The 111,514-nt window shown below is 71.9% G+C and carries 105 protein-coding genes and 2 tRNA genes (2 of these 107 running past the window's edge); 50 read left to right on the top strand and 57 right to left on the bottom strand.

All coding sequences use genetic code 11. The annotated features are described in order from the left end of the window. On the bottom strand, window positions 1-391 hold the 5' portion of the coding sequence (locus tag ACIQCJ_RS04705; RefSeq protein ID WP_402710683.1) for an acetate--CoA ligase family protein. The gene continues 1,787 nt to the left of window position 1, outside the view; only the first 391 of its 2,178 coding nucleotides appear in the window; its start codon is at window positions 389-391; its stop codon lies beyond the left edge, outside the window. Between the two features lie 355 nt (window positions 392-746). Further along, a complete protein-coding gene (locus ACIQCJ_RS04710; protein WP_391043187.1) occupies window positions 747-1,928 on the bottom strand; it encodes an NAD(P)-binding domain-containing protein in 1,182 nt (393 codons plus the stop codon). Between the two features lie 184 nt (window positions 1,929-2,112). On the opposite strand from ACIQCJ_RS04710, the gene ACIQCJ_RS04715 reads away from it, so the two are divergent. Both ACIQCJ_RS04715 and ACIQCJ_RS04720 read left to right on the top strand, forming a co-directional pair. After that, complete coding sequence (locus ACIQCJ_RS04715; RefSeq protein WP_355337606.1) at window positions 2,113-2,565, top strand: DoxX family protein; 453 nt, start codon at window positions 2,113-2,115, stop codon at window positions 2,563-2,565. Then, complete coding sequence (locus tag ACIQCJ_RS04720) at window positions 2,529-2,999, top strand: Zn-ribbon domain-containing OB-fold protein (RefSeq protein WP_402710684.1); 471 nt, start codon at window positions 2,529-2,531, stop codon at window positions 2,997-2,999. Before ACIQCJ_RS04715 ends, ACIQCJ_RS04720 begins: the two co-directional genes overlap by 37 nt. Before the next feature lie 27 nt (window positions 3,000-3,026). Here the strand turns inward: ACIQCJ_RS04720 and ACIQCJ_RS04725 are convergent, their stop codons facing one another. From ACIQCJ_RS04725 to ACIQCJ_RS04735, 3 genes are all read right to left on the bottom strand, one after another. Beyond that, window positions 3,027-3,959, bottom strand: a complete 933-nt coding sequence (locus ACIQCJ_RS04725; protein ID WP_402710685.1) for a trypsin-like serine peptidase — start codon at window positions 3,957-3,959, stop codon at window positions 3,027-3,029. A gap of 74 nt (window positions 3,960-4,033) precedes the next feature. Continuing rightward, complete coding sequence (locus ACIQCJ_RS04730) at window positions 4,034-5,212, bottom strand: acetyl-CoA acetyltransferase (protein ID WP_391043199.1); 1,179 nt, start codon at window positions 5,210-5,212, stop codon at window positions 4,034-4,036. 53 nt (window positions 5,213-5,265) lie between these two features. Further along, the gene (locus ACIQCJ_RS04735) at window positions 5,266-5,532 is read right to left on the bottom strand and encodes a hypothetical protein (protein ID WP_355337618.1); all 267 of its coding nucleotides are present in this window, start codon (window positions 5,530-5,532) and stop codon (window positions 5,266-5,268) included. Between the two features lie 282 nt (window positions 5,533-5,814). Between ACIQCJ_RS04735 and ACIQCJ_RS04740 the strand changes: the two genes are divergently transcribed. Both ACIQCJ_RS04740 and ACIQCJ_RS04745 read left to right on the top strand, forming a co-directional pair. Continuing rightward, the gene (locus ACIQCJ_RS04740; RefSeq protein WP_391162429.1) at window positions 5,815-7,041 is read left to right on the top strand and encodes an acyl-CoA dehydrogenase family protein; all 1,227 of its coding nucleotides are present in this window, start codon (window positions 5,815-5,817) and stop codon (window positions 7,039-7,041) included. A 38-nt stretch (window positions 7,042-7,079) separates the two neighbouring features. Further along, a complete protein-coding gene (locus ACIQCJ_RS04745) occupies window positions 7,080-7,565 on the top strand; it encodes a nitroreductase family deazaflavin-dependent oxidoreductase (RefSeq protein ID WP_401310724.1) in 486 nt (161 codons plus the stop codon). A 269-nt stretch (window positions 7,566-7,834) separates the two neighbouring features. On the opposite strand, the gene ACIQCJ_RS04750 is transcribed toward ACIQCJ_RS04745, so the two are convergent. Together ACIQCJ_RS04750 and ACIQCJ_RS04755 are read right to left on the bottom strand one after the other, a co-directional pair. Then, window positions 7,835-8,482 carry a TetR/AcrR family transcriptional regulator gene (locus ACIQCJ_RS04750; RefSeq protein WP_355337624.1) on the bottom strand — a complete coding sequence of 216 codons (648 nt, stop codon included), beginning with the start codon at window positions 8,480-8,482 and terminating at the stop codon, window positions 7,835-7,837. Window positions 8,483-8,486: 4 nt separating this feature from the next. Continuing rightward, a complete protein-coding gene (locus ACIQCJ_RS04755; protein ID WP_402710686.1) occupies window positions 8,487-9,269 on the bottom strand; it encodes an SDR family oxidoreductase in 783 nt (260 codons plus the stop codon). 111 nt (window positions 9,270-9,380) lie between these two features. On the opposite strand from ACIQCJ_RS04755, the gene ACIQCJ_RS04760 reads away from it, so the two are divergent. The 5 genes from ACIQCJ_RS04760 to ACIQCJ_RS04780 all read left to right on the top strand — a co-directional run bounded on the left by ACIQCJ_RS04760 (window position 9,381) and on the right by ACIQCJ_RS04780 (window position 13,757). Continuing rightward, window positions 9,381-10,130 (top strand): enoyl-CoA hydratase family protein, encoded by a 750-nt coding sequence (locus ACIQCJ_RS04760; RefSeq protein WP_402710687.1) that lies wholly within the window; start codon window positions 9,381-9,383, stop codon window positions 10,128-10,130. Then, window positions 10,127-10,999: a CoA transferase subunit A gene (locus ACIQCJ_RS04765; RefSeq protein ID WP_402710688.1), complete on the top strand. Its 873-nt coding sequence runs from the start codon at window positions 10,127-10,129 to the stop codon at window positions 10,997-10,999. The genes ACIQCJ_RS04760 and ACIQCJ_RS04765 overlap by 4 nt, the downstream gene beginning before the upstream one ends. Further along, on the top strand, window positions 10,996-11,811 hold the full coding sequence (locus tag ACIQCJ_RS04770) for a CoA-transferase subunit beta (protein WP_402710689.1): 816 nt from the start codon (window positions 10,996-10,998) through the stop codon (window positions 11,809-11,811). The genes ACIQCJ_RS04765 and ACIQCJ_RS04770 overlap by 4 nt, the downstream gene beginning before the upstream one ends. Then, window positions 11,808-12,881 carry an NAD(P)H-dependent flavin oxidoreductase gene (locus ACIQCJ_RS04775; RefSeq protein ID WP_402710690.1) on the top strand — a complete coding sequence of 358 codons (1,074 nt, stop codon included), beginning with the start codon at window positions 11,808-11,810 and terminating at the stop codon, window positions 12,879-12,881. The genes ACIQCJ_RS04770 and ACIQCJ_RS04775 overlap by 4 nt, the downstream gene beginning before the upstream one ends. A gap of 84 nt (window positions 12,882-12,965) precedes the next feature. Next, window positions 12,966-13,757 carry a VOC family protein gene (locus ACIQCJ_RS04780; RefSeq protein ID WP_402710691.1) on the top strand — a complete coding sequence of 264 codons (792 nt, stop codon included), beginning with the start codon at window positions 12,966-12,968 and terminating at the stop codon, window positions 13,755-13,757. Between the two features lie 6 nt (window positions 13,758-13,763). Here the strand turns inward: ACIQCJ_RS04780 and ACIQCJ_RS04785 are convergent, their stop codons facing one another. Then, the gene (locus ACIQCJ_RS04785; RefSeq protein ID WP_391043218.1) at window positions 13,764-14,915 is read right to left on the bottom strand and encodes an acetyl-CoA C-acetyltransferase; all 1,152 of its coding nucleotides are present in this window, start codon (window positions 14,913-14,915) and stop codon (window positions 13,764-13,766) included. A 178-nt stretch (window positions 14,916-15,093) separates the two neighbouring features. On the opposite strand from ACIQCJ_RS04785, the gene ACIQCJ_RS04790 reads away from it, so the two are divergent. From ACIQCJ_RS04790 to ACIQCJ_RS04800, 3 genes are all read left to right on the top strand, one after another. After that, window positions 15,094-16,242 carry an acyl-CoA dehydrogenase family protein gene (locus ACIQCJ_RS04790; RefSeq protein ID WP_355337648.1) on the top strand — a complete coding sequence of 383 codons (1,149 nt, stop codon included), beginning with the start codon at window positions 15,094-15,096 and terminating at the stop codon, window positions 16,240-16,242. Beyond that, complete coding sequence (locus ACIQCJ_RS04795; protein ID WP_402710692.1) at window positions 16,239-17,420, top strand: acyl-CoA dehydrogenase family protein; 1,182 nt, start codon at window positions 16,239-16,241, stop codon at window positions 17,418-17,420. The genes ACIQCJ_RS04790 and ACIQCJ_RS04795 overlap by 4 nt, the downstream gene beginning before the upstream one ends. A gap of 498 nt (window positions 17,421-17,918) precedes the next feature. After that, complete coding sequence (locus ACIQCJ_RS04800; protein WP_402710693.1) at window positions 17,919-20,549, top strand: serine/threonine-protein kinase; 2,631 nt, start codon at window positions 17,919-17,921, stop codon at window positions 20,547-20,549. Between the two features lie 37 nt (window positions 20,550-20,586). On the opposite strand, the gene ACIQCJ_RS04805 is transcribed toward ACIQCJ_RS04800, so the two are convergent. The 4 genes from ACIQCJ_RS04805 to ACIQCJ_RS04820 all read right to left on the bottom strand — a co-directional run bounded on the left by ACIQCJ_RS04805 (window position 20,587) and on the right by ACIQCJ_RS04820 (window position 23,713). After that, complete coding sequence (locus ACIQCJ_RS04805) at window positions 20,587-21,243, bottom strand: hypothetical protein (protein ID WP_402710694.1); 657 nt, start codon at window positions 21,241-21,243, stop codon at window positions 20,587-20,589. An 84-nt stretch (window positions 21,244-21,327) separates the two neighbouring features. Then, complete coding sequence (locus tag ACIQCJ_RS04810; protein ID WP_391043227.1) at window positions 21,328-22,104, bottom strand: enoyl-CoA hydratase-related protein; 777 nt, start codon at window positions 22,102-22,104, stop codon at window positions 21,328-21,330. Further along, the gene (locus ACIQCJ_RS04815) at window positions 22,101-22,550 is read right to left on the bottom strand and encodes a Zn-ribbon domain-containing OB-fold protein (RefSeq protein ID WP_402710695.1); all 450 of its coding nucleotides are present in this window, start codon (window positions 22,548-22,550) and stop codon (window positions 22,101-22,103) included. The genes ACIQCJ_RS04810 and ACIQCJ_RS04815 overlap by 4 nt, the downstream gene beginning before the upstream one ends. Before the next feature lie 8 nt (window positions 22,551-22,558). Further along, the gene (locus tag ACIQCJ_RS04820; protein WP_188283764.1) at window positions 22,559-23,713 is read right to left on the bottom strand and encodes a lipid-transfer protein; all 1,155 of its coding nucleotides are present in this window, start codon (window positions 23,711-23,713) and stop codon (window positions 22,559-22,561) included. A 101-nt stretch (window positions 23,714-23,814) separates the two neighbouring features. Between ACIQCJ_RS04820 and ACIQCJ_RS04825 the strand changes: the two genes are divergently transcribed. After that, window positions 23,815-25,533 carry a FadD3 family acyl-CoA ligase gene (locus tag ACIQCJ_RS04825; protein WP_402710696.1) on the top strand — a complete coding sequence of 573 codons (1,719 nt, stop codon included), beginning with the start codon at window positions 23,815-23,817 and terminating at the stop codon, window positions 25,531-25,533. A gap of 294 nt (window positions 25,534-25,827) precedes the next feature. Here the strand turns inward: ACIQCJ_RS04825 and ACIQCJ_RS04830 are convergent, their stop codons facing one another. Both ACIQCJ_RS04830 and ACIQCJ_RS04835 read right to left on the bottom strand, forming a co-directional pair. After that, window positions 25,828-25,989, bottom strand: a complete 162-nt coding sequence (locus ACIQCJ_RS04830) for a hypothetical protein (protein ID WP_355337672.1) — start codon at window positions 25,987-25,989, stop codon at window positions 25,828-25,830. Between the two features lie 157 nt (window positions 25,990-26,146). Beyond that, entirely contained in the window at window positions 26,147-29,080 is a 2,934-nt protein-coding gene (locus ACIQCJ_RS04835) for a BTAD domain-containing putative transcriptional regulator (protein WP_355337675.1), read from the bottom strand. A 601-nt stretch (window positions 29,081-29,681) separates the two neighbouring features. Between ACIQCJ_RS04835 and ACIQCJ_RS04840 the strand changes: the two genes are divergently transcribed. The 13 genes from ACIQCJ_RS04840 to ACIQCJ_RS04900 all read left to right on the top strand — a co-directional run bounded on the left by ACIQCJ_RS04840 (window position 29,682) and on the right by ACIQCJ_RS04900 (window position 47,486). Then, on the top strand, window positions 29,682-30,443 hold the full coding sequence (locus tag ACIQCJ_RS04840; protein ID WP_355337678.1) for an AMP-binding protein: 762 nt from the start codon (window positions 29,682-29,684) through the stop codon (window positions 30,441-30,443). A 97-nt stretch (window positions 30,444-30,540) separates the two neighbouring features. After that, complete coding sequence (locus tag ACIQCJ_RS04845) at window positions 30,541-31,803, top strand: amidohydrolase family protein (protein WP_355337681.1); 1,263 nt, start codon at window positions 30,541-30,543, stop codon at window positions 31,801-31,803. Between the two features lie 3 nt (window positions 31,804-31,806). After that, window positions 31,807-32,763, top strand: coding sequence for an LLM class F420-dependent oxidoreductase (locus tag ACIQCJ_RS04850; protein WP_402710697.1), 957 nt, complete (start codon window positions 31,807-31,809; stop codon window positions 32,761-32,763). Between the two features lie 68 nt (window positions 32,764-32,831). Then, window positions 32,832-33,614, top strand: a complete 783-nt coding sequence (locus ACIQCJ_RS04855) for an SDR family NAD(P)-dependent oxidoreductase (RefSeq protein ID WP_402710698.1) — start codon at window positions 32,832-32,834, stop codon at window positions 33,612-33,614. A 111-nt stretch (window positions 33,615-33,725) separates the two neighbouring features. After that, the gene (locus tag ACIQCJ_RS04860; RefSeq protein ID WP_391043245.1) at window positions 33,726-34,850 is read left to right on the top strand and encodes an LLM class flavin-dependent oxidoreductase; all 1,125 of its coding nucleotides are present in this window, start codon (window positions 33,726-33,728) and stop codon (window positions 34,848-34,850) included. 48 nt (window positions 34,851-34,898) lie between these two features. Then, window positions 34,899-36,641: an amidohydrolase family protein gene (locus ACIQCJ_RS04865; protein ID WP_402710699.1), complete on the top strand. Its 1,743-nt coding sequence runs from the start codon at window positions 34,899-34,901 to the stop codon at window positions 36,639-36,641. Between the two features lie 303 nt (window positions 36,642-36,944). Beyond that, window positions 36,945-37,850, top strand: a complete 906-nt coding sequence (locus ACIQCJ_RS04870) for an NADP-dependent oxidoreductase (RefSeq protein ID WP_402710700.1) — start codon at window positions 36,945-36,947, stop codon at window positions 37,848-37,850. Window positions 37,851-37,976: 126 nt separating this feature from the next. Then, window positions 37,977-38,333 carry a DoxX family protein gene (locus tag ACIQCJ_RS04875; protein WP_391043251.1) on the top strand — a complete coding sequence of 119 codons (357 nt, stop codon included), beginning with the start codon at window positions 37,977-37,979 and terminating at the stop codon, window positions 38,331-38,333. Between the two features lie 243 nt (window positions 38,334-38,576). Further along, complete coding sequence (locus ACIQCJ_RS04880; protein ID WP_402710701.1) at window positions 38,577-41,192, top strand: hypothetical protein; 2,616 nt, start codon at window positions 38,577-38,579, stop codon at window positions 41,190-41,192. Between the two features lie 48 nt (window positions 41,193-41,240). Next, on the top strand, window positions 41,241-42,068 hold the full coding sequence (locus ACIQCJ_RS04885; RefSeq protein ID WP_402710702.1) for a TIGR03619 family F420-dependent LLM class oxidoreductase: 828 nt from the start codon (window positions 41,241-41,243) through the stop codon (window positions 42,066-42,068). A gap of 114 nt (window positions 42,069-42,182) precedes the next feature. Beyond that, the gene (locus ACIQCJ_RS04890) at window positions 42,183-44,762 is read left to right on the top strand and encodes a bifunctional FO biosynthesis protein CofGH (protein WP_391043257.1); all 2,580 of its coding nucleotides are present in this window, start codon (window positions 42,183-42,185) and stop codon (window positions 44,760-44,762) included. A gap of 156 nt (window positions 44,763-44,918) precedes the next feature. Further along, entirely contained in the window at window positions 44,919-46,139 is a 1,221-nt protein-coding gene (locus ACIQCJ_RS04895; RefSeq protein WP_402710703.1) for a phosphodiester glycosidase family protein, read from the top strand. Between the two features lie 243 nt (window positions 46,140-46,382). Continuing rightward, entirely contained in the window at window positions 46,383-47,486 is a 1,104-nt protein-coding gene (locus ACIQCJ_RS04900; protein WP_355337713.1) for an ADP-ribosylglycohydrolase family protein, read from the top strand. Between the two features lie 69 nt (window positions 47,487-47,555). On the opposite strand, the gene ACIQCJ_RS04905 is transcribed toward ACIQCJ_RS04900, so the two are convergent. After that, window positions 47,556-49,127 carry a sodium:solute symporter family protein gene (locus tag ACIQCJ_RS04905; RefSeq protein ID WP_402710704.1) on the bottom strand — a complete coding sequence of 524 codons (1,572 nt, stop codon included), beginning with the start codon at window positions 49,125-49,127 and terminating at the stop codon, window positions 47,556-47,558. A 432-nt stretch (window positions 49,128-49,559) separates the two neighbouring features. On the opposite strand from ACIQCJ_RS04905, the gene ACIQCJ_RS04910 reads away from it, so the two are divergent. Next, window positions 49,560-50,348 (top strand): SDR family oxidoreductase, encoded by a 789-nt coding sequence (locus tag ACIQCJ_RS04910; protein ID WP_402710705.1) that lies wholly within the window; start codon window positions 49,560-49,562, stop codon window positions 50,346-50,348. 98 nt (window positions 50,349-50,446) lie between these two features. Here ACIQCJ_RS04910 and ACIQCJ_RS04915 read toward each other — a convergent pair whose 3' ends face one another. Beyond that, a complete protein-coding gene (locus ACIQCJ_RS04915; RefSeq protein ID WP_391043265.1) occupies window positions 50,447-51,637 on the bottom strand; it encodes an aminotransferase class I/II-fold pyridoxal phosphate-dependent enzyme in 1,191 nt (396 codons plus the stop codon). Window positions 51,638-51,732: 95 nt separating this feature from the next. Here ACIQCJ_RS04915 and ACIQCJ_RS04920 point away from each other — a divergent pair, with 95 nt between their 5' ends. Next, on the top strand, window positions 51,733-52,611 hold the full coding sequence (locus tag ACIQCJ_RS04920; RefSeq protein ID WP_402710706.1) for a hypothetical protein: 879 nt from the start codon (window positions 51,733-51,735) through the stop codon (window positions 52,609-52,611). Window positions 52,612-52,790: 179 nt separating this feature from the next. Here the strand turns inward: ACIQCJ_RS04920 and ACIQCJ_RS04925 are convergent, their stop codons facing one another. The 3 genes from ACIQCJ_RS04925 to ACIQCJ_RS04935 all read right to left on the bottom strand — a co-directional run bounded on the left by ACIQCJ_RS04925 (window position 52,791) and on the right by ACIQCJ_RS04935 (window position 55,155). After that, entirely contained in the window at window positions 52,791-53,000 is a 210-nt protein-coding gene (locus ACIQCJ_RS04925; protein ID WP_355337727.1) for a DUF397 domain-containing protein, read from the bottom strand. Between the two features lie 172 nt (window positions 53,001-53,172). Next, complete coding sequence (locus ACIQCJ_RS04930; protein WP_355337730.1) at window positions 53,173-54,030, bottom strand: helix-turn-helix transcriptional regulator; 858 nt, start codon at window positions 54,028-54,030, stop codon at window positions 53,173-53,175. 423 nt (window positions 54,031-54,453) lie between these two features. Then, window positions 54,454-55,155 carry a GPP34 family phosphoprotein gene (locus ACIQCJ_RS04935; protein WP_355337733.1) on the bottom strand — a complete coding sequence of 234 codons (702 nt, stop codon included), beginning with the start codon at window positions 55,153-55,155 and terminating at the stop codon, window positions 54,454-54,456. 253 nt (window positions 55,156-55,408) lie between these two features. On the opposite strand from ACIQCJ_RS04935, the gene ACIQCJ_RS04940 reads away from it, so the two are divergent. After that, a complete protein-coding gene (locus ACIQCJ_RS04940) occupies window positions 55,409-58,072 on the top strand; it encodes a D-alanyl-D-alanine carboxypeptidase (RefSeq protein ID WP_402710707.1) in 2,664 nt (887 codons plus the stop codon). Here ACIQCJ_RS04940 and ACIQCJ_RS04945 read toward each other — a convergent pair. The 4 genes from ACIQCJ_RS04945 to ACIQCJ_RS04960 all read right to left on the bottom strand — a co-directional run bounded on the left by ACIQCJ_RS04945 (window position 58,056) and on the right by ACIQCJ_RS04960 (window position 62,706). Then, window positions 58,056-58,769, bottom strand: a complete 714-nt coding sequence (locus tag ACIQCJ_RS04945; protein WP_355337739.1) for a rhomboid-like protein — start codon at window positions 58,767-58,769, stop codon at window positions 58,056-58,058. The genes ACIQCJ_RS04940 and ACIQCJ_RS04945 overlap by 17 nt on opposite strands. Window positions 58,770-58,901: 132 nt before the next feature. Beyond that, window positions 58,902-60,083: a winged helix DNA-binding domain-containing protein gene (locus ACIQCJ_RS04950; RefSeq protein ID WP_402710708.1), complete on the bottom strand. Its 1,182-nt coding sequence runs from the start codon at window positions 60,081-60,083 to the stop codon at window positions 58,902-58,904. Between the two features lie 28 nt (window positions 60,084-60,111). Further along, entirely contained in the window at window positions 60,112-62,397 is a 2,286-nt protein-coding gene (locus tag ACIQCJ_RS04955; protein ID WP_402710709.1) for a heavy metal translocating P-type ATPase, read from the bottom strand. A 96-nt stretch (window positions 62,398-62,493) separates the two neighbouring features. Then, window positions 62,494-62,706, bottom strand: a complete 213-nt coding sequence (locus ACIQCJ_RS04960; protein ID WP_188279701.1) for a heavy-metal-associated domain-containing protein — start codon at window positions 62,704-62,706, stop codon at window positions 62,494-62,496. Window positions 62,707-62,928: 222 nt separating this feature from the next. Here ACIQCJ_RS04960 and panD point away from each other — a divergent pair, with 222 nt between their 5' ends. Then, complete coding sequence (panD, locus tag ACIQCJ_RS04965; protein ID WP_355337748.1) at window positions 62,929-63,351, top strand: aspartate 1-decarboxylase; 423 nt, start codon at window positions 62,929-62,931, stop codon at window positions 63,349-63,351. Window positions 63,352-63,465: 114 nt separating this feature from the next. Here the strand turns inward: panD and ACIQCJ_RS04970 are convergent, their stop codons facing one another. Continuing rightward, on the bottom strand, window positions 63,466-63,681 hold the full coding sequence (locus ACIQCJ_RS04970; protein WP_188279703.1) for a hypothetical protein: 216 nt from the start codon (window positions 63,679-63,681) through the stop codon (window positions 63,466-63,468). Between the two features lie 338 nt (window positions 63,682-64,019). On the opposite strand from ACIQCJ_RS04970, the gene ACIQCJ_RS04975 reads away from it, so the two are divergent. Further along, complete coding sequence (locus tag ACIQCJ_RS04975; RefSeq protein WP_391162400.1) at window positions 64,020-64,820, top strand: VOC family protein; 801 nt, start codon at window positions 64,020-64,022, stop codon at window positions 64,818-64,820. Window positions 64,821-64,905: 85 nt separating this feature from the next. Here ACIQCJ_RS04975 and ACIQCJ_RS04980 read toward each other — a convergent pair whose 3' ends face one another. The 5 genes from ACIQCJ_RS04980 to ACIQCJ_RS05000 form a co-directional block, all read right to left on the bottom strand. Further along, window positions 64,906-65,316, bottom strand: a complete 411-nt coding sequence (locus ACIQCJ_RS04980) for an STAS domain-containing protein (RefSeq protein WP_402710710.1) — start codon at window positions 65,314-65,316, stop codon at window positions 64,906-64,908. Continuing rightward, entirely contained in the window at window positions 65,313-66,461 is a 1,149-nt protein-coding gene (locus ACIQCJ_RS04985) for a B12-binding domain-containing protein (RefSeq protein ID WP_402710711.1), read from the bottom strand. Before ACIQCJ_RS04985 ends, ACIQCJ_RS04980 begins: the two co-directional genes overlap by 4 nt. Next, entirely contained in the window at window positions 66,458-68,107 is a 1,650-nt protein-coding gene (locus ACIQCJ_RS04990; RefSeq protein WP_402710859.1) for a PP2C family protein-serine/threonine phosphatase, read from the bottom strand. The genes ACIQCJ_RS04985 and ACIQCJ_RS04990 overlap by 4 nt, the downstream gene beginning before the upstream one ends. A 267-nt stretch (window positions 68,108-68,374) precedes the next feature. Next, window positions 68,375-69,331 (bottom strand): pseudouridine synthase, encoded by a 957-nt coding sequence (locus ACIQCJ_RS04995; RefSeq protein WP_402710712.1) that lies wholly within the window; start codon window positions 69,329-69,331, stop codon window positions 68,375-68,377. A 16-nt stretch (window positions 69,332-69,347) separates the two neighbouring features. Next, window positions 69,348-69,524, bottom strand: a complete 177-nt coding sequence (locus ACIQCJ_RS05000) for a hypothetical protein (RefSeq protein WP_391043293.1) — start codon at window positions 69,522-69,524, stop codon at window positions 69,348-69,350. 166 nt (window positions 69,525-69,690) lie between these two features. Here ACIQCJ_RS05000 and ACIQCJ_RS05005 point away from each other — a divergent pair, with 166 nt between their 5' ends. After that, entirely contained in the window at window positions 69,691-70,623 is a 933-nt protein-coding gene (locus tag ACIQCJ_RS05005) for an NAD-dependent epimerase/dehydratase family protein (protein ID WP_402710713.1), read from the top strand. Continuing rightward, a complete protein-coding gene (locus ACIQCJ_RS05010) occupies window positions 70,620-71,600 on the top strand; it encodes an RNA polymerase sigma-70 factor (RefSeq protein WP_355337766.1) in 981 nt (326 codons plus the stop codon). The genes ACIQCJ_RS05005 and ACIQCJ_RS05010 overlap by 4 nt, the downstream gene beginning before the upstream one ends. Window positions 71,601-71,685: 85 nt before the next feature. Here the strand turns inward: ACIQCJ_RS05010 and ACIQCJ_RS05015 are convergent, their stop codons facing one another. The 5 genes from ACIQCJ_RS05015 to ACIQCJ_RS05035 all read right to left on the bottom strand — a co-directional run bounded on the left by ACIQCJ_RS05015 (window position 71,686) and on the right by ACIQCJ_RS05035 (window position 77,889). Beyond that, a complete protein-coding gene (locus ACIQCJ_RS05015; RefSeq protein WP_402710714.1) occupies window positions 71,686-72,333 on the bottom strand; it encodes a sigma-70 family RNA polymerase sigma factor in 648 nt (215 codons plus the stop codon). Between the two features lie 204 nt (window positions 72,334-72,537). Then, window positions 72,538-72,963, bottom strand: coding sequence for a hypothetical protein (locus ACIQCJ_RS05020; RefSeq protein WP_402710715.1), 426 nt, complete (start codon window positions 72,961-72,963; stop codon window positions 72,538-72,540). 53 nt (window positions 72,964-73,016) lie between these two features. After that, on the bottom strand, window positions 73,017-74,909 hold the full coding sequence (locus ACIQCJ_RS05025; RefSeq protein WP_402710716.1) for a hypothetical protein: 1,893 nt from the start codon (window positions 74,907-74,909) through the stop codon (window positions 73,017-73,019). Continuing rightward, window positions 74,906-76,321 carry a tetratricopeptide repeat protein gene (locus ACIQCJ_RS05030; protein WP_402710717.1) on the bottom strand — a complete coding sequence of 472 codons (1,416 nt, stop codon included), beginning with the start codon at window positions 76,319-76,321 and terminating at the stop codon, window positions 74,906-74,908. Before ACIQCJ_RS05030 ends, ACIQCJ_RS05025 begins: the two co-directional genes overlap by 4 nt. Window positions 76,322-76,443: 122 nt before the next feature. Then, a complete protein-coding gene (locus ACIQCJ_RS05035) occupies window positions 76,444-77,889 on the bottom strand; it encodes a DUF4331 domain-containing protein (RefSeq protein ID WP_355337781.1) in 1,446 nt (481 codons plus the stop codon). A 414-nt stretch (window positions 77,890-78,303) separates the two neighbouring features. Here ACIQCJ_RS05035 and ACIQCJ_RS05040 point away from each other — a divergent pair, with 414 nt between their 5' ends. The 3 genes from ACIQCJ_RS05040 (at window position 78,304) to ACIQCJ_RS05050 (ending at window position 81,965) form a co-directional block, all read left to right on the top strand. Then, window positions 78,304-79,107, top strand: a complete 804-nt coding sequence (locus tag ACIQCJ_RS05040; RefSeq protein ID WP_402710718.1) for a hypothetical protein — start codon at window positions 78,304-78,306, stop codon at window positions 79,105-79,107. Then, complete coding sequence (locus ACIQCJ_RS05045; RefSeq protein WP_402710719.1) at window positions 79,104-79,949, top strand: class F sortase; 846 nt, start codon at window positions 79,104-79,106, stop codon at window positions 79,947-79,949. Before ACIQCJ_RS05040 ends, ACIQCJ_RS05045 begins: the two co-directional genes overlap by 4 nt. A 168-nt stretch (window positions 79,950-80,117) precedes the next feature. Continuing rightward, window positions 80,118-81,965 (top strand): FG-GAP repeat domain-containing protein, encoded by a 1,848-nt coding sequence (locus ACIQCJ_RS05050; protein ID WP_402710720.1) that lies wholly within the window; start codon window positions 80,118-80,120, stop codon window positions 81,963-81,965. Window positions 81,966-82,112: 147 nt separating this feature from the next. Here ACIQCJ_RS05050 and ACIQCJ_RS05055 read toward each other — a convergent pair. Continuing rightward, window positions 82,113-82,205: transfer RNA gene (locus tag ACIQCJ_RS05055), tRNA-Arg, on the bottom strand. Continuing rightward, entirely contained in the window at window positions 82,197-82,541 is a 345-nt protein-coding gene (locus tag ACIQCJ_RS05060) for a hypothetical protein (protein ID WP_402710721.1), read from the bottom strand. Before ACIQCJ_RS05060 ends, ACIQCJ_RS05055 begins: the two co-directional genes overlap by 9 nt. Here ACIQCJ_RS05060 and ACIQCJ_RS05065 point away from each other — a divergent pair. After that, on the top strand, window positions 82,540-82,743 hold the full coding sequence (locus ACIQCJ_RS05065; protein WP_402710722.1) for a hypothetical protein: 204 nt from the start codon (window positions 82,540-82,542) through the stop codon (window positions 82,741-82,743). The two genes, ACIQCJ_RS05060 and ACIQCJ_RS05065, sit on opposite strands and share 2 nt — an antisense overlap. A 49-nt stretch (window positions 82,744-82,792) precedes the next feature. On the opposite strand, the gene ACIQCJ_RS05070 is transcribed toward ACIQCJ_RS05065, so the two are convergent. The 5 genes from ACIQCJ_RS05070 to ACIQCJ_RS05090 all read right to left on the bottom strand — a co-directional run bounded on the left by ACIQCJ_RS05070 (window position 82,793) and on the right by ACIQCJ_RS05090 (window position 85,037). Then, window positions 82,793-82,939: a hypothetical protein gene (locus tag ACIQCJ_RS05070; protein WP_402710723.1), complete on the bottom strand. Its 147-nt coding sequence runs from the start codon at window positions 82,937-82,939 to the stop codon at window positions 82,793-82,795. 112 nt (window positions 82,940-83,051) lie between these two features. Further along, entirely contained in the window at window positions 83,052-83,399 is a 348-nt protein-coding gene (locus ACIQCJ_RS05075; RefSeq protein WP_402710724.1) for a DUF6233 domain-containing protein, read from the bottom strand. A gap of 47 nt (window positions 83,400-83,446) precedes the next feature. Further along, window positions 83,447-84,298: a helix-turn-helix domain-containing protein gene (locus ACIQCJ_RS05080; RefSeq protein ID WP_402710725.1), complete on the bottom strand. Its 852-nt coding sequence runs from the start codon at window positions 84,296-84,298 to the stop codon at window positions 83,447-83,449. Between the two features lie 9 nt (window positions 84,299-84,307). After that, window positions 84,308-84,823, bottom strand: coding sequence for a DUF6879 family protein (locus tag ACIQCJ_RS05085; protein ID WP_402710726.1), 516 nt, complete (start codon window positions 84,821-84,823; stop codon window positions 84,308-84,310). Continuing rightward, complete coding sequence (locus ACIQCJ_RS05090; protein ID WP_402710727.1) at window positions 84,798-85,037, bottom strand: hypothetical protein; 240 nt, start codon at window positions 85,035-85,037, stop codon at window positions 84,798-84,800. The genes ACIQCJ_RS05085 and ACIQCJ_RS05090 overlap by 26 nt, the downstream gene beginning before the upstream one ends. Before the next feature lie 251 nt (window positions 85,038-85,288). Between ACIQCJ_RS05090 and ACIQCJ_RS05095 the strand changes: the two genes are divergently transcribed. Beyond that, complete coding sequence (locus tag ACIQCJ_RS05095; protein WP_402710728.1) at window positions 85,289-85,510, top strand: hypothetical protein; 222 nt, start codon at window positions 85,289-85,291, stop codon at window positions 85,508-85,510. Between the two features lie 357 nt (window positions 85,511-85,867). Next, complete coding sequence (locus ACIQCJ_RS05100; RefSeq protein ID WP_402710729.1) at window positions 85,868-86,008, top strand: hypothetical protein; 141 nt, start codon at window positions 85,868-85,870, stop codon at window positions 86,006-86,008. Window positions 86,009-86,014: 6 nt separating this feature from the next. On the opposite strand, the gene ACIQCJ_RS05105 is transcribed toward ACIQCJ_RS05100, so the two are convergent. From ACIQCJ_RS05105 to ACIQCJ_RS05115, 3 genes are all read right to left on the bottom strand, one after another. Further along, on the bottom strand, window positions 86,015-86,287 hold the full coding sequence (locus ACIQCJ_RS05105; protein ID WP_402710730.1) for a helix-turn-helix transcriptional regulator: 273 nt from the start codon (window positions 86,285-86,287) through the stop codon (window positions 86,015-86,017). A 533-nt stretch (window positions 86,288-86,820) separates the two neighbouring features. Then, window positions 86,821-86,893 (bottom strand) — tRNA-Arg (locus tag ACIQCJ_RS05110). Between the two features lie 72 nt (window positions 86,894-86,965). Next, entirely contained in the window at window positions 86,966-87,664 is a 699-nt protein-coding gene (locus ACIQCJ_RS05115; RefSeq protein WP_355337793.1) for a type 1 glutamine amidotransferase domain-containing protein, read from the bottom strand. Window positions 87,665-87,941: 277 nt separating this feature from the next. Between ACIQCJ_RS05115 and ACIQCJ_RS05120 the strand changes: the two genes are divergently transcribed. Beyond that, window positions 87,942-89,051 carry an LLM class flavin-dependent oxidoreductase gene (locus tag ACIQCJ_RS05120; protein WP_402710731.1) on the top strand — a complete coding sequence of 370 codons (1,110 nt, stop codon included), beginning with the start codon at window positions 87,942-87,944 and terminating at the stop codon, window positions 89,049-89,051. Next, on the top strand, window positions 89,048-89,767 hold the full coding sequence (locus ACIQCJ_RS05125) for an FMN reductase (RefSeq protein ID WP_402710732.1): 720 nt from the start codon (window positions 89,048-89,050) through the stop codon (window positions 89,765-89,767). The genes ACIQCJ_RS05120 and ACIQCJ_RS05125 overlap by 4 nt, the downstream gene beginning before the upstream one ends. 60 nt (window positions 89,768-89,827) lie before the next feature. Here the strand turns inward: ACIQCJ_RS05125 and ACIQCJ_RS05130 are convergent, their stop codons facing one another. Further along, window positions 89,828-91,165, bottom strand: coding sequence for a hypothetical protein (locus ACIQCJ_RS05130; RefSeq protein ID WP_402710733.1), 1,338 nt, complete (start codon window positions 91,163-91,165; stop codon window positions 89,828-89,830). 301 nt (window positions 91,166-91,466) lie between these two features. Between ACIQCJ_RS05130 and ACIQCJ_RS05135 the strand changes: the two genes are divergently transcribed. The 3 genes from ACIQCJ_RS05135 (at window position 91,467) to ACIQCJ_RS05145 (ending at window position 94,320) form a co-directional block, all read left to right on the top strand. Beyond that, window positions 91,467-91,802 (top strand): hypothetical protein, encoded by a 336-nt coding sequence (locus ACIQCJ_RS05135; protein ID WP_402710734.1) that lies wholly within the window; start codon window positions 91,467-91,469, stop codon window positions 91,800-91,802. A gap of 55 nt (window positions 91,803-91,857) precedes the next feature. Next, the gene (locus ACIQCJ_RS05140) at window positions 91,858-93,444 is read left to right on the top strand and encodes a DHA2 family efflux MFS transporter permease subunit (protein ID WP_401310481.1); all 1,587 of its coding nucleotides are present in this window, start codon (window positions 91,858-91,860) and stop codon (window positions 93,442-93,444) included. 78 nt (window positions 93,445-93,522) lie between these two features. Beyond that, the gene (locus tag ACIQCJ_RS05145; RefSeq protein ID WP_401310478.1) at window positions 93,523-94,320 is read left to right on the top strand and encodes an ABC transporter ATP-binding protein; all 798 of its coding nucleotides are present in this window, start codon (window positions 93,523-93,525) and stop codon (window positions 94,318-94,320) included. A gap of 60 nt (window positions 94,321-94,380) precedes the next feature. Here ACIQCJ_RS05145 and ACIQCJ_RS05150 read toward each other — a convergent pair whose 3' ends face one another. Then, complete coding sequence (locus ACIQCJ_RS05150; protein WP_391043331.1) at window positions 94,381-94,866, bottom strand: MarR family transcriptional regulator; 486 nt, start codon at window positions 94,864-94,866, stop codon at window positions 94,381-94,383. A 277-nt stretch (window positions 94,867-95,143) separates the two neighbouring features. On the opposite strand from ACIQCJ_RS05150, the gene ACIQCJ_RS05155 reads away from it, so the two are divergent. Together ACIQCJ_RS05155 and ACIQCJ_RS05160 are read left to right on the top strand one after the other, a co-directional pair. Then, on the top strand, window positions 95,144-95,827 hold the full coding sequence (locus ACIQCJ_RS05155) for a TetR family transcriptional regulator (RefSeq protein WP_391043333.1): 684 nt from the start codon (window positions 95,144-95,146) through the stop codon (window positions 95,825-95,827). 186 nt (window positions 95,828-96,013) lie between these two features. Further along, a complete protein-coding gene (locus tag ACIQCJ_RS05160; protein ID WP_391162381.1) occupies window positions 96,014-97,519 on the top strand; it encodes a DHA2 family efflux MFS transporter permease subunit in 1,506 nt (501 codons plus the stop codon). 125 nt (window positions 97,520-97,644) lie between these two features. Here the strand turns inward: ACIQCJ_RS05160 and ACIQCJ_RS05165 are convergent, their stop codons facing one another. From ACIQCJ_RS05165 to ACIQCJ_RS05175, 3 genes are all read right to left on the bottom strand, one after another. Continuing rightward, complete coding sequence (locus ACIQCJ_RS05165; protein ID WP_402710735.1) at window positions 97,645-98,274, bottom strand: hypothetical protein; 630 nt, start codon at window positions 98,272-98,274, stop codon at window positions 97,645-97,647. Window positions 98,275-98,293: 19 nt separating this feature from the next. Then, window positions 98,294-99,079, bottom strand: coding sequence for a dioxygenase (locus tag ACIQCJ_RS05170; RefSeq protein ID WP_401310467.1), 786 nt, complete (start codon window positions 99,077-99,079; stop codon window positions 98,294-98,296). A 140-nt stretch (window positions 99,080-99,219) separates the two neighbouring features. After that, window positions 99,220-99,741 carry a GNAT family N-acetyltransferase gene (locus ACIQCJ_RS05175; protein WP_391043340.1) on the bottom strand — a complete coding sequence of 174 codons (522 nt, stop codon included), beginning with the start codon at window positions 99,739-99,741 and terminating at the stop codon, window positions 99,220-99,222. A gap of 208 nt (window positions 99,742-99,949) precedes the next feature. On the opposite strand from ACIQCJ_RS05175, the gene ACIQCJ_RS05180 reads away from it, so the two are divergent. Then, a complete protein-coding gene (locus ACIQCJ_RS05180; protein ID WP_355337827.1) occupies window positions 99,950-100,948 on the top strand; it encodes a sigma-70 family RNA polymerase sigma factor in 999 nt (332 codons plus the stop codon). Window positions 100,949-101,071: 123 nt separating this feature from the next. Next, window positions 101,072-101,806: a VIT family protein gene (locus ACIQCJ_RS05185; protein WP_355337831.1), complete on the top strand. Its 735-nt coding sequence runs from the start codon at window positions 101,072-101,074 to the stop codon at window positions 101,804-101,806. On the opposite strand, the gene ACIQCJ_RS05190 is transcribed toward ACIQCJ_RS05185, so the two are convergent. Further along, window positions 101,764-102,996 carry a low temperature requirement protein A gene (locus ACIQCJ_RS05190; protein ID WP_402710736.1) on the bottom strand — a complete coding sequence of 411 codons (1,233 nt, stop codon included), beginning with the start codon at window positions 102,994-102,996 and terminating at the stop codon, window positions 101,764-101,766. The two genes, ACIQCJ_RS05185 and ACIQCJ_RS05190, sit on opposite strands and share 43 nt — an antisense overlap. Before the next feature lie 62 nt (window positions 102,997-103,058). Then, window positions 103,059-104,309: a PLP-dependent cysteine synthase family protein gene (locus tag ACIQCJ_RS05195; RefSeq protein WP_402710737.1), complete on the bottom strand. Its 1,251-nt coding sequence runs from the start codon at window positions 104,307-104,309 to the stop codon at window positions 103,059-103,061. Between the two features lie 113 nt (window positions 104,310-104,422). Here ACIQCJ_RS05195 and ACIQCJ_RS05200 point away from each other — a divergent pair, with 113 nt between their 5' ends. Beyond that, complete coding sequence (locus ACIQCJ_RS05200; RefSeq protein ID WP_355337840.1) at window positions 104,423-104,647, top strand: hypothetical protein; 225 nt, start codon at window positions 104,423-104,425, stop codon at window positions 104,645-104,647. Window positions 104,648-104,660: 13 nt separating this feature from the next. Here ACIQCJ_RS05200 and mscL read toward each other — a convergent pair whose 3' ends face one another. The 6 genes from mscL to ACIQCJ_RS05230 form a co-directional block, all read right to left on the bottom strand. Further along, on the bottom strand, window positions 104,661-105,131 hold the full coding sequence (mscL, locus tag ACIQCJ_RS05205; RefSeq protein WP_391162377.1) for a large conductance mechanosensitive channel protein MscL: 471 nt from the start codon (window positions 105,129-105,131) through the stop codon (window positions 104,661-104,663). Window positions 105,132-105,233: 102 nt separating this feature from the next. Continuing rightward, window positions 105,234-105,680 carry a hypothetical protein gene (locus ACIQCJ_RS05210; protein WP_402710738.1) on the bottom strand — a complete coding sequence of 149 codons (447 nt, stop codon included), beginning with the start codon at window positions 105,678-105,680 and terminating at the stop codon, window positions 105,234-105,236. A gap of 336 nt (window positions 105,681-106,016) precedes the next feature. Next, a complete protein-coding gene (locus ACIQCJ_RS05215) occupies window positions 106,017-106,874 on the bottom strand; it encodes an S-methyl-5'-thioadenosine phosphorylase (RefSeq protein ID WP_402710739.1) in 858 nt (285 codons plus the stop codon). A gap of 93 nt (window positions 106,875-106,967) precedes the next feature. Continuing rightward, the gene (locus ACIQCJ_RS05220; protein WP_391043359.1) at window positions 106,968-107,300 is read right to left on the bottom strand and encodes an FmdB family zinc ribbon protein; all 333 of its coding nucleotides are present in this window, start codon (window positions 107,298-107,300) and stop codon (window positions 106,968-106,970) included. A 66-nt stretch (window positions 107,301-107,366) separates the two neighbouring features. Further along, window positions 107,367-108,617, bottom strand: a complete 1,251-nt coding sequence (locus ACIQCJ_RS05225; RefSeq protein ID WP_402710860.1) for an MFS transporter — start codon at window positions 108,615-108,617, stop codon at window positions 107,367-107,369. 295 nt (window positions 108,618-108,912) lie between these two features. After that, window positions 108,913-110,442: a potassium/proton antiporter gene (locus ACIQCJ_RS05230; RefSeq protein WP_402710861.1), complete on the bottom strand. Its 1,530-nt coding sequence runs from the start codon at window positions 110,440-110,442 to the stop codon at window positions 108,913-108,915. Window positions 110,443-110,599: 157 nt separating this feature from the next. On the opposite strand from ACIQCJ_RS05230, the gene ACIQCJ_RS05235 reads away from it, so the two are divergent. Continuing rightward, window positions 110,600-111,514 carry the 5' portion of a penicillin acylase family protein gene (locus ACIQCJ_RS05235; RefSeq protein WP_401857403.1) on the top strand. It continues 1,800 nt past the right edge of the window, so 915 of the gene's 2,715 nt are visible here — the first part of the coding sequence; the start codon lies at window positions 110,600-110,602; its stop codon lies beyond the right edge, outside the window.

The raw sequence follows: 111,514 nt of genomic DNA on the forward strand, positions 1-111,514 counted from the left end.
AGGCCACGGCGAAGGAGACCTTCGCCTCGCCCAGTTGCTCGATCACCGGCAGCGGGTCGGCGACCAGCAGCACCGCCAGGTCCACGTCCTCCGGGAGATCGGCCACCGAGGCGTGGCAGGGCAGGCCGAAGACGGTCTCCCGGCCGGGGTTGACCGGCAGCAACTGGGCGCCGACCCGCTGCGACCAGGTCAGGAGCTGTCGCGTGATGCCGGTGTTGGGCCGCCCCTCGGTGTCGGACGCGCCGACCACCGCCACCGTCCGTGGCCGGAAGAACCTGTCGAGGTCGGGTACGGGGGCGTGCAGCGGACGGCCGCCGACATCGGTGTCCGACCCGCCGCGCGCGACGGGCCCCGGGCCGGGACTGCGGGTGCTGAACGTGGATCCGAGCATCGGTCTCGCCCCCTCCTGCTGCTGGGTCTACAGAACTGACGCATAGTCAGATTACTGAACTGACGACCTGTCAGGAACAGTCGGGTCACGGAAAAGAAATGTGCGGCCCTGTGCGGGGTGCGGACGCGCGGCGTCCGGTTCGCTCGCGGGGACGCGGGGACGCGGGGACGCGGGGACGCGGGGACGCGGGGTTCCGGCGTCCCTAGCGGGTCGGCGGCCTGCGTATGGAGAGAGGGGGATGTGGGAGCGGGGGTGTGGGAGCGGGGGTGTGGGAGCGGGGGTGTGGGAGCGGGCGTGCGGCAGCGCGCGCACGACCGGGTGCCGCGGCGGTACGTACGAAGCGGGCGCGTACGGGTCAGCGGGTGTGGGACACCTTCCGGGCGATCCGGCGGGCGTCGATGGCCATTTCGCGGAACATGCCGCTGATGGGGTTGGTGAAGCCGGTGAAGTACAGGCCGGGGGCGCCCTTGGGCGATCGGGCGCCGTGCACGACCGGGCGCCCGCGCCCGTCGAGTACGCCGAGGTGGCCGACGAGCGGTTCGAGGCCGCGCCGGTACCCGGTGGCGGCGATGACGACCTCGGGGCTGATCTGCGAGCCGTCGGCCAGGTGCACCTTGTCCCCGTCGAAGCGCTCGACGGCGGCGACGGGTTCGACCCGCCGGGCGCGTACGGCGTCGATCAGGCCCACGTCCTGGACGGGGATGGAGCCGTCGAGCACGCGCGCGTACAGGCCGGTCTCCGGGCGGGGCAGGCCGTACGCCGACAGGTCGGGCACGCTGGCCCGCTCGATGTACGGGGCGACGCGGTCGACGACGCGGGTCGGCAGCCGTCGGCACAGGATGCCGCTGGCCTGCGCGGGCCAGCCCGCCGTGGACCGGCGCATGATGTGCGGCGGGGTGCGGACGGCGAGCCGTACCCGGGCGGCGCCGCCTTCGACGAGGTCGACGGCGATCTCGGCGCCGCTGTTGCCGACGCCGACGACGAGCACGTCGCGCCCGGCGTAGGGGGCGGCGTTGCGGTAGGCGGCGGAGTGCAGGAGTTCGCCGGGGAAGGTGTCGCGGCCCTCCCAGTCCGGTATGTGCGGCGCGTGGTTGTGGCCGGTGGCGACGACGACCACGGGGGAGGTGAGCACCCGGCCGCCGTTGGCGGGCAGCTCCCAGCCCGCGCCCGACGCCGCGCGGTCGACGCGCTCCACCGCTATGCCAGTGGTGATGTCCAGGTCGTGGTGCTCGGCGTACTGCTCCAGGTAGCGCACCACGTCGTCGCGGGCGACCCAACGGCCGTACGCGCGCGGGATCTGCAGACCGGGGAGCGCGGACAGCCGGCGCGTGGTGTGCAGGCGGAGCCGGTCGTAGTGGGCGCGCCAGGAGGCGCCGAGGTGCTCCGAGCGCTCCAGTACCAGGGGGCGCACCCCTCGCGCTCTGAGCGCGGCAGCGGCGGCCAGGCCGCCGGGTCCCGCGCCGATGACGATGGCGTCCGGCTCGGCGGTCGCGCTGCTCGCGGGTGTGCCCGAACCGGCGTTGCTGGGGTGGGACATGGAGAACTCCCGGGGCCTGAAAGTCGTACGAGAAACGAGTTGCGGCGGTACCGGAAGGTAACTGCTCGCGCGCGTGTGAGCGTAGCCCGGAACGGATCGGTCGGCGAGGTTCGGTCCGGCCTCTTGCGCATACCGCCCGCCGTCCGCTGAACTGACGTACCGTCAGATTCGGAGGAGGTCCGGCATGCGCGCGATCTGGCTCAGCGGCCCGGAATGGCTGGCCGTACTGCGCATAGGGCTGGGGCTGTGGTGGCTGGAGAGTTGGCGGCACAAGGACAAAAAGGCGTGGTTCGCGCGCGGTACGGGCATCGCCTGGGCCGCCGACGTGGCCGAGCGGCACCGCTGGCCCTTCGTGCGCACCGGCTTCGCGGCGGTCGTCGCCCCGCGACCTCGCCTGATGGCGTACGTCGTCGTCTACGCCGAACTCGCCCTCGGGCTCGGGCTGATCACCGGCCTGCTCACCCCCGTCGCCCTCGTCGGCGGCCTGCTGCTGAACCTGCTCTACCTCGTCCTGATGATCCACGACTGGGCCGAGCAGGGACAGAACGCGATGATGGCGCTGATCTCGGTCGTGGCGTTCTTCGCCGTGAGCTGGCAGACATGGTCTCTGGACGACGCCTTCGGGCTGTTCCGGTGAGCGGCGCGGCGCGGTTCGACCTGCCGCGAACCGACGCCTTCACCCGGACCTATTGGGACGCGGCGGCCGAGGGGCGGCTGCTCATCCGGCGCTGCCGGGCCGACGGATGCGGCGCCGCGCACCACTACCCGCGCGAATTCTGCCCGCACTGCTGGAGCGAGGACGTGGTCTGGGAGACCGCCTCCGGCCTCGCCACCCTCTACACCTGGTCGGTCGTCCACCTCAACGACCTGCCGCCGTTCCGCGACCGGCTCCCCTACGCGGCGGCCGTCGTCGACCTCGCCGAAGGGCCGCGCATGATGACGGAAGTCATCGACTGCGCAGCGCAGGGATTAAGGATCGGGATGCCGCTGAGGGTGGATTTCCGCCGTGGCGCGGACGCGGGAACCCCGCCCGAGGACGAGCCCGCGATCCCCGTCTTCCGCCGGGCCTGAACCCCTGCCGCCCGCGTGAGACGGGCGTCAGCGCTTGGCCGTCACCATGTGCGGCGTACGCGACCGGGCCCGTACCGCCTTCCGGTACAGCGCCTGGATCGCGTCGTCGAAGAACGGGCTGTACGAGATCCGGTCGGACAGCCCGCCCTCGTCCTCGCCGCCGATCAGACCGATGACGCTGCCGCTCTTGGTGCGGGTGTTGTAGTCGAGCAGCCACGGGCTGCCGGAGGTGCCGGCGAAGTACCCCGCGCACACCAGCTGCAATTGGCGCAGCCCTTCGAGCCGCGAGGTGGTCGTCGTGCAGGTGATCGCCTCGTCGGACGGGTCGTCGGAGGTGCGCGGGTAGCCGATGACGGTGACGCGATTGTGGAAGCCGGGCGTACGGATCAGGCGGTTGCCGCCCGTCACCTCCTCGATCCGCCGCCCGTCCGTGTCCGGCGCGACCCGGGCGAAGGCGAAGTCGTAGGCGGACTCGGCGTCGTCCGCGGGTGCCCAGCGCGCGTCGGTGAAGACCTGCGAGACGGCCCAGATCCCGTACGGCTGCCGGGCCGCACCCGCGCGGAACTGCGGTACGAAGCCGATGTTCGCGCCCGGTCGGCAGTGCGCGGCGGTCAGGATCAGGTCGCGGCCGGGGCTGTGCACGACGCTCGCGGTGCAGAAGTGCGCGGTCATGTCGCCGTCGACCGAGAAGAGCATGCCGACGGTCGGGACGCCCCCGAAGTGCGTCGCGGTCTCGGAGCGGGTGAACGGTCCCGGCACGGTGCCCGGTTCCGCCGCCGGGCCGAGCTGCCGGACCGACGACGGCATGGAGTCGGCCATCCGCTCGGGGGTCCAGAAGCGCGCGGCGGCCCTGTTCGTCCAGTGCGGCGCCGTACGCGGGCGTCCGGCACCGGGCAGCAGCACCGACACCAGGACCAGCGCGGCGGTGCACACGGCGGGCAGCAGGAGGCGTCGCAGCACGCGGGAAGGGTATCGGGCGCACCCGGCCGCGTACGGCCGGGACACCGGCGCTGACCGGTGCGGATTGCCCGGCCTCAGCCCCGGCCGAGCACCATCGTGCCGGAGGAGCAGAACCAGCCGCCCGTCCCCGAGGCGACGGCCAGCTCCGGCAGCCGCCCGCCCGCCTTGCGCACTTGCCGCTCACCCGCCTCGCCGCGCAACTGCCGTACGGCCTCGACGAGCAGGAAAAGACCGCGCATACCGGGGTGGCAGGCGGACAGGCCGCCGCCGTCAGTGTTCACCGGCAGCGCGCCGTCCACCGTCAGCCGCCCGTCCGCCACAAAGGCGCCGCCTTCGCCCTTGGCGCAGAACCCCAGATCCTCCAGCGTTACCAGCGTCATATAGGTGAAGGCGTCGTAGATCTCCGCCAGGTCGATCTCCGCGGGCGTCACCCCCGCGCGCTCGAAGGCCAGCCGTCCCGAGGTCGCGGCGGGGGAGACGGTGAAGTCCGGCCACTGGGCCATCGACGTGTGCGACACCGACGTGCCGCTGCCCAGCACCCATACCGGCGGCTTGGCGCAATCCGGCACATATTCCTCGGCCGCCAGCAATACGGCGCCGCCGCCGTCGGAGCGCAGGCAGCAGTGCAGCTTGGTGAACGGGTCCGCGATCATCGGCCCCGACAGCACCTCGTCCACGGTGATGGGCGCGCGGTACATGGCGTCGGGATTGCGGGCCGCGTTCGACCGCGCCTGGACGGCGACTTCGGCGAGCTGCTCCAATGTGGTGCCGTACTCGTGCATATGGCGCCGCGCGGCCATCGCGTACTTGGAGATCAGCGTGTGGCCGTAGGGGACCTCGAACTGGAGCGGGCCGCCCGCGCCGAAGGACAGATTGGCGGTACGGCGGCCCGCCTTGAGATCGGCGCGGGCGGTGGAGCCGTAGACGAGCAGCACGGCGTTGGCGTGGCCCGCGGCTATGGCGTCCGCCGCGTGCGCGGCCATCACCTCCCACGTCGAGCCGCCCACGGCCGTGGAGTCCACCCAGGTCGGCCGCAGCCCCAGATACTCGGCCACCTCGACCGGCGCCAGCGTGCCGAGCCCGGCGGAGGCCAGGCCGTCCACCACGGCCCGGTCGAGACCGGAGTCGGCGAGCGCGCGCCTGGCCGCCTGCGCGTGCAGCGCGTACGCGGTGGCGTCGTCCACCCGTCCGCAGTCCGACAGGGCGACACCGACGACCGCCACAGCACGTTGTCCACGGGGGCGTTGAGCCATGAATCTGACGGTACATCAGATTCGGGTGGCGGCGATACGGTGCCGGTACGGGTTCAGCGCCGCCTGTCCGACCGCTTGCTCAGCAGTGCGAGCGCGCTCAGCGCCTGTGTGATCGAGACCAGCGACAGCAGGATGTACAGCGCCCTGCGCAGCCCGTCCGGATGCGCCCAGAACTGCGCGCTGATCCACACCACCAGCAAGATCGCCCACGTCCACGCGTATGCCCTGAGCTGGGTTGTCGAGGAGTCGGGGCCGGGGGAGAGGAAGCGGCGGAGGGCGCTGCGCCGCGGCGCCCCCGGCGGCTGGCTGCTGCTGGTCATGCGGGACATGATGCCCCGCCGGGGCGCGCGCGTCGGTGCGCGGGGTCCGGGGTGGGTCGGCTTTACGGTCCCAGGCGGGTGCTCTTGTGGGGCCGCGCACGGGTGGCGGCCGTGGGGTGCCGCGGCTTGGTGTATCCGCCCGGGTCCTCGCCGGGTGGCCGCCACCAGGTGCGGCCTTGGCGCCGGCTCGCGTATCGGCGGTGCACGGGCCTGGGCATCGTGGCGGGGGGCACCTAAGATGACGGCCCGTCAGATCGCAGTCGCGGCAGGGAGGAGCGGCCGATGGACGCCGCGTTCACCGACGAGCAGGCCGAAATCCGGCGCACATTGCGGGACCTGCTGCACAAACGCTGTGGTCCCGACGATGCGCGGGCCGCCGTCGCCACGGCGGCGGGGCACGACGAGGCGCTGTGGCGCCATCTCGCGCAGACGCTCGGCCTGCCGGGGCTCGCGCTGCCCGCAGCGGTCGGCGGCGTCGGCTGCGGCCCCACCGAACTGGTCCTCGCCTGCGAGGAGACCGGCCGGGCGCTGCTGCCGTCCCCGCTGCTCGGCACCTCCGTCCTGGCCGCGCCCCTGATCGCGGCCCTCGGCAATCAGGAGCAGCGGGCTCGCCTGCTGCCGCGGATCGCCGACGGCACCCTGACCGCCGCGCTGGTCACCGCTGGCCCGCCGGCCACCGCGCTGGCCCTCACCGGGCCCAATGACGGCGACTGGGCGGGTGGCGGCCGGGCGGGCGGTGTCCAGGCCCGCGCGGCGGCCGACGGGCCGCCAGGACGGCACCTGCTCTACGGGCAGGCGGACCGCGCGCTCGGCGCGCACAGCGCGGACCTGCTGATCGTGGCGGCCCACACCGGCGGATACGCGGCCACCCGTACCCGGCTCTTCCTCGTCGAATCCACCGCACCGGGGCTCGTACGCACCCGCCTGACCGCGCTCGACGAGACCCGGCCCCTGGCCCGCGTCGAGCTGCGCGACACTCCCGCCGAAGCGCTCGGCGACGCCCCCGCCGCCGCCCTGGCCGACGCCGGCCGCCTCGCCGCCGCCGCGCTCGCCGCGGAAGCCGTGGGCGCCGCCGATCACGCGCTCACCTCGACGGTGGAGTACGTGAAGGTCAGGGAGCAGTTCGGGCGCCCGATCGGCTCCTTCCAGGCGGTCAAGCACCGGCTCGCCGACCTGTACGTACAGCTTCAGGCGGCGCGGTCCGCCGCCTATTACGCCGCCTGGGCGGCCGGGGCCTCCTCCGGGGCGGACGACACCGAGGCGAGCGCCGAATTCGAGCTGGCCGCGCCCGTAGCCCTCGCCCAGGCGCTGGAAACGCTGCGCATGGTGGCGGGCGCGGCGATCCAGTTGCACGGCGGCCTCGGCTTCACCTGGGAGCACCACGCGCATCTGTACTTCAAGCGGGCCACCGCCGACGAACTGCTCTTCGGACCGGTCGACGCCCTGCGCGCGCACGCCGCGGACCGGGCGGGGCTCTTCGCGCCCTCGGTGGTCAGGAGCGCGGCGTGAGCGGCGCGGCCGTGAAGGGCGCCGTCAGCGGGCGCGGTGTGGTCAGCAGGACCGGCGTTCTGGGCAGGTCCGTGCAGAAGGTGTCGGCCACCCGGGCCTTCGCCAAGATCGCGCCGCATGTGGTGCCGGTCATGGACAGCGCGGTCCACCGGCTGACCGGCGGAAGGTTCCTGGTCAGCGCGAGCCTGCTGCCCGGCGTCGTCCTCACCGCGACCGGCGCACGCAGCGGACTGCCGCGGCGCACGCCGCTGGCGTGCATGCCCGAGGACGGCGGCACCCTCGTTCTCGTGGGCAGCAACTTCGGCCGTCCGGGGCATCCGGCCTGGTCGGCCAATCTGCTGGCGCATCCCGACGCCGTGGTCAGCGGCCGGGGCCGCGACCTCCAGGTCACCGCGAACCTGCTGACCGGCGACGACCGCGCCGCCGCCTGGAAGGCGCTGGTCGCCTTCTGGCCGCCCTACGCGGTCTACGCCTCCCGCGTGACGCGCGAGATCCGGGTGTTCCGGCTGACGCCGCGCGAGTGAGGCGGGGGTGAAGGGTCACCCACACGAAGACGCGGATAGGGGGCGTCACCCACACGAAGACGCGGGCAGAAGTCGCGCGCACGGGAGCGTGAACACGGAGGCGTGCACGCGGGAGTGTGTACACGAAGCCGGGAATCCGTGCCGTCACCCACACGAAGACGCGGGCGCCGCGTACCTCCCCCGAGGACTGTGCGGCGCCCGCGTCAGGGCGTGACTTTCTGGCAGGACGGCGAAACGTCAACGCGAAAAAGCGGTGCGTGCCGCGTCCGCTACTTGGCGGGCTTCTTTCCGGTCACACCGAGGTGGACCAGCAGCGCGAGATTCGGCTTCAGCTCGGCCTGCTTGACGCCCCAGCTCGTGAAGCCCTTCTGGTGAGCGGCGACAGCGGCCAGCATGGCGACCAGCGATCCGGCGACGGCCGCCGGGCTGACCTCCTTGTCGACCTTGCCCTTGCTCTGAAGGTCCTTGATGGAGTCGGTCAGGGAATTGGTGACGGCGTTGAGGATCTTCATGCGGATCTTGTAGAACCGCTTGTCCCCTTCCGCTGCTCCGAGGTCGACGACGCGCAAAATGGCGTCGTGCTTCCGCCAGAAGGAGAGGAAACCGTCGACGAGTTCCTCGGCCGCCTGGGCGCCTGATTTGCCGACCCAGGAGCGGCCCGCGACCAATTCGGTCAGGCCCGCCCCCTCCTTGGCCATCTCGTCGGCGAGTTCGAGAACGGCGCCCTCGACGTCGGGGAAGTACTGGTAGAACGTTGCGGGGGAGGTGCCCGCCATCCGGGCGACGTCGATGACCTTGACGTCCCGGTACGGCGACGTGCTGAGCATCTCGCCCAGGCAGTCGAGCAGCTTCTGCCGCGTCGCCTGCCCGCGGCGACCGGCAACACGGCCGTCGACGGTGCGAACTTGTCCTGTCATGCCGTCAGTTTACCGACGGGTGATCAGCGCGCGATTCGGCCGCCTGCAAATGGGGAGGCAGCTCACCGCCACCATGAACATGCAGCTCAGCGCCGGTTACATAGCGTGCTGACGGGGAGGCCAGAAAGAGGACGGGGCCGGCGATGTCGGCCGGTTCCGCGAATCTCCCCAGCGGTATGGCGGCGGCCACCGCGCGCTGTACGGCGGGGTCGCCCTCCCCGTAGTGCGCCGCCGAGCGGTCCGTCAGCACCAGGCCCACGACCAGGCAGTTCACCCGGATCGCGGGGCCCCACTCGGCGGCCAGCGAGCGGGTGAGGGAGGCCAGGCCCGCTTTGGCGGCGCCATATGCGGCGGTTCCCGGCGAGGGGCGGCTGCCGCTGACGCTGCCGATGTTGACGATGGAGCCGCCGTCCGGCTGGCGGGCCATCAGGGCGTACGCGCCCTGCGCGCAGTACAGCGGCGCCAGCAGATTCAGCTCGACGACCGCCCGCGAGAAGCGCGGCGAGGCGGTGGCGGCATCGGCGGCGGGGGAGCCGCCCGCGTTGTTCACCAGCAGGTCGAGCCGCCCGTACGCCTCGGCGACGTGCGCGAAGAGCGCCCGCACCGCCTCGGGGTCGCGGACGTCCGCGGCCCGGAAGGCGACACCGGGCGGCAGGTCCGCGGGCGGTGTGCGCCCGCACACCAGCACCCGGGCGCCGGCCGCCGCCAGCGCCTCGGCGATGCCCCGGCCGATGCCGCGCGTGCCGCCGGTCACGACCGCCACTCGCCCTTCCAGGTCGTCCGTCACGTGGGCTATCGTGCCAGAGGAACTGACGATCCGTCAGATCTGTGCCGGACATCGGTCGGGATCCGGATCCGTACATCCGTAAAAGGCCAACGAGCGGGCGGAGGACGGCGCATGGCGATACAGGTGGCACGCCCCGGGACCGGCGTCGCGGAAGTGGTGATCGACGCGCCGCCGGTCAACGCGATCGACGTGAAGGGCTGGTTCGCACTCGCCGACGCGCTCACCGCGCAGGGTGCGGACCCGGAGGTGCGGGCGGTGGTCCTGCGCGCGGAGGGCCGCGGATTCTGCGCGGGGGTCGACCTCAAGGAGATGCAGAGCACCGCCGGATTCGACGCGCTGCTCGGCGCCAACGCCGGATGCGCCGCCGCCTTCTCCGCCGTCTACGACTGTCCGGTCCCCGTGATCGCCGCCGTGCACGGCTTCTGCCTCGGCGGCGGCGTCGGCCTGGCCGGGAACGCCGATCTGGTCGTCGCCTCCCATGACGCGTACTTCGGCCTGCCCGAGGTCGACAGGGGCGCGCTCGGCGCCGCCACTCACCTGGCCAGGCTCGTACCGCAGCAGCGCATGCGGCACATGGTCTACACGTCGCAGAACGCCACGGCCGCCGAGCTGCACGGCTACGGCACGGTCCTCGCGCTCACCCCCAGGGATCGTCTGCGCGACGCAGCCGTCGAGATCGCCACCGCGGTCGCCGCCAAGGACCCGCAGGTGGTCAGGGCCGCGAAACAGTCGCTCAACGGCATCGACCCGGTCGACGTCAAGCGCTCCTACCGCTACGAACAGGGCTTCACCTTCGAACTCAACCTGGCGGGCGTCGGCGACCGGCTGCGCGACGCCTTCACCGAGGGAGGCGCCGGATGACGGACAAGCGCATGACCGCCGACGAGGCGATAGCGCACCTCGCCGACGGCATGACCGTCGGCATCGGCGGCTGGGGCTCGCGCCGCAAACCGATGGCCCTGGTGCGCGCGATCCTCCGCTCCCCGCTCACCGACCTCACCCTGGTCTCCTACGGCGGCCCCGACGTCGGCCTGCTGTGCGCGGCGGGCAAGGTCCGCAAGGTCGTCTACGGCTTCGTCACCCTCGATTCCGTCCCCCTGGAGCCGCATTTCCGTGCCGCCCGCGAGAACGGCACCGTCAAGGCGCTCGAAATGGACGAGGGCATGTTCCTGGCGGGGCTGCGCGCCGCAGCCCTGCGGCTGCCCTTCATGCCGGTACGCGCCGGGCTCGGCGCCGACGTGCTGCGGTACGCGCCCGAGCTGCGGGTGCTCCCCGACCCCTACGGCACCGGGGACGAGGTGGTCGCCGTACCGCCGCTGCGGCTGGACGCGGCCCTGGTGCACGCCAACCTCGCCGACCCCGCGGGCAGCGCCGCGCTCACCGGGCCCGACCAGTTCTTCGACGACCTGTTCTGCCAGGCCGCGGACGCCGCCTATGTGTCGGCCGAACGCGTCGTGCCCACCGCCGACCTGCTCAAGGAGGCGGGGTGCGTGCACGCCCTCGTCCTGCACCGCTACCTCACCCATGGCGTGATCGAGGCGCCGCGCGGCGCGCACTTCACCGAGTGCCCACCCGGATACGGCCGCGACGAGCCGTTCCAGCGCGCCTACGCGACCGCCGCGGCCGACCCGGCGGCCTGGGCCGCCTTCGCCGAACGCTTCCTCACCCATACGGATGAATCGTCTTATCAACAGGCTGTGGATAACTTCCGCGAGGAGGCGACCCGATGACCGCGCCCCCGAACGGCCCGACCGCGCCCCCGAACGACTCGACCGCCGCGGCGACCGCCCCCGCCACCAGGGTCGAGATCTGCGTCACCGCCTGCGCCGACGCCTGGCGCGGCGACGGCGAGATCCTGGCCAGCCCGATGGGCGTCGTGCCCACCCTCGGCGCCCGCCTCGCCCGCGCCACCTTCGCCCCCGACCTGGTGCTCAGCGACGGGCTGGCCTATCTGCTGGCCGGCGACATCCCCCTCGGGGCAGCACCCGACGCGCTCACCGTCGAGGGCTGGCTGCCCTACCGCGCGGTCCTCGACCTGGCCGCGCGCGGGCGGCGCCACGTCATGATGGGCCCCAGCCAGATCGACGCGTACGGCAACGCCAACATCTCCTGCATCGGCCCCTGGGCCCGCCCCACCCGGCAGCTCCTCGGCGCGCGCGGCGCCCCCGGCAACACCGTCAACCACACCACCAGCTACTGGGTGCCCCGGCACGCCCCGCGCGCCTTCGTCGAGCGCGTCGACGTCGTCTGCGGCATCGGCTACGACCGCGCCGCCGCCGTCGGCCGCGCCGCGCGCTTCCACGGTCTGCGCACGGTCGTCACCAATCTGTGCGTCCTGGACTTCGGCGGACCCGGCCACCACATGCGGCTCGCCTCGGTGCACCCCGGCGTCACCCTGGAGCAGGTCGTAGCGGCGACCGGCTTCCGCCTCACCGTCCCGGCCCGCGTCCCCACCACCCGACAGCCCACCGACGCCGAACTGCGCGTCCTGCGCGACGTCCTCGACCCGCGCTCCGCCCGCGACCGCGAGGTCCCCGCATGACCGCCGGCGGTCCGCTGAGCACCCGCCTCACCGACCTCACCGGCATCCGCCACCCCATCGTGCAGACCGGTATGGGATACGTCGCCCGCCCCCGCCTCGTCGCCGCCGCGGCCAACGCCGGGGCCCTCGGCGTACTGGCCGCCGCCACCTTGTCGTACGACGAACTGACCGCGGCCGTCGCCGAGGTCAAGGCGGCGGCACCCGGACGGCCCTTCGGGGTCAACCTCAGGGCCGACGCACCGGACGCGGCACGGCGGATCGCGCTGATGGGCCGCGAGGGCGTACGGGTGGCGTCCTTCGCCCAGGCGCCGACCAGGGAGCTGATCCGCGCCGCGCACGACGAGGGGATGGTCGCGGTGCCGTCGGTCGGGGCGCGGCGGCACGCGGAGAAGGTCGCCGAGTGGGGCGCGGACGCGGTGATCGTGCAGGGCGGCGAGGGCGGCGGGCACACCGGCCGGGTGCCGACCACACTGCTGTTGCCGCAGGTGGTGGACGCGCTGCGGGGCAGCGGGGTGGCCGTGGTCGGCGCGGGCGGCTTCTTCGACGGGCGCGGCCTCGTCGCGGCCCTCGCCTACGGCGCGGACGGCATCGCGATGGGCACCCGCTTCCTGCTGACCTCCGACGCGCCCGTGCCGCGCGCCGTCCAGGACCGCTACCTGGCCGCCGACGTCACCGGCACCCTCGTCACCACCGAGGTCGACGGGGTGCCGCACCGGGTCCTCGCCACCGACTTCGTCCGCTCGCTGGAACGCGGCGGCCCCCTCGTCCGCTACCCGCGCGCGCTGCGCAACGCCGTCCGCTTCTCCCGGCTGTCCGGGACGCCGCTGCGCGCGATGCTCCGGGAGGGACGGGCGATGCGCGGCGCCCGCGAGCTGAGCTGGCCGCAGGTCCTGATGGCCGCGAACACCCCGGTGCTGCTCCGCGCCGCGATGGTCGAAGGGCGCGCTGACCTGGGCGTCATGGCCTCGGGGCAGGTGGCGGGAGTGATCGCCGACCTGCCCTCGTGCGCGGAGCTGGTGGACCGGATCATGGCCGAAACCGAGGGAGTCCTGGGCCGTCTCAAGAATTGACCATATGTTCGAATTCTCTCTCGTGCGGGCGGGAAGATCACTGGTTACGGTGGCATTCCAGACATTCGCGAGAGGAACCAGCTCATGTCCGCATTCGGTGAAGGCGCTCCCTGTTGGGCCGACGTCTCGCTTCCCGACCTCGCGGCCGGGCGGCGTTTCTACGGCGAGCTGTTCGGCTGGACGTTCGAGGACCAGGGCGAGCAGTTCGGGCACTACACGCTGGCCAAGCTCGACGGGAAGAACGCGGCGGCCCTGATGGGCAAGATGGACGAGTCGATGCCCACGGCCTGGGGCATACACCTGGCCACCGCGGACGCCGCGAAGACCGCGGCCAAGATCACCGAGGCGGGCGGCCACGTCGTCTTCGGCCCCGACGAGATCGGCGACACCGGTGTGCTGGTCGGCGCCGTCGACCCGGGCGGCTCCTTCTTCGGCACCTTCCAGCTCCGCGGCCACCCCGGCTTCGACGTGGTCAACGTGCCCGGTGCCTACTGCTGGACCGAGAACCACACGCGGGACGCGGCGGCGGTCGACGCCTTCTACGAGACGGTGTTCGGCTACGACGGCGTGCAGGTCGGTGACGGCGTCCACTTCGACTACAAGGTGTGGTCCCGCCCCGGCGACCCCGAGGGCCAGCTCGCCGGCCGGATGAACAGCGCGTCCGGCGGCGGGGACGAGCCGCCCGCCTTCCAGGTCTACTTCGTGGTCGCGGACTGCGACGCCGCCGCCGACACCGTGGGCCGGCTCGGCGGACGGGTCGTCATGGGACCGGAGGACTCGCCGTTCGGACGGATGGCCGTCGTCGCCGACGACCAGGGCGCGAGGTTCGCGATCATCGACGTGACGCGCAGGAGCGGCTCGATACCCGGCGCGTGAGCCGGATCAGAGCCGTTCGATGACGGTGACGTTGGCCTGGCCGCCGCCCTCGCACATGGTCTGGAGGCCGTAGCGGCCACCGGTGCGCTCCAGGTGGTGCAGCAGGGTGGTCATCAGCCGGGCGCCGGTCGCGCCCAGCGGGTGGCCGAGGGCGATGGCGCCGCCGCACGGGTTGACCACGTCGGGGTCGGCGCCGGTCTCCTTCAGCCAGGCCAGCACCACGGACGCGAACGCCTCGTTGATCTCCACCGCGTCGAAGTCGCCGATGGACATGCCCGTCCTGGCCAGGGCGTGTTCGGTCGCGGGGATCGGCCCGGTCAGCATACGGATCGGGTCGGAGCCGCGGGCGGACAGATGGTGGATCCGCGCGCGGGGGGTCAGGCCGTGGTCGCGCACCGCCTGTTCGCTCGCGACGAGCAGTGCGGCGGCGCCGTCGGAGATCTGTGAGGACAGGGCCGCGGTGAGCCGGCCGCCGGGCACGATCGACGGCAGGGCGGCCATCCGCTCCGCCGAGGTGTCGCGGCGGGGGCCCTCGTCGGTGGCGAGTTCGGGGAGGGCGGCCGTTTCGCGGGCGAACCAGCCGCTGTCGAGCGCGTGCAGGGCGCGACGGTGGCTCTCCAGGGCGAAGCGCTCCATGTCCTCGCGGCTGATGTCCCAGTCGCGGGCGATGAGTTCGGCCCCGCCGAACTGGCTGACGGGCTGGTCGCCGTAGCGGGCGCGCCAGCCGGTGGACCCGGAGAACGGATCGGTGAAGCCGTACTCGCGGCCCACCACCATGGCCGCGCCGATCGGTATCCGGGACATGCTCTGGACGCCGCCCGCCACGACCAGGTCGCTGGTGCCGGACAGCACGGCCTGCGCCGCGAAGTGCACGGCCTGCTGGGAGGAGCCGCACTGCCGGTCGACGGTCACGCCCGGTACGTGCTCGGGCAGTCCGGCCGCCAGCCAGCAGGTGCGGGCGATGTCACCGGCCTGGCCGCCGATGGCGTCCACGCAGCCGAAGACGACGTCCTCGACGGCGCCGGGGTCGAAGCCGCCGCGTTCGACCAGGGCGGTCAGCACATGGGCGCCGAGGTCGGCGGGATGGACGGGGGCGAGCGCGCCGTTCTTGCGGCCGACGGGGGTGCGTACCGCTTCGACGATGTAGGCCTCGGGCATCGGGGGCTCCGTTCTCGCAGGGCTGGGAGGTGACGAGAGGTGACGTGAGGGTGATGAGAGAGGTGAGGCGATGTGAGGTGACGTGCCTTTGAGGTGAGGGCGCGGTGGCGTGCGATGAGGTGCGTCCTGGCCGTACCGGGATCTGACGATCCGTCAGATAGTCGGTTATCCTAGCGCGGTGACGGACCTTTCCTTCAGTGCTCAACAGGACGCGTTCCGGCGGGAGATACGGGACTGGCTCGCCCGTCGGGTGCCGCGTGAGCCGCTGCCGTCGATGGACACGGCGGACGGTTTCCGCGCGCACCAGGAGTGGGAGCGGACGCTGTACGAGGCCGGGTGGGCGGTCGTCGGATGGCCGGAGGAGTACGGGGGAAGGGGCCTCGGCCTGGACGAGTGGCTGATCTTCGAGGAGGAGTACTGGCGGGCGGGCGCGCCGGGGCGCGTCGGGCAGAACGGCATCTTCCTGTTCGCGCCCACCGTCTTCGCCTTCGGTACGGAGGAGCAGCGGGCGCGGGTGCTGCCGCCGATGGCCAGCGGGGAGGAGGTGTGGGCGCAGGGCTGGTCGGAGCCGGAGGCGGGTTCAGACCTGGCGAATCTGCGGGCGCGGGCGGTACGGGACGAGGCGCGCGGCGGGTGGCGGCTGAGCGGGCAGAAGACGTGGAGTTCGCGGGCGGCCTACGCGCACCGGCTCTTCGGCCTCTTCCGGAGCGACCCCGACTCGCGGCGGCACCACGGCCTGACGTACTTCATGGTCGACCTGGCGGCGCCGGGCGTGACGGTACGGCCGATCCGGCAGCTCGACGGGGAGGCCGGATTCGCGGAGGTGTTCCTGGACGACGTGTTCGTGGCCGACCGGGACGTCCTGGGGGAGGCGGGGGAGGGGTGGCGGATCGCGATGTCCACCACGGGGAGCGAGCGGGGGCTGAGTCTGCGGAGCCCCGGACGGTTCCTGGCGGCGGCCGACCGGTTGCTCGACTTGTGCCGCCTGCGCCCGGAACAGGCGGCGCCGCACCGGGACGCGGTGGCGGACGTGTGGATGCGGGCGGAGGCGTACCGGCTGTACACCTACCGGACGGTGACGCGGATGCGGGAGGGCAAGGAGAGCGGGCCGGAGTCCTCGCTGAACAAGGTCTTCTGGTCGGAACTGGACCTCGACCTGCACGACATCGCGCTGCGCGTGCTCGGCGCGGAGGCGGAGCGGTGCGGGCCGTGGCTGGACGGCTACCTCTTCGCGCTCGCCGGACCCATCTACGCGGGCACCAACGAGATCCAGCGCAATGTGATCGCCGAGCGGCTGCTCGGCCTCCCCCGGGAGCCCCGCCGATGAGACTCGCGCCCACGCCCGACGAACAGCTCTTCGCCCGCACCGCCCGCGAGCTGCTGGCGGCGCGCTGCACCCCGGCCGACGTGCGCGCCGGGTTCTCGCGGGACCGCTGGCGGGCGCTCGCCGGGATCGGGGCGACCGGGCTGCTGGTCCCGGAGGAGTACGGCGGCCTCGGTCTCGGTTCCGGTCCCGGTGCCGACGACTACGGTCCCGACGGCTACGGTCCCGGCGGCCACGGTTCCGGCAGGCAGCACCTCGGAGGGCGGCGCCTCGACGAGCCGCCCCTGGGCGCGCAGGCGCTCGTCGCGCTCACCGAGGAGGCGGGCCGCGCGTGCCTGCCCGAGCCGTTGCTGGAGGCGGCGGTCGCGGCGGAACTGCTCGGGGGGCTGTCGGAAGGGGCGGATCTGCTGCGCGGGCTGGCGGAGGGCGCGGTGACCGTCGCCGTGTCCCTCCCCGCGCAGGACCCGGCGCCGGGACCCGTACCCACGTCCGCATCCGTACCCGCATCCGTATCCGAACCAGCAGGTCAGCCCCTTGTCGCGCACGCCGCCCACGCTGATCACGTGCTGGTGGTCACGGAAGACGGTGAGCTGCGGGAGGCGGGGGCCGGGCCGCGTACGCCTGTTGTCGGGGTCGACCCGAATCGGGGGCTGGCGCGTGTGGCGGACGGAGGCGGGCGGGTGCTCGCGCGGGAGTGGGGGGAGGCGGCCGGGAAGGCGGCGCGACTCGGGGCGATCGGGGCGGCGGCCGACCTGGTGGGCGCGGCGGCGGCGATGCTGGAGCGGACGGTGGAGTACGCCAAGGGCCGCGTGCAGTTCGGGTCGCCGATCGGCGAACGGCAGGCGGTGAAGCACCGGCTGGCGGACGTCCTGCTGGCCGTGGAATTCGCGCGGCCGGTGGTGGCGCGGGCGGCGTACGCGTACGACCACGGGCTGCCCAGTGCGACGCGGGACGCGGCCATGGCGAAGGTCTTCGCGAACGAGGCGGCGGGGAAAGCGGCGCGCGGGTGCCTCCAGGTGCACGGTGCGATCGGTTATACCGACGAGTACGACCTCTCGCTCTGGCTGCGCCGGGTGTGGGCGCTCTCTGCCGCGTGGGGCGATTCCACCCGGCATCGCGCCGCCGTGGCGGCCGACCTCTTCGCGCCGGGCGGCCCGTCCCGGTCCTGCCCGCCGCGCTGAACCCCGCCGCCCCGGGAGCGCCCAGGGACCGAGCCGCGACCGACCTGGGATCGCCCTGGCACCAAGCCGCGACCGACCCGCGCGGCCCCCCGTCCACCGGCGCCTGCCCCGACTCGCCCGCCCCGTAAGGCACTTGGACGCCGCCGGTGCGCCACGTGCGTCCCATGCCTCCCTCGCGGACGCCTCGTTCGGCGCGCCGCGCGCCGGAGACGGTGCGAATGGCGGATGATAACGAGTTCGCTCTCCGGGCGTGTCGCGGCGGCCCCGGGTTCGCAACCGGCGCCCATCCCAGGAAGAATCAGGCCCGTACCCTGGCGCTTGGGCCGGTCGAACGGGGTACGGAGCGCGCAGAGCGGGCAAAGCAGTACAGGCGGGCGCAAGCGCTCGATCACGACAGCACGGCACGAGCACGGCGACAACGGAACGACGGTACGGCGCGCAGCACGGGGTAAGGCCGCGACAGCGCGGGCAACGCGGGCACGGGGAGGTGGCAGGGCAGTGGTGGAGCAGCTTACGCAGCACGACCCGAGACGGATCGGCCCTTTCGAGGTGCTGGCGCGGCTCGGCGCCGGCGGCATGGGGCTGGTCTATCTCGCCCGCTCGGCTTCCGGCCGCCGCGTGGCGATCAAAACCGTGCGCGCCGAACTGGCCGAGGACCAGCTTTTCCGGGTCCGCTTCACGCGTGAGGTGGAGGCCGCCCGCGCGGTCTCCGGCTTCTACACCGCGGCCGTTGTCGACGCCGACCCCCGCGCCGCCGTCCCGTGGCTCGCCACCGCCTACGTCCCGGCCCCGTCGCTGGAGGAGATCGTCAACGAGGCGGGCCCGATGCCCGCGCAGGCCGTACGGTGGCTGGCCGCCGGAATCGCGGAGGCGTTGCAGTCGATCCACGCCGCCGGTCTCGTGCACCGCGACATGAAGCCGTCGAACGTACTCGTCGTCGAGGACGGGCCGCGCGTCATCGACTTCGGCATCGCGTCCGGCGTCTCCAACACCCGTCTGACCATGACGAACGTGGCCGTCGGCACGCCCGCCTACATGTCGCCCGAGCAAGCCCGCGACTCCCGTAGCGTGCGCGGCGCGAGCGACATCTTCTCGCTCGGCTCCACCCTGGTGTTCGCCGCGACCGGCCACGCGCCCTTCCACGGCGCCAACCCCGTCGAGACCGTCTTCATGCTGCTGCGCGAGGGCCCCAATCTCCACGGCCTGCCGCCCGAGCTGCGCCCGCTCATCGAGTCCTGCATGCGGATGGAGGCGGACCGGCGGCCCACCCCCGCCGACCTCCAGGCGCAGCTCGCACCGCATCTGTACTCCACCGGCGGCGACGACACGGGTACGGCGTCGGCCTGGCTGCCGCCCGGCGCGGTCGCGTTGATAGAGCAGCGCCGCAGCGGACGGCCCGCCGTCGCCGCGGGCGGCAGCCGGGGCGCGCACGCCGCGGGCCCGCGACTGCCCGGCAACGCGCCGCCGCTCCCGCCGAACTCCCCGCCCCGGCCGCAGCAGCCGCCGAACAACGCACCGGCGCACGCGGGCGCGCCCGACGGCCGCGGCAACCACCGCGCGCCCGTACCCGTATCCGGCCCCGCGGCAGGCCCCGCGGCAGGCCCCGCGGCCGGACCCGTGGCGGGCCCCGGCTCCGGTCCCACATCCGGTCCCGCCTCCGCCGTTCCCGTACAGCTCGCCGGTTCCGCGCCGATCGGTCCCGGGATGCGGGTCGCGGACGCGGCGGACCACAAGGCGGGGGCCGCGCCCGGTACGGACTGGGTACGCCGCCGCGCGGGCGCGCACCGCGCGAACGCCAACGCGGGCGCCAACGCCGGTGCCGTGGCGAACGGCGGCGCGGCCCAGGCCCCCGCCGCCGTCCCGGCGCAGCAGGGCCAGCAAGCGCAGCAGGCTCCGCAGTCACAGCAGCAGTCACAACAGCAGCAGCAATCACAGCCGCAGTCACAGCAGGCCCAGCACGGCGCCCAGTCGGGCCTCCAGTCCCAGGCCGCCGCTCCCGGCGAGTGGCGGCCGTGGCGTTTCCGCATGTCGAACGATGTGTGGGGCACCCCCGTCGTCTCCGGCGGGCTCCTCTACGTCACCTCCTTCGAGGTGCACGCGCTCGATGTGGCCAGCGGGCGCCGCCAGTTCAAGACCCGCGACGTCGCCTGGACGATGGCCGTCGACGGCGGCCGTATCCACGCCTCCGACGGCCCCAGCCTCTTCGCGCTCGACGCGGTCGACGGCGGCGAGCGCTGGCGTACGGCGATCGACGGCTGGGTGTACGCGCTGCGCGCCGACTCCGGCACGGTCGTGACCGCCACCCGCGGCGGCGGCATCCAGGCGTGGGACGCGGCGCGCGGCGGACTGCGCTGGGAGCGGTCGGGCGCCCAGACCGAATTCGAGTCCCCGGACTCCGGGCCCACCGTCCTCGGCCGCGCCGTCTACTACCAGGGCGGCGGCCACCTGCACGCCGTCGACTCCCTCACCGGTGCCGAGATGTGGTCGTACCCGGTCGGCGAACCCGGCGTCGCGGGCTCCGTGCCCACCCGGCCGGTCGTCGCGGACGGCATTGTGCACCTCACCGCCGGGACGCGGGTCGTCGCGCTCGACGCCCGCAGTGGCGCCGAGCGCTGGCATTTCGACGCCCCCGCCGTCATGTTCTCGCCGCCCGCGCACGTGCCGGGGCCCGGCGTCTCGGGCGGCGGCGTGTACGTCGCCGACCACCTCGGCACCGTCTACGCCCTCGATCCCGCCGACGGGCACGCGCGCTGGCGCGTCGCCACCGAGCCGAGGCAGTCGCTGGAACCCGTCATCGTCGCCAATGGTGCGCTGCACCTCGGCGCGGGGAGCGCGCTCTACACGCTGGACGCCGTCAGTGGCGCGCCGCGGTGGCGCTTCGCGGCGCAGAACGAGATTGTCGGCTCGCCCGCCGTGGCGGCCGGGCGGGTGCACTTCGGGTCCAAGGACCACTGTCTGTACACGGTCGACGCGGCCGGGGGGCAGTTGCGGTGGCGGCTTGAGACCGGCGGGGAGATCACCGGGTCGCCGGTGACGTCGGAGGGGGTGGTGTACGCGTGCTCGAAGGACCGGTGCGTGTACGCGCTCGACGCGACGAAGGGGACCGGGGCGACTTCGCGTCGGGCGTGAGCCCGTGGGCCCTCAAACGCCGGGCGGGCTGATGCCCTCAGGCGCCGGGCGGGCTGGTGGGCGGGGGTTGCGCGCCGCTGGGCAGGTCGTCGGTGCCGGGCCGGGGCACCTCCTCGAACTGCGTCTGCCTGGTCGTGTCGTAGGCGTCGTCCACTTGTCGACGCAGTTCTGCGGGGGCACCCCGCCCCGTCTCCTCCTCCTCGTAGCGTGGTTCGTCGTACCGGCCGTACGTCGGCTCGTCGTACCGCGGCTCCTCGAAAACCGGCGTGGCGCGGCGCGGCCGGTGGCGGCCGGGGAGGACGGCGGCGGCGAGGAGGAGCAGGAGGCCGGAGGCGAAGGCGGTGGCGACGCCGTAGTCGAGGCCGTTGCCGCCGGCGGTGAGGGAGCCGGAGGCTTGGCCCTGGCGGACCATCCAGAGGATGGTGATGCCGAGAACGAGGAAGGCGGCGAGGGCGAGGGTGAGGCGGGAGCGGAGGAGGACGCCCAGGAGGGTGAGGAGGGCGGCGAAGGCCATGGGGAGGAAGAGGGAGCCGAGGAGGGCCGCCTTGTCAGGCGTCACGCCGACCCCGGTGAAGAGGTCGTCGACCCGGATGCCGGAGCCGTGGCGGCCGCCGTACCAGGCACGGAAGGGGCTCCAGACGGCGCCCGCCGCTCCGATGAGGGCGAGAAGCGACCCGACGACGGTGCGGAACATCTCGTGGTCGCCTCGCTTCGCTCGCTCAGCCCCCTCGGGGCCGACGCTACGCCGCGACCGTCGCACCCGCCACGTGAGCCGCGCTCACCTCAACCGGAAGGCGGCGGGCCCCCGGGCGCGCCCGGTGAACAGCTCCGCCTGCCGCTCCGGCGGCAGATTGCCGAGTGCGATGAGGTGCGGCGCGAGCGCGGTGGCGTGCGCGCGGGCCGCCTCCCGGGCCGACCACACGGCGCGCACGGTGCCCTGGACGGCCTCGGTCGGGTAGGAGGAGAGGACGGCGGCGGCGCGCAGAGCGGTGGCGAGGAGGTCGGGGCCGGGCACGACCTCGGAGACGAGACCGGTCTCGTAGGCCCGTCGCGCGCTCACCCGTTCGGCGGTGCCCATGAGGGACATGCGCATGGCCTCGCCGTAGGGCATGCGCTGCGCCATGAGGACGGACTCGTAGGCGCTGACCATGCCGTAGGCGGTGTGCGGGTCGAAGAAGGTGGCGTCTTCCGCGGCGATGAGGAATTCGGCCTCGCCCAGGAGGTAGAAGGCGCCGCCGCAGGCCATGCCGTTGACGGCGGCGACGACCGGCTTCCACAGGTCGTTGGCCTTGGGGCCCGCGGTGAGCAGGGGGTCGTCGACGCAGTACGGGGACGACGGCTGCGGCACGTCGAGGCCGCGGTCGACGCCGGTGCAGAACGCCCGGTCGCCCGCGCCGGTGAGGACCACCGCCCGTACCGCGTCGTCGAAGCGCAGGTCGCGCCACACCTCGCGCAGCCCGTCCACGGTCGCGCCGTCCAGGGCGTTGTGCCGCTCGGGCCGGTCGAGGGTGACGAGAGCGACCCCGTCACCGGCCTCCGTGCGCCGGACGCTCATGGCCGCTCCAGCAGCCAGCGCGGTACGACGACGCCGTCCGCGGCGGCCGGGTCGGGGAAGGCCACCTTCACGGCGGCGCCGATCCGCAGCCGCGCCGAGTCCACGGAGTCAAGGCGCGCGTCGGCGCGGGCGACGAGGTTGCCGACCAGCCGGATCCGGCCGCCCTCGGGGGTGGCCTCCTCGGCCAGTTCCACCACGATCACGTTGTACGGGGCCTGCTCGGCGTAGTCGGGCAGCAGCGGGGGGTGGGCGACGACGTACGACCAGATCCGACCGCGTCCGCTCATCCGCTCCCAGCGGGACCCGAAGGACCGGCAGTACGGGCAGCAGGGGCGCGGCGGGAAGCGCCGCCGTCCGCAGTCGGCGCACGCCTGGACGCGCAACTCGCCCTGGCGCGCGTACTCCCAGAAGGGCGCGCCGTCCTCGTCGATGACCGGCAGCAGCATCGCGGCTGTCAACTCCTCAGCAGCAGAGCGGATGTGGGGACGCACTCGCCCGCCGTGACCAGGCAGGTCGCGGCGTCGGGGACTTGGGCGGTGGAGGTGCCGCGCAGTTGCCTGACGCCCTCGGTGATGAGGTTGAAGCCGTGGACGTACGCCTCGGACAGGCCGCCGCCACCGGTGTTGATCGGCAGCCGTCCGCCGGTCTCCAGGGCGCCGCCCTCGGTGAAGGCGGCGCCCTCGCCGCGTCCGCAGAAGCCGTAGCCCTCGAGGGAGAGCGGGATCAGCGGGGTGAAGGCGTCGTATATCTGGGCGACATCGACGTCCTGCGGGCCGAAGTCGGCCTGTTTCCACAGGTGTCGGGCGGCGGTCCAGGACGGTCCGGTGAGCGGGTCGTCGGTCCAGTAGTTGACCATGCCGTGGTGCTGGGCGGGCAGGCCCTGCGCGGCGGAGTGCACGTAGACGGGCTTGCGGCGGCAGTCGCGGGCGCGTTCGGCGGAGACCACGACGCAGGCCAGGGCCCCGTCGGTCTCCATGCAGTTGTCGAACAGGCAGAGCGGTTCGCTGATCCAGCGCGCGGTCATGTACATCTCGCGGGTCAGCGGGCGCTCGTACATCAGGGCGGCCGGATTCTGGTTGGCGCGGTTGCGGCAGGCGAGCGCCACATTGAACAAGTGGTCGCGGGTGGCGCCGTATTCGTGCATGTAGCGGCGGGCGAGCATGCCGATCTCGTCGGCCGGGCGGAGCAGACCGTACGGCCGGGACCACTGCGCCGGGGTGGGGAGCTGGACGGTGGTGCTGCTCCACGGGCGCGGTCCCGAGCCGCGTTTGCGCGACCGCCAGGCGACGCCGACCGACGCCTGACCCGTGGCGACGGCCGCCGCGAGGTGCGCGACGGTCGCGCACGAACCGCCGCCGCCGTAACCGGACTTGGCGAAGAAGGTCACATCACCCGCGCCGATCGCCTTGGCCAGCTCGACCTCGTCGGTGTCCTCCATCGTGTACGAGGCGAAGCCGTCGACCTCGCCGGGGTCGATGCCCGCGTCGTCGAGCGCGGCGAGCACCGCCCGGCACGCGAGCGTCTTCTCCGACTCCGGGAGCGACTTGGCGAACGGTGTCTGGCCTATCCCGACGATGGCCGTCGCGTCTTTCAGGGCAGCGCCGCCCATGGGCACAAACCTCCGCGGGTCCCCGGATGCACTGACGAACTGCTGACAGGTCGTCAGGCTACCGTTAATCTGACGGGTAGTCAGCTACGGGAGAGGACGTCATGGATGTGGACCTGCGGGACGACGATCCGCGCGACACCTCGTACGGCGACGCCTCGTACGGCGACGCCTCATCCGAGGGCGGTGCCTTCAACGACGGTTCATCCACGGCCGGTTCACCCGCCGACGACCCCCGCGCCGATCTCCGCTGGGGCACCCTGCCCCGCCTGGTGCGCGCCGCCGCCCGCGCCCACGGCGAGCACGAGGCCGTCGTGGACGGCCGCACCCGCGTCAGCTACGCCGAACTCGGCGCCCGCGTCGAAAGCGCCGCCGCCGCGGCCGTCGCCTCGGGACTGCGCCCCGGCGACCGGGTCGCGATCTGGGCGCCCAACTCGCTGAACTGGATCGTCGCCGCGCTCGGCGCGGTCAGCGCGGGCGGCGTCCTCGTCCCGCTCAACACCCGCTTCAAAGGCGCCGAAGCGGCCTGGATACTCCAACGCACCCGCGCCAGGCTGCTGTTCGTCACCGGCACCTTCCTCGGCACGTCGTACGTGGCCGCGCTGCGCCGCGCCGCGGGAGAGGGAGACGGCGAGGGACCGCTGCCCGGCCTGCCGCACCTACGTGACGTCGTCGTCCTCGGTGACGACGCCCCGCCCACCGGATTCCTGTCCTGGCACGGCTACGTGGCGGCCGGCGCCGACGTACCCGCCGCGACCGTACGCGCCCGCGCCGACGCCGTGGCGCCCGGCGACCCTTCCGACATCATCTTCACCTCGGGCACGACCGGACACCCCAAGGGCGCCGTCATCACGCACGCCCAGACGCTGCGCGTGTACGGCGTCTGGAGCGCGCTGGCCGGACTGACCGCGGGGGACCGCTACTTGGTGGTCAACCCCTTCTTCCACACCTTCGGCTACAAGGCGGGCGTCATCGCCTGCCTGATGCGCGGCGCCGTGATCGTGCCGCAGCCCGTCTTCGACGTGGACACCGTCCTCGCCAACATCGCCGCCGAGCGGATCTCCGTACTGCCGGGCCCGCCCACCCTGCACCAGTCGCTGCTCGACCATCCGGCGCGCGCCGCCCACGACCTGTCCGCGCTGCGGCTCGTCGTCACCGGGGCCGCGGTCATCCCGCTGGAACTCGTCGAACGGCTGCGCGCCGAACTGCGGATCGCCACCGTCCTGACCGCGTACGGACTCACCGAGGCGTCCGGCACCGTCACCATGTGCCGCAGGGGCGACCCCGCCGCGACCGTCGCCGTCACCTCGGGGCGCGCCATCCCCGACACGGAGGTACGGGTCGACGCCGCGCCCGGCGCGCCCGGCGAAGTCCTGGTCCGCGGCTACCACGTCATGTCCTGCTACTTCGAGGACCCCGAGGGCACCGCCCGCGCCGTCGACCCCGACGGCTGGCTGCACACCGGCGACATCGGCGTCCTGGACCCCGAGGGGAATCTGCGGATCACCGACCGCCTCAAGGACATGTACATCGTCGGCGGCTTCAACGCCTACCCGGCGGAGATCGAGCGACTGCTGCTGCGCCACCCCGACATCCGCGACGCCGCCGTCATCGGTGTCCCCGACCCCCGCCTCGGCGAGGTCGGCCGCGCCTACGTCGTCCGCCGCCCCGGCTCCACCCTCACCGCCGACGACCTCATCGCCTGGTCGCGCCGCGAAATGGCCAACTACAAGGTCCCGCGCGGCGTCCGCTTCGTCCCCGAACTCCCGCGCAACGCGGGCGGGAAGGTCAAGAAGAACGAGCTGCGTACGGCCGCGGACTGACCCGCGCCCGGCACCGGACCCGGACGCGGACTGACCGCGGCGCCCCCTCCGCGCCGCGGTCAGTCTTTGGTGCGCCCCCGGGTGCGTGCTGTGGAACCCCCCGCAGTCACCCGGCCCCCCCTTGGGCGGCTTTCACCGGTCCCCCCTCGGCCCCCACCGAGGTTCCCCGGTCCCCCGATCCCCCGTGTTCCCCTGTTGCCCCGTGCTGTTTTCCCCTGATCAACCCCGTGGGTCCCCCTGCGGTCCCCTTGGGGTCCTCCGCGGCCCCGCCCTCCCCAGAGCGGGGTACGGAAGCTACTTGGTGGTGCCGTCCGTGTGGAAGTTGTCCGGCTTGACGACGGGCTTCTTCGGCGTGAGGAGCCCGTCCGGAGCCGTCTGCTCGGTGCCGTCGGTGTGGAAGTTGTCCGGGTCGACCGGCGGGTCCGTCTTCGGAAGCTTCGGAACTTCGGTGCTCATGGTGCTCTCCCTGTGTGCTTGGGGACGTGCTGTCGTGAAAGCCCGCCCGGTGGCGACCCCCGTACACCACCGAGCGGGCAGCTCGTGCAGTGATGGAATCGTGGCATCCACCGATAATCAACTGATAAACGGGCGCGTTGAGCGAATCGACCTGGGCTTATACCGCGACAGAGGGGGATGATTCGTCCCCCAACAGGCGCCGTACATCGGCCGCTTCGGGCGAACCGAGCGCGGTGAAGACGGCCAGGGCGTCGTGCCAGCAGGCGTGGGCACGGACCGGCTGGCCCATGCCGTCGAGCGCGCTGCCGAGTACGGTCAGGGCGTTGGCGGTGCGCCACTCGCCGCCGACCTCGCGGAGGATGACGAGCGACTGCTCGGTGTGGGCGGCGGCCTGCCGCCAACTGCCGCCCGCGAGGTGAACCTTGGAGAGCCGGAAGAGCGTCATGCCCTCCCAGAACTGCTGCCGCGCCTCCCGGAAGATGCCCAGTGCCTCGGTGAGGCAGCTCAACGCGTCGTCGAGGCGGCCCTCCGCGGTGAGCGCGATGCCCATCGCGTACAGGCCGTTGCCGAGCCGGAAGCCGGCGCCCAGTTCGCGGTAGATCGCGACGACCCGTTCGGTCGCCGCCACCGCGGCGGCGATGTCGCCCAGTTCGATCTGCGCGCGGGAGAGATTGCTGAGCGCCGCCGCCTCGCCGTGCTTGTTGCCGTCGGCGCGGAAAGCCTCAAGGGCGGTGGTGTGGTACTCCGCGCACGCCTCGAAGCGCTGGCCCTGATGGGCGATGCTGCCGCGCAGATTGGGCGCGTAGCTCGACGTCATCGGGTCCTCGGCGGCCAGGCCGAGCACCAGGGCGCGCTTGGCCTCGGTCTCGGCCTCCTCGAACCGGCCCGACATCCGCAGGAGTTGGCCGAGCCAGATCCGCCCGCGCCCCTCCACCAGCGTGTCCCCGCAGTCGTGCGCCGTCGTCACCAGTGTCCGCGTCGCCTGCTCGTATTGCCGCGCGTAGACACCGGACTCCATCAGGTCCTGGGCGACCAGCAGCAGGTCGACGGCGCGGCGCATCGGGCCCTCGCAGCCGCCGTCCGCGGCCTGCTGGACGGCCGCCAGCAGATTCTGCGCCTCGGAGAAGAGCCATTCCAGGGCCTCGTCCGGGGCGCCGAAGGTCAGGCCGGAGTGCGCGGTGAGGGCGAGGTGGTCCAGGACACGGTCGCCGGGGTTCTCCAACTCGTAGGCGCAGGAGGCCGAGGCGAGGTAGAAGTCCAGCACCCGCGACAGCGCCGCGCAGCGCTCCCGCGGTGTCTCGTCGCGCTCCGCGCACTCGCGGGCGTACAGGCGCAGCAGGTCGTGGAAGCGGTAACGGGCGGGCGCGGCGGACTCGATGAGGCTGATGTCGACCAGTGCCTCCAGCAGCTCCTCGGCCTCGTACGGGTCCAGGTCGAGCGTGGCCGCCGCCGCGTGCAGCGAGATGTCCGGGCCGTCGGCGAGCGAGAGCAGCCGGAAGGCGCGGGCCTGCGGCGCCGACAGGTGGCCGTAGCCGAGGGCGAAGGTGGCCTTCACCGCGAGGTCCCCGGCCCGCAGTTCGTCCAGCCTGCGCCGCTGGTCGGCCAGTTTGTGGGCGAGTACGGAGACGGTCCAGGTGCGGCGGGCGGCCAGCCGGGACGCGGCGATCCGGATGGCCAGCGGCAGGAAACCGCAGGCCGCGACGACGTCGAGGGCGGCCTGGCGTTCGCTGGTGACGCGCTCCTCGCCGACGATCCGGGTGAAGAGCTGGAGCGCCTCCTCCGGCGACATCACGTCGAGGTCGACCAGATGCGCGCCCGCCAGGTCGACCATCCGCACCCGGCTGGTGACCAGGGCGGCGCAGCCGGGGGTGCCCGGCAGCAACTGGCGGATCTGCGCGGCGTCGTAGGCGTTGTCGAGCAGCGCGAGCACGCGGCGGCCGTCGAGGGTGGAGCGGTAGAGCGCGGCGCGGTCGGCCAGCGACTCGGGGATCGCGGAGTCCGGGGTTCCGAGCGCGCGCAGGAACGAGCCGAGTACGGCCTCGGGTTCGGCCGGGCGCGGGTCGGTGCCCTGGAGGTCGACGTACAACTGCCCGTCGGGGAAGGAGTCGCGGGCCGCGTGGGCGACATGGACGGCGAGCGTGGTCTTGCCGACGCCGCCGATGCCCGCGACGGCGGAGACCGCCATCACCCCGCTGCCCTGCGACGCCTGGGCCAGTTGCTCGCTCAGTTCCCTGACCACATTGCGGCGGCCGGTGAAGTCCGCGACGGTCGCGGGCAGTTGCGCGGGCCGTACGATCTCGGCCGGTCCGGCGGCGGAACCGGCCGGGGCGGCGAGCGAGGGGTCGGCCTCCAGGATCTTCTGGTGCAGGTCCTTCAGCTCGGCCGACGGGTCGATGCCCAGCTCTTCGGCGAGCAGGCGGCGGGTGTCGGCGTAGACGCCGAGCGCCTCGGCCTGCCGGCCACTGCGGTACAGCGCCAGCATCAGCAGGGCGCGCAGCCGCTCGCGCAGCGGGTGTTCGGCCGAGACCGCGGTGAGTTCGGAGACGGCCTCGGCGTGCGCGCCCAGCTCCAGGTCCAGTTCGAGACGGGTCTCGATCAGGCCGAGGTGCCATTCGGCGAGCCGGTTGCGCTGCGTCTCGGCGTGCGGCCCCGGAAGCCCGGCCAGCGGCTCGCCGTGCCACATCTCCAGCGCGGTGCCCAGCAGTTCGCGGGCGCGGACCGGGTCGACGGCGCGCTGCTTGTCGGCCTCGGCGGCCAGCCGCTCCACGACGGCGCAGTCCAGCGCGTCGTCGGCGACCCGCAGCGAGTAGCCGCCGGAGTCGGTGACCAGGGCCTCGGGGCCGAGCGCCTTGCGCAGCCGGAAGGCGTACGAACGCAGCGCGGCGAGCGCGGTGTTGGGCGGTGACTCTCCCCAGACGGCGTCGAGCAGTTCCGACGCGGTCGCCGTGCGCCCGCCGCGCAGCAGCAGCGCGGCCAGCAAGGCGCGCTGCTGTGGTGCGCCGGTGACGATCGGCTCGTCGTCTCGCCAGGCGCGCACCGGACCGAGGACCGCGAACCGCAGGCTGTTGCCCGGTTCCGTCCTGCTTTCCATCTCTGCCCCCTGAACGTGGACCTGCTCATTGTGTACCCGCGCCTGGAGCGGCGCACTGCCTGTGCCAGCCCCCGGCGGTGGTCGGCCGCCGGGCGCTGAATGGTGCGTGACCCGATTATTCGCGAAGCCGGGCGCCCCCGCGGCCCGTCGCCCGCACGTATATCAATCGTTCATCGCCGGACGGAACAGTTGTCCGCATGGCGCACGGGACCGAGGGTTCGGCACCGTCCGTGCCAGTTTGCCGTGTCGGGCCGCCGGGGTCACCCCGTGCAAGGACCCGAACCGGACTTGCAGCAAAAGTTGGGCTGGAATTTGAGGTTCCGTCTGTGCGTGCGCGGAGGTTGTGCTGTGTGGGACTGGTCCATGCCGGTGTGTGTCCTGCGAAAGAACAGGTAGCGGGCGTTTCATGTGTGCTGAGTGCACGAGTCATGCGGCAGGTGCCGGTGAGCCGGACGGGCCGATCGGATCACTGCCTGTCAGGCCGGGGCACCTGCCGTCGGCCGCCGGTTCCGAGCTGTTCCGGGCTCCGGTACGCGAGGTGCGCCCGGTGCGCCCGGCCGGATCCGTACGACGGATGCCGGCCCCGGCCGCGGGGCCCGCGATGAGCGGCGAGGGCCGCGAGCGGCCCGGCGGAGGGGGCGGCGGCAACGGCGGCACGCGGCGGCTCGGGGACGCCGGACGGCTGCCCGGCGAACTGCTGCGCCGCCGCGCCGAGCGCGCCCCGCAGGCCGTGCCCGCGCTGCCGTATCCGCGGACGACCGTCAGCGGCACCGCGGGGTGCAGCTTCGCCGAACTCGACCGGCGGGCCCGCGCGGTGGCCGCCCGGCTCGGCAGCCTGCTGGCTCCCGGCGCGCGCGTGCTGCTCGCCTATCCGCAGGGCCCGGACCTCGCGGGCGCCTTCTTCGGCTGCCTGTACGCGGGGATGGCCGCGGTGCCGCTGGTGCTGCCGGGACCGGGCGCCAACGACGCGGTCTCCCGCGCGGTCCGCCGCTGCGACCCCGACCTGGTGCTGACCGGCTCCGACGGCTGGTCCGCGCTGGCCGTCGACCGCACCCGTACCCAGGTGATGGAGGCGGACGGCGTCCGCGTCGCGGGCGAGCCCGTGTGGCGGCTGGCGCAGAACTGGCGGCCGGTCGGCGTCCTGCGCAGCGCGCCCGCGTACCACCGCTACTACGACGACGGCGTGGTCGGCGGGCGGCTGGAGCCCGCGATGGCGCACGCCGATCTCACCGAGGTGATGGGGGAGTTGGCGCAGGCGGTACGGCTGGGCACCGACGAGGAGAACGTCGGCTGGATCGCGGCCGTGCACGGCGTGGAGGACGCGGTGTGGCGGATTCTGCTGCCGGTGCGGGTGACCGACTGACGTCCGCCGCAGCCGGGGAGCCCCGGAGACCCGAAGTGCCGACGATGTGACGACACGTTAGCTGACGGATCGTCAGATTGGCGCTACCGTTGTGCCCATGGAGACCTTCCCGAAGATCATCTCGGTGGACGACCACACCGTGGAGCCCGGCAACGTCTGGCGGGACCGGCTCCCGTCGAAACACCACGACACCGCGCCGCGCATCGTGCGCGCGCCCCTGAAGGAAATGACCTTCCTCGGCGGCCGGTTCGCGCCCACGATGGGCGAGCCAGGGGACGAGGGACCGCTCGCCGACTGGTGGCTGTACGAGGGCCTGCGCCGCCCGCTGACCCGCCTCGACACCGCCGTCGGCTACTCGCGCGACGAGATCAGGCTCGAAGCGATCACGTACGAGCAGATGCGGCCCGGCTCGTACTCGGTGCCCGAGCGGCTGGCCGACATGGACGTCAACCATGTGCAGTCCGCGCTCTGCTTCCCCACCTTCCCGCGCTTTTGCGGCCAGACCTTCACCGAGGCCGAGGACCACGACCTCGGGCTGCTGTGCGTGCGCGCGTACAACGACTGGATGGTCGAGGAGTGGTGCGGCCCGCAGGCGGGCGGGCGGCTGATACCGCTGACCCTGATACCGCTGTGGGACGCCGAGTTGGCCGCCGCCGAGGTACGGCGCAACGCGGCGCGCGGCGTACGCGCGGTCTGCTTCTCCGAGATCCCGCCGCACCTCGGACTGCCGTCGGTGCACACCGACTACTGGGACCCCTTCTTCCGCGCCTGCGACGAGACCGGCACCGTCATCGCCATGCACATCGGCTCCTCCAGCCGGATGCCGTCCACCTCCGCCGACGCGCCGCCCGCGGTCGGCTCCACCATCACCTTCGCCAACTGCTGCTTCTCGATGGTCGACTGGCTGATGTCCGGCGCCCTCGAACGCTTCCCGAACCTCAAGATCATGTACGCCGAGGGGCAGATCGGCTGGATCCCGTACATACTGGAGCGCGCCGACGTCGTCTGGGAGGAGAACCGCGGCTGGGGCGGGGTCGCCGACAAGGTGCGGCGCCCGCCGTCCGAGACCTTCGCCTCGCACGTCTACGGCTGCTTCTTCGACGACGCGGTCGGCCTGCGCAATCTCGACGCGGTCGGCGTCGGCAACGTCCTCTACGAGACGGACTACCCGCACTCGGACTCCACGTGGCCCACGTCGCGCGAGGTCGGCGAGGCGCAGATGGGCCACCTCTCCCAGGACGTGGTGGAGCGGATCGTGCGCGGCAACGCCATCGACCTGCTCGGCCTGACCCCCGACGGCCTGTGGCCCGGGCCCGGTTCGAGCGCCGGGCCGGTCCCGGGACCCGGCGCGGGCGCGTAGGCCATGGGCGTCCCGCGCGTGCTGCCGCCAGGGCGGCTCTCCTACGGCATGCAACTCCCCGTCCAGTCGCAGAGCACGATGTACGCCGAGGGCTGGGAGGCGGACGCGGGCCCGGCCGAACTCGCCGCCGTCGCCCGCGCCGCCGACCGGCACGGCTTCGCGTACGTGGCCGTCTGCGACCACATCGCGGTGCCGCGCAGGCTGGCCGCCGCGATGTCCACCACCTGGTACGACCCGGTGGCCACGCTCGGCTATCTCGCCGCCGTCACCGAACGCGTACGGCTGCTCAGCCATGTCGCCGTCGTCGGACTGCGGCACCCGCTGGCCACCGCCAAGCAGTACGCGACGCTCGACCGGCTCTCCGGCGGGCGGCTGATCCTCGGCGTCGGGGCCGGGCACGTGGTCGAGGAATTCGACGCGGTCGGCGCGGACTTCGCCGGACGCGGCGGCGTACTCGACGAGACCATCGACGCGCTGAAGGCGGCGCTCGGCGAGGACGAGTTCCCCGAACACCACGGCGAGCGCTACGACTTCGCCGGTCTCGGGCAGCGGCCACGCCCGGTGCAGACGCCCCGGCCGCCGGTCTGGGTCGGCGGCTCGTCACCGGCCGCCGTCCGCAGGGCCGCCCTCAGGGGTGACGGCTGGCTGCCGCAGGGCGACCCGCGCGACCGGCTGCCGGGCCAGATCGACCGCGTCCGGCGGCTGCGCGCCGAGGCCGGGATCGCCGACCCGATCGAGATCGGCGCGATCGCGGAACCGCTCTACGTCGGCGAGCCCGGCTGGCACGTCGGCCGGTACACCCTGCACGGCAAGCCGGACGCGCTCGCGGAGAGCCTGCGCGCCTACCGGGCCATGGGCGTCGACCAGATCCAGGTGCGCTTCCGCAGCCGGGGCGTGGCCGAACTCCTCGACCAGATGGCGGCGTTCGCCGCCGATGTGGCACCGCACCTCGACAGTTGAGTCCCGTTGACCCCCCGTTGACCCCCCCCGTTGACCCCCCCGTTGTCCCACCACCCCCGGAGGCCCGGATGGGCAAGCTCGACGGCCGTACCGTCCTGATCACCGGCGCCGCGCGCGGCCAGGGCGAGCAGGAGGCCCGGCTCTTCGCCGCGGAGGGCGCGCGCGTGCTGCTCGCGGACGTGCTGGACGACCAGGGCGCGGCGCTGGCCGAGGAGATCGGCGACGCGGCCCGCTACACCCGGCTCGACGTCGGCAGCGAGGACGACTGGACGGCGGCGCTGGCGTACGCCGACGAGCAGTTCGGCGGCCTCGACGGACTGGTCAACAACGCCGGGATCCTGCGCTTCAACGCGTTGGCGGACACCCCGCTGGAGGAGTACCTCCAGGTCGTCCGGGTCAACCAGGTGGGCGGCTTCCTCGGCATGCGGGCCTGCGCGCCCGCGCTGACCGCCGCGGGCGGCGGCACGATCGTCAACACCGCCTCGTACACGGCGCTCAGCGGCATGGCGCTGCTCACCTCGTACGCGGCGACGAAGGCGGCGATCGTCGCCATGACGCGGGTGGCGGCGCTGGAGCTGGCGCCGCACGGGATCAGGGTGAACGCGATGTGCCCCGGCGCCGTGGACACCCCGATGGCCAATCCCGCGGTGCTCGACCCGGCCGCCGACCAGGAGGCGATGGCGGCGGCCACCGCCCGCTTCTACCGCAAGCTGCTGCCGCTGGGCCGGATGGGCCGGGCCGACGAGATCGCCAGGCTCGCGCTCTTCTTGACCAGTGAGGACTCCTCGTACGTCACCGGGCAGCCGTTCGTCATCGACGGCGGCTGGCTGGCGGGAGTCGCGGCGCTCTGAGTCCGCCGTCGAGCGTATCTGACGGTCCATCAGCTATTGACGCCCCACCGTGCCGGTGGAAGAGTCGGATCAGATCTGACGGAGCGTCAGAAACCGGAGGATGGTGACCCCTTGGAATTCGGGCTCTTTGTACAGGGATATGTGCCCGCCGCGCGGGCCAAGGCCGACCCCGAGGCCGAGCACCACGCGCTGATCGAGGAGACCGAGTACGTCATCCAGGCGGACCGCTCCGGCTTCAAGTACGCCTGGGCCTCCGAGCACCACTTCCTGGAGGAGTACTCGCACCTGTCGGCCAACGACGTCTTCCTCGGCTACCTCGCCCACGCCACCGAGCGCATCCACCTCGGCTCCGGCATCTTCAACCCGCTCGCGCCGGTCAACCACCCGGTGAAGGTCGCCGAGAAGGTCGCCATGCTCGACCATCTCTCCGGCGGACGCTTCGAGTTCGGCTCGGGGCGCGGCGCGGGCAGCCACGAGATCCTCGGGTTCATGCCGGGCATCACCGACATGAACCACACGAAGGAGATCTGGGAGGAGACCATCGCGGAGTTCCCCAAGATGTGGCTCCAGGACGAGTACCCCGGCTTCAGCGGCAAGCACTGGTCGCTGCCGCCGCGCAAGATCCTGCCCAAGCCGTACGGCCGCTCCCACCCGGCGATGTGGTATGCGGCCGGCTCGCCGCCCTCGTACGCGATGGCCGCCCGCAAGGGCCTGGGCGTGCTCGGCTTCAGCGTGCAGAAGGTCTCCGACATGGAGTGGGTCGTCGAGTCGTACAAGTCGGCGATCGGGCAGGCCGAGCCGGTCGGCGACTTCGTCAACGACAACGTGATGGTGACCTCGACCGCGATCTGCGCAGAGACCACCGAGAAGGCGCGGCAGATCGCCGTCGGCGGCGGCCTCAACTACCTCCAGTCGCTGCTCTTCCGCTACCACGACACCTTTCCGCGCCCCGACGGCATCCCGGTCTGGCCCGAGCTTCTGCCGGACTACACCGAGGAGTTGATCGATCTGCTCATCTCCGAGGAGCTGATGATCTGCGGCAACCCCGACGAGGTGCTGGCGCAGTGCAAGCGCTGGGAGCAGGCGGGCGCCGACCAGTTGACCTTCGGGCTGCCGATCGGCATCGGCTACGAGGACACGATGAACACGATCAAGCTGATCGGCGAGCACGTCATACCCGTCATCGACACCGACCCGGTGCACCGCACGACCCGGTTCCGGCAGGCGGCGGCGTAACGCGACCGGGCGGCACGCACCAGCGCGACGTACGAGAGGAGCACACCCGTGTTCGACCATGTGATCAAGGGCGCCACCGTGGTGGACGGCACGGGCGCGCCCTCCCGTACCGCCGACGTGGCGCTGCGCGGCGGCCGGATCGCGGCCGTCGCCGAACCCGGCGGCCTCGGCGAGAGCGGGCGCTCCCAGGAGGACGCCACCGGCCTCGTCCTGACCCCCGGCTTCGTCGACCCGCACACCCACTACGACGCCCAGCTCTTCTGGGACCCCTTCGCCACGCCCTCGATGAGCCACGGCGTGACCACCGTCGCGGGCGGCAACTGCGGCTTCACGCTCGCGCCGCTCCACCCCGACCGGCCCGAAGACGCCGACTACACCCGGCGGATGATGTCCAAGGTCGAGGGCATGTCGCTGGCGGCGCTCGAAGAGGGCGTCGACTGGACGTGGTCGTCCTTCGGCGACTACCTCGACGCCCTGGAGGGGCGGATCGCCGTCAACGCCGGTTTCATGGTGGGCCACTGCGCGCTGCGCCGCCACGTGATGGGCGCCGACGCGGTCGGCGGACAGCCCACGCGGGACCAACTCGACGCCATGCTGCGGCTCTTCCACGAATCCATGGAAGCCGGCGGCTGGGGCCTTTCCACGACGCAGTCCAGTACGCACTCCGACGGCGACGGACGGCCGGTCGCGTCCCGGCACGCCCGGCCGGACGAACTCCTGGCCCTGTCACGGGCGGTGGGCGAACACGAGGGCACCCAGATCGAGGCCATCGTGGCGGGCTGCCTCGACCAGTTCGCGGACGAGGAGATCGACCTGCTCGTGGAGATGAGCGCCGTCGCCGGGCGCCCGCTCAACTGGAACGTCCTCACCATCGACGCCGCCGTCCCCGAACGCGTCCCGCGCCAGCTCCTCGCCTCGGAGCGGGCCCGCAAGGCGGGCGGCCGGATCGTCGCCCTCACCATGCCGATCCTCACCCCCATGAACATGTCGCTCGGCACCTTCTGCGCCCTCAACCTCATCCCCGGCTGGGGCGACGTCCTCGCCCTGCCCGTCCCCGAACGCATCGCGCGGCTGCGGCAGCCCGCCGTACGCGCCGAGATGCTGCGCCGCGCCGCCAGCCCCGAGGCCGGGGTCTTCCGCCGCCTCGCCGACTTCGGCCGCTACGTGATCGGCGACACGTACAGCGACGCGAATCAGGGGGTGTCGGGGCGGGTCGTCCGCGACATCGCGGCCGAACGCGGGCAGGAACCCTTCGAGACGATCGTCGAGATCTGCGCCAACGACCGCATGCGCACGGTGCTCTGGCCGATGCCCACCGACAACGACCCCGACTCCTGGGCGCTGCGCCGCCGCACCTGGGACCACGAGGACGTCATGCTCGGCGGCTCCGACGCGGGCGCCCACCTCGACCGGATGTGCGGCGCCCCGTACACCACCCGCTTCCTCGGCGACTGCCTGCGCGGACGCCAACTCCTGCCGCTGGAACGCGCCGTCCGCATGCTCACCGCCGACCCCGCCCGCCTCTTCGGCCTGCGCGGCCGAGGCGTGATCACCCCGGGCAACGCCGCCGACCTCGTCCTCTTCGACCCCGAACGCATCGACGCGGGCCCCGCCACCCTCCTCCACGACCTCCCCGGCGACAGCCCCCGCCTCGACTCCCGCGCCACCGGCATCCTCAGCGTCCGCGTCAACGGCGTCGAGACGATCCGCGACGACACCGTCACCGGTGCCATCCCCGGCACCGTCCTGAGATCCGGCCGCGACACGGCAACCGTCCGAACCACCCCCTGAGCGGCGGGGGGCCGCGGGGCCGGTGTGCCGTGCTGGGCGCTGCCGTGCTGGGCGGTGCGCGGGCGGGGCGTCGCGCTCACCCCGCTGGAGGCGGACGATGAGGTACGGCTGCCGGTCCGCGTCGGTCGTCGCGTTGGTCGTCCCATCGGTCTTCCCGTCGGTCTTCGCATCCGTCATCGCGTCGGACTCCGGTTCTGGGCCCCGGGCCCGGCGGGACTGACAGACTGGCGCGTACGCGCGGCATTCGCGGCACTCCTGGCTCCCGCCCTCCTGCCCCCCGTGCGCCGAGATCGGAGCGAAGTGATGAAGGCGGCCCGTTTCAGCCGGTTCGGGGGACCCGAGGTCCTGGAGATCGTGGACCTTCCCGATCCGCACCCGGGCCCCGGCCGGATCCGTATCGCGGTACGCGCGGCGGGACTCAACGCGAGCGACTGGAAGAAGCGGAAGGGCCTCATGGACGAGGAGCTTCCGCAGACCCTGGGGTATGAGGCGGCGGGCGTCGTCGACGAGGTCGGCGAAGGGGTGACCGATGTGGCCGTCGGCGACCGCGTGTTCGGCCTCTGCGCCGAGGGCGCCGCGCAGGCCGAGCTGGCGGTGCTCTCCTTCTACGCGCCGATCCCGGCGTCGCTCGACTTCGCCGGGGCCGCCGCGCTGCCGTCCGCCGTCGAGACGGCGGCGCGCGGCCTGGACCAGCTCGGCGTCCGCGGCGGCACCGTCCTGGTCAACGGCGCCTCCGGGAGCGTCGGCGCCGCCGCCGTGCAGCTCGCCGTGGCGCGCGGCGCCCGCGTCATCGGCACCGCGAGCCCGGCCAACCACGACTTCCTCCGCTCGCTCGGCGCCGAACCCGTCTCGTACGGCGACGGTCTCTCCGACCGCGTCCGTGCGCTCGCCCCCGACGGCGTGGACACCGCCCTCGATGTCGCCGGGAGCGGCGCCCTCCCCGAACTCATCGCCCTCGCGGGCGGCCCCGGCCACGTCGTCACCCTCGCGGACTTCCTCGGCGCCCGCGAGCACGGCGTCACCTTCAGCCGCGGTGACAGCGGCCGGGCCCTCTACGTCCTCACCGAGATCGGCCCGCTGATCGAGGCGGGCCGCTTCGCACTGCCCGTCGCCCGGACGTTCCCCCTCGCCGACATCGCACAGGCGCACCGCCTCAGCGAGGAGGGCCACGTACGGGGCAAGATCGTGCTGACGGTCAACGCCGCGTAGCCGCCCGCGCGGTTCACGCCGTGCCAAGTGCGTGCGACTCACGGTCAACTCCCGCTCAGCGGGGGCGCCTTAGCCTTCCCGTACGAGGTGTCACCCCGACGTGTCACGCACAGAAGCGGAGCTGCCGTGTTCGCCGCCTATCTGACGGTCACCATCCTCGGCGCCCTCTTCAACGGCGCCGCCGCCGTCACCTACCTCATCGGCCACGAATACCCCAAGACCCAGGCCGACATGAAGGGCCTGCCCCGCAAGTGGGTGCCCGTCCTCGGCGCGTTGCTCGCCGCCGGCACGGTCGGCCTGCTGGCCGGGCTCGCCGTCCCCGTCCTCGGCACCCTCGCCGCCTGCGGCCTCATCCTCTACTTCATCGGCGCCGTCACCGCCCACCTCCGCGTCGGCTCCCGCGACATCCTCGGCGGCATCGTCTTCCTCGCCACCGCGGCAGCCGCCCTGACCCTGGGCCTCGCCCACCACGGCGCCTGGTAGTCCTCCGAGCGTGACGGTGCCGTCGGGGTTTCGGGAGGCCGACGGCCAGTAAGGGCGTACCGCGTACCGGACGCGCTCAGTGATGCACCGATAACGCTCTGGATTTGAGCCGTTCACTGAAGCTAGGCTGCCGGGAGGGGGAACTGCGACCGTTTGGCCGGGCAGTGCTCGGCCGGGGAGGGACGGGCCGACGCGATGGAACTCGACCGAATCTTCGATCAGCGGAGAACATCACCCGTTACCGTGGGTGACGTATTCGTCGATCGTGTCCGTTATGTGATGGCGTTCGAGGAGGCGTTGCGGGGGCTGCGAGACCATCCCGCCGCTGCCGGTTCGTCGGCGCCGCCTCGCCACAATGTCCTCGTCCTCTACGGGTTGGGCGGAATCGGGAAGTCGACGCTGTCCCGGCAGTTGGAACGGCGATTACGCGAAGGGGAATTGGACGGGGCGTCGGCGGACGGTCCTGAACAGCGCGTGACCTGCCGGATCGACCTGGAGGACAGCTCCCTGGCCGATCTGGAGACCGCGGTGATCGCCGTGCGGGGCACGCTCGGTGAGGTGATGCGTTCCTGCCCCGCGTTCGACTTGGCCTTCGCCGTGTACTGGCGGCGCTGCCATCCGGGTGTCCCTCTTGAGGCCGCGATATCGCGGAATTCCTCGCTCGGCAGGCTCGGCGAATCCCTGTCGCTGGCCGAACAGTTGGACGGCACACTGGATGCGCTGCTCGGCCCGATACCGCTCGCGGGTGTGGCCCGGCGGGCCGCGGGAATTCTGGTGGGCAGGATCCGCGAGCATCTGCGCAAAGACCGGCTGCTCGCGGAATGTCCCGGATTCGCCGAACTGCTGGATGTCGAGTCGCCCGCGGACATGCTGCCGTTCCTGCCGGCTCTCCTGTCCTGGGATCTGGCCGAGTACCGCCGTAGGAAATCCCTGGACGTCGTCATCTTCTTCGACACGTTCGAGCGGGTCGACGGGAGGCGCCGGGAAGCGGGTGGGCTCGAGGACCGGTTGGCCCGGCTGGTCTACCTGATGCCGAACGTACTGTTCCTCATCACGGGGCGGAACCGGCTGACCTGGGGCGACGGTCATCACCCGGCCATCCACTACTCGGGGCCCAACTACTGGCCGAGTCTGGTCACCGACCCCGGCACGCTTCCGGCCATGCAGCACCGGCTGTCGGGGCTCGAGGAGGACTACGCCGACACCTACCTGCGGCTTCGCCTGACGAGGGACGGGGAGCCCGCCATTCCGGCACCGTTGCGGCGTCGGATTGTCGACGCGGCAGGCGGGGTACCGCTGTATCTGGAGTTGTCGGCCGAGTATTTCGACCAACTGAGCGCGGAAGGCCGCGTCCCCGCGGTGGAACAATTCGGAGGGACTTTCGCCGAGATGGTGATCCGTGTGATGCGTGATCTGTCCGCGCAAGAGCGCGCGCTTCTGCGGGCCGCCTCTCTCGCCGAGCGCTTCGACGCCGACGTGCTGAGGGCGGCGGTCCCGAGCGTGGCGGACGCCGTCGTACGGCGATTCCTCGAACGCCCCCTGGTACAGAGCGATTCGTCGAGATGGCTGACACACACCGTGGACGAGTACGTCCGCAACGCCGTCCGTCTCCACGACGGGAACACGGACGACGCCTGGTCGGAGGAGGAGTGGCGCGGCGCGGCCGAACGAGTCCTGGAACACCTCCGGGATCGGCTGCGCGGCGGGGTCAGAAATCCGACGTCGACCGACAGGAGCGAACTGGGCGAGGGCTTCACCACCGCCGGGCTCCTCACACTGAACACGAGCCGTGTCCCGGACTGGTTGTACGACCTCGCCTACGGTGTCGACCTGTGCGGCCTCGGGGCGGTGCTCACCGGCACCCGGAACTGGCCTGTGCAGTCCGGCAGTCACCCCGCCGGAGCGTTGGCGCTCACCTGCCAGGGGATGGCCGCGCGCAGCGCTGGCGACCGCACAGCGGCCCTGTCGCTGACCGAGGCGGCGCTGGCCCATCCGGGTCTCGGACCGTACCAACGCCTCTTCATCTCGCACCGGTTGGCCAAGACGCTGGAGGAGTTCGGCCGGTACGCCGAGGCGGAACGGCTGACCGCCGAGGTCGCCGCCGAGCCCGGACCCCTGCGGGAGAACGCGGAGAAGGACCTGGCCTGGATCCAATGGCTCCGGGGGGACGGACGGCGGCTCCAGACCTGGGCGCTGCCCCACTGCGACAGTCCGCTGGGCTTCCGCCGCGCGCAGTCCCAGGATCTCCTGGGCCAGTTCAGTTTTCTGCAGGGGGACTTCGCGGCGGCCGAGAGATATCTCCGCAAGGTGGCTGACGACGCCGAACTGGCCGCCGCGGGCATGTCCCGCGACACCAGCTACCGCCACCTGGGCATGGTGCTGTCGCTGGCCCGTCCGCTGGACGCCGAGACGGTGCTGGAGCACGCCCATGAGGTCAACCAGGACGTCGGAACGCCGGTCGGTGTGGCGCAGACGCTGATCTGGCGGGCGGCGGCACGCACCGGGCGCGAACCGGCCGCGGAGGTATTGACACTTCTGACGAACGGTGAGGAGATGCTGGCGCGCAGCGGTGGCGGCGCCGACCGGTGGATGGTGCTGACCGTGAAGCTGTTCCTCGCCGCCGTCGAAGGCACGGACGCCGAGGTCCTCGCCGCGGGGCAGGAGCTGATCAGCCATGTGGAGGAACAGGACTGTCACCCCGGCCTCGGGGAGATCGCCCAGCGCTGGCTGGAGGTACGCGGCCTCGACGCCGCCGTTCCCCGGCGGGAGTTCTGGACGGACCGGGACCGGTCACTCGCGGCCTGGGAGAAAGTCCTCACCGACCGGCGCGGTCTCAGGGCCGCCACCTCGGACGGCTGAGATGTACGTTCACACCCGGTATCCGTCGACAATCCACCGGAGGTGCCCGTGCGGATCGCCGTCACGATCTTCCTGACCGATCAGACCATCGGGCCGGTGCGGCTCGCGCGGGAGTTGGAGCAGCGCGGGTTCGCCGGGCTCTATCTGCCGGAGCACACGCACATTCCGGTGTCGCGGGCGACGCCGTATCCGGCGGGGGAGCCGCTGCCGGAGGAGTACGGGCGGACGCTGGACCCGTTCGTGGCGCTCAGCGCGGTCGCGGCGGTCACCGAGCGGCTGGAGGTGGGGACGGCGATCACGCTGGTGGCGCAGCGCGACCCGGTGGTGCTGGCGAAGGAGATCGCGACGCTCGACCACCTGTCGGGCGGGCGGTTCACGCTGGGGGTGGGCTTCGGGTGGAATCTGGAGGAGGCCGCCGACCACGGGGTGGACTGGCGGCGCCGCCGCGAGCTGGTAAGGGACCGGATGGCGGCGATGCGCGCGCTGTGGGCGGCCGAACCCGTCGCCTACGCGGGCGAATTCGCGTCCGTGCAGGCCAGCCAGGCGTATCCGAAACCGGCGGGCGGCCGGGTGCGCACCCTGGTGGGCGGCGCGGCGGGCCCGAAACTCTTCAGCCATGTGACGGATTACGCGGACGGGTGGATGCCGATCGGAGGCGGCGGTCTGGGTGAGTCGCTGCCCCGACTCCGGGCCGCGTGGCGGGAAGCGGGCCGCGGGGAGAAGGGCCCGGAGGTGGTGCCGACGGCCGTACGCCCGGACGCGGGCAAGCTCGCGTACTACCGCGACCTCGGCATCGAGGAGATCGTCGTCCAGCTCCCGCCGGCCGGGACCGACGAGGTGCTGCGGGCGCTCGACGACTACGCGCAGTATTTGTAGCCGGAGTATTCCTCGGACGGTCCGATCTCCGGGTGATATTGCCGACAGGGGGATCGGGCCGAAGACGGCCTGAGCCCCCAGCGAATTGTCGGCGGGGCCGCCTATCCTCGGAGAATGACTTCGCCGACGCCCACCGCCAATGCCATGCGCCGCGCCCTGCACCGCGCGGACGAAGGTGTCGCCCTGGACACGGGCGAGGCCGCCGTCCTGCTGCAAGCCCGTGGCCAGGACCTGGCCGGACTCGCGGGCACCGCGGCCCGGCTGCGGGACGCCGGCCTCGAAGCGGTGGGACGGCCGGGCGTCATCACGTATTCGCGGAAGGTCTTCATTCCGCTGACCCGGCTGTGCCGGGACAAATGTCATTACTGCACATTCGTGACCGTGCCCGGCAAGCTGCGCCGTGAAGGGCACGGCATGTACTTGTCGCCCGACGAGGTGCTGGACATCGCCAGGCGCGGCGCCGAAATGGGCTGCAAAGAAGCGCTGTTCACCCTCGGCGACCGCCCCGAGGAGCGCTGGCCCGAGGCGCGCGAGTGGCTGGACGCGCACGGCTACGACGACACGCTGGCGTACGTACGGGCCATGTCGGTGCGGGTGCTGGAGGAGACGGGCCTGCTGCCGCACCTCAACCCGGGCGTGCTGAGCTGGACCGACCTCCAGCGGCTCAAGCCGGTCGCGCCGTCCATGGGCATGATGCTGGAGACGACCGCCACCCGCCTGTGGTCGGAGCCGGGCGCCCCGCACTACGGCTCGCCGGACAAGGAGCCCGCCGTACGGCTGCGGGTCCTGGAGGACGCGGGCCGGTCCAACGTGCCGTTCACCACCGGCATCCTCATCGGCATCGGCGAGACGTACGAGGAGCGCGCCGAGTCGCTCTTCGCGATCCGCAGGACCGCCCGCCGCTACCACGGCATCCAGGAAGTGATCATCCAGAACTTCCGCGCCAAGCCGGACACCGCCATGCGCGGCATGCCGGACGCGGAGCTGGAGGAGCTGGCGGCGGCCATCGCGGTGGCCAGGATCGTGCTCGGCCCGTCCGCCCGCATCCAGGCGCCGCCGAATCTGGTGGACGGCGAGTACGCGCGCTTCATCGAGGCCGGCATCGACGACTGGGGCGGCGTCTCCCCGCTCACCCCCGACCACGTCAACCCCGAGCGCCCGTGGCCGCAGATCGACGAACTGGCCGCCCGTACGGCCGAGTCGGGCTTCGCGCTGCGCGAACGCCTCACCATCTACCCGGAGTTCGTCCAGCGCGGCGAGCCCTGGCTGGACCCGCGCCTGATCCCGCACGTCACGGCGCTCGCCGACCCCGCCACCGGTCTGGCGGACGAGGACGCGCCGGTCGTGGGCCGCCCGTGGCAGGAGCCGGACGAGGGCTTCACCTCGGCCGCCACGGGCCGCACCGACCTGCACCGCACGATCGACACCGAAGGACGTACGGCCGACCGCCGCGACGACTTCGACGAGGTGTACGGCGACTGGGCCGAACTGCGCGAGCAGGCCGCGCCCGGCATGGTCCCCGACCGGGTGGACGCCGACGTCAAGCAGGCCCTGTCGGTGGCCGCCGACGACCCGACCCGGCTCACCGACGCCGAGGCGCTGGCCCTGCTGCACGCGGACGGCCCCGCCCTGGACGCGCTGTGCCGGATCGCGGACGACCTGCGGCGCGCGGTCGTCGGCGACGAGGTGACGTACATCGTCACCCGCAACATCAACTTCACCAACGTCTGCTACACCGGCTGCCGTTTCTGCGCCTTCGCGCAGCGCCGCACCGACGCCGACGCGTACACCCTCTCCCTCGACCAGGTCGCCGACCGCGCCGAGCAGGCCTGGCAGGTCGGCGCCACCGAGGTGTGCATGCAGGGCGGCATCCACCCCGACCTGCCCGGCACCGCCTATTTCGACATCGCGCGCGCGGTCAAGGCCCGCGTCCCCGGCATGCACATGCACGCCTTCTCGCCGATGGAGGTCGTCAACGGCGCGACGCGCACCGGCCTGTCGATCAGCGACTGGCTGGCCGCCGCCAAGGAAGCGGGCCTGGACTCCATCCCCGGCACCGCCGCCGAGATCCTGGACGACGAGGTCCGCTGGGTCCTCACCAAGGGCAAGCTGCCCACCGCCACCTGGATCGAGGTCGTCAAGGCCGCCCACGCGCTGGGCATACGGTCCTCGTCCACCATGATGTACGGCCACGTCGACCAGCCCCACCACTGGCTCGGCCACCTCCGGCTGCTCGCGGAGATCCAGAAGGAGACCGGCGGCTTCACCGAATTCGTCACCCTCCCCTTCATCCACACCAACGCCCCGGTCTACCTCGCGGGCATCGCCCGCCCCGGCCCGACCGCCCGCGACAACCGGGCCGTCACCGCCATGGCCCGCCTGCTGCTCCACCCGCACATCACCAACATCCAGACCAGTTGGGTCAAGCTCGGCGCGGACGGCGCCGCCGAAATGCTCCGCTCCGGTGCCAACGACCTCGGCGGCACGCTGATGGAGGAGACCATCTCCCGTATGGCGGGCTCCAGTTACGGCTCCTACCGCTCCATCCGCGACCTCGTCGCCATCGCCGAGGCCGCGGGCCGCCCCTCCCGCCAGCGCACCACCCTCTACGGTCAGGTCCCCGAAGAGCGCATCACCACCGGTCTCGCCTCCGACGGCCACCTCCCCGATCTCCTCCCGGTCCTGGGCGACTGACGCCCGCCGCGCACCTGAGGGGTGAATTCGCACCACCGTCATGGCCGCGTTTCACCGTGTTCCGGTGCGGGGAGTGCGGGGGTGGTGGAGTCCTGTGGGATACACGGGACCTGAGACACCCTTGGGGGAGCAGTGGCGTGGAGCGGGCGGGCGGGCGTGGCCCTGGCGGTCGCGGCGGGGGTGCTCGCCGGGGGACTGGCGGGGGCGTCGGCCGTCGCGGCGGACAGCGGCACCGGCGGCGGGCCGCCGTACGAGCGGGTGGAGCGGCTCGGGCCGGGCGTGGAGTACCGGGAGTTCTCGGTGGCGGCCTCGCGGGGGACCGTGCACGGGCATGTGCTGGCGGTGGATCTGCGCGAATCGCGTACGCGGCTCGACCTGTTGACGCCGGGGGCGGTGGCGGCGCGGCAGGCGGTGTCCGGGCTCGCTGACGACCGGCAGGCGGTGGGCGCGGTGAACGGCGACTTCTTCAATATCACCGAGGACCAGCACCCCGGCGTGGCGCCGACCGGTTCCTCGGTGGGCCCGGAGATCGGTTCCGGCCGGGATCTCAAGGCCGCCGTGCCCGACGGCCAGCGCTTCGGGCCCGCGATGCCGCCGGGGGAGACCACGCACGACGTGCTCGGCATGGGCAAGGACCGCAAGCTGCGGCTCGACCGGCTGGACCTGCGCGGGTCGGTCCGCACCCCGCGGGGGAGCATCCCGCTGGGCGGCTACAACCAGTACGCGCTGCCCGTCGGCGGCGTCGGCGCGTACACGGCGGACTGGGGGACGGTCTCCCGGCAGCGGGCGGTCTGCGGCACGGACACCTCGCGCGGCGCCGGATGCAGCACGGACACCTACGAGGTGACGGTACGTCAGGGGCGGGTCGCGGCGGTCGCGCAGGCGCCCGGCGCGGGAGCCATTCCCGCGGGCAGCACCGTACTGCTCGGCCGGGACGCGGGCGCCGACACACTGCGCGCCCTGCGCGTGGGCGACCGCGCGGAGGTCGACAGCCGCCTCACCCCGACGCTCTCGCGCGTGCCGTACGTCTTCGCGGTCGGCGGCTTCCCCGTCCTGCGCGGCGGACAGCCGCTCGCGGGCCTGGACACCACGACGGCGGCCACGCGTACGGCCGCCGGTTTCGACGCGTCGGGCAGCACGCTGTACCTGCTGGCGCTGGACGGCTCCGCCGAGTCCGGTGCGGGCCTGACCATCGCGGAACTTGCGTCCGTCATGAGGGAATTGGGTGCAGATTCGGCGGTGAACCTCGACGGCGGCGGTTCCACGACGCTGGTCGCCCGCGACCCCGGCGCGGCGGCGGTGACCGTACGCAACCACCCGTCGGGCGGCGTCGAGCGTCCGGTCGCCAACGCCATCGGCGTCTTCTCGCGCACGTGAGCCGCGTATGTGCGCCTTGCGCCCGAGTCGCGCGGCCCGACGCGCGGACCCGGCTCCCGCGCCCGAGTCCGACACCCTGAGTCGCGCGTCAGAGCATTTCCGGTGTCCGGTCGTATCCGATCGGACCGGCACCGTTCGCGGACAGGCGTCACCAACCCCAGGGCCCCCTTCCGCTCCTGGTGACGTCGGCTATCGTGCTGGCGCAGAACGGGTTCGGATCGGGGTTGATCGAAGGGGACCGCTTTGACCGCTGTCTGGGGTCGCGCGCAGCAGCAGGACTTCCGCAGCCGCGTGCGGGGCTGCCTGCTGGGCGGGGCGATCGGGGACGCGCTGGGCGCGGGCGTCGAGTTCGAGTCGTTCGAGGCGATCCAGCGCAATCACGGCACGGACGGCGTCACCGACTACGTTCCGGCGTACGGCAGACGCGGCGCGGTCACCGACGACACGCAGATGACGATGTTCACGGTCGAGGGCCTGATCAGAGCCCAGGTGCGCCGGGACACCGGCGCCTGGCACCCGCCCACCGACATCCACCGCGCCTACCGCCGCTGGTCGGCCACCCAGACCGAGTGGGGGCCCGACGAGCGCCGCAAGGACACCGGCTGGCTGGCCCGCGAGGAGTGGCTCTACGCGCGGCGAGCGCCGGGCGAGGCGTGCCTGAGCGGCCTGTCCGACGACCGGATGGGCACCTTGGAGGAGCCGAAGAACCCCGGCTCCAAGGGGTGCGGCACCGTGATGCGCTCCGCGCCCTTCGGGCTGCTGGTCGGCTGGGAGCCGCAGCTCGTCTTCCAGCTCGCCGTGGAGTGCGCCGCCCAGACCCACGGCCACCCCACCGGGCAGCTCGCCGCCGGAGCCTTCGCCGTCATCGTGCACGGCCTGGCGCGCGGCGAGGCCCTCGACGGCTCCGTCCAGCACGCCCTCGCCCTGCTCGGCGCCCGCCCCGGCCACCAGGAGACGACCGACGCGCTCCAGGGCGCCCTGGGCGCCGTACGGCAGGGGATGCCGTCGCCGCAGCGCGTGGAGGCGCTGGGGGAGGGCTGGACGGCCGAGGAGGCGCTGGCGATCGGCGTCTACTGCGCCCTGGTCGCCGAGGATGTGCGCCACGGGCTGCTGCTCGCCGTCAACCACTCGGGCGACAGCGACTCCACCGGCTCCGTCTGCGGCAATCTGCTCGGCGTCCAGCACGGGGAGACGGCGCTGCCGCCCGCGTGGATCGCCGAGGTGGAAGGGCGCGCCACGCTGCTCCAGCTCGCCGACGACTTCGCCATGGAGATGACGCAGGCGCCGGCCCTGCACGGGCCTTCGGGCGCCAGCCCGGCGTGGCTCGACCGCTACCCGGCCGCCTAGGGCCTGTCCGGCGGATCACCACCGCCCCCGCCGGGGCTCCCCCCGGGAAGGGGAGCCGCCGGACAGGACCTAGTCCGAGACCTTGGTGGGGGTCGGTTCGGAGGAGGGCTCGGGGAGGGAGACGGAGGCCGGTCCGGGGCCGCCCCCGTCATCGGAGTTGATCTTCGCGAGGAGCGCGTCCCGTTCCGGCGTGTCCTCCGGCTTGATCCAGCCGATGACGATGTAGAGGACGAGCGAGACGGCCAGCGGGAGCGAGATCTGGTATTCGAGGTTGACGCCGCCCGAGACGGCGTCGTTGACGGGGTAGTTGAGCAGGTAGAAGGCGAACAGGCCGAGCGCCCAGCTCGTGAGGGCGGCGGTCGGGCCGGACGTGCGGAAGCGCGGCAGCAGTCCGAGCATGAACGGGATCGCGATCGGCCCCATCAGACCGGCCACCCACTTGATGACGACGGTGATGATGTCCTTGAAGGTGGGGGAGTTGACCTGGGTGGCCACGGCCATGGACAGGCCGAGGAAGGTCAGCGTGGTCAACCGGGCGGCGATCAGGCCGACATGGGCCGACCATTCGCGGGCGGTCTTCGAGAAGGCCGGGGCGATGTCGCGGGTGACGACGGCGGCGATGGCGTTCGCGTCGGAGGAGCACATGGCCATGGTGTGCGAGAAGAAGCCGACCACGACCAGGCCCAGCAGCCCGTGCGGCAGGAGCTGTTCGACCATCAGACCGTACGAGTCCGAGCCGTCCGGCTTCTTGGCGTGCACCAGCAGCGGCGAGATCCACATCGGGAAGAAGAGGATAACCGGCCAGACGAACCACAGGGCCGACGACAGCCAGGCGCTGCGGGTGGCCTCGCGGGCGGAGCCGGTGGCCATGTAGCGCTGGGCCTGGTTCCACATGCCGCCGTTGTACTCGAAGGTCTTGATGAACAGGTACGCCAGCAGGAAGACGGTGGTGTACGGGCCCGCGACCGGGTCGGCGTGGTGCTTGAGCGCGGGCTCGTCCCACACGTTCCAGATGCCGCTGATCCCGCCGACCTTGTTGAGCGCGGCGACCAGCATCGTGAGCCCGGCGATCAACTGGATGACGAACTGGCCGAGTTCGGTGAGGGCGTCCGCCCACAGACCGCCGACCGTGCAGTAGACGGCGGTGATCGCGCCGGTGATGACGATGCCCTGGGTGATGGTGACCCCGGTGAAGACGGACAACAGGGTCGCGATGGCGGCCCACTTGGCGCCGACGTCCACGATCTTGAGCAGCACGCCGGACCAGGCGAGCGCCTGCTGGGTCGTCAGGTTGTAGCGGTTCTTGAGGTATTCGAGCGGCGAGGCCACATGCAGCCGTGAGCGCAGCCGGTTGAGCCGGGGCGCGAAGAGCTTGGCGCCGATGGCGATGCCGAGCGCGATCGGGAAGGACCAGGTGACGTACGAGGTGATGCCGTAGGTGTAGGCGATGCCCGCGTAACCGGTGAACATCACCGCGCTGTAGCCCGACATGTGGTGCGAGATGCCGGACAGCCACCACGGCATCTTGCCGCCCGCGGTGAAGTAGTCGCCGACGTCGTCGACGCGCTTGTGGGACCAGAGTCCGATCGCGAGCATCACGCCGAAGTACGCGATCAGCACGGTCCAGTCGAGACTGTTCATGTCCCCTCCAGAGGGGTCCGCCTTGTGAACAGGAGCGCACTTCGCTGTGGCGCCGGTCCGGGCGGGTCGCCCCCGTGCGGGAGTGGGGACTTCCGGGATTGAACCCCTCGCGCGGGGGGCCGGTCAAGGGTCTCTGTGTTCAAGAGTCTGAACTCGGATCAGAAAGCCGAACGATTTTACTCGCTCTTTGCTTACCTTGGCATTGTCGTGACCCTGATCACCCACCCACGATGAGCGGACACTTCGCTGGACGTCGCACGAGGCCCGCGGGACGCGCGGGACACAGGAGGCAGCCGTCCGGGATACGGGATCCCGTGCGGACGCAGAGGGGAGCGGCCGATCGCCGACGTGAGCGTGACCGCCGCGGCCTTCCCTCCTGCGGGCGCCCGCCTTATTCTGACGCTCCGTCAGGCAACGGTTGCGGAGGCCGACATGCTGCTGAAGGGGAAGACCGTGGTCGTGACCGGCGTCGGCGCCGGACTCGGGCAGCGCGTGGCGGCGGCCGTCGTACGCGACGGCGGACGGGCGGTGCTGGGCGCGCGGACCGCAGAACGGCTGGCGAAGACGGCGGCCGAGATCGACCCCGCGGGCACCTCGACGGCCTGGCTGCCCACCGACATCGCCGACGGCGCGCAGTGCGAGGCGCTGGCGGCGCTGGCACAGGAGCGGTTCGGCGGGATCGACGCCGTCGTCCAGGTCGCCGCGCTCGACGACTGCTTCGGCGGCCTGGAGGACGCGGACTTCGCCGTCTGGCAGCGGGTGCTCGACGTCAATCTGCTCGGGTCGCTCAGGCTCGCCCAGGCGTGCCTGCCCGCCCTCAAGCGCCAGGAGCGCGGCGGCTCCGTCGTGTTCATCGGCACCCAGTCCGCGGTCGCGGCGCCCAGCCAGGTCCGCCAGGCGGCGTACGCGGCCTCCAAGGGCGCCCTCACCTCCGCGATGTACTCACTCGCGCGCGAGCTGGGCCCGTACCGGATCCGGGTCAACACCGTGCTGCCCGGCTGGATGTGGGGGCCGCCCGTGCGGTCCTTCGTCGCGCTCACCGCACGCGCCGAGGGCGTCGGCGAGGACGAGGTGCTGGCCCGCCTCGCCCGCCGCATGGCACTGCCCGAGCTGGCCACCGACGGCGACGTGGCGGAGGCCGCCGTGTTCCTCGCCTCCGACCGCGCCCGCGCGATCACCGGACAGTCCCTGCTCGTCAACGCGGGCGAACTGATGCGCTGACGCGCGCCGTTGGACGCGTACGGCGCCGCGCCGTCCGTGCGTACGGTGTGCCGCGCCGTTCCGCGTGCGGGCCGCCGCGCTACCTGCTGTCAACGGCCTCAGGCGAAGACCTTCGCCAGCCGCCGCAGCCCTTCCCCGATCTCCTCCGGCGTGTGCGTCGTGAAGGACATCCGCAGCGCCCCCGCCTCCGGCGCCTGCGCGAAGAACGGCAACCCCGGTACGTACGCCACGTCGTGACCGACCGCGGTCGGCAGCAGCGCCGTCGCGTCGTACCCCGCGGGCAGCCGTACCCACACGAACATGCCGCCCTCGGGCCGGTTCCAGGTGCTGCCGGAGGGCAGCGCGGCCGGCAGTCCGGCGAGCAGCGCGTCGCGCCGGGCGCGGTAGGCGGTACGCACCCGGTCCAGATGGACGTCCAGGTCGTGGTCGGCGAGGTAGCGCGCGGCGGCGGCCTGGTCGACGGTCGAGGTGTGCAGGTCGGCGGCCTGCTTGGCGATCACACAGGCGCGCAGCAGCGCCGCGGGCGCCCGCAGCCAGCCCAGCCGCATCCCCGGCGACATGATCTTGGAGAAGCTGCCGAGCAGGATCGTCCGGTCGGCGGCCTCGGGCAGCGCCGAGATCCACGGCACGCTCTCGCCCTCGAACCGCAGATCCCCGTACGGGTCGTCCTCCGCGATCCACAGCCCGTGCCGCTCCGCCACCTCGGCCACCGCGCGGCGGCGTTCGAGCGGGAGCGTACGCCCGGTCGGATTCTGGAAGTTGGGCACCAGGTAGAGCAGTTTCGGCCGTTCCCGGCGCGCCACCTCCTCCAGCGCCTCCGGGATCACGCCGTACGCGTCGGTCGGCACCGGCACCACCCGGGCGCCCGCGAAGCCGAAGCACTGGAGCGCCGCCAGATACGTCGGGTTCTCCACCAGCACCACATCGCCGGGCTCGATCAGCGCGGTCGCGATCAGCGCGAGCCCCTGCTGCGAGCCGCCGGTCACCAGGATGTCGTCCATGCCCGTCGCCAGGTCGCGCCCGCTCAGCCGGGCCGCCACGGCCGCGCGCAGCGCGGGATCGCCCTCGGTCGTCGAGTACTGGAGCACCTTGTGCGGCTGCTCGGCCAGGACGCGGGCGTACGCCTCCGCGATGGCCGCCGCGTCGAACAGCTCGGGCGCGGGCAGCCCGCCGGCGAAGGAGATCACCTCCGGCCGCGCGGTCAGCGCCAGGATCTCCCGTACCGGCGAGGCGCCCACCGAGACGGCGCGTGGGGCGAGGGCGGGCACGGCGGCTCGGGTCGAGGTCATGTCCGGCAGCCTACGAAGAATCGTTGCCATGTCCAGGTACTTTCCAGCATCCGGGCACCTTCACTTCTCCCCGGAGCTGACGTAGCGTCAGATTCATGGCTGAGGACGTGAGAACGGGCCCGGACGGCGGAACGGACGTCGAGGCGTACGGACGGCTCGCGGCCGTCGGACCGTACGGCGTCGACGTCGGGCACGCGCTGATCACCATGGTCGAGCCGCACGCCGGGCACGAATACGCGTACAACCGGTGGTACGAGGACGACCACTTCATCGCCGGTGCGATGGCGATGCCCTGGCTGTACGCCGGGCGCCGCTGGGTGGCCACGCGGCCGCTGCTGGACCTGCGGTACCCGGCGGACTCCGCGGTCGCGCGGCCGGTCACCGCGGGCTGCTACCTGTCGCTGTACTGGATCACCGCGGGCCGCTACGACGCGCACATGCGGTGGACGGTCGGCATCAACAAGCGGCTCAATCGCGACGCCCGCGTCTACCACGACCGCACCCACGTCTTCACCGCCTTCCAGGACCGCGCCGCGAGCGTCTACCGGGACGGCGCCGCCGGTCCGCGCGACATCCACGCGCTCGACCACCCGTACCGCGGACTCGTCCTCGAAGTGCTGGAAGCGGAATCCGCGGAAGGCCGGGACGAATTGCTGGAATGGCTGCGGGCCCGCCACCTGCCGAAGAAGCTCGCCGGATCACCGGCGGCGATGGTGGTGATCTTCACGCCCACTCCGCTGCCGCTCGACCGGATGTCTTATGTGAAACAGGTCGAAGGCGTCGAAACCCGGCTCACTCTCCTGTGGTTCCTGCAACAAGATCCACGCGAGGGGTGGGAAGAGCATTTCGCCGGTCACGCCGCCGAGATCGCGGGCCGGACCGACTCGGCGGGGCGCTCGGCGAAAGTGGAATTCATCGCTCCCTTCATTCCGACCATTCCCGGCACGGACACCTACGTCGATCAACTCCGTTGATCCGCTGACGTGATCACCCGGTCCGCTGGGTTGATCACCCGGTCCGCCGCGTTGATCACCCCGTTTGCCGCGTTGATCACCCGGCCCGGAACATCAGGACAGCAGCGAGCCCCCTCGGCTAGGACGGCGGCCAGACGAGAGGGCTCTTCTGCGGTACTGCTGAAGGTGCGCGCGCTGTACTAGTTGATCGTGAAGGCGCCTCGGTCGACGTCCGTGACGAACGCGGTCCACGCCTCAGGGGAAAAGCTGAGGACCGGACCCTGCGGGTCCTTGGAGTCGCGGACCACGACCGACTCGACGGCCGGGGACTTCACTTCGACACAGGCGCCATTTCCGGTGGACCGCGAGGACTTCATCCACGCGGGAGTACTGCCCAGCTTGATTGCCATCTCTGCTCCGGTCTGTGCTGATGGCGGCGGCGAGGTACGCCATTGCCTGACTACGCGCTCGACGCTACTAGCCAACATCACGGACCGGTGAGCCACTTCACCCAAGTGGATGGCATATTCCCAGTAACTCTTCCAATGGGAGTGAGCGGGGGTGTACCGTATCGCCCGCACTTCAGCGGGTGTATCGTTCCGCCGCTTCGGTGATGAACTGCCGGGTCTGTTCGGCGCTGAGCGCCTGGGCCCGCAGATGCTCGTACATCACGCTGTACGCCTGCACATCGGTGTCCTTCTCCAAGTACAGGTCGCTGTTGACGCCTTCGAGATAGACCACCGTGGCATCGGTCGCGTCGGTGAACTCCAGTACCGCGAACTGCCCGCTCAGACCGGGGTGCGCGCCCGCCTCGAACGGCAGCACCTGCACGGTCACATGCGGCAGATGGCTCAATTCCACCAAATGCAGAAGCTGGTCACGCATCACGTGCTCGTCGCCGACCTTGCGGCACAGCGCCGCCTCGTCCACCACGGCCCACATCCGCAGCGGCCCGTCCCGGTCGGTGATCCGCTCCTGCCGGCGCATTCTCACGCTGACGCGCTTGTCGACCTGTTCGGGAGTGGCCTCCGGCAGATTGCCCGCGATCATCGCGGCGGCGTACTCCGGGGTCTGCAACAGGCCAGGCACCACCTGGGGTTCGAAGACCCGCAGACTGGCCGCCTCGGTCTCCAGGCCGATGTACACGCTGTACGGGATGTCGCCGAAGGCATGCCACCAGCCCTGCTGGCGCGACTCCTTGGCCATCTGCATCAGCGAGTCGACGATCCGCACGTCCTCGACGCCGTACACACCGCACAGGTCGCGCACATCGCGCTGGCTGATGCTCCGGCGCCCGTTCTCCAACCGGCTGATCTTCGACTGCGACACCAGGAGCCGGGCGGCGACCTCCTCGGCCGTCATGCCCTTCTGCTCCCGCAACTTGCGCAGTTCCGAACCCAGCCGGCGGCGCCTGACGGTGGGATTGACGTTGGCGACCACTGGAAGTGCACCTCCACGCTGAACCTACTGATGGTCAGCAGCCTGCCACTTGCGGTCATCGGCGCGCTGGCGAATGAGGGTAACCCGGCAGGGGCGTGTACGCGGTGGTACACGGGGGTGTATACGGCGACGCGCGGTGCGACGAATCCCGGAACGTGTTCCGAGTCCCGCCGCCCCGCGCGTCACAGCGGCTCCCGGAACGGGTCGCTGAGGACGGCGCGATGGTCGCGGATTGCGGTGCCCCGTCCCTGCCGACGGGCGCCGCAGCCGTCCCTGATGAGGGGGTTGCCGAGCGCTACGTGCTCACCTGCGCACGCGCTCTCACGTGCTGAACGTGCTGCCTGTGCTGCCTGTGCTGAGCGTGCCGAACGTACTGAGCGTGCTGCCTGTGCTGCCTGTGTCCACTCGCTGTCGCACGCCGACTCAACGGGCGCCGGCGCGGGCCATGGTGCTGTGCCCCGCCGCTCGCGGTGCCGGAGCGGCTGGCCGCTTCGGCTGCGCCGCCACGCCGTTCTGCACATCCATCACGGCATGCGCGACGAGGCCGCCCATCGGGTCGTACCTGATCAGGTCACGCAGGCGCGATCGTGACGACCGGCCCTCGTTGCCCGGGTAGAGGTGCTTGCCGAGTCCCACGGCGTGGGCGAGCGCGGCGAGCGCGGCGGTCCGCGGGTCCGGCGGCACGCCGGTACGGATCGCACTGTCCAGCCGGGTACGGATCTCCCGGCTGACCGCGCTGTCGGACGCCTGGTACCGCGTCGTCGGCAGCACCCCGCACATCTGGCCGGGCACGGCGTGCACCATGCCGCACCGCTCCAGGTGCGCGAGATACGTCTGGCGGAGCCCGAGGCGGGGTCCGCCGATCCAGTGGACGGCCCGCACCGGACTGCCGCGTCGCCGCAGCAGTTCGAGAGCGGAGTCCAGGGTCGGATCTCCAGTCGGCCGTGGGTGCACCACGGCTATACGATCCCCGTCAGGGGCTATCCGTCCGGCCAGGGCCAGCTCGACGAGCTGCGCCCCGGCGAGGCCGAGGTCGAGCGATTGAGGCTGCGCCGTGGTCCCGGTCGTCGGGTCCAGTGCGAGCAGCAACAGCTCTTCCGGAATTGTTCTGCGGCTCTTGCCCATCCATGCCTCCCCGCGTGGATGAATGACAGGGTGACGCCTCTCACACCGGCCTGTCGAGAGCGCCTTTGCCTTATCGACGGGAACCGGGTGGTATGTCGTTCTCGTCTACGGGGTGGGCGGTGGTGTCGCGGACGGGTCGCGGGCCTGTCGGCGGGACACTGCCAGTGTGAGCTTTGAAGGGGTATGGGTGCCATTCGGCATCCGCCCCCGCACGATGTGTGCGGCCATTTCGTGATGTGTGGAGGAGGTCTGCGTGGCGGGCGAGTCCCCCGGCAGGGAACAGCGGCAGAGCACGTCGGGGGAGGCGGTCGAGCGGTCGACCGCTGATCCGAGGCTGGTGGTGTTCCGGACGCCCACCGAGGGGCACGGGACACGCGTGGCGGAGGGCGTACGGGAGGAGCACGCGGGCGCCGCGGTCGGAGCCGTCCCCTCCGCGCCCCCCGAATCGGCGGACTCCGCGGGCTCCGGCGCACGCCCCCACCCGGCCGCCACCTCCTCCGCCGCCTCCACGGCGAATACGCCGGACGGCGTAGCGGCCGTAGACGAATCCTCCGACGCGGCTACGTCCACGGCGCCGCCCGCGCCCCGCACCCCGGAGGTCCTGCCTCCGGAAGCGGAACCGAATCGTGACCTCCAGGACCCGGATTCCGCCGCCGGGGAAGCCCCCGAGGACGGGCCGGACTCCGAAACGGGTCCGAAAGCGGAAGACTCCGCGCCGGCCGGGCCGCCCGCGGCGGAGCGCGACGAGCACACCGCCGTGCTGCGCGTCGGGGGGCGCGGGGGCCTGCTGAGCGCCGGCGCCACCGCCGGCGGCTCTGCGGCCGGTGACGGTACGGCTGAGGGCGCCGACGGGGACGGCGTGGACGACGCCGAGGGCGCGGACGGCGTGAACGGCGTGAACGGCGTGAACGGCGCCGAGGCCGTGACCGAGGCCGACGCCGACGACGTACCGGGCGACGTATCGGACGCGGCCCCGCCCTCCGGCGACGGTCAGGACTCTGAGGACGCGGCCCCCGCGGACCCCGAGGACGCCGCCCCGGCGACCTCGACCGACGCCGCCGACGACGTGGCGGACGCCGCGCCCTCTGCCGGTGACGCGGGGGACGCCGGTGACGCCGAGGACGCCGCTCCGGAGGGCTCCGACAGCTCCGCGCCCGAGGACGGCGACAGCTCCGCGTCCAGGAACACCTCCGAGAACACCTCCAAGGACGCCCCCGAAAGCGCCCCCGAAAGCGCCCCCGAGGACGACGCCCCCAAGGGCCCCGGCGCCCGGAGCGCCTCCGTCCTGCGCCCGCTTGTGTCCGATCTCCCCGCCGAGCGCCCGGCGGCGCAGGGCGCGGAAGGCGTCTCAGGAGCCCGTAGCGCGCCCTCTGGCGCCTCCGCGCCCTATGAGGCGCCCCAGCCGCCCCCGGCGTCCGCCAAGCCGCGTACGGGCCCCGTGAAGCCCTCGGAGAGTCCGGCCGCGGGCCCGATCGGGCAGCCGTCCGCCCCGCCGAAGCCCGCCGGGGGTGCGCCGCTGCCCCCGTACGCCGGGAGCCCGTCGGCGATCGGCACCCCCACGGCGGCCTCGCCGGACGGCGCGGCGGCCGGGCCCGACGGGACGCGGTCGATGCCCGTGCCGCCGGAGCCCGAGGCGCCGCTGAAGCTGCTCGCGGAGCTGACGAACACCCCGCCGCCGCGCCAGACGGTGCTGCGGACGGTCGCGCGCCGGTTCAAGATCTGGACCCCGCTGGTGGTGCTGCTGGCGATCGTGTTCGTCGTGGTGCAGGCGCTGCGCCCGCTGCCGGCGCCGTCGATGGCGCTGACCGCGGCCTCGTCGTACACCTTCGACGGCACGCCGCTGCCGCAGTCCATGCCGTGGCCGTCGCAGGGCCAGTCGGTGGCCGAGGTCGAGGGCCTGGGCTCGCTCGGCGTGCACGGCGCGCAGACCCCGGTGCCGATCGCGAGCGTCACCAAGGTGATGACCGCGTATCTGATCCTGCGCGACCACCCGCTGACGGGTAAGCAGACCGGTCCGACGATCCCCGTGGACGCGCAGGCGGCCGACGAGGCGAGTTCGAGCGACGAGTCGACCGCGCAGGTCAAGAAGGGCCAGCAGTTCACCGAGCGGCAGATGCTGCAACTGCTGCTGATCCCCTCGGGCAACAACATCGCCCGCCTGCTGGCGCGTTGGGACTCCGGCACCCAGGAGGCGTTCGTCACGAAGATGACGAAGGCCGCCGCCGACCTCGGCATGACCAACACCACGTACACCGGCGCGAGCGGCTTCGAGGAGACCACGCGGAGCACCGCCGTCGACCAGTTGAAGCTGGCCCGCGAGGTCATGAAGAACGACGTGTTCCGGTCGGTCGTCGCGCAGCCGAACATCGACATCCCCGGCGTCGGCACGATCTACAACAACAACAACGACCTGGTCAACGTGGGTGTGATCGGCATCAAGACCGGTTCGAGCACCCCCGCGGGCGGCGCCCTGATGTGGGCGGCGAACAAGAAGGTCGACGGCAAGGACCAGTTGATCCTCGGCGTCGTCCTCCAGCAGCGCGGCGGCACGACCGTCTACGACAGCCTCCAGGCGGCGCTGGTCAACTCGCAGAAGCTGATCAACTCCGTGCAGGGCGGCCTGACGTCGTCGACGATAGTGAAGAAGGGCGAGGTCGTCGGCTATGTGGACGACGGGCTCGGCGGTCACACGCCGGTCCTGGCGAGCAAGGACCTGAAGGCCGTCGGCTGGCCGGGCCTGAGGACGACGCTGTCGCTGACCCCCCTCAAGGACGGGCTGCCGCACACCGCGACGTCCGGCGCCGAGGTGGGCACGATCGGCTTCGGCACCGGCTCGGCCCGCACCACGGTGCCGGTCGTCCTCCAGTCCGACCTGAGCGAGCCGTCGTTCGGCACCAAGCTCACCCGGGTCGGCTGACCCCGAGCCGCCCGCGGGCGGCACCGCGCAGGCTCCGGTACGCGGCGGCCGGGTCGATCCGACCCGGCCGTCCGCGTGTCAGCGGGTAGCAGGCCAGGCCGAGCAGCACCGACGTGAAGTGCCCGACGTCGGTGAAGGTGCGGCCCTCGCCCAGCGCGAGCCCGTAGAAGAGCAGCACGCAGGCGCCGTACAGGTACCGCCAGGGCATCGTGACCGCCCAGGTCAGCACCGCCTCGACCGCCGCCAGCCCGTAACTGACGCCCACGTCGAGGGTCTCGGCGGCCGACTGCGGCGCGTGCCCGTGCCGGATCGCCCACAGCAGCACGCCCTCACTGATGTACGTCGCCGCGACGTGCCCGATCAGCACGACCGCGAGCCACCGCCAGGTGCCCAGCCAGCGCTCGGCGGTGGCGTGGAAGACCGTGTAGAGCAGCACGTACGGCAGCCATCCGCCGCCGTCGGTCCACAGCGCGCTGCGCACCAGGGCGCGGACCGGCTGGCTCGACAGATTGCGGATGTTCGTCGACCGCAGCCGCAGGAAGTCGTCCACCGTGGCGGGCGCCATCCGGTGGATCGCGACCGTGGTGAAGAACAGGATCGCCAGCCAGATGTACGTGCCGGGGGCGCTGCGGATGTACGCCCACACGGCGCGGGCCACGGCGCGGGTGACACGCGAGAGGCGTGAGGGGAGATGCACGCTCCGGATTCTGTCCGGAAAGCGAGGTTTATACGGCCGCGCCGCGCGTAAGCGCGGCCTACCGAGTCCAGCGGGTGCGCGGGTCCCGGCCGAGTGCGCGGGGCCCGGCCCGGTGCGCGGGTCCCGGCCGGGTCACGCGGACAGTTCGCGCTCCAAAGGGGTGCGGAATCGCGGTGTGACCGTCACACCGCCGCCCGCGAGAAAAGCGGTGAGACGCTCCGCCGCCGCCTCGACCGCGTCCGCCGCCCGCGCGCCCCGGTCGGCCAGCAGCCGCCAGGCGACAGTGCCGTCCGCGCGGTGCGCCCAGCCGCCGATCACCTCGCCGCCCCACCACACGGTGGGCCCGACGTTGCCCGAGCGGTCGAAGAGGGACGCGCGGTGCTCGCGCGGCAGGAACCAGTCGCGCTCCTGCCACCCCATGGGCGTCGGGTCCAGCGCGGGCAGCAGCGTCGCGGCGGGCGGCGGCGCGTCCGCCGACGGCCCGGCGTCACCGGGCAGTACGTGGCCGACGGCGTCCCCGTCCAGCAGCACTTCCTCGGCGCCGACCGCCGCGAGCGCCGTGCGCACCTCCGTCAGCGACCAGCCCGTCCACCACTTCAGATCGGCCGCCGTCCCCGGCCCGTACGCCCCCAGCCACGCCTTCACCACCCCGGCGCGCGCCTCGGCCACCGGCACGTCGGGCAGCGGCTCGGCGTTCGCCCACCGGAACTGGCTGCTCGTCCACGACCCGGCCGGCCTGCGCCGCTCGATCCGGCCCTCGGCGGCCATCTTCCTGATGATCCGGCTCGCCACGTTCTGCCGCGCCTCGTACGGCTTGCCCGCCGCCACCAGCACCTGCTCGCGCAGCTCGGGCACCAGCTTCGACAGCCCCGCGCCGCTGGTCTCGCCGTGCGCGTCGAGCGCCGCGCGCACCCGCGCCTCGACGTCTTCCAGCCACGCCTCGTCCCAGCCGCCGCCCTCCGCCAGGAACGCCAGCAGCCCCTTGCGCTCCTTCGCCGCGATCTGCCGCCCGGCCGCCGCGTACACCCCCGGCGCCGCCGCCCGGCCCACGACGAACATCGTGCGCCGCATCGCCAGCATCCGCACCAGCGACCCGGTCTCCCCGTACAGCGCCTCCTCCAGCGCCCCGACGCCGTCGCCCGGCTCGCGCAGCCGCGCCGCCACCGTCAGGAACACCGTCGCCGGATCGGTCGCGTGCAGCGCCACGAGCGCGTCGGCGACCTCCTCGCAGGTGCCCACGGCCCGGAGCTGCCGCCGCACCAGCCGCCCCCGCCGCTCCTCGTTCCCGGCCTGTCGCCGCCGCGTTCCGCTCATGACCTCATGCTCACACGCCCCGCCGTCACTACCGGCTCAGCGGCCGGAAGCCGCGCAGGCGCAGGCTGTTGGCCACGACGAAGACGGAGGAGAAGGCCATGGCCGCGCCCGCGATCATCGGGTTGAGCAGCCCCGCCGCCGCCAGCGGCAGAGCGGCGACGTTGTAGCCGAAGGCCCAGAAGAGATTGGACTTGATGGTGCCGAGCGTGCGCCGCGCGAGACGGATGGCGTCGGCGGCCACGCGCAGGTCACCGCGGACCAGGGTGAGGTCCCCTGCCTCGATGGCGGCGTCGGTGCCGGTGCCCATGGCGAGCCCGAGGTCGGCCTGGGCGAGCGCGGCGGCGTCGTTCACACCGTCGCCGACCATGGCGACGCTGCGCCCCTCGGCCTGGAGGCGCCGGACGACGGCGACCTTGTCCTCGGGGAGGACGTCCGCGAAGACGTCGGCGGCGTCGATGCCGACCTCGGCGGCGACGGCCGCCGCGACGGCCGCGTTGTCCCCGGTGAGCAGCATCGGCCGCAGGCCGAGCGCCCGCAGCCGCCGTACGGCCTCCGCGCTCGTCGGCTTGACGGCGTCGGCGACGACGAGCACGGCCCGCGCCCGCCCGTCCCAGCCCACGATCACCGCCGTGCCGCCGTGCGCCTCGGCCGCCGCCTTGGCCTCGGCGAGGTCGGCGGGCAGGACGAGCCCGCGCCCGCTCAGCAGCCGCTCGCGGCCGACCAGCACCTCATGGCCCTCGACGACACCGCGCACACCGAGGCCGGGGACGTTCTCGAAGTCCGTGACCGGCGGCAGTTCACCGGCCGCCTCGCGCGCCCCGGCGGCGACGGCCCGCGCGATCGGGTGCTCGGAGGCGTCCTCCAGCGCGCCCGCCAGCCGCAGGACGTCGGCCTCCTCGGCTCCCGACACACGCACCCCGGTCAGCGTCATCGACCCGGTCGTGACCGTCCCGGTCTTGTCCAGCACGACCGTGTCGACGGCCCGCGTCGACTCCAGCACCTCGGGCCCCTTGATGAGGATGCCGAGTTGCGCGCCGCGACCGGTGCCGACCATGAGCGCGGTCGGCGTGGCGAGCCCGAGCGCGCACGGGCAGGCGATGATGAGGACGGAGACGGCCGCGGTGAAGGCGGCGGTCGCGCCCTCCCCGGTCAGCAGCCAGAAGGCGAGCGTGCCGAGCGCCAGCACGATCACCACGGGCACGAAGACGGCCGAGATCCGGTCGGCGAGCCGCTGCGCGGCGGCCTTGCCGTTCTGCGCGTCCTCCACCAGCCGTGCCATACGGGCGAGTTGGGTGTCGGCGCCGATCCGCTCGGCCTCGACGACGATGCGCCCGCCCGCGTTGACGGTGGCGCCGGTGACCCGCGAGCCGGGTCCGACCTCGACCGGTACGGACTCCCCGGTGAGCATCGACGCGTCGACGGCGGAGCCCCCGTCGCGGACGACGCCGTCGGTGGCGATCTTCTCGCCGGGGCGTACGACGAAGCGGTCGCCGACCGCCAACTCGCCGACGGGGATACGCACTTCCCGCCCGTCGCGGAGCACCGCGACGTCCCTGGCGCCCAGTTCGAGCAGCGCGCGCAGCGCCGCCCCCGCCTTCCGCTTGGCGCGGGCCTCGAAGTACCGCCCGGCCAGGATGAACGCGGTGACCCCGGCCGCCGCCTCCAGATAGATGTGGCCGCTGCCGCCGCCGCGCGAGACGCTGAGGTCGAAGGAGTCCTTCATGCCGGACATGCCCGCGTCGCCGAAGAACAGCGCCCACAGGGACCAGCCGTACGCGGCGAGGGTGCCGACCGAGACCAGAGTGTCCATGGTGGCGGCGCCGTGCCGCAGATTCGTCCAGGCGGCGCGGTGGAAGGGCCAGCCCGCGTAGACCACGACCGGTGAGGCGAGCGTCAGCGCCAGCCACTGCCAGTTGTCGAACTGGAGCGCCGGGACCATCGACAGCGCGACGACCGGCACGGCGAGGACGACGGCGGTGATCAACCGCTCCCGCAGGGAGGCCGATTCGGGGTCGCGCGCCGGGCCGGCGGCGGTCCCGTCGGCGTCGGCCGGGGGCGCGAGCGGGGGCGGGGGGAGCGCGGCGGTGTACCCGGTGGCCTCGACGGTCGCGATGAGATCGCCGACCGCGACTCCCTCGGCGTACGCCACCTTGGCCTTCTCGGTCGCGTAGTTGACGGTGGCGCTGACGCCGTCCATCCGGTTGAGCTTCTTCTCGATCCGCGCGGCGCAGGACGCGCACGTCATGCCGCCGATCTCCAGCTCGACCGCCTGCTCGGCCGCCGCCGTCCCGCCGTCCTTCGCCGCCGTGGTCATGGCCACTCCCGCTCCCCTCGTGTCCCCGTCGTACCTTTCCCGCCGTCCGGCCCCTGCCTGCCCCCGGCCCCCGCCGTGGAGGCCGCGAAGTGCCGGTCAGGCGCGGCCGACCAGTTCGTAACCCGCCTCGTCCACGGCGGCGCGCACCGACTCGTCGTCCACCGGCTGCTCGGACGCGACGGTCAGCAGACCGGTCGAGGCGACCGCCTTGACGGAGGTGACACCGGGAATCGCGGTGACCTCCTTGGTGATCGCGGACTCGCAGTGACCGCAGCTCATCCCGGACACGGAGTAGACGGCCTCGCTCATGGTGTTCTCCTCGATACGTGCGTGCGTGCCTGCTTGTGCGGACGTGCTTCTCCGTCCGCCGGGAACAAGCATATACCCCCTAGGGGTATTCCACGAAGCTGAGATCTTCGGCACTCCGGGCGCCCCGCCGGTCCCGGCGCTCCGGGCGCTCGCCTAGGCTGGACGCGTCGGCGCGTACCCGTGGCAGGGACGCGACCAGCTCTTTCACCAGGAGGCGGCAGCGTGCTGCGCACCATGTTCAAGTCGAAGATCCACCGGGCCACCGTGACCCAGGCGGATCTGCACTATGTGGGCTCCGTGACCGTCGACGCCGATCTGATGGACGCCGCGGACCTGCTGCCCGGCGAACTCGTCCACATCGTCGACATCACCAACGGCGCCCGGCTGGAGACCTATGTCATCGAGGGCGAGCGCGGCTCCGGCGTCATCGGCATCAACGGCGCCGCCGCCCACCTCGTGCACCCCGGAGACCTGGTCATCCTGATCAGCTACGCGCAGGTCGAGGACGCCGAGGCCAGGGCGCTGCGCCCGGCCGTCGTCCATGTGGACGCCGACAACCGGATCATCACGGTCGGCGGCGACCCGTCGGAGCCCACCCCCGGCGCGGACACGCTCCGCCCCCCGCACGCCGTGGCGCGGGTCTGACGGCCGAAGCCGGATCACTGATGTGCCGGGGCCCGCTCGCTGATCGCGGGGTGTTCGCGGAATGTTCGCGGACCGCTCGTGGCGCGTCGCGCCCCGTGTGTCCGACGGTGAGCGTTACGCGGCGGTGACGACCGCCGCGCCGCTCACCGGGCCGACGGCCGGGCCCTGGACCGGGCGTATCGGCATCTGGGTACCCCGCGCGGCGGCGGTCCACTCGGCGCGCAGCCGCGCCAGCTCCGTGAGCTCTTCGGCCGTCCAAGGCCGGTCGCCGTGCTCCTGCACATAAGCGCGCAGGGCCGCGTTCGCTTGATCGAGACTTCCCCCGTACATGTGAACCACAGTAGACGGCGGCACTGACAATCCCGAATCCGTTAAACACCGCGCGTGACCGTGTCGATGCGGCACGGCGCCTTCCGTTTCACCCGCCAAGGCGGTGACCTGCGCACGAACGGCGATTGTCGGGACCGGCTGCCATGCTGGGTGTGAGAGAGGACACTGCGTCCCAATCGGACAAAAAGCCCGGCACCCGCCCGATCCGCCCGGCACCCACCCGATCCGCCCCGCGCCTGCGATCCGCCCGGCATCCCTGACCCGCCCGGCACCCCTGACCCGCCCGACGGCTCCGATCCGCCCGGCCACCGCACGACAGCTCCAGGAGGAAGGCACCCATGCTCACCAACGACTACGTGCCCGGCGCGCCCGACTGGATCGACCTGGGCAGCCGCGACACCACGGCCGCCGCCGCGTACTACGGCTCGCTCTTCGGCTGGGAATTCGAACCGGGCGGCCCCGCGTCCGGCGGGTACGGCACCTTCGTGCGGGACGGCGCGACGGTCGCCGCGCTGGGCCCGCTCCAGGACACCGGCGCCCACCCGGCCTGGACGGTCTACTTCGAGACCGCCGACGCCGACGCCACCACGGCGGCCGTCGAGGAGAACGGCGGCACCGTACGGGTGCCGCCGATGGACGTCTTCGACCAGGGCCGCCTCGCCTCCTACACCGACCCGACCGGCGGCGAATTCGGCGTCTGGCAGCCCGGCACCAACAAGGGCCTGGACCACGTCGGCCCCTGGGGCCTGTGCTGGACCGAGCTGTACACACCGCGGGCCCAGCGCGCCAAGGACTTCTACGCCGCGGTCCTGGCCTGGGACTACGAGGACATGCCGCTGCCCGGCGACGCGTCCGCCGACGTCTACACCGTGGTGTCCCGCTCCGGCGGCGGCCAGGACGGCTCGCACGGCGGCATCCTCCAGCTCGGCCCCGACCTGCTCCCCACCGGTACGGCCTACTGGCAGCCCTACTTCGGCGTCGACGACTGCGACGCCGTCGTCGCCAGGGCCACCGAGGGCGGCGGCACGGCCCTCCTGCCCCCCACCGACATGGCGGGCGTCGGCCGCCTCGCCCTGCTGACCGACCCCGAGGGCGCGTTCTTCGCCGTGCTCACCCCGGCGGCCTCGATGACGTCCTGAGCCCGTACAGCCCGTAAAGCCCGTAGAGCCAGTACGGCCCGCAAAGCCCGCAAAGCCGGCACAGCGTGCCCGGCCCGCGCGGCTCTCAGGCCCGCGGGTCCTGGCCCGTGGAAGGGGCGGCCTGATCGGCGGCGGACGGCTCCGCCGCACCGGCCCCGGTCGCGGGGAGCGCCGTCAGATGGGCGAGCGTGCCGGTGATCGTCAGCAGCCGCTCCAGCGCGGGGGACCGGTCGTCCAGGTGGAGCCGGACACCGGCCTCGTCGGTGCGGCGGCGGATCATCAGCAGGGCCGAGAGCCCGCTGGAGTCCGTGCTGCCGAGCCCGGCGCAGTGCAGGTGCAGGTCCGCCAGGCGCGGATTGTCGGCGATCTTGTCGCTGACGACCGCCAGCAGCCGGTCGGCGTTGTCGTAGTCGAGGTCGCCGTGCAGTTCGATCCGCACGGTCGTCTGGGTGTCGACGGCCGTCAGCCGCAGATGGCTCGGGGGAATCGTGGTCATGCGGTGGTCCTGGCGGTGGTGAGTGCGGACAAGGTCAGACAGTCGGTGCCGAGCCGGAGTATCCGGACCGCGCGCGGGAAGTCCTTCAGCTCGTCGGACAGGATCCGCAGCGCGGGCGGCAGGCTGTGCGCGGGAACGCCGCGGGCGGCGAGAATCCCCGCTGTCCAGGTGAGGAAGTCCGCGAAGAGGTCCTCGTCGCCCGTGTAGAGGGCGATGGTGAGGTAGTCCACGATGTGCGCGAGGTCTTGCGCGGTGTGCTCGCGCTGGAGCTCGCTGTACGCGCGCATCGCGGGGAAGGCGGCCTCCAGCCTGCTGAAAACGGTCCGCACCAGGGCCGTACGGGCGCGCGCGACCATCGTGTACTCCTGGTCGGCCAGGTGCGGCAGATCGTCTATCGGCTGGTGCTCGGGCTGCGGGCGCGGCAGCGGGCCGCGCGCGAGGCGCTCCGCGGCCGTACGCGCGTCGGGGGCCCAGGCGTCGGCGCCCAGCAGCCGCGCGTGCCGGCCGTCCGGGCCGAAGGCGGCGCCGCCGACGAGGACCGGCACCCCCACGGCCTGGCAGGCGGTGATCGCCGCGTGCGCGGTCGGCAGCCGGGTGGCCAGCGAACTGGAGAGCGCCACCGCGTCGCACGCGGTGCGGTGCAGGTGGGTGATGAGGTGCGGGGTGGGCACCTGGGCGCCGAGGAAGTCGACGCGCCAGCCGCGCAGCTTCAGCACCTCGGCCAGGATCCGGGCGGGCAGCGCGTGCCACTCGCCCTCGACGCAGGCCACCGTGATCCTGCCCCGCCAGGGTTCGGTACGGGCGGCCGGGTGCAGGGACAGCGCCGCCACCGCCCGGTCGTTGATCGCGGTGGCGGCGTGCTCCTGGGCGACGCTCAACCGGTTGGCCGCCCACTCCTCGCCCACCTTGCCCTGCACGGGCGCGATGAGGTCGAGCAGCACGCTCTCCGCGTCCACCCCCGTGTCCAGCGCGCCGAGCACCACACCGGCCGCCGCGTGCTCGTCGCCGTGCGCGACGGCCTCCCACAGCTCCGTCACGCGCCGCCCGAGCCCCTGATCAGGTCCGGAGCGGGCTCCGGACGGCGGGGCGGGCGGCGAGGACGCTGAGTGCGACGAGGGTGCGGTCGGCTCGGTGTCGGTGCTCACGCTGTGTACCTGCCCCGAGTACGGCCGTTCACCGCACTCAGGTGGTGCGTCCGGGGCGCGGAGATCACGACGACGGCCATGTCGTCGTGACGCCCCGTGCCGACCCATTCGGCGGCGAGCATCTGGACCCGCTCCACGATTCCTTCCGCGGGCATGCCCGCGCACTCCGACAGCACGCGGCGCAGCCGCTTCTCGCCGAACAGCGCACCGCCCAGGGGGCCGCCGCGCGCCTCGGTGATCCCGTCCGTGTACAGCACGCAGGTCTCGCCGGGCGCCAGGGACAGCGTGACGGTACGGGAGACGGCGTCGGGGATCGCGCCGACCAGGGTGCCCTTGGTGTCGGCCTGCTCCACCTCGCCGTCGGCCCGCACGATCAGCGGCGCGAGGTGTCCCGCGCTGGTCAGCCGCAGCCGCACCTGGTGCCCGTCGCGGAGCGCGGAGGCCAGGATCAGCGTCGCGAAGCGGGTGTGGTGGGAGTTCAGCAGCGCCGTGTTCAGCAGGCTGAGCATCCGCTGGTGGTCGTCGGCCATGGGCAGCAGCGCGTGCAGGGTGTTGCGGATCTTGCCGGTCAGCACGGCCGCCTCGAGGCCCTTGCCGCACACATCGCCCAGCACCGCCAGCGACGCCTCGCCCTCGGTCACCGACGGGTGCACGTCGTAGAAGTCCCCGCCGATCCGCTCGTGGTCCTGCGAGGGCCGGTAGCCGCCGGCGAAGTCCACCCCGCCGACCTGGTGCAGCGACGGCGGCAGCAGTTCCCGCATCAGGACGTCGGTGATCGCCGACTGCTCCGCGTACAGCCGGGCCGCCGACATGGCGGCGCCCGCGCGCGCGGCGAACAGCCGGGCGAAGACCTCTTCGCGTTCGGTGAAGGCGTCGGTCTCCGAGCGCCGCAGCAGGACGAGGGCGCCCGCCGACACCCCGTGCCCCGGCAGCGGGGTGATCACTATCGAACCGACCGGCCCGAAGCCCTCGGGCACCAGCCAGGAGGGGGCCGTCGCCGGGTCGAGCCAGCGCGAGGGCACCGGCGGGAAGCCGCGCAACGCCTCGCCGAGCCCCGGCACTTCGTCCGGATCGACGCCCAGGTGCGACTGCGAGGGGCTGCCGCCGCGCACACAGGAGACCACCGGCAGCCGGTTCGCCCGCGACGGGGCGATGACCATGGCGGCGTCGGCCAGGTGCTCGGCGGCCATCTGCGCGGTGACGTCCATGCACCGGTCCAGGTTGAGCGAGGAGAGCAGCAGGTTGGACGAACGGCTGAGGAATTCGGTGCGCTCGCGTTCCATGCGCAACGCCTCGCGCGCCAGCCGCCGGTCGGTGTCCTCGACCAGCCACCACACGGCGCTTCCGTCGGCCAGCACCGTCGGATGCGCCTCGAAGGTGCGCCCGCCGACCGCGCCCCAGGCCACGTCCACGTCAGCGGTCGCGGCAACGTCCCCGTCCACGTGAGCGGCCACGTCCCCGTCCACGTCAGCGGTCGCGGCCCCGTCCACGTCAGCCGTCGCGGCCCCGTCCGGGCCCGGGGATTCCTCCGTCGGCGCGCGCAGCGTTTCGTGTGCCCGCGACAGCCACGGTGGCGCCACGTCCGCGAGCGCCACCCCTTTCCCGGCCCCCGGCAGCAGAACCCCCGCCGCCTCGTTCGCGAGTATCAGCCTGCCGTCGGCCTCGACCACGAGCACCGGGTAGGGCGCCAGCAGGGGGTACGGAGTGTCGCTCCTCGAAACGCTCACCGGTGCGTCCGCACCGGCTGCCGTCGTGACGGAACCAACCACACATTCAGGATCCGCTGAGCGAATCCCTCACCTCATCGACTAGGGGACAGTTGCGTACGGCGACCAGAAGACCGTTGCCGTCCAGCAACCATCCCGTACTTCCCCGCGGCCCCGCAACCAGCCCACCGGAGCGTGGCCGACCGGTCACAGGGCCTCGCGCCACGCCGCCAGCTCCCGCGCGCTGTCGAACCGCAGCGCCCGTCCGGTCACCGGATCGATGAATTCCAGCGCCCGCGCGAGCAGTTGCAGCGGCCGGGTGAAGTCCTCCCGGCCGCCCTCCGATTCGGGCTCCGGCAGCACCCGCGGATACACCGGGTCGTACAGCAGCGGCAGGCCGAGCGCGCTCATGTGCAGCCGCAACTGGTGGGTACGGCCCGTCGCGGGCAGCAGCCGGTAGCGGCCCCGCGCACCGCGCCGCTCCAGCAGTTCGACCCGGCTCTCCGCGTTCGGCGGCCCCGGCTCCTCCCACGCCGCGATCCGCCCGCGCTCCTTCACGATCCGGCTCCGTACCGTCCTCGGCAGCTCCACCCGCGGGTCGTACGCGGCGACCGCCTCGTACTCCTTGCGCACCCGCCGGTCCCGGAAGAGCGTCTGGTACGCGCCCCGGTCGCCGGGGCGGACCACGAACAGCACCAGGCCCGCCGTCAGCCGGTCGAGCCGGTGCGCGGGCGACAGTTCGGGCAGCCCGCAGTCGCGCCGCAGCCGCGCCAGGGCGGTGTCCGTCACGTGCCGCCCGCGCGGGGTCGTCGCCAGGAAGTGCGGCTTGTCCGCCACCACGATCCGCTCGTCGCGGTACACCACTCTCACCTCGAACGGCACGGCCGTCTCCGGTGCCGCATCGCGGTGGAACCATACGTACGCGCCCGCCTCGTACGCCGTCCCCGCCGTCACCGGACCGCCGTCCGCGGTCACGAAACGCCCCTCGGCCAGCATCGCCCCGACGCGCTCCGCGCCCACCGCCCCCGCGTACCGCTCCAGCAGATACGCCGCCACCGTCTGCGGCTCCCCGCCCCCGCCGGGCAGCCGCAGCCGCACCGGGTCCACGCCGTCCCGCTGCGCCAACGGCGACGGCGGCGCCTTGCGCCCGCCCCTGCGTGCCATGTCCCCGCCCCCCCCGTCAGCGCGCGACCGGGTAGCCGATCCGCTCCAGCTCCCCCCGGCCGTCCCCCCGAACCTCCCCCGCCCCCGGATACCGCACGATCTCCAACGCGGCCGACGCCCGGCACACATCCCGCAGCCCCGCGATGGACGGCAGCCCTCGAGCGACGTCATGGATCGTCACACGCTCAGTCATGCCCCATCCCTATCAAGATCCCTATCAAGCCGCACTGACATTCCCCCGCACACCTCGCACACCCGCACCGTCCCTCGGGTGTCACAGGCGCCCGCGCTGTCCCGTCCCGTGAGGGAGAGCCCCGCGATGAGCCGGGGACGACCGGAACGCGAGGACGGTGGCGGTCATGCGGGTGTTCGTGGCGGGCGGGAGCGGGGTACTGGGGCGGCGGCTGGTGCCGCTGCTCGTGGACGGGGGCCACCAGGTGACGGCCACCACGACGAGCGCGGCCAAACTGGACTCGCTGAAGGCGCTGGGCGCCGACGGCGTCGTGATGGACGGCCTGGACGCGGCGTCGGTCGGCGAGGCGGTGGCCACGGCGCGGCCGGACGTCATCGTGCACCAGATGACGGCGATCGCCACCGCACACGCGGGCAAGCCCGACCTCAAGCACATGGACCGCTGGTTCGCCCCCACCATCCGGCTCCGCACCGAAGGCACCGACCACCTGCTGGCGGCGGCCCAGGCGACCGGCGTGCGCCACGTCGTCGCCCAGGGCTACGCCTCCTGGAACGGCGTCCGCGAGGGCGGCTGGGTCAAGACGGAACAGGACCCGCTCGACCTGATGGAGGGGACGGCGGCGCAGGCGGGGATGCGGGCGATCCGGCACGTCGAGGACGTGGTGGCGGACTTCGGCGGCGCGGTCATGCGCTACGGCAGTTTCTACGGCCCCGGCGTCACCGACGACATGGTCGAACTCCTGCGCAAGCGGCAGCTCCCGCTCGTCGGCGCCGGCGCGGGCCACACCTCGTGGATCCACCTGGACGACGCGGCGAGCGCCACCGCCCTGGCCGTCGAGCGGCGCGCGACCGGCCTGTTCAACGTCGTCGACGACGAACCGGCGCCGGCCGCCGAGTGGCTGCCGTATCTGGCCCGGTGCGCGGGCGCGAAACGGCCGATGCGGGTGCCCGCGTGGCTGGCCCGTTTGCTGGCCGGGGAGGTGGCGGTGACGATGATGACCGAGGGCCGCGGCTTCTCCAATGCCAAGGCCCATCGGGAACTGGGCTGGGAGCCGCGCTACTCGTCGTGGCGCGAGGGGTTCGAGAAGGGGCTGAAGTGACGCGGGCGGATGCGCGGCAGGGGCAGGGTTCGGCACGGTCTGACGGGGCACGGTCCGGTGCGGCGCGGGCGGGGGAGTTCGAGGACCTGCGGCCGCTGCTGTTCTCGATCGCGTACCGGATCCTGGGCAGCGTGAGCGAGGCGGAGGACGCGGTCCAGGACACCTGGCTGCGCTACGAGGCCGCCGGGACCTCGCCCGCCTCGCCCAAGGCGTACCTGTCGGCCGCCGTCACCCGCGTCTCCATCGACGTGCTGCGCTCCGCCCGCTTCCGGCGCGAGGAGTACGTGGGGGAGTGGCTGCCGGAGCCGCTGCTCGCCGACCCCTACGACGACCCGGCGCGCTCGGCGGAACTGGCCGACTCCGTCTCGACGGCCGCCCTGTTGCTGCTGGAGCGGCTCAGCCCGCTGGAGCGCGCCGTCTTCGTGCTGCGCGAGGTCTTCGGTTTCGGCTTCCCCGAGGTCGCCTCCGCCGTCGGCCGCTCCGAGGCCGCCTGCCGTCAGCTCGCGGTACGCGCCAGGCGGCACATGGACGAGGGCCGCCCGCGCTTCGAGGCCGACCGGCGGGAGCGGGAGAGGCTGGCGGGACGGTTCTTCGACGCGCTGCGCGAGGGCGACGTCGAGGCCCTGCGCGACGTGCTCGCCGCGGACGTCCAGGTCGTCGGCGACGGCGGCGGCAAGACCCCGCAGTTCGCCCGCGCCATCAGCGGCGTCGAGAACGTGACGCGCCTGCTCGCCACCACCTTCCCCTGGTTCTTCCGCATCGACGTGACCGTCGAGTCCCACGAGATCAACGGCCAGCCCGGCATGATCTTCCGCGACCGCGACCGCAAGGTGCTCAACGTGTGGACGCTGGACGTGCTCGACGGCCGGATCCAGATGATCAACTCCGTCAGCAACCCCGACAAGCTCGGACACCTGGGCCCGGTCGGGGACGCGTGGGCGGTCTACCGCGAGTGGAACGCGGCCCGCCGCCCGTAACGCCCCTCCGCCCTCGCCGTCCCGCCCCCGTCGTCCCGTCTCCGTCGTCCCGTGTCCGCCGTTCCCTGTCCGCCGTCCCGCGCCGTCACTTGCGGTCCGGGTCGAGGTTCAGATCCAGGTTCAGGTTCAGATCCAGGTCGAGACCGAGGTCGCGGCGCAGACGCGTCAGGGCGCTGCGGACACGGGACTTGGCCGTGCCCAGCGGGATGCCGAGCGTCTCCGCGACCTCCTGGTGGCTGCGCTCGGCGTAGAACGCCAGGTGGATCGCCTCCCGTTGCAGATCGGTCAGCACGCTCACCCCGCGCCGCACCGCCGCCTGCCTCATGCGCCGCTCGACGATGTCCAGGACGTTGTCGCCGGCCGGCAGCCGCGTCCTGCGGGCCGCCAGGTCCTCACTGCGCAGCAGTACGGCGTTGCGCCGGATCCAGTCGACGGCACGGCGGTGCGCGATGGTGACGACCCAGCCGCGTACGCTCCCCTGCTCCGGCCGGTACAGCGACGCCTTCGCCCACACCTCGGCCATGACGTCCTGGGCGATGTCCTCGGCTTCGGCGCGCAGCCGCACCCGCCGCTGGACCAGCGACCTGACCATGGGAAAGAGCAGCGTGTACAGCGCGGTGAACGCCTCCTGGTCGCCGCGTCCCGCCGCCAGCATGTGCTGTTCGAGGCCGTCGCTCTCCCAGCACTCCGCCTCCGGCGGCGACGGGAGACGCGTCGGACCTGCGTCCGGCATTCGGCTCACCTCCTCAGCGCCCGGTGCTGAACCGGGTGCCGTGCGGACCAAGGGGAGTTCGTGGCCCCGGTCCTCAGGTATGGCCGCTCCGCCCGATGGCCACCTGGAAAGGGGGTACGGACGTACGGATGTGCGGGCGCCCTGACGTGGCGCCCGTCGGCCGTCCGCCGGGGTCATGGGCGGAGTCGGGGGCCGGTGGCGCGCTCAGCGCCGGGTGAGGTCGCCGTAGAGGGTGTCCCAGGCGTCGTCCTGACGGCTGGCCGGTTTTCCGTCGCAATAGGGCAGCGCGTGCTGGGCCGTGTAGTAGCGGAGCATCGACAGTACGGCCATCGGGTCGCTGTTCTTGCCCGCCGTGTAGTCGCGGTCGGGCAGCGTCGCCTGGTGGACGCGGCAGGTCGGACGCGGGCTCGCGGGGCCGGTGACCAGCGCTCCCGTGTGCCGGTCGGCGGCGCAGGAGGTGAGCGCGAGCGCGAGGACGGCGGCGGTCAGGGCGGCGCCGAGGAGGGCGGCCGGGCGGGAGGCCGTACGCGGTGACGTAGGCGGTGTCATACGTGTGGCCGTACGCGTGGCCGTGCGGGTCGTGCCGGTCATATCAGTCGTGCGGGTCGTCGTACGCGAGGGTGTGCGCATGGTTCTGTCCTTGTGGCGTCCGTGGGACAACGGGTGCGGGTGTTGTCGATCCGTCAGAGGGGCATCGCACGCAGGGCGGTTCCCACGCCCACGGCGAGAATGAGGAGCGCGGTGCCCAGAGGGGTGAGGCGACCGCTCCACGCGCCGACGGCGTGCCATCTCCCGCCGCTCAGCGCCGGGAAGCGGTCCCTGAGCGTTAGCAGGAGCAGGCCCGCGGCGGCGAGGGTGGCGGCCATGCCGAGGCCGTAGCAGACGACGAGCAGCACGCCGAACGCCGTACGGCCGAGGGCGATCGAGCCCAGCAGGACGACCAGCGCCGAGGGGCTGGGGACCAGGCCGCCCGCAATGCCGATGCCGATGAGACCGCCGCGCTTGCGGGTGCCGCCCGCGGAGTGGGAGTGGTGATGGTGGCCGTGGCCGAAGAGGCCGTGGCGGTGCGGGTGTTCGTGGGCGGTGTGATCGTCGGTGTGGTGCGAGTGGTGACCGTCGTGGCCGTGGTCGTGCTCAAGGCCGTGCTCAAGGCCGTGCTCAAGGCCGTGCTCGTGGTCGTGTTCGTGTTCGGGGGCCTCCCGTTCGTCCAAAACCGCGACCCGCGTGGTGGCGACGGTCGTGGCCGCGCTCTGCTGGGTGATGCCCTCGGCGCCCTCGGGGACCTCGACGAGCGGGCCGGACGACGGGTGCGGGTGCTGGTGCTCAGCCCCGTGTCCTTGCGCGTGTCCGTGCCCGTGCCCGTGTCCCGGTCCGTGCTCGTGTCCGGGCTCGTGGCCGTGTCCGGGCTCGTGGCCGTGCGAACCGTGAGCCGCGCCCCCCGCGTGCCCGTGCTCCGCCTGCCGCGCCCGGAAGACCCGGACGGCCGACGGCAGCAGCCACAGACCGGCCGCGGTGATGACGATGCCGCTGACCGTACCCAGCCAGGCCAGGACGTCCTCGCCGACGAGCGCGGAGGACACGCTGAGCGCGATGCCGAGGACGAGGACGGAGGCGGTGTGGGTCAGCGTCACCGTGCCCGCGACCGTGACGGCGTCGCGCGGACGCCCCTGACGGCCCGCCAGATACGCGGCCATGATGGTCTTGCCGTGACCGGGCAGCGCCGCGTGCCCCGCGCCCAGCACCATGGCCATCAGCACGGCGAGCAGCCCGACGGGAAGGGTGAGCCGGTCGTGGTCGGTGAGCGCGCCCAGCCGCCGGTCCAGGGCGGCGTACCAGGAGGAGGGCCAGCCGGTGCCGGGCGCGACGGCCGCGACGGCCCCGCGACCCGAGCCCAGGACGAGCCGCGTACGGCGCTGGTCCAGCGGGTCGGCGAGCAGGTCCGCCGGATACGCGCGCAACTCGCGCGAGACCGAGACGGCAGGGACGTCCGAGGAGCCGATGCGTACGCCGTCCCCGCGCGCGGTGATCTCGTGCCAGCCGATCCGGCTGCTGTCCACGCCCGTGGCCAGCGCGATCGTGTCGCCGCGGCCGGGAGAGGCGGGCGCGGACAGCCGGCACTCCAGCCGTCCGGTGTCGAGCCCGGCCTGCCCGGGCACCAGCCGGAAGGACGCGTCCGTCAGCCCGAACCGCAGGGCCCTGGACCGCCGCGCGCCCCCGGCGCCGCCCGCGGTCCCCGAACCGCCGGCCCCGCCCGTGTCGCCGCCGAGCGTCGCGTCGATACCGCGCGCCAGGTCGGTGCAGGCGGTGTGCGCGTGGGCCGCGGCCTCCGCCGGGCTCAGGGCCCCGTCGTGGTCGGTGTCCATGGCGGCCTTGGCCTGGAGCGTGGGGATCTCGGCGGTGTCCACGACGGCGAGGTCGTCGATCCGGTCGGGGCGTACGGTCAGACCGTCGTACCGGTTGACGGTGAAGTTGCCCAGCGGGTGGGCGGAGGCGGCCGGGGCGGCCAGCCACAGCAGCGAGGGCACCGCCACCAGCAGCAGGGCCGCGCCGCGCCGGGCACGGATCGGGGTCGTCATCGCTGTCCTCGCCGTCCTTGCGGTGGTTGTGCCGCCGGTTCCTTCTGATCCTTCTGAAGGGCGGTCAGCCGGGCGCGCGCGTCCGGCGCGTACAGCGGCGAGAAGGCCGGATTGGCGGCCAGGGCCCCGGCCAGATCCGCACGCGCCGCCTCGTCGTCGCCGAGCGACTGCTCGATCACGCCCCGGTGGTAGCGCAGCAGCGCGTCGCGCCAGCCGAGCCGGTTCGCCTGCTCGGCCAGCGGCAGCGCGTCGCCGTCCCGGCCCGCCCGGTGCAGCGCCCAGCTCAGCGCGTCCGCGACCAGCACACTGTGCCGCCGGTCCCACTCGGCGCTCAGCAGCTTCACCGCGAGGTCCGCGTCGCCGTGATCGGCCTGATATTGGCCGAGGTTGAGGTCGTCCACCACGCCGTTGGCCGCGAACAGCCTCTGCTCCGCCTCCAGCACCCCGTACTGCGCCCTGGCTTCCGGCGCCCGGCCCAGCGACTCCAGCAATTCGCCGAATTCCAGCACATATTGCGGCTGCGGTACCCGGTCGATCGCCGTCCGGTAGTCCGCGACCGCCTGGTCCGTCCGCCCGAGCGCGGCCTCCGCCCTGGCCGCGCCCGCCAGCGACGCGGTGTACGTCGGATCCAGCGCGAGCGCCGTCCGGTACTCCCGCAGCGCCTCGCGCGTCTTGCCGGTGTTGAAGGCCAGCTCGCCCAAGTAGTGGTGGCAGAACGCCTGGTCGGCCGCCGTCGTCGCGTCCTGGAGCGCCCGCCGCAGCGCCTGCTCCGCGTCCGCGGTGCGCCCGTGCAGCTCGAAGGTGTACGACGCCCGGGTGAACGACGCCGTCGACGGGTGCAGATCGAGCATCCGCTGCACGGCGTCCTGCGCGGCGCTGTCCTCACCCAACTGGGTGAGCGCGTCGTTGAGCGCGCCGTACGGCGCCCAGGCGTACGGGTCGTCGCTGATCGCCTTGTCCGCCCACGTCCTGGCCTGCGCGAACTGGTGCCGCGCGTTGGCCAGTCCGGCCATTCCGGTGAGCGCGGCGGTGTTGTGCCGCGGCTGGAGCGCGAGCGACTTGCGCAGCGCCGCCTCCGACTTCGGGTACAGCGTCGGATCGACGTCGAGCCGGGCCTGTTCGACGTATTCGGAGCCGAGCTGGGCCCAGGAGGAGGCGTCGTTCGGCTGTGCGCGCAGCGTGCTCTGGAGCTTGGCGACGATGGCGTCCACGCTCAACGGCGCCGCCTGCGGGCCGGAGTCCGGGCCGGGACCCGTACCGGAACCTGTTCCGGAACCCGTATCGGAACTCTGGCCCGGGACCGCGTCGGACGGCGGCGGGGACGAGGCGCCGCCCGAGCGCTCCAGCGCTGCGAAGCCGGTCAGGCCCGCACAGAGCACGGCGGTGGTGGCGATCAGGGCGAGGCGGCGCATGGGGGTCTGTTTTCTCCGCTCGGGGCGAACAGGGGCTCCGGCCGGTCGGACGGGTGGGGCGGTCGGACCGGAGGAGAGGGACCCGGCGTGGGCCTGTCAGGTGCCCACGCCGGGTGGCTTGCTCAGCCGGCCTGGTTGACCGAGCCGGTGTAGGGCAGCGCGACGTACGGGAAGGTGCCGGCGAAGGGGACGCCGGGTCCGTTCACGCCGTCACCCGCGGCGAGCGCCTGGATCAGGTGGCCGGGGGTCGCGCCCTCCAGCGCCTGGATCGCGATGTCCACGACGTCGTCACCGAGGCGGCGGCCGTTGGGGTAGCCCTGGAAGTCGCCGTTCAGCACGCCGAGACGGTCCGGCTTCGCGGTGACCGGGGTGGACATGTTCAGCCGCAGCTCCTCGGCGGGGACGAACCGCTTCTTGTCGGCGTCCTGGTTCATGAGCTGCGAGTTGAGGTCCACGGCCAGCGGGCCGTTCGCCGCCTTCGCGATACCGGTCAGGAAGATCTCCTGAAGGTCCTTGCGCGGTGTCGCGGGCGCCGGGATCCCGTAGATCGACTGGATCAGCATCGGCAGCTCGGGGTTGAGCACCTTCGCCACGACCTTGGGCTGGTTGTGGTCCTGCGACGGCGGCAGCGCGTTGAACGCGTTCTTCAGACCCGCGGGCACCACCGCCTCGTTCACCAGCGGGTTGCCCAGCCGCGAGACCTGCACGTACGGGCCGCTGGCCGTCTGCTTGCCCGGGGAGAGGTTCATGGTGCGGCGCGAGGTGGTGCTCCACACGCCGATCACCGGGTTGCGCTTGGGGTTGCAGTTGAGCGCCAGCGCCGACTTCGGGACCTGGATCGCCAGGGTGTTGACGTTGTAGCCCTTGAGCGTGTTGTGCCCGGTCTCCGACAGATTCCCGCCGTACAGCAGGTCGAAGACGCGCAGGTCGAGGAAGAACGGGTCGGCGGCCTGCGAGGCCACCGTCTGACCGCCGCCGGGCAGCTTCCGCGTCGCCTGGCCGCGCAGCCGCCCGTAGTTCGGCATCGACGCCTTGCCGACGTTCGACGGCGTCGCGATGCCGTCCTTCACCAGCGTGACCGGGCGCTTGCCCGCGCGCAGTTCCTGGAGCGTGTAGTGCTGGCGGAACAGCAGCGTCTTGTCGTTGAGGTTGTTCACCACGCCGTTGTTGTACAGGAATGTCTTGTCTCCGCGCCGGTCCTCGTTGCGGAAGGTCCAGCGGTACGTGAGGTCCGCCTTGCCGGTGCCCTGGCTGTCGATATTGATGTCGTACTGGGCGTCGGTGGCGAACGGATAGAAGTTCGGCCCCCCGTTGGGCTCCTGGAACGGGTACCAGTTCGCGACCAGCGTCACCGTGTCCGACTTGTCAGGACTGGAGAACGCGTAGAGGTCGGTGTTGTCGACCTGTGGGTCCGCCGCGATCAGCGGCGCCTCGCGGTGGCTGGACGCCTGGCCGACGCCCGTACCGGGACCGGCGAGCGCCGCTCCCGCGATCGCCGTGCCGAGCGTCAGCAGCAGCGCTGCCGACTTCCACCGGCCGACGATGCCCGGTGTTCTGCGTGAACTCATGGGTGGTCTTTCTGTGGGGGTGAAGAGTCCGGCCTCGGGACCGGTCCCTGCACCCCGTTCGTCTCCAGGGGAGGTGCCGGATTGCCCGAAAGAGGTTTTTGTCCCCGATCGGGCGAATATGCGGATACGGATGCCAGGGGTGCGCCGTCCGGCTTGGCGGTGGTGCCGATGTTGACGGCGCGTCATGTCGTGCGCGGCGCAAGGCGCTCCGGCTCTCCCCGGGCATACGGACATACGTATGCGATATGTCCGTATGCCCGGACGCGGAGGTACCGCCGTAAAGAGGTCATGGGCACACCCGTACCAATCCGCGCCCCCCACCGCTCCGAATGCCAGTGCGGAGGCACCCGCCTCCGGTCGCGGAGCCGACGCCATGCCGACTCCGCGAATCCGCGAGTGAAGGGCAGCACCCCCATGCGATCCACCAGCGCACGTGTCGTGACCGCGATAGCAGTCGCCGCAGTCCCGTTGGCCTTCCCGGCGGCGGCGTGGGCGGCACCGACGGACACCGACGTCCCCTGGACCACGTACCAGGCGTCGCTGGACCCGATCACCGCCAACCACGTCACGGGCAGCGGTACGGCGATGATCCAGCTCTCCGGCAACACCGCGAAGATCACCGTCACCGCGTCGGGCCTGGTCGGCGGCGGCTCCCCGCACGCCATGCACATCCACGTCGACGGCGCCGGTGTGTGTCCCAAGCCGTCCGAGGCCAAGGACCACAACGGCCACAGCTCGATCAACGTCGCCGACGCCATGAAGGACTACGGCATGATCGGCACCTCGCTCACCACCAGCGGCGACAGCACCCCCAAGAGCGCCCTGGCCGTCGACCGCTTCCCTGCCGGTTCGAGCGTCAAGTACAGCCGCACCCTCGAAGTCACCGACAACGTCGCCGCGAACCTCAAGTCCGGCAAGGCCGTCCTGGTCGTGCACGGCATCGACTACAACGGCAACGGCAAGTACGACAACGTGCTCGGCGCGAGCGAACTCGACAAGACCCTGCCCGCCGAGGCCACCGACCCCGCCCTCTGCGGCGCCTTCAACGTCTCCCAGATGACCTCGATGCCCGGCGGCGGCGCGGACACCGGTGACGGCGCCACGCAGACCGGAAGCGGCATCCACACCAGCATGGTCGCGGGCGGCAGCGCCGCCGCCCTGGTCGGCCTCGGCATCGGCGGATTCGCCCTGCGCCGCAGGGGCGTCACGACCCGATGAGTGACGACGCCGCCGCCGCGCACGAGGACGGCCCGGACGACGAGACCGGCCGTACGGACGAGACCGTACGTACGACCGGCGACGGCCGCACCGGCCGTACCCTCCGCGCCAGCCGCACTGCCCGCGTGGGCCGCACGCGACGTACGGCGGTCATGCTCGTCGTCCTCGCGGTGGCCTGCGTCGCCGCGGGGGTCACCGCCGTACTCGCCGGGACCACCGGGGGCGGCGGCAACCCGCCGCCGCAGCCGGGCCCGGCCGTCGCGGGAAGCACACCGCGCGACGACATGTCGGGTCACGAGATGTCCGGCCACGACATGGCCGCGATGCCCGCCCCGCCGAGCGGCGCCGCCTCGGCCGAAGCGGCCGGTCCGACGCCCACCCGGCCCGGCACCCTGCCCGCGTCCAAGCCGGTCGCCCTCGACATCCCGGCCATCGGCGTCCACTCCGACCTGCTGGACCTGGGCCTCAACAAGGACGGCAGCCTGGAGGTCCCCTCCAAGCCGCTGCGCGCCGGCTGGTACCGCAACTCGCCCGCCCCGGGCCAGACCGGACCCTCCGTCATCCTCGGCCACGTCGACTCCAAGGAGACCGGCCCCGCCGTCTTCTACCGGCTCGGCGCGATGAAGCCCGAGCAGCAGATCCGCGTCACCCGCGCCGACCACAAAGTCGCCGTCTTCACCGTCGACGCCGTCCGCTCCTACGAGAAGGCCCGGTTCCCGACCCTCGACGTCTACGGCAACACCGCGGACGCCGAACTCCGGCTCATCACCTGCTCCGACTGGAACGCGCGCACTCACTCCTACGAGGGAAACACCGTGGTCTTCGCCCACCTCGCGACCTGAGAACGGCTCACGGAGACCGGGGTGTCCCCAACTTCACCCGCACGACGCCGTATTGACTTCCTCTGATCATCTGACCGCAGAGCACAACCAACCCGACGGGTCGGCTGTCGGACGGGGTGGGACACCAAGGGCGGTGTCCCACCCCGTTACGCACAGGAGGAACGTTCCTTGGTCTCCCCGCTCTCCCTCCGCACCGGGCGCCGCCGTCTCGTCGCCGCGACCGCCACCGTCCTGGCCGTCACCCTGGGCGCGGTTTCGCTGACCACCACGGCCACCGCCACCGCCACCACCTCCGCCTCCGCGGGTGCGACGCGGGCGTCCGCCGCGACATCCGGGGTGAGCGGCCTGCTCCCGATGACGCCCGGCGCCACGCTGGCGTCCGCGGGCACCCAGGGCTTCTGGACGTACGTCCCGCACGACGGCGACGACGGCAAGCTCCGCTGGACCCCGTACGGGCCCGGCCCGGTCCGCGACCTGCGCTTCGACACCGCCAACGGGATCGCCGAGATCTCGGGGGACACCGTCACCACCACGAGCGACACGTTCGGGAGCCGCGTGCTGGACATGCCCACCGGCACCTCCTTCGCGCTGCGGACGGTCGACGACGGGCTGGACAGCCTCTACGGGGGCGTCGCGGGCCGGGCGCTGTTCGTCCGGGGCGCCACGAAGCTGTGGGTCGAGACCGCGGACGGGGCGAACCGCGCCGTGCAGGGCCTGCCCGAGGGGACCGACTACGGGCGGGTGCGGCCGGGTGACGCGACCCACGGCCTGGTCCCCACCGGGACCGGGGAGAGCGACCGGCGCTTCGGCCTCATCGACCTGACCACCGCCACCCTCACCTTCCCCTACCCGCGGCAGGCGCGGAATCCGGTGATCTCCGGCAACCGCCTCGCCTGGATCGAGGACGACACCGCCGCGAACACGCTCCGGGTGGTCGTCCGCAACCGGACCACCGGCGCGGACACCGCGGTGCCCGTGCCGGGCGTGAAAGCCGGTACGGATCTGACCATCGGCCTGCTCGGCGACTGGGTGACGTACGGGACGACGGCCCTGCGTGTCGGGACCGGCGAGAAGGTCACCTTCCTCGACCGCGCCGACGCCTCGTACGCCGTCCCCGACGGCACCGCGCGGATCGTCCAGGGCAGCGACTCCGCCCAGGGCGCGGGCGTCTTCCGCGTCGCCCTCGACCCGAACGGCCGGCCGTTCGCGCGGCTCCTCGCGCACGCGGGCACCCCGACCTCCGCCCTGCACGACTTCGACAACGACGGCCTGCCCGACCTGCTGGGCCGCGACGCCTCGGGCGGGTTGTGGCGGGACAGCGCCGCCGACGGGCGCCAGCGGGCGCGGATCGGCGGCGGCTGGCAGATCTACGACAAGCTCGAGACCGTCGGCGACATCGCGGGGACGAACAGCCCCGACTACCTTCCCGAACTCGTCGCCCGCGACAAGGACGGGGTCCTGTGGCTCTACTCGGGCCGCGAGGACGGCGGTCTCACCCCGCGCGTCCGCGTCGGCGGCGGTTGGCAGACGTACACCCATCTCACCGGCGGCAGCGACCTCACCGGTGACGGCCGCCCGGATCTCGTCGCGGTCGACACGACCGGTGCCCTCTGGCTCTACCGCGGCACCGGCAGCGCGGCCCGACCCTTCGAGCCCCGCGTGCGCGTCGGCACCGGCTGGACCGGCTACGACCAGCTCACCGCCGTCGGCGACCTCGCGGGCGGACCCGCGGGCGACCTCGTCGCCCGCGACAAGGACGGCGTGCTGTGGCTCTACCTCGGCAAGTCCGACGGCACCTTCGAGCGCCGCACCCGGATCGGCTCCGGCTGGCAGACGTACTCCCAGCTCACCAGCGCCGGCGACGTCGACCACGACGGCAAGGCCGACCTCTTCGCCTACCGGGCCGCCACCAAGACCGTCTACCTCTACTCCGGCACCGGCGACCCCGCCCGCCCCTTCGCCCCCCGCGCGATCTCCGACGCCCACACGGGCAACGCGTATAACAACATGAGCTGACCGGCCGGGTCTCCTCGGGGGCGTGCGGTCTCCGAGCGGCCCCCGTGCGGTCTCCGAGCGGCCCCCGTCCGGACTTCCACGGCCAAAGAGGCCCTCCCGTTCGACAACGGGAGGGCCTCTCATGGCTGTGACCTGCTACTTCCGGCGTGCCCCAGGCAGGATTCGAACCTGCGACACCAGCTTTAGGAGAGCTGTCGTCCCTGAGGGGCTGCCATGTTGCATGGCCAGCGGTTACGCGGCGTCCTGCACTTCGAGGGCCACCGTTTTGGGGATTTTCCGGAGATCAACTCGACCCCAGAGCGTTTCCAGCCCCGCGTCCCGCATCGCCCGCTGGAAGATCTCCTCCAGCCCCACCAGTCTAGCGATCCGCATCTCAACTGTCGGCTTCTGGTACACGCCCTTGATCCCTGCGCGCTTGTGCCCCATCGACTCGTACGCCAGCGGCTCGGCCACCCCGATCTGCGACTGGTACGAGTCGGCGGTGTGCCGCAGCGCGAGCATGTCCGCCCCCGGGATGATCGGTTCCCACGCCGGGCGGCTCGGCACATGCCGGTTGCCCTGCCGCACGAAGTTCATGGACCTGCTGCGCTCGCCGGAGTTCCGCTTCCTCCAGGTACAGAACCCGCGGATTCCGTACGAGGCGCACATCAAGGCCGGGCGGGCGGAAGTGAAGTTCGTTCTCGCCGGGTTCCGCATGGTCGAGCAGACCTTCTTCACCACCAAGGGCCTCGACTGGCTCGCCCGGCAGCTCGGCATGGACGCCACGCCGCCCGTGTAGCCCGTACGTCGCCGCGCCCCGCTCTCCTTCGGGAGGGCGGGGCGCTTCGTCATGTCCGGCGACCGGCGCGCCGGGCTTTGCGCCGGATCCACCAGGAATCCACCTTGGACCCGCCCTTGCCGTGGATCATCCAGTCCCGGAAGTAGACGAGCCCGAGCACCGCCAGGCCCAGCAGGACTATCAGCAGCGTGTGCACGCGTGAGCCTCCCGTCTTCTGTCGGTCTCCTGCCCGCGGTGTCTGCACCAAACGTCCGCCGCGGCCGTCCTGAATTCGCGTCGTGGTGACGAGAAAACTCAAGGTCTGCCGGTCAGTCCTCGCGCAGTGCGAGGTCGGGCCGGCACCGCGGGCAGGGGGTCGCGGGGATCTCGGGGTTGGCGAGCGCATCCCGCGCGGCGCCCCGGTTGAGGGGAGACATCTGCTCGGTGCTGCCGGGGCAGCCGTGGCGGTGGAGGACGGCCGGGCGGTCGCCACTCATGGGCTGTAGGCGCCACCACTCCATGCCGGCGGGCGGCTGATGCCGGGGCGCCGGCCGTCCCGCTTCCCACTGCGCCTTCCGCTCGGCCTGCGCGATCTTCTGCTGAACCGCGGCGAGCTGGTACCGGAGGTACACCTCCACGGTGCGGAGGCGGTCAAGATCCGGGGGCAGCTCGCTCATGTGTTCGATAATAGCTCCGCGCTGGTCAGCGGACGCCCGGGTGCGTCTCAGCGCAGGTCCTCGATGGCCTTCACGATCAGGGCCCGGGCGTCGGCGCCGTACACCGCGTGCTGGTGGAATGCCGCGAAGGCCCGCACGTACTGCGCGACCTCGTCGGGTGCGGTGATCTTCACCGAGGCGGACAGCGGCTCGTGGTTCACTCGTTCGTCGTCGAAGACCGTGAAGGTCTCGATCGGCCACATCGTGCGTGGTACCGCGAAGGGGACGATGCCCAGCGAGACCGCGGGCAGGTCCATCGCGGAGAGCAGCGAGCCGAGCTGGCCAGCCATTACCGAGGCATCACCGAGCCGGTGGTGCAGCACGCTCTCCTCAACGACTATGGCGAACGTCTTGCCGCGCTTCCGGATGATCTGCGAGCGGTCGAGGCGGGCGGCCACGGCCTCGTCGACATCGTCGGGCAGGCCGCGGAACGTGGCGATGGCCCGGAGCAGGGCGGCTGCGTAGCCGGGGGTTTGTAGGAAGCCGGGGATGACGTTCGAGCAGTAGACGCGGAAGTGCGTGGTGCTCTCGTATAGCGGCACGGAGGCGCGCTGGAGCTGCTGGAGCCCGGTGCGCTGGAGACGCCGCCACTGGACGTACATCGAGTCGGCCTGGCGGTTCTCCGCTACCAGGTCGGGGGCGAGCGCTTCGGCGCCGCACGCACGGCACCAGGCCCTGATGTCCTGATCCGATGGTGCCGTGCGTGCGTTCTCGATGCGCCCGGACTTCGCCTCGCTCCACCCGCACCTCGCCGCGACCTCCCGCTTGGTGAGGCCCGCGTCAAGGCGGGCCTCACGGAGCCGTGACGCGAGTCGCTCGCGCGCGGCCTGGACGCTGGAGGACGGTGAAGTGGGCGGCATGCAGTGGTTCTACTGGATCTTGTACTCGTCGTGCGGGGTGGCTGCTGACCAGATCGTCTCGAAGGCGCTGGCCAGCACGGAGGTCACCGCCCGGCCGTCGACCAGCTCGTCGCGGACGAGGTCACCGTTGCCGGCGAAGTGGTGCACGCGCGCGAGGTTACCGTCGAACAGCCAGTAGTCGTTGCCCGGCAGCAGCAGCGTGGTGGCCTGCGAGCGCGGCAGCCAGCGGACCTGTTCGCCCGCCTCGATGTTGGCGCGGGTGACGTAGTGCTCCCACCTGATGTAGTCGGTGACGGGCTCGGCGACGACCCGGGCGCGCCGCACGGTGACGCCGCGGGCGACGGCCTCCGCGATGGTGTCGTGGAAGGGCAGCCACCAGGACGACTGGTCTGCCCAGTCGATCTCGCCGCCGCCGCGCCACGCCTCGAATCGCGGGTTGCTGAAGTAGACGTCCCGCGTCTCCAGGTGGACAGCCGACGTGGTGGTGCCGGCCAGCAGCTCACCGAACGGCGGTGTCTGCGGCATCGGCGGCCTCCCTGATGATCTGCGCCATCCGGGCCGGGATGCGGACGACGGCCTCGGTGTCGGGCAGGGGGCCGGCTGTTCGGGCCTGCTCTTCGAGGGCAGCGTCGGCCTTCCAGCCCTGGATCACGATCTCCTGCCTCTCATCGTCGACCCACACGGTCGGGCAGTGGTCGCCGTCGGTGTTGGGGTCGATACCGATGAACCGTAGTGCCATGGTGCGCTCCTCTGCTGAGCTGCTTTCACGGACTTGCACCACAGTCCGGCCCTGGTGACGTCCCGTCAAGGGCGCGTCTACGGCGAGAGGTGGCAAGAAGGTCGGGTGCAAGTTGGTGCTAGTTGCTGGCCGGTGAAAGTCGCTGCTGCCTAGCGTCGGAGGGCGCCCGCCTCGTCGCCGATCGGGACGGGCAGAAGAATGCCCCGCGACCGCGCCACGGTCCGGGGTGTGGACGACTGGTTGGAGTCGACATGACAGAGCATAGCGGTGGCCACTACCTCGAGACCGGCGGCGCCTTGGTGCTGCTGGACCACCCCGTGGGTCGCGGCGTCGAGTCGCCCGCCGTCGCAGCCTGGCGTGCGTACGTCGACCACACCCGGGGCGACTGCGAGCAGTGCCCGACGGACAACCGCGCATGCCCCGTCGCGAACGCGCTGTGGACCGAATACGCCGGCACCCGGCCCGCGTCATGACCGCGGTGTCGGTCGCACTGTGCCACTCCTGCCAGCAGCCCGTACGGCCCGGCGAAGGACGCAGCATTGAGGTCGACCAGGGCACAGCAGCCTCCGGTGACGTCCTCGTCCACCGAGTCCGCTGCATCCCGGTCAACGATCCCGGAGGCCGAGGCCAGCGCAGCCGGGGGCCACGGTGAAGGCGCCGACAGTGAGCGCGGATTGCACGGCCGCCGTTCAGCTCCGGATGCCGGTCGCGCACCGCCGTTGCCCTGGCAACGGGCCGACCTTCCTTCCCGGAACGCCTTCTGGCGGGGCACCGGTCCTGCCGCAGATCCCCTGCGGTTGCGCTTGCCATACAGCGATAGGCGGGCGCTGATGCCTACGCATCCTGAGATCCGGCACGGTTCGTGCGCTACTTGCGGTGTGCTGATCGCGTGGACCGCTCAGGTCGATGACGAGACCGGCATGGAGATGGTGGCCGAGGTGGTCTATTGCCGCAACGGACACGCGAACTGACCTGGGTTACTCCCCTCGGTTGCTGGCCGCCCCCGCGCTAGCGGCCGGGGGGTCGGTGTCGAGCAGCGTGCCGATCGGGATGCCGAGGGTGCGGGCAATCAGGAGCAGCCACGAGAGGCGGGCGTCCGTCTCGCCGCTCTCGATGCGTTGGAGGGTGCGGCGGTCGAGACCGGCGCGGACGAGGTCGTCCTGCGTGAGTCCGGCCCATTCCCGGTGGCGACGGATGCGGTCGCCGAGCGCGCGTCGTTCGGCGGGGAATCGGGCTGCTGCTTTGGGCACCTGTTGAGAGTTGAGCTATACAAGATCGTCTGTCTGCGTCTGGCTAGACGCCTTTCCTGATCATGGTTGAGGTGCGGCTGCCCGGGGTACCTGCCTGGACACCTACGTGATCGAGCCCCACGGCTAGTGCCACGCCGTGGGGCTAGAGTCGGTGTGCGAGATTCGAACGCACGTTCACTCGAATGAGCGAACACCCAGTTCAGGCCGCATCCGTTGGACTAGGTGAGGCGTCTAACCCCAGAGCGCGCCGGGGACCGCATCGGGCGGCCCCCGTGTCGGGACCCGGCGCACGGCGGCCCCCCGCGTCTACACCGCGGGGGGCCGTTCTTCATTCTGCCCCCGACCTGGGCGTTCCCGGGCGAGTCAGCTCTCTGCGTCCGGGGGGATTTAGGGGACGGATCGGGGACGGCCGCGCGCGCCAGGTTCCAGGAGCCGCATTCCAGGTTCCAGAGGATTCCAGGAAAAGCGAACGGCCAGGCCGGAGACAGTGTCTCTGACCTGGCCGTTCGGTACATCTGGCCTGCTCTACGGCGTGCCCCAGGCAGGATTCGAACCTGCGACACCAGCTTTAGGAGAGCTGTGCTCTATCCCCTGAGCTACTGGGGCGGGGACAGGCGCCAGTGTAGCGGGTCGGCGGTGGCCGGTCGGGGGCCCGGGGGCGGGCGGAAGGCCGGTTCGTCAGCCGAGGGTCTTGAGGATCTCGGCGGCCAGGGGACCGGCGGAGGCCGGGTTCTGACCGGTGTGCAGATTGCGGTCGGTGACGGTGTGCGGCGCCCAGGGCGCGCCTTCCTGGAAATCGGCGCCGAGCTGCACGAGCCGGTCCTGGAGGAGCCAGCGGGCCTTGTCGGCGAAGCCCGCCTGGGTCTCCTCGACGTTGGTGAAGCCGGTCAGCCGGTAACCGGCGAAGGGGGAGGCGCCGCCGGGTCCCGTGGCGGTGGCGAGCAGCGCGGCGGGCGCGTGGCACACGATGCCGAGCGGCTTGCCCGAGGCGAGGGCCGCGTTGAGCAGGGCGCCGGACACGGCGTCGGCCGACAGGTCCTCCATCGGGCCGTGGCCGCCGGGGTAGAAGACCGCGTCGTAGTCGTCGAGCGAGACGTCGGACAGCTTCACGGGGTGCTGGAAGGCGGCGATCCCGGCCAGCTCGGCCGCCATCGCCGCCGCGCCCTCCTCGCCGCCGTTGAACTCGGGCGCGAGGCTTCCCCGGTCCACCGTCGGTACGACCCCGCCCGGCGTCGCGGCGACGACCTCGTGGCCCGCCTCGGTGAAGACCCGGTACGGGACCACGGCCTCCTCGGCCCAGAAGCCGGTCGGGTGCGCGCTGCCGTCGGCGAGTGTCCAGTGGGTGGCTCCGGTCAGGACGAACAGGATCCTTGCCATGGAGGTGGCTCTCTCTTCCGTGTCGCTGGGGGCGGGTGGGGCGGGCGATTCCAACGTACGCCGAGGCGGGGGCTCGCGCCGGGTGCGGCGGGGGGCCGGGTGAGGCCGGGGGCCGCGTGCGGCGGGGGCCGGGTGCGCCGGGGTCAGGGTGCGGCCGGGCTCAGGGTGCGGCCGGGTCAGGGTGCGGCCGGGTCAGGGGAATAGGTAGGGTGGCCGGAATGTTCGGGATGTTGAATGCTCAACCAAACAGGGTGAGTGCGACAGGACGGTGGGTGTGATGCAGTTCGGGATCTTCACGGTCGGCGACGTCACGACGGACCCGACCAACGGACGGACGCCGAGCGAGCACGAGCGGATCAAGGCGATGGTCACCATCGCGCGGAAGGCCGAGGAAGTCGGCCTGGACGTCTTCGCGACCGGCGAGCACCACAATCCGCCCTTCGTGCCGTCCTCGCCCACCACCATGCTCGGCTACATCGCGGCCCGCACCGAGCGCATCGTGCTGTCCACCTCCACCACGCTGATCACCACGAACGACCCGGTGAAGATCGCCGAGGACTACGCGATGCTCCAGCACCTGGCGGACGGCCGCGTCGACCTGATGATGGGCCGCGGCAACACCGGGCCGGTCTACCCGTGGTTCGGCAAGGACATCCGGCAGGGCATCCCGCTCGCCGTCGAGAACTACGCGCTGCTGCACAAGCTGTGGCGCGAGGACGTCGTCGACTGGGCGGGCAAGTTCCGTACGCCGCTCCAGTCGTTCACCTCGACGCCCCGCCCGCTGGACGGCGTGCCCCCGTTCGTCTGGCACGGCTCCATCCGCAGCCCGGAGATCGCCGAGCAGGCCGCGTACTACGGTGACGGCTTCTTCCACAACAACATCTTCTGGCCCATGGAACACACCAAGAAGATGGTCGACCTCTACCGTCGCCGCTTCGCGCACTACGGCCACGGCACCGAGCAGCAGGCCATCGTCGGCCTCGGCGGCCAGGTGTTCATGCGCCGCGACTCGCAGGCCGCGGTACGGGAATTCCGGCCGTACTTCGACAACGCCCCGGTCTACGGGCACGGGCCGTCGCTGGAGGACTTCGCCGAGCAGACGCCGCTGACCGTCGGCTCCCCGCAGCAGGTCATCGAACGCACCCTGACCTTCCGCGACGCCGTCGGCGACTACCAGCGCCAGCTCTTCCTCATGGACCACGCCGGTCTGCCCCTCAAGACCGTCCTCGAACAGCTCGACCTGCTCGGCGAGGAGGTCGTCCCCGTCCTGCGCGCCGAATTCGCCAAAAGCCGCCCGGCCGAGGTGCCCGACGCCCCCACCCACGCCTCGCTGCTCGCCCGCCGCGACGCCGACACCGCCGACGAAGTCCTGGAGGCCCGGGCATGACGCATCACCCGATCGAGCGACGCCGGCTCGCCGTCGTCACCGCCGGTCTCAGCCAGCCGTCGTCCACCCGGCTGCTGGCCGACCGGCTGACGGAGGCGGTACGCCGCCACATCGACGGTGACGTGGACGTGGACGTGCGGGTCATCGAGCTGCGGGGCCTGGCCAACGACATCGCGCACAACATGCTCACTGGCTTCCCGGCGCATCATCTGCGCGACGCAATCGATTCGGTGACCGGCGCCGACGGCCTGATCGCCGTGACCCCGGTGTTCACCGGCTCGTACAGCGGCCTGTTCAAGTCGTTCTTCGACATTGTCGACAAAGACGCACTGGCGGGCACCCCGGTACTGGCCGCCGCCACCGGCGGCACCGCCCGCCACTCCCTGGTCCTCGAACACGCCATGCGCCCGCTGTTCGCCTACCTGCGCGCGATCGTCGTACCGACCGCCGTATACGCGGCCTCCGAGGACTGGGGCACGGCAGGCAGCGGCAGCGGCAGTGGCGACGGCAACGGCAACGGGAGCAGCGCTGTCGACGGCACCCTCGCCGCCCGCATCGACCGCGCGGGAGCCGAACTCGCCGCCCTGATGACCTCCCGACCGTCCCGCCCGGCGCCGGGCGGGGGCGCGACGACGGATGCCGGTATGGGCGCCGGTACCGACGACGAGGTCGTGCCGTTCGCCGAGCAGTTGGCGGCACTCGGCGAGCAAGGGTGACGGCGCCACAAGAGTGACCGTGCGACGGAGCCGGGGCGAGGGACACGACGACGGCGTCAACTACGACGTCAACGCCCCGGCTCCGCGCTCACCCCCGCCGGTCGTATCAACGGCCGGACGCTCGTCCAGGAACTCGATGACCGCGAGCCCCGCCACCGTCACCAACGCGATCCAGAAGATCACCATGCCGGTCGGATACGGCCACAGCGCCAGGACCACCGACGCGACCGCGACGACGACCCACCGCAGCCAGACGCGGAAACGGTCCACCCACGGCCCCACCGGCCCGGTCGACCGCACCCCCGCCGCCTCCCGCACCGCCGCGATCCCCGACTCCCACATCGACCGCACCCGTACCGCCCACTGCCCCGAACCGCTCAGCCACGCCCCCAGCGCCACCACCACCCCCAGGGTGATCACCATCCGAACGCTCGCCCGCAGAAACCGCACCACCTGGTCGTAGATCGCCGCGGCGGCCGCATGGTGCACATCGGGGGAGAGGTGGTCGAGGTAGAAGGTGCGGAAGAGAGCGAGCGCGACGCCGAGCACGGCCACCCCCGCCGCGACACCCAGCGCGGCGGCGACCAGCGCGCGGCGACGCCGTACGGCCAGCAGCACCCCGGCGCCCGCGATGACGACGGTGACCACCGGCAGCCAGTCCCCGGCCAGTTGCAGCGCCCGGAAACCGGTCTTCACCCGCCCGATCTCGTCCGACTTCAGCAACGTGAAGTCGGTGTGCACGTCGGGCAGCCGCCCGGCGACCTTCAGCCCGCGGTCCACCAACTGCTGCTTCACCCCGGCCACCACGGGCGCGAGGTCGAGCGTCACCGTGTTGTGCTCGACCTGCACCGCCGAATCGTTACTGCCGGTCAGCGCGTCGACGACCGTCGCGTGCGCCCTCCGGTTCAGCTCCTCCCAGATCGTCGAGAAGGCACTGCTCGATACGAACGTCGCCACCGTGCCGTGCACGAAATCCGTCACCCCCGACGTGATCGGGCCGCTGATCCCGCCCAGCGCCGCCTTCACCCCCGGCAGATCCGAGGGCGCCACGCTCGACAGCAGCGAGTCGAGGTCGATCCGGTCCATGACGGCCGCCGTCACCTGATCGGTGACGGCCCTCCGCACCTGCGGGTTGTCGGCGAGCGGCGCCATCGTCGCCACATAGCGGTCGGTGTTGCCGACGATGTCGGCGGCCCACACCGCCACCGCGCCGAGCGGAGCCAGTACCGCGGCCAGTGTGATGAGCAGCGCGGAGAAGAACGACCGCACCCGGTGCCGCGATCGCGTCACCGCCAACCGCGCCCGCAGAGCCGTCAACTCCGCGCGCTCGTCGTCACCCAACGGTCCCGACCCCGACGCGCCGTCCCCGGCAGCGGGTCCGTCGGCGGTCGCCGCCATCCACGTACCCCCTGCCTGTGCGGTTGCCGCCCGACCGGGCCCGTTCCTCTCAGGGAACGTGCTGCCGGGCGGGTGCGCGCGCGGAGTTGGTACGTCAGGGTTGTCGCTAAATCGCCTTTCGCGCGGTGTGCGACGGTGTGCGGCGCTACCTCAGCGCACGCGGTCGCGCTCATTGGGTCGCGCCATTCGGGTGACGACGCGTTAGTCCTATGGGATGGGCGGTTACTGATCGTTGTGTCGGTGCCGCAGACCCGGTGAAGCGCGGGTCGCGCGGCGGTCAGGTTCGTGAAGGGCGCACCGCGTGATCACCACCCGTCTGCTGCTGGACAGGACAGGCACGGCCACCGCCGTGCGGTTCCCGGCCGCGCGGACGACGCCCGCCCACGCCGCCACCGCGGACCGCGGAGCGGCCGACCACTCCGTGACCGTCATCGCCACCCGGGACGGTCGTCCGATGGCGGTCGCGGTGGACTCCAGGGCCTTGCGGGCGACCACCGCCGCGGACGCGACGACCGACACCGAAGACGGAGGAGCCGCCGCGGTTCCGGTACGGGGATCGGACCGCGGCGGCTCCTCGGCACTGCCCAGGGCCCTTGCGCCGTCCGGGCGACGGCTTCCCGCGTGGCGAGGCCGCTGAGCTGCGCCTAGCGTGGAGTTCCCGGGGGGTGGTCGCGCCAAGGGAGAACTCCGTCATGGCCCGTAGCAGCCCGGACACCTCCGCTTCCGCCGCCGGCCTCGGCGGCGGCCCACAGCCCGACGGGAAGCCGGGCCGCAGCAGTGTCGTCGGCACCCCCTCCCACCGCTGGTGGGTGCTCGGCGTGATCGGCCTGGCGCAGCTCATGGTGGTCCTCGACGCCACCATCGTGAACATCGCGCTGCCCTCCGCCCAGACGGCCCTCGGCTTCACCGACGGCAACCGTCAGTGGATCGTGACGGCGTACGCCCTCGCCTTCGGCTCGCTGCTGCTGCTCGGCGGCCGTCTCGCCGACCTGGTCGGCCGCAAGAGGGTCTTCCTGATCGGCCTGACCGGCTTCGCGCTCGCCTCCGCGATCGGCGGCGCCGCCCCCAACTTCGGCGTACTGGTCACCGCCCGCGCCCTCCAGGGCATGTTCGGCGCCCTGCTCGCCCCCGCCGCCCTCTCCTTGCTCACCACGACCTTCACCATCCCCAAGGAGCGCGCCAAGGCGTTCGGCATCTACGGCGCCATCGCGGGCGCGGGCGGCGCCGTCGGTCTGCTGCTCGGCGGTGTGCTGACCGAATACCTCGACTGGCGCTGGTGCCTGTACGTCAATCTGATCTTCGCCACGATCGCGTTCATCGGCGGCGTACGACTGCTGCAAGGCGGCACCCTGCCCGACCGTCCCAAGCTGGACATCCCCGGCACCGCCCTGGTGTCGGCCGGCCTGTTCTGCATCGTCTACGGCTTCTCCAACGCCGAGAAGCACCCTTGGAGTTCGCCGCAGACCTGGGGCTTCCTGGTGGCGAGCGTCGTCCTGCTGCTCGCCTTCGTCACCTGGCAGCGCCGCGCGGCGCACCCCTTGCTGCCGCTTCGGGTGGTGACCGACCGGGACCGGGGCGCGTCGTTCCTGGCGATGTTCATCTCCGGCGGCGGGATGTTCGGCGTCTTCCTGTTCCTGACGTACTACCTCCAGCAGAGCCTGCACTACTCGCCGGTCTCCACTGGACTCGCCTTTCTTCCGATGATCGCCGTGATGGTGGTGACGTCGGTGACCACCACCAATGTGCTGGTGCCGCGCTTCGGCGCCAAGCCGATCGTGCCGACCGGCATGGCCCTGGCCGGCGTCGCCATGGCGTGGCTGACTGCGCTCGACCTGCACAGCACCTATCCCGCGCACGTACTGCCGCCGCTGCTGATCCTCGGCCTCGGCCTCGGCTCGATCTTCGCCACGGCGATGAACCTCGCCACCGCGGGCGTACAAGCGCGTGACGCGGGTGTCGCGTCCGCCATGGTGAACACTTCGCAGCAGGTCGGCGGCTCCGTCGGCACCTCGCTGCTGAACACCCTCGCCACCAGCGCCGCCGCCAGCTACGTGGTCGGCAGGCAGAACACTCCCGCCGTCGCCGCACAGGCCCAGTTGCACAGCTATTCGACCGCCTATTGGTGGGCGGCGGGCTTCTTCGCCGTCGGCACCGTGGTGACGGCCTTCCTCTACCGGCGCGGCAAGCCGCGCGCCCTGGCGCAGCCCAGCACGCTGCCCGACGATTCGCCCGCACCAGGTGACGCCGAACCCGACGCCCCGCCCGCCGCACATATGTGACGCCTCCCTCCCGCGCACGGCCGCTCACATCGTGGAATCCCGGGGCGTGAAGGTGGCGGATACAGCTACCGTGCCGTCATGACAGCCAACACCGTCGTGGCCGCTCTCGACGCCGTCAGCGTCCGCCGCTTCACCACCGGCCAGGTCATCCTCGACGACGTCAACTGGACCGTACGGTCCGGCGAGCACTGGGCGCTGCTCGGCGCCAACGGCGCGGGCAAGACGACGATGCTGCGCCTCATCGGCGCCCTCATGCATCCCACCTCCGGCACGGTCGACGTGCTCGGCCACCGCCTCGGCCGTGTCGACATGCGCGAATTGCGCGCGCACATCGGCCTGGTGTCGTCCTCACAGAAGGTGCCGCTCGACGCCACCGCCCACACCGTCGTCCTGACCGGCCACACGGGCACCGTGCAGCCGCTGTGGCGCAAGTACGACGACGAGGTCCGCGAGCGCGCGCACGAGCTGCTGGCGGAGCTGGAGATCAAGGATCTGGCGGACCGGGCGTACGGGGTCTGCTCCGGCGGTCAGCGGGCCCGCGTTCTGGTGGCGCGGGCGCTGATGGCCGACCCGGCACTGATGCTCCTCGACGAGCCCTTCAACGCGCTCGACCTGCCCTCCCGCGAGGACCTGATCGACGCCATGCACCGCCTCGCGCTCACCCGTACGGGTCTGGCGACCATCACCGTCACCCACCACCTGGAAGAGCTGTCGCCCGCGATCGGGCACGTACTGCTGCTCAAGGAGGGACGGGTGCTGACCTCGGGGACCGCGCGGCAGGTGCTCACGGCCGAGTCGATGACCCATTGCTTCGGGCGGCCGATCGAGGTCAGCAGGCACGAGGGACGGTGGCTCGCCCGCTCCGGGCGGCGCTGACCGTATGGGGTGACTTCACGGGCGCGAGGTTGACGCTCCCGCGGTCGGTGACCGACGTTTTCAGCGCAGCCAGGGCAGGTCCGCGCGGTCCGGCTGGTGCAGGCCCTCGGCGATGACGCGGGAGATCTCCCCGAGCTGCGCCGTCTGCTCGGGAGTGAGCCGGTCGAAGATCGCGGAGCGGACGGCGGCGACGTGACCGGGCGCCGTACGCACCACCTCGTCGTAACCGGCGTCGGTGAGGACCGCGATCTGCCCGCGGCGGTCGGAGGGGCAGTTCTCGCGGCGCAGCCAGCCGTTCCCCTCCAGGCGGGCGACGGCGTGCGACAGCCGGGAACGGGTGATCTTGGCGCGCTCGGCGAGTTCCGTCATGCGCATACTGCGGCCGGGCGTCTCGGAGAGCGTGCTGAGCAACGCGTAGTACATGTGCGGCATGCCCGCGTCGCGCTGGAGCTGACGGTCGAGGTGGTCTTCCAGCAACGTCGTGGCGTGCAGGAACGCCCGCCAGGTCGCCTGCTCGTCTTCGGTCAGCCATGTCATGGCGTTCATGGTACGTGCACTTCTTGAAGCTTCAATAAAATGGCGTGTCCCGCCGTCGGTCCGCGACCGGGCGCGTCCGGCCGTACGACCGGACGCCTCTTTGGTGAAGCCTCCCGCCAACCCCGCCAATCGCGTGACGCAGGTCACAAGCGTGACGGGAAATATCCGGGGACGCGGTCCCCGTTTAGACCAGGTGACCGCGAAACGGGGAGTGCTTGTCCGTTTCAACGACGGGGCCCGTACCCCCGTGAACGACCGCTGGATCGATCGGAAGGAGCCGCCCGCCGTGAGCCTCGACACTGTTGGTACGACCAGCGCCACCGCAACCACCAGCAGCACCAGGCCGCGCGCCGTGCGGCTGCGCGCGGACGCCACACGCAACCGCGAGCGCATCGTCGCCGCCGCCCGCGAGGCCATCGTGGAGTTCGGCCCGGACGTGCCGCTCGACGACGTGGCGCGCCGCGCGGGAGTGGGGAACGCCACGCTCTACCGGCACTTCACCGACCGCGCCGAACTGATCCGCCAGGTCACGCTCACCGTCATGGCCACGACCGCCGAGCGGGCCGAAGACGCCCTCGCTCAGGAGCCCGACGCCTTCGCCGCGCTGCGCCGCTTCGTCTTCGAGGCGGCCGAAGAGCGGATCGGGGCGCTGTGCCCGATGCTGTCGGACGCCTTCGACCGCCAGGACCCCGCCGTCACCCAGCAGATGGAACGGCTGGAGCGGTCGGTCAACGCCATCATGGAACGCGCGCAGAGCGCGGGCCTGCTCCGTACCGACATCGCCGTCGGTGACCTGATGGTCGCCCTGACGCAGCTCACCCGGCCGCTGCCGGGCACCGGCTGCATGGGCTTCGACCGCTTCGTCCACCGCCACCTGCAGCTCTTCCTCGACGGGCTGCGCGCCCCCGCCGGATCCGTACTCGTCGGGACGGCGGCCACCCTGGAGGACCTCAAAGCCGGAAACAAATAGTTCGCAACGCCCATGAACCGGGCGATAACGTAGGGAAGTTCGCCGACTTACCGAAGCGCAGTTCTCGGCCGCTCGACCGATGAACACCGCGACCGGATCCCGGACCACGATCCGCATCGTCCGGCGCCAGCTCGATGACACACGTCCCCACGTCCTGTCACTCCGCATCCATTAGTGAGATCAGTTATGCCTGAAACACGCTTGCCCGATCCGAAGCGCTGGACAGCGCTGATATTCATCGCCATCGCTCAGCTCATGGTCGTGCTCGACGCGACCGTGGTGAACATCGCACTTCCCTCCGCCCAGGCCGACCTCGGCATCTCGGACGGCAACCGCCAGTGGGTCGTCACGGCCTACACCCTCGCCTTCGGTGGCCTGCTGCTCTTCGGCGGCCGGATCGCGGACCTGTGGGGACGCAGGAACACCTTCATCGTCGGTCTGCTCGGCTTCGCCGCGGCCTCCGCGCTCGGCGGCGCCGCCGTCAACACGGCGATGCTGCTCGGCGCCCGCGCCCTCCAGGGTGTCTTCGGCGCTCTGCTCGCGCCCGCCGCGCTGTCCCTGATCTCGGTGATGTTCACCGACGCCAAGGAGCGCGCCAAGGCGTTCGGCATCTACGGTGCCATCGCCGGCGCCGGCGCAGCGGTCGGCCTCATCCTCGGCGGTGTCCTCACCGAGTACCTGAACTGGCGCTGGGCGCTGTTCGTCAACATCTTCTTCGCCGTCGCCGCCGTCCTCGGCGCCATCGCCTTCATCCGCGAACCCGCCGAAGGCCGCAACCGCAACCGCCTGGACATCCCCGGCGTGGTCCTCGCCAGCACCGGTCTGGTCGCGCTCGTCTACGGCTTCAGCCGCGCCGAGTCCGACGGCTGGTCGTCCGGTGTGACCATCAGCCTGTTCGTCGCCTCCGTGGTGCTGCTCGCCTCGTTCGTGGCCGTGGAAGGCCGCGTCAAGGCCCCGCTGCTGCCGCTGCGCGTCATCACCGAGCGGAACCGGGGCGGCGTCTACCTGTCGCTGGGCCTCGCCATCATCGGCATGTTCGGCCTGTTCCTGTTCCTGACCTACTACCTCCAGCAGGTCATGGGCTACTCGGCGCTCAAGTCGGGCTTCGCGTTCCTGCCCATGGTCGGCGGTATGGTCATCGGCTCCACGCAGATCGGCACCCGGCTGATGCTGCGGGTCCGGCCACGCTTCCTGATGGCGCCCGGCTTCCTGGTCGCCGCCGTCGGCATGGGCATCCTCGCCCAGATCAAGGTCGACTCCAACTACGCCGAAATCCTGCTGCCCGGCCTGGTCCTGATGGGCCTCGGCATGGGTACGGCGTTCATGCCCGCCATGAGCCTGTCCGCGCACGGTGTGCGCCCCGAGGACGCGGGCGTCGCGTCCGCCATGGTCAACACCTCGCAGCAGGTCGGCGGCTCCATCGGCACCGCCCTGCTGAACACCCTCGCGGCCAGCGCCACCACCACGTGGATCGGCTCGCACGCCAAGAGCCCGGCCGACCTGAAGAACCAGTTGTTCGTCAACCAGGCCGCCGTCCACGGCTACTCGGTCGCCATCTACTGGGCCACCGCCATCCTGGTGCTCTCCGCCGTCCTGGCCTTCGTCCTGGTCGACGCGGGCGTCCAGAACACCGGAGAGAGGGTCGCCGAAGGCGACTTCGAGGACATCCCGATCCCGGTCATCGCACACTGACCCGGCACGGCACTCACCCGATGGGGTGAGCGCGTGAAAACGGCAGGGCCCCGCCTCGTGAAGCACGAGGCGGGGCCCTGCCGTTGGTCATTCGTCATTCCATGCGCAGCCCCGCGCGGCGACCGTCAGAGCCCCTCGGGCCACTTGTACGAGCTGGGCACCGTCACCTTGTCCGAAGGCGCGCCGTACACGAGCGCGATCTCCTCGTGCGCGCCCAGCTTGATCGCCGCCGGGTCACCGGTCTGCTCCTTGCCGTTCACGTACACATGCAGCTCCTTGCCACCGCCGGTCTTGAGCGAACCGAGCGTGTCCTTCGTGAGCGGCACGTTCCACTCGGTCATGAACTCGCCGAGCGTGAAGTCGGCCTGCACCGGCGACTCGATGTGCACGACGCCACTGGTGTCATGCGTGTGTAGCGGGCTGATCGACTGCTTGGCCTCGTCGATGCCGATCAGGGCGGGCACGACGACGGCCTTGCCGTCCACGAACACATCCAGGTGACTGTGGATGTGCAGCACCTGCCCCTCCTGCCCGAGCATCGGCAGCCCCGCCGCCTTGACCTGCGCGGAGGCGTCGGCGGGCGCGGGCCACGAGACGGAACTGGCCGCGGGCTTGCTGTCACCGCCGCCCGCGGTAGTCGTCGCCGTGTCGCTCGCTCCCTTGCCGCTGGCGGAGCTGGAGCCGGAGCCGCAGGCGGCCAGCGTCACGGCGCTGACCACTACGGCCATGCCGATCCCGATGCGTCGTTTCTGCATGAGCGTGGGGTCTCCCTGTTCAGCCGAACTGGACGGAACGCTTGGCGAGCCCCATCCAGAAACCGTCGATGATGCTGCGCTGGCTGCCGAGCTCGGACTCGGCGGCGCCGAGCGTAACGAACAGCGGGGCGAAGTGCTCGGTCCGCGGGTGCGCCAACCGCCCGGCGGGCGAGGTGTGTTCAAAGTCCAGCAGCGCGTCCACGTCCTGGGCTTCCAACGCCCGGTGACCCCAGTCGTCGAACTCCGCCGACCAGCTCGGCGGCCGCGGACCCGCGTTGCGCAGCGCCGCCAGATTGTGCGTGAAGAATCCGCTGCCCACGATCAGCACGCCCTCGTCGCGCAACGGTGCCAACTTGCGTCCAATGTCCAGCAGCTTCTCCGGGTCGAGCGTCGGCATCGACACCTGGAGCACCGGAATGTCGGCGGCGGGGAACATCTCCACCAGCGGTACGTACGCGCCGTGGTCGAGACCGCGGTCGGGCACGTCCTGCACGGGATTACCTGCGCCGCGCAGCAGTTTCCGTACGGAGTCGGCGAGCGCGGGCGCGCCGGGCGCCGCGTACCGCACCTGGTAGTAGTGCTCGGGGAAGCCCCAGAAGTCGTACACCAGGGGGACGGTGGTGGTCGCGCCGATCGCCAGCGGGGCCTCCTCCCAGTGCGCCGAGACCATCAGGATCGCCTTGGGACGCGGCAGGTCGGCCGACCAGGCCGCCAGCTCTGCGGGCCACACCGGGTCGTCGGCGAGCGGCGGGGCGCCGTGCGAGAGGTAGAGCGCGGGCATGCGCTCCGGGGTTGCCGTGGTCATCGCGCACCCTCCTTGAAGTTTCAAGCGTACGGGAGCACCACCGTAACCCCATATGTTTGAACCTTCAAATAAGCTGCACGTGTCCGCACGTGTCCGCACCTGTCCGGGCTGTCCGCACTTATCAGCGTGCGAGGCCGACGTCAGCCCAGGCGCTTCTCGAACCACGCCACATCGTGGTAGGCGCCGAATTTGTGGCCGACCTCCTCGTACACCCCGACCGGCCGGAAACCGAAACGCTCATGCAGCCGCAGCGACGCCGCATTCGGCAGCGTGACGCCCGCGTACGCGCGATGCAGGTTCTCCTCCGCCAGGGCCTCGAAGAGCGCCGTATAGAGCAGCGTGCCGATGCCGCGCCCGCCCGCGTCGTGCGCGAGATAGATCGTCGTCTCCACCGACGTCGCGTACGCGGCCTTCGGCCGGAAGGGGCTGCTGGTCGCATAGCCCAGGATTCGTCCCGACGGGCCGGGAAAGTGAGCAACCAAGAGGCGGTGCGGGCCGTCTTTCGGGTGGGAGAGCAACCACGGACGACGTTGTTCGACGGTGAAGGGAACTACGTCGAACGTGACCGACGTTTCACGGATGTAGTGGTTGTAGATGTCGGTAAGAGCGGCCAGATCGCCCTCGCTACCTGGTCTGACCTGGACTTCTGGACGTTCCGGCACCCTTTGGCCTCCCTGTGTGGCGAGACAGGGTACTGCATGATCACAAAATTCAGGTCACGAGATGGGAATTGTGTCCGGATTCCAATCGTTATCCCGATCAGGACGGGGCAACCGCAAGGCAAGAGCCGCACCTGACGGAACCATCCGGCAAGCGGCCCGACCGCCCGGTCCGACCGAGACCCGACCGCACCTTCGTAAGGGAGCACGCATGGCAACCCGTGCCGTCGCCCGTCGTCACGCTGGCGGGACCAGTAGCGTTCGCGCCGCAGGCGGGGAAGTCGCCGACCGCGACCTCGTCGGCATGTACCTGGACGAGATCGCGCGCACCCCGCTGCTCGACGCCGCCAGGGAAGTGGAACTGTCCCGCGACATCGAAGCGGGCGTCTACGCAGAACGCATACTCGCAGCCGATCCCGGACTGCCCGCAAAGGCTGGCGGTGACGCCCGCCGCGAGGAGCTCGAGGCCATCGTCGCCGCGGGCGAGCAGGCCAAGGACGTCTTCATCCGTTCCAACCTCCGGCTCGTCGTGGCCGTGGCCCGCCGCTACCCGCGCAGCGGACTGCCGCTCCTCGACCTGATCCAGGAGGGGAACGCCGGCCTGGTACGCGCCGTCGAGAAGTTCGACTACGCCAAGGGCTTCAAGTTCTCCACCTACGCGACCTGGTGGATCCGCCAGGCCATCACCCGCTCCATCGCCGACCAGTCCCGCACGATCCGGCTGCCCGTCCACCTCGTCGAGGAACTGGGCCGCATCCGCCGCGTGCAGCGCGAGTTCAACCGCGAGCACGGCCGCGACGCGGAGCCCGCCGAGATCGCCACCGAACTGGCCTCGACCCCCGAGCGCGTCACCGACGTCCTCGACTGGGCCCGCGACCCGGTGTCGCTCAACATGTCCGTCGACGCCGAGGGCGAGACCGAATTCGGTGACCTGGTGGAAGACGGCGCCGCGCCGTCCCCCGAGGACTCCGTGCTCGTGATGCTCCGCCGCGAGGAACTGGACGGGCTGATCGACCGCCTCGACGACCGCACCGCCTCCATCATCCGGGCCCGCTACGGCATCGTCGACGGCCGCGAGCGCACCCTCACCGAGGTCGGCAAGCAGCACGGACTGACGCGCGAGCGCATCCGGCAGATCGAGAAGCACGCACTGGCCGACCTCAAGCGGATGGCCCGCGCGACCGGCCTCGACCAATACGAAGCCGCCTGACCGGCGCGCTTCCCCACAGACCCGAACCCCGGTGCATTCCCCCCCGCACCGGGGTTCGGCCTGTCCGCGACACCCACAACCACCTGATCGGGCACGACCGCCCCAGGTGAGACGCTTCCGCCTATGGACGACCAGACCGACGCCCAAGCCGGGCCCCACAAGAACGAGCCCCACCACGACGGACTCGGCACCCGGCTCAACTGGCTGCGCGCCGCCGTACTCGGCGCCAACGACGGCATCGTGTCCACCGCGGGCCTGGTCGTCGGCGTCGCGGGAGCCACCGACTCCCGCTCCACACTCCTGACCGCGGGCATGGCCGGACTCCTCGCGGGCTCCCTGTCGATGGCGGCGGGCGAATACGTCTCCGTCAGCACACAACGCGACTCCGAACAGGCCGCCCTCGCCCTGGAACGCGAAGAACTCGCCACCACCCCCCAAGCCGAACTCGACGAACTCACCGGCCTCCTCGAAGACCGCGGCATCAGCCAGGAACTCGCCCGCGAAGTCGCCGAGCAACTCACCGAACGCGACGCCCTCGGCGCCCACGCCCGCGTCGAACTCGGCATCAACCCCGACGAACTCGCCAACCCCTGGCACGCGGCCGGCGCCAGCTTCGTCTCCTTCACCATCGGCGCCCTGCTCCCGCTCCTGGCCATCGTCCTGCCGCCCACCTCATGGCGCCTGGCCGTCACCGTCGTCTCCGTCCTGCTGGCCCTCGTCGGCTGCGGCTGGGCGAGCGCCCGCCTCGGCAGCGCACCGACCGGCCCCGCCATCCTCCGCAACGCCGCGGGCGGCGCCATCGCGATGGCCATCACCTACGCCGTCGGCGAGCTCCTCGGCGCGACCGGCGCCGTCTGACCACCACCCCGCGCCTGCAACGTCACCCCCACCCCCACCGTGACCGCACACACCAACCCGGCCCACAACACGGCGTGCGACCCTGTGAAGGTGCACGCCAACACCACCACCCCCGAGACCGGCAGCGTGAGCTGCTGCGCGAGACCCCGCTTGTAGTGCCGTGAGTGCAACAGCCAGACAGTGATGAGAAACACCGCAGCGGGAACCGTGACCCAGGCCGCCGCCACCCGCGTCGAGATCTCCGCCTTCCCGACCGCCTGCTCGACTGCGATCTCCATCCCCGCCCCGATCGCCGCCGCCGAACCGAACACCGCGAAGTGGCCGTAACCCCAAAGGAACGCCTGCCTGTTCGACACCAGGTGGTCATGGATCGGCACCGCGAAGTAGATCCACCACGCGGCGAAGACAATCAGCAACCCGCCGATGGCGATCGGCAACAACTCACCGAGCGCGTCGTGCTCGTCGGCCGCCGACTGCACGGCGATGGTGGCCGAGGACACCGACTCCCCGAGCACGATGATCGTGAACAACCCGTACCGCTCCGCGATGTGACGCGGATGCCACGTCGTCGGTGCCGCCCGCTCCGACAGCACAGGCACCGACATCTCCGCCACCGCCAACAGCACGAACGCCCACACCGGCGGCGCACCGTGCGGCAACAGCAACGCCATCCAGCCCACTTGGCACAACGTCACCCCGAACGCGTACCGCAGAGCCGTCCCCCGGGCCGCGCCCGTCTCCGCCCCGGCCGCCCGCAGCCACTGCGTCACCAACGCCAGCCGCATCACCGCGTATCCGCACACCGCCAACCGGAAATCGCCGCTGTCGAAGGCACGCGGCACACCCGCCGCCAGCATCAGCACACCGACGATCTGCACCAGCGTGGTGATCCGGTACGGCACATCGTCCGTGTCGTATGCGGAGGCGAACCATGAAAAGTTGACCCACGCCCACCAGATGGCGAAGAAGACCAACAGATAACCGGTCACGCCGTGTCCCGGATGCCCCTCCACGGCGGCACGCACCAGCCGGACGCCCGCCTGCGCGACCGCGACCACGAAACACAGGTCGAAGAACAGCTCAAGTGGCGTGGACGCGCGGTCTTCCTCGTCGCGGCTGCGTGCCGTCATCCGGCGCAACGCGCCGCTGGTCCTGGCCACCGGACCTGCCGGAGTCGTCGGTTCAGTCATGGAGGACACCATGGAGTACGGCAGGCACTACGCGCAGCGCGCCGCGCGGAATTCCAGGCCGCTCAGCCCCGACTCGTCTGCCCGCTCGGCGAATCCGCCCGCGCCAGCTCCCCCGTGGTCAGGAAGCGTTCGACGCGCTCCACGTAAGGGCCGATCCGGATGCCCTGCTCGGCCAGCCAGCCGTCCGAATAGTACTTCTCCAGATACCGCTCACCCGGATCACACAACAGGCCCACCACGCTGCCCTGTTCACCGCGTTCGCGCATCTCGGAGATGATCCGGAAGGCGGCCCACAGCCCGGTGCCGGTTGACGCGCCCGCCCGGCGGCCGAGCAGGCGCTCCAGGACGCGCACGCACGCGATGGAAGCGGCGTCCGGGACCCGCATCATGCGGTCGATCACGCCCGGCACGAAACTCGGCTCCACCCGCTGGCGGCCGATCCCCTCGATGCGGGACCCCGCTCCGGTCGTCACCGCCGGATCGTGATCCCGCCAGCCCGGAAAGAACGCCGAATTCTCCGGATCCGCGACGCAGATCCCCGTCGTCGCCTGGGCGTACCGCACGTACCTGGCCAGCGTCGCCGACGTCCCCCCAGTGCCGGCCGTCGCCACGATCCACATCGGGACCGGGAACCGCTCGACCGCCATCTGCCGGAAGATCGACTCGGCGATGTTGTTGTTGCCCCGCCAGTCCGTCGCCCGCTCCGCGTACGTGAACTGATCCATGTAGTGGCCGCCGGTCTCCCGCGCCAGCCGTGCCGCCGTCCCATACACCTCGCACGGGTCGTCGACCAGATGACATCGGCCCCCGTGGAACTCGATCAGCTCGATCTTCGACCGCACTGTCCCGCGCGCCATCACGGCCACAAAGGGGACACCGATCAGCCGGGCGAAGTACGCCTCCGAGACCGCCGTCGACCCGCTGGACGCCTCGATCACCGGCCGGCCCGGCCGGATCCAGCCGTTGCACAGGGCGTACAGGAACAGCGAGCGCGCCAGGCGGTGCTTCAGCGAGCCCGTGGGATGCGTGGACTCGTCCTTCAGATAGAGGTCGACGCCCCAGTCCGCCGGGAGCGGAACTGACAGCAAATGGGTATCGGCGGACCGATTGGCGTCGGCATGGACCTTCCCCACAGCCTCGCTCAACCAGCGACGGTACGCGAGGTCGCTTCGGTCGAGATCCTGTTCTCGCGCCTGCGCCTCTACGTGCTCCCGCTCCGGTACGTGTGCCTGTGCGCGTCGCTGTTCCACGCTCTCCGCGTCCGGGCGTACGGCTGCCGGTGCGGGCGAGGGCGTCGGGTCCGGTGTCTGCATGCGGCCAGGTATATCCGGCCGACTGCCTCAAACGGACACTTGGGGTATCTCCCTCCGGCCGCTTGAGCAGGGACGACAGCCCGGCCACCGACGCCCCGCCGTACCCTGGAGGCATGAGCAGCGCCCCCGATCGCACCCCGGCCGAGAACCCCGGCGACGAGCCCGCCCCGGCCGTTGTACCCCCGGTGGGACCCTCGGGCCTCGTCTTCGACGATCCGCTCGACCGCCCCTCGGCTGACGACACCGACCGGGGCTGGGGCGACCGGCCCTCCGGCTCGGCGGCCGATGACGACGACTTCACGCGCTTCCTCAACGAGAAGCCGCCGCACCACCTCTGAGCCGAGCGGACGATCAGTTCCCGCCCCCGCTGCGCGGCGAGACCAGCGCGTCGCGGATGTCGCGCAGCAGTGTGATCTCCTCGACCTCGGCCGCCTTCTCCACCACCTCGTCGTGCTTGCGCTTGCTCGCCTGCCGTGCCAGGTAGCGGGACATCGGTACGACCATCAGGAAGTACACGACCGCCGCGGTGATCAGGAACGTCAGGACGGCGCTCAGCACCGAGCCCCACAGGATGTGGATCCCGCTGATCGTCTCGCCCTTTTCGTTGACGACGCACGGGCCTTTCAGACAGGACGAGTACCCAACGAGATCCTTCGTACCGAAGGCACCGACCAGGGGATTGATCACGCCGTTCACCACGGAGTTCACGATGTTGGTGAACGCGGCACCGATGACGACCGCGACCGCGAGGTCGATCACGTTCCCGCGCGTGATGAATTCCTTGAAGCCTGCCAGCACGCCCGGCTTGTTCTTGTCGGTCACCGCTATGCCTCTTCCGTGACGCCGATGTGGCGGAATGATGGGTTCCGCCATAGAAGGCAATGCGGGTTCGGCGTGTCCAATCGCCGTCCACGAACGGGTGATTCAGCACAATGTCACCGCCAGTGGTGACGAGACGGCCGCTCCGGAGAGCGCCGCCGCCGTACGGCGTGGCACGGCGAGCACGACCAGCGCCCCGCCGCCTCCACCGCCACTGACATCGGGTGGGGCGGACTCTCCTGCGGGCTTCGAGTCGTCCGCGCGGCCCGGTACGGCCACAACGGTCGCGTCCGACGCCACCACCCGCGAACTGGCCAGCACATCGATCCGGTCACCAGGGCGCAGCAGCGCGACGGCCGCCGCGTCGGCGATCCGCACCGGTGCCCTGACCAGCACCTCGGCCACGTCATGGGGCGCCCGTACGGTCGCTGCGTGGGTGGTGTCGCTGGCCGGTGCGGGTCCGCGTGGGGCCGCCGCGTCATGACGCGGGCCGGTCCCGTGCGCCGCGGCCGCCGCCAGCGCGGCCGCCGTCAGCGCCAGACCGAAGGCCAATGAGCGCCGTCGGCGCCCCGGCGACCGCCGCAGGAGCTGCCGTCGGCCGCCCGCTCGGATCGGCGGGAAGTCCGGCACCGCGCAACGCGGCGGCGTGTACGGCTCGGGGCACGCCGGAGCCGAATAGGGAGTGGGGGAGCAGGACATGACGGACCACCGCCTGACGTGAGGTGCTCGATACCGGTATGTCCGGTCGATGCATCCACCATCGCGCACGGCGCCGACAGCGCTCCGATCCCTGTGGACAACTCCCGACTTGTGGATAACTCGGCCACCCGGAGGCGTGAATTACCGCTTCGCGGAAGGCAGGAGCCAAGGGATACGGGAGTCCGCGTGCTAGGGGAAAATGATCCCCGGGTCCTGGCCCCCCAGCGAGTCCACGCACAGGCAGTCCCGCGCGTCGTTGTACGGCAGCTCGCCGATCAGGTCGAAGAGCACGTCCCGCATCCGGCCGACATTGGCCGCGAAGACCTCCAGCACCTCCTCGTGGGAGACGCCCTCTCCGGTGTCGGCGCCCGCGTCGAGATCGGTGACCAGCGTCAACGACGTGTAGCAAAGCCCCAGTTCGCGGGCGAGCACGGCCTCGGGGTGGCCGGTCATCCCGACCACGGACCAGCCCTGCGCCGCGTGCCAGAGCGATTCCGCGCGCGTCGAGAAGCGAGGACCCTCGACCACCACCAGCGTCCCGCCGTCGACCGCCTCCCAGCCACCCGACCGTGCCGTGCCGACGGCGGCCTTCCGGCCCACCGGGCAGTACGGGTCGGCAAAGGTCACATGGACCACGTTCGGCACCTGACCGTCGGCTCGCGTCTCGCCGTCGAAGTACGACTGGGTGCGCGACTTCGTACGGTCCACGAGTTGGTCGGGCACCAGCAGCGTTCCGGGGCCGAACTCGGTGCGCAGACCGCCCACCGCGCACGGACCGAGCACCTGGCGCGCGCCGACGGACCGCAACGCCCACAGATTGGCGCGGTAATTGATCTTGTGCGGTGGCAGATGGTGCTTGCGACCGTGCCGGGGCAGGAACGCCACCCGGCGCCCCGCTACCTCGCCGACGAACAGCGAGTCGCTCGGCGGGCCGTAGGGAGTCTCGACCGTGATTTCGCTCACATCGTCGAGGAAGGAGTAGAAACCGGATCCGCCGATGACGCCGATCTCGGCCTGCGCGTCCGTCGCACTGCTGCTCTGCACCATGTCGATCACCCTATTGCGACGCCGGGCACACGACGAAACCCCCACCGTGAAAACGGCGGGGGTTCGTAAGGTCCGCGAAAGCCTCGGAAGGGCTCAGGCCGCCGACGTGCTGTTCGAGGACGAGGAGCCCGTGCCGGAACCCGAAGAGGAGCCGGACGATGAACCCGACGACGAGCCGGAGGACGGCTTGCTGTCGGACTTGCTGTCCGAGTTGCTGCTCTTGGCGGCAGGCGCGCTGCTCGTGGACGAGCCGCGGCTGTCGGTCCGGTAGAAACCGGAGCCCTTGAAGACCACGCCCACGGCGGAGAAGACCTTGCGCAGGCGTCCGCCGCAGTTGGGGCACTCGGTCAGCGCGTCATCGCTGAACTTCTGCACCGCCTCGAGGCCCTCGCCGCACTCGGTGCACTGGTACTGGTACGTCGGCACTTGCTCCTCCTGGCACTCTCACTCATTGAGTGCTAACGACGCTCAATAGTGCAGTATTTCCCGGCGTCAGTCCACCGGGACCGCCGCACGGTGACCGATCACACCCGACGCGACCACTCCTCGCGATTGTGGCACCAACCTCTCGCGCAGCCCCACCAGCACCATGAGCGCCAGCGCCGTACCGGCCAACGGCACCGTGAAACCGGCGTGCGAGCCGGCGTGGTCGGCCAGCAGCCCGGCCGTCGTGACGGCGGCCGCCTGCCCGAGCGCAACCGCCCCCGTCAGCCACGTGAACGCCTCGGTCCGGGACTCGCCCGGTACCAGGGCGTCCACCATCGTGTAGCCGGTGATGAGGGTGGGTGCGATGCACAGGCCCACCAGCAGCCCGAGCGGCGCCAGGACCGGCACGACGTGCACGGCCCACAGCGGGGCGCAGGCGAGTGTCAGGGCCGCGTACGCCGCGAGCAGCCTGGCGCGGGGGCTGCGGCGCCAGGCGACCGCGCCGTAGACGACGCCCGCCAGCATGTTTCCGGCGGCGAAGGTCCCGTACAACAGGCCGCTGATGCCGGGCCGGCCGATTTCCTGGGTGAAGGCGGTCAGCGACACCTGCATGCCGCCAAAAACGGCGCCGATACCGAGGAAGGCGACGGCGAGCGCGCGCACTCCGGGTACGGACAAGGCTGAGGCGGGTTTTCCGCTGACACCCGCCATGATGGCGTGCGGAACGGGCGCGGTACTTCTCTGCGCGGCGAAGAGGATTCCTCCCGCAAGGGTCAGCGCTGCCTCGGTGATCAGCCCGGCCGCCGGGTGCACCGCGGTGCACAGCGCGGTGGCGAGCACAGGGCCGATGACGAAGGTGAACTCGTCGGTCACCGACTCGAAGGCCGCGGCCGTTGTCATCAAGGGGGAGGCGGCGCTGGACGGGGCGGTTGCCGAGCCGTTCAACGCCACCGCCCAGCGGGCGCGCACCATGGGCCCGATCTGCGGCACGGTGGCACCAGCGGGCACGGCCGCCGCGAACAGCGTCCAGGTAGGCGCATGGGTCAGCGCGAGCGTCACCAGCCCGATGACGGAGACGGTGTGTAGGGCGACGCCTGGTACGAGGACGGCACGTTGCCCGAAGCGGTCGGCCAGTCGGCCGCTCCTCGGGGCGCACAGGGCCATCGAGACCCCGGTGACGGCCGCGGCGGCTCCCGCGGTGCCGTAGGAGCCGGTGGTGTGCTCGACGAGCAGCACCATGCCGATGGTGAGCATCGCGAACGGCTGCCGGGCGGCGAAGCCGGGGAGCAGGAAGGCCCAGGCGCCGGGGGTGCTCAGTAGTTGCCGGTAGCCGGTCTTTGCATCGACTCCGACGGGCGTGGGCGTTGTCCCGGGTGGGGACGTGGACGGGGAGGTGGGCACCTTGGATGCCACAGCCTGGTCTTTCTGCCGCCTGGTAGCGCGTGCGCGGATCCAGGTCCGCGAATGATCGCGCCGAGAGCCGTCCGCTCAGCGCGGGAATCCGCGCCGGCTCTGCGTCAGACAGAGGTTGAACTCGACAAATACCCCACCATGATACGCGGAGACCGGAGCCGTTTTTGCGGACCTGGTGCGGTCCGGACGTTGATCGGATTTACCGGTCGCCTGGTCGGCCGCGTTGCCGACCAGGCGGCTTCTCTCCGAGCCACCCGGCGAGCTTGCCGCCGCGCCCGACGGCCCGCAGCCGGGCCTCGGCCGCGTCCCGTACCGGATCGGTGGTCACCACGAGCAGTTCGTCGCCGCGCCGCAGCACGGTCGACGGCAGCGGTACGAAACTGGCGCCCTCGCGTACCACCAGGGTGACGGCGGCGCCGGTGGGCAGCCGCAGCTCGTCCACCTCGACGCCGTGCATGCGTGAGCCGTTGGGGATGGCGACGGACAGCAGGTGGCCCTGGAGCCGTTCCAGCGGCGCGGATTCGATGCCGAGGTCGGCGGCGTCGCCGTTGCTGTCGCCGGACAGCCGCAGTCGGCGGGCGACCCATGGCAGGGTCGGGCCCTGCACCACGGTGTAGACGATCACCAGGACGAAGACGATGTTGAAGATCCGCTTGCTGTCGGTGATTCCCGCCACCATGGGGATGGTGGCGAGCACAATCGGCACCGCGCCGCGCAGCCCCGCCCAGGACATCAGCGCCTGTTCGCGCCAGGGGATGCGGAAGGGGAGCAGGCTCGCGATCACGGAGGCGGGCCGGGCGACCGCGGTCAGGAACAGTCCGATGATCAGGGCGGGGACGACATCGTCACCCAGCTCATGCGGTGTGATGAGCAGACCAAGTAGGACGAACAGACCGATCTGAGCGATCCAGCCGAGCCCTTCGGCGAAACCGCGAGTCGCGGGCCGGTGTGGAAGTTTGGCGTTGCCGAGGATGAGCGAGGCGATGTAGACGGCGAGGAAGCCGGAGCCGTGCGCCATGGCACCTGCCGCGTAGGCGGTGACGGCGATCGCCATGACGGCGATCGGGTAGAGGCCGGAAGCGGGCAGGGCGACGTGTCTGAGGCCGTAGGCGCCGCACCAGCCGACCGCGAGTCCGATCGCGGCACCGATGACCAGCTCCAGCGCGATCTCGCCCACCAGGTGGTACCAGTGGTCGACGGGACCCGCCGCCGAGAAGGCGACCACCAGGATCACGACAGGGGCGTCGTTGAAGCCGGACTCGGCCTCCAGGACGCCGGTCACGCGCTTGGGAAGCGCCACATTGCGCAGCACGGAGAAGACGGCGGCCGCGTCCGTTGATGACACCACCGCGCCGATGATCAGCGCCTGCCGCCAGTCGAGGCCCACCAGATAGTGCGCGGCGCCGGCGGTGACGAAGACGCTCAGCATCAGGCCGAATGTCGACAACACCGCAGCGGCGGGCAGTACCGGTCTGATTTCCTGCCATTTCGTACCAAGTCCGCCTTCGGCGAGGATCACCACCAGTGCGGCATAACCCAGGACTTGGGTGAGCTGGACGTCGTTGAAGGTGAAGCCGAAGACGCCGTCCTGGCCCATGATGACGCCAATGCCCAGGTAGATGAGCAGAGTGGGAAGGCCACTGCGTGAGGCGAGGCGCACGGCCACGACCGCGACCAGCAGTACTGAGGCGCCGACCAGCAGGATCTCGTTGAGATGGTGGACAGTCAGGGTGCCGGTCCTTTCAACTTCGTTGCCTTACCTAACATTTTACGCTCTCTTGACATTCCACGGCCCACCGGCCGCCGACCGCTGGGCTGCCCCTATGGTTGCCCTTGCACAACGAGCACCTTGATCACCGGTCCGCCCTGCCCCTCGAAGGACAGCGATGCCCGCACGGAAGAAATCCCGCCGCGTACGCTTCATCGTGATCGCGTTCGTGCTGCTGCTCGTAGCGGGCATCGGATTCGGGTCCTACTGGAGCGTGAGCACCGTCCGCGCCTCCTTCCCGCAGACATCGGGCTCGCTGAAGCTCAAGGGCCTGTCAGGGCCCGTCGACGTCATGCGCGACGCGAACGGCATCCCCCAGGTCTACGCCGACAGCCCCGAGGACCTTTTCCGCGCCCAGGGCTTCGTCCAGGCGCAGGATCGGTTCTACGAGATGGACGTACGCCGCCATCTCACCTCGGGACGGCTGTCCGAGATGTTCGGCAAGGGCCAGGTCGAGACCGACGCCTTCCTGCGCACCCTGAACTGGCGCGGCGTCGCGCAGAAGGAATACGACACCAAGCTCGACGCCACCACCAAGAAGTACCTCCAGGCGTACTCCGACGGTGTCAACGCCTACCTCAAGGACCACAGCGGCGCCGGACTGTCGGTCGAGTACGCGGCGCTGTCGTTCAGCAACGACTACAAACCCGCACCCTGGACGCCGGTCGACTCCGTCGCCTGGCTCAAGGCGATGGCCTGGGACCTGCGCGGCAACATGCAGGACGAGATCGACCGCGCCCTGATGACCAGCCGCCTCAGCCAGGCGCAGATCAAGCAGCTCTACCCGGCGTATCCGTACGACCGCAACCGGCCGATCGTGGACGGCGGTTCCGTCAACAAGATCACCGGCGCGTACGAGCCCGCGTCGTCCGGCGGCCCGCAGGGACTCAGCAGTTCGGTCAACACACAGCTTTCGGGTATCTCGCAGATCATCGACCAGATGCCCGCGCTGCTCGGTCCGTCGGGTGACGGCATCGGCTCCAACTCATGGGTGGTGTCCGGCACCTACACCACCACTGGCAAGCCGTTGCTG

This window comes from Streptomyces sp. NPDC093221, from assembly GCF_044753885.1.
In the GTDB taxonomy this organism is placed as follows: domain Bacteria; phylum Actinomycetota; class Actinomycetes; order Streptomycetales; family Streptomycetaceae; genus Actinacidiphila.

What these genes read in the sequence shown, in the direction of transcription:
- ACIQCJ_RS05030 (WP_402710717.1), bottom strand. Translation starts at nt 76,321, where the DNA reads ATGCGCCGCCTCGCCCTGATCGCCACCACCGCCGTGCTCTGTGCGGGC.
- ACIQCJ_RS04820 (WP_188283764.1), bottom strand. Translation starts at nt 23,713, where the DNA reads ATGGGCGGCGCTGCCCTGAAAGACGCGACGGCCATCGTCGGGATAGGC.
- ACIQCJ_RS04890 (WP_391043257.1), top strand. Translation starts at nt 42,183, where the DNA reads ATGACTTCGCCGACGCCCACCGCCAATGCCATGCGCCGCGCCCTGCAC.
- ACIQCJ_RS04815 (WP_402710695.1), bottom strand. Translation starts at nt 22,550, where the DNA reads ATGCTGCTGCCGGTCATCGACGAGGACGGCGCGCCCTTCTGGGAGTAC.
- ACIQCJ_RS05095 (WP_402710728.1), top strand. Translation starts at nt 85,289, where the DNA reads ATGACAGAGCATAGCGGTGGCCACTACCTCGAGACCGGCGGCGCCTTG.
- ACIQCJ_RS04845 (WP_355337681.1), top strand. Translation starts at nt 30,541, where the DNA reads ATGGAGACCTTCCCGAAGATCATCTCGGTGGACGACCACACCGTGGAG.
- ACIQCJ_RS04970 (WP_188279703.1), bottom strand. Translation starts at nt 63,681, where the DNA reads ATGTACGGGGGAAGTCTCGATCAAGCGAACGCGGCCCTGCGCGCTTAT.
- ACIQCJ_RS05200 (WP_355337840.1), top strand. Translation starts at nt 104,423, where the DNA reads ATGAGCAGCGCCCCCGATCGCACCCCGGCCGAGAACCCCGGCGACGAG.
- ACIQCJ_RS04720 (WP_402710684.1), top strand. Translation starts at nt 2,529, where the DNA reads ATGGTCTCTGGACGACGCCTTCGGGCTGTTCCGGTGAGCGGCGCGGCG.
- ACIQCJ_RS05025 (WP_402710716.1), bottom strand. Translation starts at nt 74,909, where the DNA reads ATGACGACCCCGATCCGTGCCCGGCGCGGCGCGGCCCTGCTGCTGGTG.
- ACIQCJ_RS04780 (WP_402710691.1), top strand. Translation starts at nt 12,966, where the DNA reads ATGTCCGCATTCGGTGAAGGCGCTCCCTGTTGGGCCGACGTCTCGCTT.
- ACIQCJ_RS04785 (WP_391043218.1), bottom strand. Translation starts at nt 14,915, where the DNA reads ATGCCCGAGGCCTACATCGTCGAAGCGGTACGCACCCCCGTCGGCCGC.
- ACIQCJ_RS04850 (WP_402710697.1), top strand. Translation starts at nt 31,807, where the DNA reads ATGGGCGTCCCGCGCGTGCTGCCGCCAGGGCGGCTCTCCTACGGCATG.
- ACIQCJ_RS05065 (WP_402710722.1), top strand. Translation starts at nt 82,540, where the DNA reads ATGGACCTGCTGCGCTCGCCGGAGTTCCGCTTCCTCCAGGTACAGAAC.
- ACIQCJ_RS04855 (WP_402710698.1), top strand. Translation starts at nt 32,832, where the DNA reads ATGGGCAAGCTCGACGGCCGTACCGTCCTGATCACCGGCGCCGCGCGC.
- ACIQCJ_RS05040 (WP_402710718.1), top strand. Translation starts at nt 78,304, where the DNA reads ATGCGATCCACCAGCGCACGTGTCGTGACCGCGATAGCAGTCGCCGCA.
- ACIQCJ_RS04870 (WP_402710700.1), top strand. Translation starts at nt 36,945, where the DNA reads ATGAAGGCGGCCCGTTTCAGCCGGTTCGGGGGACCCGAGGTCCTGGAG.
- ACIQCJ_RS05160 (WP_391162381.1), top strand. Translation starts at nt 96,014, where the DNA reads ATGCCTGAAACACGCTTGCCCGATCCGAAGCGCTGGACAGCGCTGATA.
- ACIQCJ_RS05020 (WP_402710715.1), bottom strand. Translation starts at nt 72,963, where the DNA reads ATGCGCACACCCTCGCGTACGACGACCCGCACGACTGATATGACCGGC.
- ACIQCJ_RS04830 (WP_355337672.1), bottom strand. Translation starts at nt 25,989, where the DNA reads ATGAGCACCGAAGTTCCGAAGCTTCCGAAGACGGACCCGCCGGTCGAC.
- ACIQCJ_RS04760 (WP_402710687.1), top strand. Translation starts at nt 9,381, where the DNA reads ATGGCGATACAGGTGGCACGCCCCGGGACCGGCGTCGCGGAAGTGGTG.
- ACIQCJ_RS05190 (WP_402710736.1), bottom strand. Translation starts at nt 102,996, where the DNA reads ATGACTGAACCGACGACTCCGGCAGGTCCGGTGGCCAGGACCAGCGGC.
- ACIQCJ_RS05125 (WP_402710732.1), top strand. Translation starts at nt 89,048, where the DNA reads ATGACGCATCACCCGATCGAGCGACGCCGGCTCGCCGTCGTCACCGCC.
- ACIQCJ_RS04995 (WP_402710712.1), bottom strand. Translation starts at nt 69,331, where the DNA reads ATGGCACGCAGGGGCGGGCGCAAGGCGCCGCCGTCGCCGTTGGCGCAG.
- ACIQCJ_RS05060 (WP_402710721.1), bottom strand. Translation starts at nt 82,541, where the DNA reads ATGAACTTCGTGCGGCAGGGCAACCGGCATGTGCCGAGCCGCCCGGCG.
- ACIQCJ_RS05215 (WP_402710739.1), bottom strand. Translation starts at nt 106,874, where the DNA reads ATGGTGCAGAGCAGCAGTGCGACGGACGCGCAGGCCGAGATCGGCGTC.
- ACIQCJ_RS04980 (WP_402710710.1), bottom strand. Translation starts at nt 65,316, where the DNA reads ATGACCACGATTCCCCCGAGCCATCTGCGGCTGACGGCCGTCGACACC.
- ACIQCJ_RS04950 (WP_402710708.1), bottom strand. Translation starts at nt 60,083, where the DNA reads ATGAGCGGAACGCGGCGGCGACAGGCCGGGAACGAGGAGCGGCGGGGG.
- ACIQCJ_RS04795 (WP_402710692.1), top strand. Translation starts at nt 16,239, where the DNA reads ATGAGACTCGCGCCCACGCCCGACGAACAGCTCTTCGCCCGCACCGCC.
- ACIQCJ_RS04835 (WP_355337675.1), bottom strand. Translation starts at nt 29,080, where the DNA reads ATGGAAAGCAGGACGGAACCGGGCAACAGCCTGCGGTTCGCGGTCCTC.
- ACIQCJ_RS05080 (WP_402710725.1), bottom strand. Translation starts at nt 84,298, where the DNA reads ATGCCGCCCACTTCACCGTCCTCCAGCGTCCAGGCCGCGCGCGAGCGA.
- ACIQCJ_RS04840 (WP_355337678.1), top strand. Translation starts at nt 29,682, where the DNA reads ATGAGCGGCGAGGGCCGCGAGCGGCCCGGCGGAGGGGGCGGCGGCAAC.
- ACIQCJ_RS05000 (WP_391043293.1), bottom strand. Translation starts at nt 69,524, where the DNA reads ATGACTGAGCGTGTGACGATCCATGACGTCGCTCGAGGGCTGCCGTCC.
- ACIQCJ_RS05185 (WP_355337831.1), top strand. Translation starts at nt 101,072, where the DNA reads ATGGACGACCAGACCGACGCCCAAGCCGGGCCCCACAAGAACGAGCCC.
- ACIQCJ_RS04920 (WP_402710706.1), top strand. Translation starts at nt 51,733, where the DNA reads ATGGCTGAGGACGTGAGAACGGGCCCGGACGGCGGAACGGACGTCGAG.
- ACIQCJ_RS04770 (WP_402710689.1), top strand. Translation starts at nt 10,996, where the DNA reads ATGACCGCGCCCCCGAACGGCCCGACCGCGCCCCCGAACGACTCGACC.
- ACIQCJ_RS05005 (WP_402710713.1), top strand. Translation starts at nt 69,691, where the DNA reads ATGCGGGTGTTCGTGGCGGGCGGGAGCGGGGTACTGGGGCGGCGGCTG.
- ACIQCJ_RS04960 (WP_188279701.1), bottom strand. Translation starts at nt 62,706, where the DNA reads ATGAGCGAGGCCGTCTACTCCGTGTCCGGGATGAGCTGCGGTCACTGC.
- ACIQCJ_RS05130 (WP_402710733.1), bottom strand. Translation starts at nt 91,165, where the DNA reads ATGGCGGCGACCGCCGACGGACCCGCTGCCGGGGACGGCGCGTCGGGG.
- ACIQCJ_RS04715 (WP_355337606.1), top strand. Translation starts at nt 2,113, where the DNA reads ATGCGCGCGATCTGGCTCAGCGGCCCGGAATGGCTGGCCGTACTGCGC.
- ACIQCJ_RS05140 (WP_401310481.1), top strand. Translation starts at nt 91,858, where the DNA reads ATGGCCCGTAGCAGCCCGGACACCTCCGCTTCCGCCGCCGGCCTCGGC.
- ACIQCJ_RS05115 (WP_355337793.1), bottom strand. Translation starts at nt 87,664, where the DNA reads ATGGCAAGGATCCTGTTCGTCCTGACCGGAGCCACCCACTGGACACTC.
- ACIQCJ_RS05100 (WP_402710729.1), top strand. Translation starts at nt 85,868, where the DNA reads ATGCCTACGCATCCTGAGATCCGGCACGGTTCGTGCGCTACTTGCGGT.
- ACIQCJ_RS04935 (WP_355337733.1), bottom strand. Translation starts at nt 55,155, where the DNA reads ATGGGCAAGAGCCGCAGAACAATTCCGGAAGAGCTGTTGCTGCTCGCA.
- ACIQCJ_RS04765 (WP_402710688.1), top strand. Translation starts at nt 10,127, where the DNA reads ATGACGGACAAGCGCATGACCGCCGACGAGGCGATAGCGCACCTCGCC.
- ACIQCJ_RS04910 (WP_402710705.1), top strand. Translation starts at nt 49,560, where the DNA reads ATGCTGCTGAAGGGGAAGACCGTGGTCGTGACCGGCGTCGGCGCCGGA.
- ACIQCJ_RS05120 (WP_402710731.1), top strand. Translation starts at nt 87,942, where the DNA reads ATGCAGTTCGGGATCTTCACGGTCGGCGACGTCACGACGGACCCGACC.
- ACIQCJ_RS05075 (WP_402710724.1), bottom strand. Translation starts at nt 83,399, where the DNA reads ATGAGCGAGCTGCCCCCGGATCTTGACCGCCTCCGCACCGTGGAGGTG.
- ACIQCJ_RS05145 (WP_401310478.1), top strand. Translation starts at nt 93,523, where the DNA reads ATGACAGCCAACACCGTCGTGGCCGCTCTCGACGCCGTCAGCGTCCGC.
- ACIQCJ_RS04975 (WP_391162400.1), top strand. Translation starts at nt 64,020, where the DNA reads ATGCTCACCAACGACTACGTGCCCGGCGCGCCCGACTGGATCGACCTG.
- ACIQCJ_RS04730 (WP_391043199.1), bottom strand. Translation starts at nt 5,212, where the DNA reads ATGGCTCAACGCCCCCGTGGACAACGTGCTGTGGCGGTCGTCGGTGTC.
- ACIQCJ_RS04915 (WP_391043265.1), bottom strand. Translation starts at nt 51,637, where the DNA reads ATGACCTCGACCCGAGCCGCCGTGCCCGCCCTCGCCCCACGCGCCGTC.
- ACIQCJ_RS05035 (WP_355337781.1), bottom strand. Translation starts at nt 77,889, where the DNA reads ATGAGTTCACGCAGAACACCGGGCATCGTCGGCCGGTGGAAGTCGGCA.
- ACIQCJ_RS05195 (WP_402710737.1), bottom strand. Translation starts at nt 104,309, where the DNA reads ATGCAGACACCGGACCCGACGCCCTCGCCCGCACCGGCAGCCGTACGC.
- ACIQCJ_RS05045 (WP_402710719.1), top strand. Translation starts at nt 79,104, where the DNA reads ATGAGTGACGACGCCGCCGCCGCGCACGAGGACGGCCCGGACGACGAG.
- ACIQCJ_RS04805 (WP_402710694.1), bottom strand. Translation starts at nt 21,243, where the DNA reads ATGTTCCGCACCGTCGTCGGGTCGCTTCTCGCCCTCATCGGAGCGGCG.
- ACIQCJ_RS04735 (WP_355337618.1), bottom strand. Translation starts at nt 5,532, where the DNA reads ATGACCAGCAGCAGCCAGCCGCCGGGGGCGCCGCGGCGCAGCGCCCTC.
- ACIQCJ_RS04750 (WP_355337624.1), bottom strand. Translation starts at nt 8,482, where the DNA reads ATGACAGGACAAGTTCGCACCGTCGACGGCCGTGTTGCCGGTCGCCGC.
- ACIQCJ_RS04740 (WP_391162429.1), top strand. Translation starts at nt 5,815, where the DNA reads ATGGACGCCGCGTTCACCGACGAGCAGGCCGAAATCCGGCGCACATTG.
- ACIQCJ_RS05165 (WP_402710735.1), bottom strand. Translation starts at nt 98,274, where the DNA reads ATGCAGAAACGACGCATCGGGATCGGCATGGCCGTAGTGGTCAGCGCC.
- ACIQCJ_RS04710 (WP_391043187.1), bottom strand. Translation starts at nt 1,928, where the DNA reads ATGTCCCACCCCAGCAACGCCGGTTCGGGCACACCCGCGAGCAGCGCG.
- ACIQCJ_RS04825 (WP_402710696.1), top strand. Translation starts at nt 23,815, where the DNA reads ATGGATGTGGACCTGCGGGACGACGATCCGCGCGACACCTCGTACGGC.
- ACIQCJ_RS04955 (WP_402710709.1), bottom strand. Translation starts at nt 62,397, where the DNA reads ATGACCACGGCGGCGAAGGACGGCGGGACGGCGGCGGCCGAGCAGGCG.
- ACIQCJ_RS04905 (WP_402710704.1), bottom strand. Translation starts at nt 49,127, where the DNA reads ATGAACAGTCTCGACTGGACCGTGCTGATCGCGTACTTCGGCGTGATG.
- ACIQCJ_RS05090 (WP_402710727.1), bottom strand. Translation starts at nt 85,037, where the DNA reads ATGGCACTACGGTTCATCGGTATCGACCCCAACACCGACGGCGACCAC.
- ACIQCJ_RS04810 (WP_391043227.1), bottom strand. Translation starts at nt 22,104, where the DNA reads ATGAGCGTCCGGCGCACGGAGGCCGGTGACGGGGTCGCTCTCGTCACC.
- ACIQCJ_RS04775 (WP_402710690.1), top strand. Translation starts at nt 11,808, where the DNA reads ATGACCGCCGGCGGTCCGCTGAGCACCCGCCTCACCGACCTCACCGGC.
- ACIQCJ_RS04925 (WP_355337727.1), bottom strand. Translation starts at nt 53,000, where the DNA reads ATGGCAATCAAGCTGGGCAGTACTCCCGCGTGGATGAAGTCCTCGCGG.
- ACIQCJ_RS05170 (WP_401310467.1), bottom strand. Translation starts at nt 99,079, where the DNA reads ATGACCACGGCAACCCCGGAGCGCATGCCCGCGCTCTACCTCTCGCAC.
- ACIQCJ_RS05085 (WP_402710726.1), bottom strand. Translation starts at nt 84,823, where the DNA reads ATGCCGCAGACACCGCCGTTCGGTGAGCTGCTGGCCGGCACCACCACG.
- ACIQCJ_RS05150 (WP_391043331.1), bottom strand. Translation starts at nt 94,866, where the DNA reads ATGAACGCCATGACATGGCTGACCGAAGACGAGCAGGCGACCTGGCGG.
- ACIQCJ_RS05015 (WP_402710714.1), bottom strand. Translation starts at nt 72,333, where the DNA reads ATGCCGGACGCAGGTCCGACGCGTCTCCCGTCGCCGCCGGAGGCGGAG.
- ACIQCJ_RS05180 (WP_355337827.1), top strand. Translation starts at nt 99,950, where the DNA reads ATGGCAACCCGTGCCGTCGCCCGTCGTCACGCTGGCGGGACCAGTAGC.